This window comes from Dawidia cretensis (assembly GCF_018598175.1).
GTDB classification, from domain to species: domain Bacteria; phylum Bacteroidota; class Bacteroidia; order Cytophagales; family Cyclobacteriaceae; genus Ohtaekwangia; species Ohtaekwangia cretensis.
Map to the genome: position 1 here is coordinate 1 of NZ_JAHESE010000030.1, position 96,589 is coordinate 96,589.

At 48.6% G+C, this 96,589-nt stretch carries 94 protein-coding genes and 2 tRNA genes; 42 read left to right on the plus strand and 54 right to left on the minus strand.

Annotated features, from left to right (window positions below; genetic code table 11):
- On the minus strand, window positions 1-369 hold a 369-nt coding region (locus KK062_RS23065), incomplete at its 3' end, for a DUF4874 domain-containing protein (protein WP_254086725.1).
- 332 nt (window positions 370-701) lie between these two features.
- Here KK062_RS23065 and KK062_RS23070 point away from each other — a divergent pair.
- The 3 genes from KK062_RS23070 (at window position 702) to KK062_RS23080 (ending at window position 3,112) form a co-directional block, all read left to right on the plus strand.
- Window positions 702-1,466, plus strand: coding sequence for an SDR family NAD(P)-dependent oxidoreductase (locus tag KK062_RS23070; protein WP_254086726.1), 765 nt, complete (start codon window positions 702-704; stop codon window positions 1,464-1,466).
- Between the two features lie 30 nt (window positions 1,467-1,496).
- Window positions 1,497-2,402 (plus strand): helix-turn-helix domain-containing protein, encoded by a 906-nt coding sequence (locus KK062_RS23075; RefSeq protein WP_254086727.1) that lies wholly within the window; start codon window positions 1,497-1,499, stop codon window positions 2,400-2,402.
- A gap of 83 nt (window positions 2,403-2,485) precedes the next feature.
- On the plus strand, window positions 2,486-3,112 hold the full coding sequence (locus KK062_RS23080) for a TMEM175 family protein (RefSeq protein ID WP_254086728.1): 627 nt from the start codon (window positions 2,486-2,488) through the stop codon (window positions 3,110-3,112).
- 9 nt (window positions 3,113-3,121) lie between these two features.
- Here KK062_RS23080 and KK062_RS23085 read toward each other — a convergent pair whose 3' ends face one another.
- The gene (locus KK062_RS23085) at window positions 3,122-3,724 is read right to left on the minus strand and encodes an NAD(P)H-dependent oxidoreductase (protein ID WP_254086729.1); all 603 of its coding nucleotides are present in this window, start codon (window positions 3,722-3,724) and stop codon (window positions 3,122-3,124) included.
- The gene (locus KK062_RS23090) at window positions 3,721-4,587 is read right to left on the minus strand and encodes an ATP-grasp domain-containing protein (protein WP_254086730.1); all 867 of its coding nucleotides are present in this window, start codon (window positions 4,585-4,587) and stop codon (window positions 3,721-3,723) included. Before KK062_RS23090 ends, KK062_RS23085 begins: the two co-directional genes overlap by 4 nt.
- Before the next feature lie 111 nt (window positions 4,588-4,698).
- On the opposite strand from KK062_RS23090, the gene KK062_RS23095 reads away from it, so the two are divergent.
- The 3 genes from KK062_RS23095 to KK062_RS23105 all read left to right on the plus strand — a co-directional run bounded on the left by KK062_RS23095 (window position 4,699) and on the right by KK062_RS23105 (window position 6,745).
- Entirely contained in the window at window positions 4,699-5,088 is a 390-nt protein-coding gene (locus KK062_RS23095; protein WP_254086731.1) for a DUF1801 domain-containing protein, read from the plus strand.
- A gap of 175 nt (window positions 5,089-5,263) precedes the next feature.
- Window positions 5,264-5,464 (plus strand): hypothetical protein, encoded by a 201-nt coding sequence (locus KK062_RS23100; RefSeq protein WP_254086732.1) that lies wholly within the window; start codon window positions 5,264-5,266, stop codon window positions 5,462-5,464.
- A gap of 12 nt (window positions 5,465-5,476) precedes the next feature.
- Complete coding sequence (locus tag KK062_RS23105; protein WP_254086733.1) at window positions 5,477-6,745, plus strand: NHL repeat-containing protein; 1,269 nt, start codon at window positions 5,477-5,479, stop codon at window positions 6,743-6,745.
- Window positions 6,746-6,751: 6 nt separating this feature from the next.
- Here the strand turns inward: KK062_RS23105 and KK062_RS23110 are convergent, their stop codons facing one another.
- The 3 genes from KK062_RS23110 to KK062_RS23120 form a co-directional block, all read right to left on the minus strand.
- On the minus strand, window positions 6,752-6,910 hold the full coding sequence (locus KK062_RS23110; RefSeq protein WP_254086734.1) for a hypothetical protein: 159 nt from the start codon (window positions 6,908-6,910) through the stop codon (window positions 6,752-6,754).
- 47 nt (window positions 6,911-6,957) lie between these two features.
- Window positions 6,958-7,803: an alpha/beta hydrolase gene (locus tag KK062_RS23115; RefSeq protein ID WP_254086735.1), complete on the minus strand. Its 846-nt coding sequence runs from the start codon at window positions 7,801-7,803 to the stop codon at window positions 6,958-6,960.
- 63 nt (window positions 7,804-7,866) lie between these two features.
- Window positions 7,867-8,457 (minus strand): TetR/AcrR family transcriptional regulator, encoded by a 591-nt coding sequence (locus tag KK062_RS23120; RefSeq protein WP_254086736.1) that lies wholly within the window; start codon window positions 8,455-8,457, stop codon window positions 7,867-7,869.
- Window positions 8,458-8,735: 278 nt separating this feature from the next.
- Between KK062_RS23120 and KK062_RS23125 the strand changes: the two genes are divergently transcribed.
- A complete protein-coding gene (locus KK062_RS23125) occupies window positions 8,736-9,137 on the plus strand; it encodes a hypothetical protein (protein ID WP_254086737.1) in 402 nt (133 codons plus the stop codon).
- 86 nt (window positions 9,138-9,223) lie between these two features.
- Here KK062_RS23125 and KK062_RS23130 read toward each other — a convergent pair whose 3' ends face one another.
- Both KK062_RS23130 and KK062_RS23135 read right to left on the minus strand, forming a co-directional pair.
- A complete protein-coding gene (locus KK062_RS23130) occupies window positions 9,224-9,640 on the minus strand; it encodes a hypothetical protein (protein WP_254086738.1) in 417 nt (138 codons plus the stop codon).
- A 33-nt stretch (window positions 9,641-9,673) separates the two neighbouring features.
- Complete coding sequence (locus KK062_RS23135) at window positions 9,674-10,465, minus strand: DUF3592 domain-containing protein (protein ID WP_254086739.1); 792 nt, start codon at window positions 10,463-10,465, stop codon at window positions 9,674-9,676.
- Between the two features lie 145 nt (window positions 10,466-10,610).
- On the opposite strand from KK062_RS23135, the gene KK062_RS23140 reads away from it, so the two are divergent.
- Together KK062_RS23140 and KK062_RS23145 are read left to right on the plus strand one after the other, a co-directional pair.
- On the plus strand, window positions 10,611-11,615 hold the full coding sequence (locus KK062_RS23140; protein ID WP_254086740.1) for a hypothetical protein: 1,005 nt from the start codon (window positions 10,611-10,613) through the stop codon (window positions 11,613-11,615).
- A gap of 1 nt (window position 11,616) precedes the next feature.
- A complete protein-coding gene (locus KK062_RS23145; RefSeq protein WP_254086741.1) occupies window positions 11,617-12,318 on the plus strand; it encodes an outer membrane beta-barrel protein in 702 nt (233 codons plus the stop codon).
- Window positions 12,319-12,347: 29 nt separating this feature from the next.
- On the opposite strand, the gene KK062_RS23150 is transcribed toward KK062_RS23145, so the two are convergent.
- The 3 genes from KK062_RS23150 to KK062_RS23160 all read right to left on the minus strand — a co-directional run bounded on the left by KK062_RS23150 (window position 12,348) and on the right by KK062_RS23160 (window position 14,484).
- The gene (locus KK062_RS23150) at window positions 12,348-12,587 is read right to left on the minus strand and encodes a hypothetical protein (RefSeq protein WP_254086742.1); all 240 of its coding nucleotides are present in this window, start codon (window positions 12,585-12,587) and stop codon (window positions 12,348-12,350) included.
- A gap of 67 nt (window positions 12,588-12,654) precedes the next feature.
- Window positions 12,655-13,692 carry a glycoside hydrolase family 2 TIM barrel-domain containing protein gene (locus KK062_RS23155; protein ID WP_317195806.1) on the minus strand — a complete coding sequence of 346 codons (1,038 nt, stop codon included), beginning with the start codon at window positions 13,690-13,692 and terminating at the stop codon, window positions 12,655-12,657.
- Window positions 13,693-14,484, minus strand: coding sequence for a sugar-binding domain-containing protein (locus KK062_RS23160; protein WP_254086743.1), 792 nt, complete (start codon window positions 14,482-14,484; stop codon window positions 13,693-13,695).
- Window positions 14,485-14,966: 482 nt separating this feature from the next.
- On the opposite strand from KK062_RS23160, the gene KK062_RS23165 reads away from it, so the two are divergent.
- A complete protein-coding gene (locus tag KK062_RS23165) occupies window positions 14,967-16,664 on the plus strand; it encodes an OmpL47-type beta-barrel domain-containing protein (RefSeq protein WP_254086744.1) in 1,698 nt (565 codons plus the stop codon).
- A gap of 15 nt (window positions 16,665-16,679) precedes the next feature.
- Here the strand turns inward: KK062_RS23165 and KK062_RS23170 are convergent, their stop codons facing one another.
- From KK062_RS23170 to KK062_RS23210, 9 genes are all read right to left on the minus strand, one after another.
- On the minus strand, window positions 16,680-17,189 hold the full coding sequence (locus tag KK062_RS23170) for a GNAT family N-acetyltransferase (RefSeq protein WP_254086745.1): 510 nt from the start codon (window positions 17,187-17,189) through the stop codon (window positions 16,680-16,682).
- A gap of 70 nt (window positions 17,190-17,259) precedes the next feature.
- A complete protein-coding gene (locus KK062_RS23175) occupies window positions 17,260-18,486 on the minus strand; it encodes a hypothetical protein (RefSeq protein ID WP_254086746.1) in 1,227 nt (408 codons plus the stop codon).
- Between the two features lie 567 nt (window positions 18,487-19,053).
- Window positions 19,054-20,538, minus strand: a complete 1,485-nt coding sequence (locus tag KK062_RS23180) for a hypothetical protein (protein ID WP_254086747.1) — start codon at window positions 20,536-20,538, stop codon at window positions 19,054-19,056.
- 7 nt (window positions 20,539-20,545) lie between these two features.
- Window positions 20,546-22,618, minus strand: coding sequence for a CehA/McbA family metallohydrolase domain-containing protein (locus tag KK062_RS23185; RefSeq protein ID WP_254086748.1), 2,073 nt, complete (start codon window positions 22,616-22,618; stop codon window positions 20,546-20,548).
- A gap of 259 nt (window positions 22,619-22,877) precedes the next feature.
- Complete coding sequence (locus KK062_RS23190) at window positions 22,878-23,672, minus strand: SDR family NAD(P)-dependent oxidoreductase (protein ID WP_254086749.1); 795 nt, start codon at window positions 23,670-23,672, stop codon at window positions 22,878-22,880.
- A 56-nt stretch (window positions 23,673-23,728) separates the two neighbouring features.
- A complete protein-coding gene (locus tag KK062_RS23195; RefSeq protein WP_254086750.1) occupies window positions 23,729-24,310 on the minus strand; it encodes a TetR/AcrR family transcriptional regulator in 582 nt (193 codons plus the stop codon).
- A 77-nt stretch (window positions 24,311-24,387) separates the two neighbouring features.
- On the minus strand, window positions 24,388-25,020 hold the full coding sequence (locus KK062_RS23200; protein WP_254086751.1) for a lysophospholipid acyltransferase family protein: 633 nt from the start codon (window positions 25,018-25,020) through the stop codon (window positions 24,388-24,390).
- Window positions 25,020-25,973 carry a phosphatidate cytidylyltransferase gene (locus KK062_RS23205; protein WP_254086752.1) on the minus strand — a complete coding sequence of 318 codons (954 nt, stop codon included), beginning with the start codon at window positions 25,971-25,973 and terminating at the stop codon, window positions 25,020-25,022. The genes KK062_RS23200 and KK062_RS23205 overlap by 1 nt, the downstream gene beginning before the upstream one ends.
- Window positions 25,970-26,614: a CDP-alcohol phosphatidyltransferase family protein gene (locus KK062_RS23210; protein WP_254086753.1), complete on the minus strand. Its 645-nt coding sequence runs from the start codon at window positions 26,612-26,614 to the stop codon at window positions 25,970-25,972. Before KK062_RS23210 ends, KK062_RS23205 begins: the two co-directional genes overlap by 4 nt.
- Before the next feature lie 100 nt (window positions 26,615-26,714).
- Here KK062_RS23210 and KK062_RS23215 point away from each other — a divergent pair, with 100 nt between their 5' ends.
- Complete coding sequence (locus KK062_RS23215; protein WP_254086754.1) at window positions 26,715-27,173, plus strand: hypothetical protein; 459 nt, start codon at window positions 26,715-26,717, stop codon at window positions 27,171-27,173.
- Window positions 27,174-27,190: 17 nt separating this feature from the next.
- On the opposite strand, the gene KK062_RS23220 is transcribed toward KK062_RS23215, so the two are convergent.
- Both KK062_RS23220 and KK062_RS23225 read right to left on the minus strand, forming a co-directional pair.
- The gene (locus KK062_RS23220; RefSeq protein WP_254086755.1) at window positions 27,191-27,697 is read right to left on the minus strand and encodes a hypothetical protein; all 507 of its coding nucleotides are present in this window, start codon (window positions 27,695-27,697) and stop codon (window positions 27,191-27,193) included.
- Window positions 27,698-27,736: 39 nt separating this feature from the next.
- Window positions 27,737-28,519, minus strand: a complete 783-nt coding sequence (locus KK062_RS23225; RefSeq protein ID WP_254086756.1) for a fatty acid desaturase family protein — start codon at window positions 28,517-28,519, stop codon at window positions 27,737-27,739.
- 195 nt (window positions 28,520-28,714) lie between these two features.
- Between KK062_RS23225 and KK062_RS23230 the strand changes: the two genes are divergently transcribed.
- Window positions 28,715-31,141: an ABC transporter permease gene (locus KK062_RS23230; protein ID WP_254086757.1), complete on the plus strand. Its 2,427-nt coding sequence runs from the start codon at window positions 28,715-28,717 to the stop codon at window positions 31,139-31,141.
- A 59-nt stretch (window positions 31,142-31,200) separates the two neighbouring features.
- On the opposite strand, the gene KK062_RS23235 is transcribed toward KK062_RS23230, so the two are convergent.
- From KK062_RS23235 to KK062_RS23255, 5 genes are all read right to left on the minus strand, one after another.
- Window positions 31,201-31,878 carry a hypothetical protein gene (locus tag KK062_RS23235; protein WP_254086758.1) on the minus strand — a complete coding sequence of 226 codons (678 nt, stop codon included), beginning with the start codon at window positions 31,876-31,878 and terminating at the stop codon, window positions 31,201-31,203.
- Between the two features lie 71 nt (window positions 31,879-31,949).
- Window positions 31,950-32,699, minus strand: a complete 750-nt coding sequence (gene ybiA, locus KK062_RS23240) for a riboflavin biosynthesis intermediates N-glycosidase (protein WP_254086759.1) — start codon at window positions 32,697-32,699, stop codon at window positions 31,950-31,952.
- A 215-nt stretch (window positions 32,700-32,914) separates the two neighbouring features.
- Window positions 32,915-34,114 carry an epoxide hydrolase family protein gene (locus tag KK062_RS23245; RefSeq protein ID WP_254086760.1) on the minus strand — a complete coding sequence of 400 codons (1,200 nt, stop codon included), beginning with the start codon at window positions 34,112-34,114 and terminating at the stop codon, window positions 32,915-32,917.
- A 90-nt stretch (window positions 34,115-34,204) separates the two neighbouring features.
- A complete protein-coding gene (locus KK062_RS23250; protein ID WP_254086761.1) occupies window positions 34,205-35,080 on the minus strand; it encodes a helix-turn-helix domain-containing protein in 876 nt (291 codons plus the stop codon).
- A 5-nt stretch (window positions 35,081-35,085) separates the two neighbouring features.
- On the minus strand, window positions 35,086-36,018 hold the full coding sequence (locus KK062_RS23255) for a TolB-like translocation protein (RefSeq protein ID WP_254086762.1): 933 nt from the start codon (window positions 36,016-36,018) through the stop codon (window positions 35,086-35,088).
- A 167-nt stretch (window positions 36,019-36,185) separates the two neighbouring features.
- Between KK062_RS23255 and KK062_RS23260 the strand changes: the two genes are divergently transcribed.
- Window positions 36,186-37,124: a M20/M25/M40 family metallo-hydrolase gene (locus tag KK062_RS23260; RefSeq protein WP_254086763.1), complete on the plus strand. Its 939-nt coding sequence runs from the start codon at window positions 36,186-36,188 to the stop codon at window positions 37,122-37,124.
- Between the two features lie 25 nt (window positions 37,125-37,149).
- Here the strand turns inward: KK062_RS23260 and KK062_RS23265 are convergent, their stop codons facing one another.
- Window positions 37,150-38,973, minus strand: coding sequence for a DUF262 domain-containing protein (locus KK062_RS23265; protein ID WP_254086764.1), 1,824 nt, complete (start codon window positions 38,971-38,973; stop codon window positions 37,150-37,152).
- 197 nt (window positions 38,974-39,170) lie between these two features.
- Between KK062_RS23265 and KK062_RS23270 the strand changes: the two genes are divergently transcribed.
- From KK062_RS23270 to KK062_RS23295, 6 genes are all read left to right on the plus strand, one after another.
- A complete protein-coding gene (locus tag KK062_RS23270) occupies window positions 39,171-40,976 on the plus strand; it encodes a hypothetical protein (protein ID WP_254086765.1) in 1,806 nt (601 codons plus the stop codon).
- A 3-nt stretch (window positions 40,977-40,979) separates the two neighbouring features.
- Window positions 40,980-41,624 (plus strand): DUF2306 domain-containing protein, encoded by a 645-nt coding sequence (locus KK062_RS23275; RefSeq protein ID WP_254086766.1) that lies wholly within the window; start codon window positions 40,980-40,982, stop codon window positions 41,622-41,624.
- A 72-nt stretch (window positions 41,625-41,696) separates the two neighbouring features.
- Window positions 41,697-42,668: an aldo/keto reductase gene (locus KK062_RS23280; RefSeq protein ID WP_254086767.1), complete on the plus strand. Its 972-nt coding sequence runs from the start codon at window positions 41,697-41,699 to the stop codon at window positions 42,666-42,668.
- 47 nt (window positions 42,669-42,715) lie between these two features.
- Window positions 42,716-43,534 (plus strand): helix-turn-helix domain-containing protein, encoded by an 819-nt coding sequence (locus KK062_RS23285; protein WP_254086768.1) that lies wholly within the window; start codon window positions 42,716-42,718, stop codon window positions 43,532-43,534.
- Window positions 43,535-43,646: 112 nt separating this feature from the next.
- A complete protein-coding gene (locus tag KK062_RS23290; protein WP_254086769.1) occupies window positions 43,647-44,804 on the plus strand; it encodes a WG repeat-containing protein in 1,158 nt (385 codons plus the stop codon).
- 59 nt (window positions 44,805-44,863) lie between these two features.
- Entirely contained in the window at window positions 44,864-45,685 is an 822-nt protein-coding gene (locus KK062_RS23295; protein ID WP_254086770.1) for an AraC family transcriptional regulator, read from the plus strand.
- Between the two features lie 8 nt (window positions 45,686-45,693).
- On the opposite strand, the gene KK062_RS23300 is transcribed toward KK062_RS23295, so the two are convergent.
- From KK062_RS23300 to xth, 3 genes are all read right to left on the minus strand, one after another.
- Window positions 45,694-46,062 carry a VOC family protein gene (locus KK062_RS23300; RefSeq protein ID WP_254086771.1) on the minus strand — a complete coding sequence of 123 codons (369 nt, stop codon included), beginning with the start codon at window positions 46,060-46,062 and terminating at the stop codon, window positions 45,694-45,696.
- Between the two features lie 300 nt (window positions 46,063-46,362).
- The gene (locus tag KK062_RS23305; RefSeq protein WP_254086772.1) at window positions 46,363-47,049 is read right to left on the minus strand and encodes a hypothetical protein; all 687 of its coding nucleotides are present in this window, start codon (window positions 47,047-47,049) and stop codon (window positions 46,363-46,365) included.
- A 69-nt stretch (window positions 47,050-47,118) separates the two neighbouring features.
- Window positions 47,119-47,889, minus strand: coding sequence for an exodeoxyribonuclease III (gene xth, locus KK062_RS23310; RefSeq protein ID WP_254086773.1), 771 nt, complete (start codon window positions 47,887-47,889; stop codon window positions 47,119-47,121).
- A 173-nt stretch (window positions 47,890-48,062) separates the two neighbouring features.
- Here xth and KK062_RS23315 point away from each other — a divergent pair, with 173 nt between their 5' ends.
- The 4 genes from KK062_RS23315 to KK062_RS23330 all read left to right on the plus strand — a co-directional run bounded on the left by KK062_RS23315 (window position 48,063) and on the right by KK062_RS23330 (window position 51,052).
- Window positions 48,063-48,443, plus strand: coding sequence for a BlaI/MecI/CopY family transcriptional regulator (locus KK062_RS23315; RefSeq protein WP_254086774.1), 381 nt, complete (start codon window positions 48,063-48,065; stop codon window positions 48,441-48,443).
- Window positions 48,443-49,690, plus strand: coding sequence for a M56 family metallopeptidase (locus KK062_RS23320; RefSeq protein WP_254086775.1), 1,248 nt, complete (start codon window positions 48,443-48,445; stop codon window positions 49,688-49,690). Before KK062_RS23315 ends, KK062_RS23320 begins: the two co-directional genes overlap by 1 nt.
- 123 nt (window positions 49,691-49,813) lie before the next feature.
- Complete coding sequence (locus KK062_RS23325; RefSeq protein WP_254086776.1) at window positions 49,814-50,203, plus strand: DUF6268 family outer membrane beta-barrel protein; 390 nt, start codon at window positions 49,814-49,816, stop codon at window positions 50,201-50,203.
- A 126-nt stretch (window positions 50,204-50,329) separates the two neighbouring features.
- On the plus strand, window positions 50,330-51,052 hold the full coding sequence (locus tag KK062_RS23330) for a DUF4386 domain-containing protein (RefSeq protein WP_254086777.1): 723 nt from the start codon (window positions 50,330-50,332) through the stop codon (window positions 51,050-51,052).
- A 15-nt stretch (window positions 51,053-51,067) separates the two neighbouring features.
- On the opposite strand, the gene KK062_RS23335 is transcribed toward KK062_RS23330, so the two are convergent.
- Together KK062_RS23335 and KK062_RS23340 are read right to left on the minus strand one after the other, a co-directional pair.
- A complete protein-coding gene (locus tag KK062_RS23335; protein ID WP_254086778.1) occupies window positions 51,068-51,439 on the minus strand; it encodes a DUF2200 domain-containing protein in 372 nt (123 codons plus the stop codon).
- Window positions 51,440-51,489: 50 nt separating this feature from the next.
- Window positions 51,490-52,572, minus strand: coding sequence for an alkene reductase (locus KK062_RS23340; RefSeq protein WP_254086779.1), 1,083 nt, complete (start codon window positions 52,570-52,572; stop codon window positions 51,490-51,492).
- An 84-nt stretch (window positions 52,573-52,656) separates the two neighbouring features.
- On the opposite strand from KK062_RS23340, the gene KK062_RS23345 reads away from it, so the two are divergent.
- Window positions 52,657-53,544, plus strand: a complete 888-nt coding sequence (locus KK062_RS23345; RefSeq protein ID WP_254086780.1) for an AraC family transcriptional regulator — start codon at window positions 52,657-52,659, stop codon at window positions 53,542-53,544.
- 78 nt (window positions 53,545-53,622) lie between these two features.
- On the opposite strand, the gene KK062_RS23350 is transcribed toward KK062_RS23345, so the two are convergent.
- Window positions 53,623-54,363 (minus strand): SDR family NAD(P)-dependent oxidoreductase, encoded by a 741-nt coding sequence (locus tag KK062_RS23350; protein ID WP_254086781.1) that lies wholly within the window; start codon window positions 54,361-54,363, stop codon window positions 53,623-53,625.
- A 104-nt stretch (window positions 54,364-54,467) separates the two neighbouring features.
- Between KK062_RS23350 and KK062_RS23355 the strand changes: the two genes are divergently transcribed.
- From KK062_RS23355 to KK062_RS23380, 6 genes are all read left to right on the plus strand, one after another.
- Window positions 54,468-54,851: a winged helix-turn-helix transcriptional regulator gene (locus KK062_RS23355; protein ID WP_254086782.1), complete on the plus strand. Its 384-nt coding sequence runs from the start codon at window positions 54,468-54,470 to the stop codon at window positions 54,849-54,851.
- Between the two features lie 904 nt (window positions 54,852-55,755).
- Window positions 55,756-56,583, plus strand: a complete 828-nt coding sequence (locus tag KK062_RS23360; protein ID WP_254086783.1) for a helix-turn-helix domain-containing protein — start codon at window positions 55,756-55,758, stop codon at window positions 56,581-56,583.
- Between the two features lie 69 nt (window positions 56,584-56,652).
- Entirely contained in the window at window positions 56,653-57,144 is a 492-nt protein-coding gene (locus tag KK062_RS23365; RefSeq protein ID WP_254086784.1) for a methyltransferase family protein, read from the plus strand.
- A gap of 43 nt (window positions 57,145-57,187) precedes the next feature.
- Window positions 57,188-58,012, plus strand: coding sequence for a hypothetical protein (locus KK062_RS23370; RefSeq protein ID WP_254086785.1), 825 nt, complete (start codon window positions 57,188-57,190; stop codon window positions 58,010-58,012).
- 421 nt (window positions 58,013-58,433) lie between these two features.
- Complete coding sequence (locus KK062_RS23375; protein WP_254086786.1) at window positions 58,434-60,041, plus strand: hypothetical protein; 1,608 nt, start codon at window positions 58,434-58,436, stop codon at window positions 60,039-60,041.
- A 133-nt stretch (window positions 60,042-60,174) separates the two neighbouring features.
- The gene (locus KK062_RS23380) at window positions 60,175-61,821 is read left to right on the plus strand and encodes a beta-N-acetylhexosaminidase (protein WP_254086787.1); all 1,647 of its coding nucleotides are present in this window, start codon (window positions 60,175-60,177) and stop codon (window positions 61,819-61,821) included.
- A 14-nt stretch (window positions 61,822-61,835) separates the two neighbouring features.
- On the opposite strand, the gene KK062_RS23385 is transcribed toward KK062_RS23380, so the two are convergent.
- Window positions 61,836-62,165: a hypothetical protein gene (locus KK062_RS23385; protein WP_254086788.1), complete on the minus strand. Its 330-nt coding sequence runs from the start codon at window positions 62,163-62,165 to the stop codon at window positions 61,836-61,838.
- 22 nt (window positions 62,166-62,187) lie between these two features.
- On the opposite strand from KK062_RS23385, the gene KK062_RS23390 reads away from it, so the two are divergent.
- Window positions 62,188-62,475, plus strand: coding sequence for a cupin domain-containing protein (locus KK062_RS23390; RefSeq protein ID WP_254086789.1), 288 nt, complete (start codon window positions 62,188-62,190; stop codon window positions 62,473-62,475).
- 42 nt (window positions 62,476-62,517) lie between these two features.
- Here KK062_RS23390 and KK062_RS23395 read toward each other — a convergent pair whose 3' ends face one another.
- From KK062_RS23395 to KK062_RS23410, 4 genes are read right to left on the minus strand one after another with little or no spacing between them, the layout of a single operon-like run.
- On the minus strand, window positions 62,518-62,958 hold the full coding sequence (locus KK062_RS23395; protein ID WP_254086790.1) for a VOC family protein: 441 nt from the start codon (window positions 62,956-62,958) through the stop codon (window positions 62,518-62,520).
- A gap of 57 nt (window positions 62,959-63,015) precedes the next feature.
- Window positions 63,016-63,516: an SRPBCC family protein gene (locus tag KK062_RS23400; protein ID WP_254086791.1), complete on the minus strand. Its 501-nt coding sequence runs from the start codon at window positions 63,514-63,516 to the stop codon at window positions 63,016-63,018.
- A 15-nt stretch (window positions 63,517-63,531) separates the two neighbouring features.
- Window positions 63,532-63,744 (minus strand): hypothetical protein, encoded by a 213-nt coding sequence (locus KK062_RS23405; protein ID WP_254086792.1) that lies wholly within the window; start codon window positions 63,742-63,744, stop codon window positions 63,532-63,534.
- 47 nt (window positions 63,745-63,791) lie between these two features.
- Complete coding sequence (locus KK062_RS23410; RefSeq protein ID WP_254086793.1) at window positions 63,792-64,112, minus strand: ArsR/SmtB family transcription factor; 321 nt, start codon at window positions 64,110-64,112, stop codon at window positions 63,792-63,794.
- A 559-nt stretch (window positions 64,113-64,671) separates the two neighbouring features.
- Here KK062_RS23410 and KK062_RS23415 point away from each other — a divergent pair.
- On the plus strand, window positions 64,672-66,315 hold the full coding sequence (locus KK062_RS23415) for a DUF5005 domain-containing protein (RefSeq protein WP_254086794.1): 1,644 nt from the start codon (window positions 64,672-64,674) through the stop codon (window positions 66,313-66,315).
- Between the two features lie 90 nt (window positions 66,316-66,405).
- On the opposite strand, the gene KK062_RS23420 is transcribed toward KK062_RS23415, so the two are convergent.
- The 4 genes from KK062_RS23420 to KK062_RS23435 form a co-directional block, all read right to left on the minus strand.
- Complete coding sequence (locus KK062_RS23420) at window positions 66,406-67,875, minus strand: MBOAT family O-acyltransferase (RefSeq protein ID WP_254086795.1); 1,470 nt, start codon at window positions 67,873-67,875, stop codon at window positions 66,406-66,408.
- The gene (locus KK062_RS23425) at window positions 67,853-69,109 is read right to left on the minus strand and encodes a GDSL-type esterase/lipase family protein (protein WP_254086796.1); all 1,257 of its coding nucleotides are present in this window, start codon (window positions 69,107-69,109) and stop codon (window positions 67,853-67,855) included. Before KK062_RS23425 ends, KK062_RS23420 begins: the two co-directional genes overlap by 23 nt.
- 54 nt (window positions 69,110-69,163) lie before the next feature.
- Window positions 69,164-70,642: an SGNH/GDSL hydrolase family protein gene (locus tag KK062_RS23430; protein WP_254086797.1), complete on the minus strand. Its 1,479-nt coding sequence runs from the start codon at window positions 70,640-70,642 to the stop codon at window positions 69,164-69,166.
- Between the two features lie 563 nt (window positions 70,643-71,205).
- Entirely contained in the window at window positions 71,206-71,679 is a 474-nt protein-coding gene (locus KK062_RS23435; protein WP_254086798.1) for a hypothetical protein, read from the minus strand.
- Between the two features lie 788 nt (window positions 71,680-72,467).
- On the opposite strand from KK062_RS23435, the gene bamJ reads away from it, so the two are divergent.
- A complete protein-coding gene (bamJ, locus tag KK062_RS23440; protein ID WP_254086799.1) occupies window positions 72,468-73,070 on the plus strand; it encodes a BamJ family beta-barrel-assembly machinery protein in 603 nt (200 codons plus the stop codon).
- Window positions 73,071-73,147: 77 nt separating this feature from the next.
- Here bamJ and KK062_RS23445 read toward each other — a convergent pair whose 3' ends face one another.
- Both KK062_RS23445 and KK062_RS23450 read right to left on the minus strand, forming a co-directional pair.
- Window positions 73,148-74,260 (minus strand): acyltransferase family protein, encoded by a 1,113-nt coding sequence (locus KK062_RS23445; protein WP_254086800.1) that lies wholly within the window; start codon window positions 74,258-74,260, stop codon window positions 73,148-73,150.
- A gap of 146 nt (window positions 74,261-74,406) precedes the next feature.
- Complete coding sequence (locus KK062_RS23450; RefSeq protein ID WP_254086801.1) at window positions 74,407-74,754, minus strand: hypothetical protein; 348 nt, start codon at window positions 74,752-74,754, stop codon at window positions 74,407-74,409.
- Between the two features lie 571 nt (window positions 74,755-75,325).
- On the opposite strand from KK062_RS23450, the gene KK062_RS23455 reads away from it, so the two are divergent.
- Window positions 75,326-77,710, plus strand: coding sequence for an ABC transporter permease (locus tag KK062_RS23455; RefSeq protein WP_254086802.1), 2,385 nt, complete (start codon window positions 75,326-75,328; stop codon window positions 77,708-77,710).
- A 13-nt stretch (window positions 77,711-77,723) separates the two neighbouring features.
- Here KK062_RS23455 and KK062_RS23460 read toward each other — a convergent pair whose 3' ends face one another.
- Both KK062_RS23460 and KK062_RS23465 read right to left on the minus strand, forming a co-directional pair.
- A complete protein-coding gene (locus KK062_RS23460) occupies window positions 77,724-80,153 on the minus strand; it encodes an ABC transporter permease (RefSeq protein WP_254086803.1) in 2,430 nt (809 codons plus the stop codon).
- Between the two features lie 33 nt (window positions 80,154-80,186).
- Window positions 80,187-80,741: a dihydrofolate reductase family protein gene (locus tag KK062_RS23465; protein WP_254086804.1), complete on the minus strand. Its 555-nt coding sequence runs from the start codon at window positions 80,739-80,741 to the stop codon at window positions 80,187-80,189.
- A gap of 320 nt (window positions 80,742-81,061) precedes the next feature.
- On the opposite strand from KK062_RS23465, the gene KK062_RS23470 reads away from it, so the two are divergent.
- The 3 genes from KK062_RS23470 (at window position 81,062) to KK062_RS23480 (ending at window position 85,350) form a co-directional block, all read left to right on the plus strand.
- A complete protein-coding gene (locus KK062_RS23470; protein ID WP_254086805.1) occupies window positions 81,062-81,706 on the plus strand; it encodes a hypothetical protein in 645 nt (214 codons plus the stop codon).
- A 236-nt stretch (window positions 81,707-81,942) separates the two neighbouring features.
- Complete coding sequence (locus KK062_RS23475; protein WP_254086806.1) at window positions 81,943-84,642, plus strand: PQQ-dependent sugar dehydrogenase; 2,700 nt, start codon at window positions 81,943-81,945, stop codon at window positions 84,640-84,642.
- Window positions 84,643-84,645: 3 nt separating this feature from the next.
- Window positions 84,646-85,350: a 3-keto-disaccharide hydrolase gene (locus tag KK062_RS23480; RefSeq protein ID WP_254086807.1), complete on the plus strand. Its 705-nt coding sequence runs from the start codon at window positions 84,646-84,648 to the stop codon at window positions 85,348-85,350.
- Here the strand turns inward: KK062_RS23480 and KK062_RS31100 are convergent.
- Entirely contained in the window at window positions 85,334-85,561 is a 228-nt protein-coding gene (locus KK062_RS31100; RefSeq protein ID WP_369075183.1) for a sulfatase-like hydrolase/transferase, read from the minus strand. The two genes, KK062_RS23480 and KK062_RS31100, sit on opposite strands and share 17 nt — an antisense overlap.
- A 496-nt stretch (window positions 85,562-86,057) precedes the next feature.
- Here KK062_RS31100 and KK062_RS23485 point away from each other — a divergent pair, with 496 nt between their 5' ends.
- Window positions 86,058-88,208 carry a tetratricopeptide repeat protein gene (locus KK062_RS23485; protein ID WP_254086808.1) on the plus strand — a complete coding sequence of 717 codons (2,151 nt, stop codon included), beginning with the start codon at window positions 86,058-86,060 and terminating at the stop codon, window positions 88,206-88,208.
- Window positions 88,209-88,411: 203 nt separating this feature from the next.
- Here the strand turns inward: KK062_RS23485 and KK062_RS23490 are convergent, their stop codons facing one another.
- A complete protein-coding gene (locus KK062_RS23490; protein WP_254086809.1) occupies window positions 88,412-88,846 on the minus strand; it encodes a hypothetical protein in 435 nt (144 codons plus the stop codon).
- Between the two features lie 450 nt (window positions 88,847-89,296).
- Between KK062_RS23490 and KK062_RS23495 the strand changes: the two genes are divergently transcribed.
- Together KK062_RS23495 and KK062_RS23500 are read left to right on the plus strand one after the other, a co-directional pair.
- Window positions 89,297-90,373, plus strand: coding sequence for a ligand-binding sensor domain-containing protein (locus KK062_RS23495; RefSeq protein ID WP_254086810.1), 1,077 nt, complete (start codon window positions 89,297-89,299; stop codon window positions 90,371-90,373).
- Window positions 90,374-90,739: 366 nt separating this feature from the next.
- Entirely contained in the window at window positions 90,740-92,221 is a 1,482-nt protein-coding gene (locus tag KK062_RS23500) for a hypothetical protein (RefSeq protein WP_254086811.1), read from the plus strand.
- Window positions 92,222-92,284: 63 nt separating this feature from the next.
- On the opposite strand, the gene KK062_RS23505 is transcribed toward KK062_RS23500, so the two are convergent.
- Both KK062_RS23505 and KK062_RS23510 read right to left on the minus strand, forming a co-directional pair.
- A complete protein-coding gene (locus KK062_RS23505) occupies window positions 92,285-92,698 on the minus strand; it encodes a hypothetical protein (RefSeq protein ID WP_254086812.1) in 414 nt (137 codons plus the stop codon).
- A 919-nt stretch (window positions 92,699-93,617) separates the two neighbouring features.
- Window positions 93,618-94,025, minus strand: a complete 408-nt coding sequence (locus tag KK062_RS23510; RefSeq protein WP_254086813.1) for a hypothetical protein — start codon at window positions 94,023-94,025, stop codon at window positions 93,618-93,620.
- A gap of 340 nt (window positions 94,026-94,365) precedes the next feature.
- Here KK062_RS23510 and KK062_RS23515 point away from each other — a divergent pair, with 340 nt between their 5' ends.
- Both KK062_RS23515 and KK062_RS23520 read left to right on the plus strand, forming a co-directional pair.
- Window positions 94,366-95,010, plus strand: a complete 645-nt coding sequence (locus KK062_RS23515; protein WP_254086814.1) for a hypothetical protein — start codon at window positions 94,366-94,368, stop codon at window positions 95,008-95,010.
- 64 nt (window positions 95,011-95,074) lie between these two features.
- Window positions 95,075-95,707, plus strand: a complete 633-nt coding sequence (locus KK062_RS23520; RefSeq protein WP_254086815.1) for a hypothetical protein — start codon at window positions 95,075-95,077, stop codon at window positions 95,705-95,707.
- 153 nt (window positions 95,708-95,860) lie between these two features.
- Here the strand turns inward: KK062_RS23520 and KK062_RS23525 are convergent.
- The 3 genes from KK062_RS23525 to KK062_RS23535 form a co-directional block, all read right to left on the minus strand.
- Window positions 95,861-95,932 (minus strand) — tRNA-Glu (locus KK062_RS23525).
- A gap of 117 nt (window positions 95,933-96,049) precedes the next feature.
- A tRNA-Met gene (locus tag KK062_RS23530) sits at window positions 96,050-96,123 on the minus strand.
- A gap of 239 nt (window positions 96,124-96,362) precedes the next feature.
- On the minus strand, window positions 96,363-96,589 hold a 227-nt coding region (locus KK062_RS23535; RefSeq protein ID WP_254086816.1), incomplete at its 5' end, for a methylglyoxal synthase.

Below are 96,589 nucleotides of genomic sequence, written 5' to 3' on the forward strand. Positions count from 1 at the left end.
GGTATACGAGAACCGGATCATCAAACGCACCCCCGCCGTTCTGGCAGCATCAAAGTCGGCCTGCACGCCACTGAGGAATGAAGCCGACAACGCCGAGGACTTGAAGATGTCCAATACATAGTGCCGGAAGATGATCGTGGGACTTACGGTATAATTTCCCTGCCAGGGAGTAAACGGATTGTTCCGCAGACTGGTCAGCTGCGTGGCCGTCAGCGGCGTAAAGGAACTGGCAACGCCATTGAGAGGCGTGTAAAAACCACGGTCGGGATTTTGGATCTCCGCCGTAGACTCGGTGTACGTAACGCTTTGTGCAAACCCGGCGCTGACCAGGAGCAGCGCCATAAAAACGACAGTAAAATGCTTTTTCATAGCTTATCGGTATTAAAGTGGGTAAAAGAAGGCTTTAATAAATATAAGCGTTATTTTATATCTTCATTTACTTTCTTTTTATACTACAATAAGAAATAGTAAATATTAGAAAGTTAAATAAGATAGAATTTGTAAGAATTAGGCTTTCGGAGGCTTTTAGGCGGTTTAGCCCATCGTTAACCGGATTTATTGGGTTTAGGAGGTAATCCGGGGCTTTACGTCCCTTTATTCACGGCTTTGATACCCTTGAAATGTATAAGCACTTCAGGAATAGGTATAAGTCGACCGCCTTCCATGTGCAGACCTTTGATTCATCTAAAACACAACAAAGCATGCAATCAACAACAAAAATCGCACTCGTAACCGGCGGCAGCCGTGGCCTGGGCAAAGACGCAGCCCTACGTCTGGCCGAACGCGGCAACGACGTAATCATTACCTACAACAGCCAGAAGGACGAAGCCCAGGCTGTCGTGGAAACCATCCAGCAAACCGACCGCCGCGCCGCCGCTCTGCAGCTCAACGTAGGCGACACGCGCAGCTTCGAGGACTTTACGGCCGCCTTGCAAGACACCCTGAAGACTTTTCAGCGCGAGCGCTTCGACTACCTGGTGAATAATGCGGGGCACGGCGTCACCGTACCGTCCATGGCCGACACTACCGAAGAGCAATTTGACGAGCTGGTGCGTGTGCACCTAAAGGCGCCGCTGTTCCTCACGACAAAAGTACTCCCCCTCCTGAACGATGGCGGTGCCATTGTAAACATCTCGACAGGGCTGACGCGGTTCACCCATCCCGGCAGCGGCGCATACGCCAGTGTCAAGGCAGGCGTGGAGACGCTCACAAAATATATGGCCAGGGAATTCGGGCCACGTTTCATCCGCGCCAACGTAGTGGCCCCAGGCGCCATCGCCACAGACTTCAACGGCGGCAGACTGCGCAACAGCACACAGGTACAGGATATGATCAAAGCCATTACTGCGCTTCCGCGCTTCGGTCAGGCGGACGATATTGGCAGCGTCGTAGCATTCCTCTGCTCAGACGACGCGAAGTGGATCAGCGGACAGCGCATCGAAGTTTCCGGCGGTATGTATCTGTAAGAAATCTGTATCTTTATTAAATCAATGCCCATGACCGGCTCCTTTGTTGACATCGCAACCATCAGCGACCTGCATCGTCTGTACAGTATCCCGGCCCCCAAACATCCGCTGGTATCGTTTATTTCGTTGGATGAAGTCAACCGCGACAACTTCAACGAAAACGAAACAGCGTACCGGCTGGGGTTCTACTCGGTATACCTCAAACAGGTCAAAGGCTCGATGAAATACGGGCGCTCACAATACGACTTCGACGAAGGCACGCTGGTGTTTACCGCCCCCGGCCAGGCCATCCATACACAACGTAAGATCTCTTACAACGAAGGTTGGGGACTCTTCTTTCACCCCGACCTGCTCTACCGCGCGGCACTCAGCAAGAAGATACAGGGCTATTCCTATTTCCACTACGATACACACGAAGCGCTGCACGTATCCGACACGGAGAAAAAAATCCTACGCGAATGCGGCATGAATATCCGGCGCGAGTACGAACAGAACATCGATAAGCATACACAAGACCTGATCGTCAGCAACATTGAATTGCTTCTGAATTACTGCACGCGCTTCTACGACCGGCAATTCCTGATTCGCGCAAAAGTCAACCACGACATCGTCCAGCAATTTGAAACGGCACTGCTGGACTATTTCTCTAAAGACACATTGATTGACGAGGGGCTGCCGGATGTAAAGTATTTTGCCACGCAGCTGAACCTATCCCCCAATTACCTGTCGGATCTGCTGAACAAATATACCGGCAAGACCACCCAGGAACACATTCACCTTCAACTGGTGGAAAAGGCTAAGTCCCTGCTCTGGGGCACCTCAAAATCCATCAGTGAAATTGCCTACGACCTGGGGTTCGAGCATCCCTCCCATTTCACCAAGATGTTCAAAAACAAGGTAGGCGTGGCGCCGAAGGAATTCCGGTTGCAGGCGTGATCCTTCGGGATCTTTCCATATTTCTTTCGTAAGAACGCTTGTGAAAACTCGGGTTTTCCTATTTTTAAACCCGAGTTTATTTTATGACGACTGTTAAAGAGACATCCCGGCTGGAATCTTTCAGCGATGGGGTATTTGGGTTCGCCATCACCCTGCTTGTCCTGGATATTCACGTCCCCACTGTTTCCGAAGGGCAAGACCTATTGAATCTGCTGATGGCCGACTGGGCCACATACCTTTCCTTCCTGATCGGCTTTTTCACCATCCTGGTGTGCTGGATCAATCACCACTACATGTTCGACCATATCTATAAAAACAACAGCAAGCTCCTGCTACTAAACGGCTTCAAGCTGCTGGTGGTGACCTTTACGCCCTTTGCCACCGCCTTGATATCGAAATATATTAATACTCCCCAACAGAGCACGGCTGTGAGCGTTTACGCATTCAACTTCGCGCTGATGGGCACGGCCATGTTCTTTATTTGGCTATATGCCGTCCGTATGGATCTAATGAAGCACGAGTCCGAGGCCTTGCTGAAAATGATCACCCGCTATTACTTCCTGGCAACGGCCATGTCGGTTACGATTTTTATCCTTTCGTTTATCAATATCTGGATCTGCCTGGGATTCTCGGGCATTATGTTCGCTACGTTCCTTTTTCCAGAGCAGATGATGGCGTATGCGATGCGGGTGCTGTCCGCAAGAAAATAAACACGGTTGCTATAACCTGGCACTCACTACTTCTATTTTGTCTATCAACTCCCTGATCTGATCCGCATGTTGGTGCCTAACACTTTCTAAATCCAGTGTGCCACCGAGGATGATCATTTCCTTATGCTCAAATCTTTTCCCAAATCGGTCGTTGAGCATGACATTCTCCATACTCTGTGCGATTCCGATCTCGTTCAAAAAGGCGCTGGTATAGCCGGCCGTACAAAGTGCGACTCCGTATTTTATAGTTTTCATCCCCGGAACGTTATCCGATGGTTTATATGCAAAGCCCACTGTCAACACGCGATCAAACCAGCCCTTTAATTTAGCCGGACAATCACTCCACCAAACGGGGTACAGGAATATTATACAGTCTGCGCGCTGAATCTTTTTATGCTCCTCCAAAACGTCGTGCGCAACCGGCAAATCAACTTTAGCGAAGGCCTCCCGGGCGTACTCTTCTTCCGTCATGTCGCTCTTGAAATTCATCGCGTACAAATCCGATACCTCGACCGACCATGCCTTTTGCAGCAATGCCTTCTTTAACTGCTCCAGTACCTGGTAGGTATAGGAGTTTTGACTGGGGTGACTATATACAATGACGATGTTCATGCGCGGGCGCTCTGCATTTTCTCGATCACACTTTCGACAAACCGCTGACGGATATCTTCACCGAACTCAAAGTATAAATCCGGCTCGATCAGCTCAAGCTCCATCAAATGGAACTTGCCCTGAATCATCACACCATCCACCCGGGCGTATAGCAGCTCATTCTCCAATGTGGCAATCTGTTGTGCCCGCTGCAAAAGCTCGGACGTGGGCTCAACCCGTTGATACAGCCCGCCATATTGCCGCTGCACGCGGAAGTCGCCATCTTTGGGCTTCTTTAATACTGCATGTGAAAAGGCGCCATTAAAGAATATCATGGACAGCTCGCCTTCCGTCGTGATCTCCGGCAGGTAGGGCTGGATAAGCCAATCTCCCTGGGAAATAACATCGTAAAAAGTTTCCGGTGTTAATGTCGCTGTCGTATACGTCTGAGTAAGAAAAGACCCCGCCGAGATCGCCGGTTTGATGACTACCTGGTCCCAGGCCTGGGCCTGGAGCATCTCCCATTTTACGGGAGCGGTTGCCGCCGAAAATAACGTCGGAATAATGGTGAGACCTTTTTCCTGGAATCGCTTCAGGTAGAACTTGTGCATGTTGTCTTTCACAACCTGCACAGGATTAAACATGAGCGCACCGGTCTTTTCCATGGCATCCAGCCAATCGCGAAAGGCATCGGCTTCCTGGTAATAATCCCAGGTGTTCCGAATGACCAATGCTGAGAAATCCTCCCAGCGAACATCTGAAGCTTTCCAGATGACCGGAACGGCCGTGATGTTCTTCTCTGCAAAAAGTGGTATTAACGCCTGGTCCGCCGGATTGAGCTCTGGCAGCCGTTCACACGTAAGTAGTCCGACGGTTGTTTTCATTATCCCCTCTTTATTCACCTTCAAAAATCTATTATTTACTCAAATTTCAGCATTATCTTAGCAAAAAGTCTTCTTAAAAATTCAACACGTTACAAGCATACCCGATTGCATATGAACAAAGAAGTCCAGGCCTACAACGATGGGCAATCGCCGGAAGAACAGGAAATCTGCAACGCCTTAGCCGAGGAGATCAATCGCCATTTGCCGGAGGCAGAGAACAAAATCTGGCATGCCCACCCCGTTTGGTTCCTGGACGGTAACCCCATCGTTGGCTACAGTAAATTGAAGGGCGGCATCCGGCTGTTATTTTGGAGCGGCCAGTCGTTCGAAGAAGACGCCCTGCAAATAGAAGGCACCTTCAAGGCCGCCGAAATGCGCTATACCGCCGTGGACCAGGTAAAAAAACGAGATCTCGCCCGCTGGCTCAAGAAAGCCCGTGAAATACAATGGGACTACAAAAACCTGGTCAAACGAAAAGGCAAGCTGGAACGATTAAAATAATCGGAAGATTTGAACGTCAATGAACAGTCAAAAAAACAAAGAGTTAATTCCACTCGCGCTTATGGTAATAGCCCTGATTTATACAGGGATTTCTATTATAACAACCGACACTGCGCTAACACTGCGGCTTAAGGCCGCTTACATATTAACAGCAATCGCAGTTACAACTTTTTTTTTGAATAGAACCATTTCCGCCATCTTCCTGGGAATTACGCTCGTCTTTGGGTCGCTCAATATAATTACCTTCAACCCAACGGTATATTATGTGGGGATAGGCGCGCTAAAAATACAACTATTCTCGTTGTTCGTCTTACTTACGTTCATCTATGCCCACAGGCGAGCATTTAAAGCCTGGATCAACAAAGACGGCCTCTAAACTTGCATTCGTATGCCCATGAAAGCTACTCTTGTCTTGCTCGTATTCATAATCAGTCTGTCAGGGGCCGCAGCACAAGAGAAAGATCTTTCCTATTACTACGGCCAGGCCCTGGAAGCCAAAAAGGCCGGAGACTATCCGCGGTTTTACGACATGATCGTCCAGGCGAGTACACTCCATCCTTATCACCAGGGAATACAATACGAACGTGGCATTGCCTGTGCGCTAACAAACAGACCGGAGGAAGCCATAAATTTCTTGAAGCGCGCGGTCCTCACAAACGCTGCCTTTGACCTTCAGGCTGACGCATTAAAAGAACTACAGCCTCGGGAGGATTTCAAAAAATTGCTGGCGCTGCAAAGCTCACTAGGAACCCCCATCATAACATCCGACACAGCCTTCGTCCTCCCCGATCGCCGGCTTCATCTTGAATCTATTGCCGTTGGCAAGCGCGGCCTGTACGGTGCCGCCGTCCACCAGCGTAAGGTCGTACACCTGCACAACGGTGTGTTGACCGACTTCACGTCGGAAGCACAGGATGGATTGACTGCCGTACTCGGCATCAGACTCGACGAAAAGCGAAATATACTCTGGGCTTGTTCTTCGCCGTTGCCCGTAATGAAGAACTACGACAGTAGTCAAACCTCCGCGCTGTTCAAGTACGATCTGTCCACACGAAAACTCCTCGGTAAATACCAGACGGCCGAAAAGACCAATGCTGTCTTTGGCGATTTGTTAATATCTGCTAAGGGTACCGTATTTATTTCAGATAGCCGGAACAGCACTATTTTTACCTTAGAAGAAACCACGCAGAAACTTATCCCCTGGTTTACCTCGTCTGAGCTTTGGAGCCTTCAGGGCATTACTTTTTCCGATGATGAAAGCCACGTATTCATCGCTGACTACGTCAAGGGAATCTTCCGACTGGACGTCAAAACAAAAGAGCTGATTCTCCTCGAAAACACACACGATGTCTCGCTAAAATCCATCGACGGATTGCTATGGTATAAGAACAGCCTGATCGCCATCCAAAACGGAACAAATCCCATGCGGGCCGCCCGGTACTACCTCAATGCAGCACATACTGCTATCACAAATTTCACCATTATAGATCGCGGACACCCCGCTTTCAATGAGCCTACCAATGGCTGCATCACAAACGATACGTTCTTTTACATCGCCAACAGCCAATGGTCGGGGTACGACGAGCAACACAACCTGAAAGACGAAAGCCAGCTACATAAAACCGTTATTTTAAAAATGACCTTGTCAAACAAATGACAGCCGTCAAGCGGGAATAGCTGGCGCAAGAGTTAGCGCGTAGCGCGTCTCTTGTGACGTAGCCTTAAACGCATAGCGGTCGGGCTCGGGAATGATCTCGGGCACATACCTGGAAATCTCCACAGTAAGGATCTCGTCCTGGTCGTTCAAGTCGAGGAATACCATCGTGTCGCCGGCAATCCATTGGGCATGTGTATGAATATACGCAGCGATTAATTCTCCACAAGATCGTGCTCCACAAAATCCATCACATAGTCAACCACTTTCTTCGACCGCAGGTTGTGCCCGTAGCCTTTTGTAATAATCAGCTGAGAATTGCTCCACACGCTATTGATCCGCCTGGAATGTTCAACCGAGGCCTCGCCATCCTCTTCGTCGTGGATCAGTAGTCCCCGGCTGTTTAACTTTGTCGCAAACCTGGGCGCAGAAAAATACGCCGGCGCCTGTTTTACCCGTGCTTCAAAATAATCAACAATCAGCCTGACTGCCCTGGACGAAAGTTTAAGCTCGCCGGTATAGAACGAGATAAAGTCCTGTGCCTCGCCAGGCGGCGCCAGGACCACCAACCGTTCCGGCGCCAGCTCCGGCAACCGGTAAAATGTATAAATGGCCGTAAAGCCGCCAATGGAGTGCGACAAGACCGTATCCAAACTTCCTATTTGTCCGATGAACTTCTCGACCACCTCGCTATATAACGGCATCGTCATGAACTTACCACTACTCAACCCGTGCCCCGGTGCATCCAGGGAATAGACTGTATATTTCTCTTTATCTAACGCATCGACATAACTCTTCCACCGGAACGTGTGGCTTTGCCAACCATGCAATAAAAGGATTTTCCGGCTTCCACTCCCCCACTTATAAGCCTGAATAGTCTCCCCGGCATGCGCAAAAGAAAACCGTTCACCCGAATGAAGAAACGCCAGGTGCTTGTCCGTCATCTTACCCCGAAACGGCCTGCAAAAGAGCTCAAATCCCACGCGTGCCGCCGTGCGGGGCGCCACCCAGACCAGGAGGTTAATCCATAGTCCGATGGTTCTGGTCATTATTTTTTTCATGGCAGTTGCATTTTATTATCTACGTTCGTAGATACCAATCGGTATCTATTAGGACAAAACAAATCAAAGCGTAATCGTTTCCAGTTGATCATTCAAATGTTTGATCATTTTCCGGATATCATTATTGTTTCCTTCCAGCTTGCTCATCATAATGCCCCCTTCCAGCACAGCAATAATCAACGTCGAAAAGAACATCACATCGGTATCCGGTTTCAGCTGCTTGTGCTCTATTCCATTTTGAAGAATCGTCATCAAGGACTTCTTCAAAACGGTCAGTGTCTTAACAGCCTCCTTCCGCAACGCCGGATGCGCGTCATCCACCTCAATGGCCGCATTCAACAACGGGCACCCTCCCTTCAGCGGCGGATTGGAGATATACGATTCAAAGAACTTAAAAATACCGCGAAGCTTGTCCACCGAATTGCTTTCATTGACAATGATCACACGCAGCTTCCCAAAGAGAATATTGGATAAAAACGCCAGCGTTTCCCGCTCCAAATCGTCCTTACTGCCGAAGTGCCGATAGATCGCACCCTTCGTAAAGCCCGTGGCATCGGTGATCTGACTAATCGACGTCGCCTTATACCCCTGCGTATTGAACAACACGCCCGATTTCTTCAAAATGGTCTCTTTCGTAGCCTCCGGATCCCGCATGCCACGAAGATACCAATTGGTATCTAATTTTCCAACAGCGGGTAGCAAACCGCCGAAAATTTAGAAACACTCAGCCGGTTACAATCGCCATCGCAAGGGATTAATTGACCATTATGACGCTGACGACGATATACTTGAGCTTTTGGGAAAGAGTACGTAAGGAAGTCTGGAAGTTGAAATACGCTCCGTTTGCCCTTATCGCATTCGGCATCTATTTATATTTCCAAGTGGACGATGATCTTTCGGGGTATTTGATGTTCGTTTCATGTTGCTTCGTTATGTGGACGGTCGCTGTGTTCACCCTGTCATGGCGCCTTGTCAACGAAGTTCATTTTGCAAACGACAAGATTTTGATCGTCGGGTATACCCTGAACACCCGGTGGGAGAAAGAAATTGACATCAAAAGTTCCCGCATCGAAATTCGGTCAAAGAACACCGGCCGCTCACGTGACGAGTATTACCTTCGAATAAAATCCAGCAATAAGTCCCAAGACATTAACGGTACCTATAATTGGGATTACACGTCCCTTCTAACGATCTTCCACGAGTTCAAAAGAATAAAAGGCGAAAAAATCACTTCCGGCGAAGAATACGATCTCGATATCATGGATAAAAAATCCAAAGGGCTTTCAACTTCTCTTTTCGACTTCTCCTTCAACTGGAAAAGAAATAACAAGTAAGTCTCAGCATCAACAATCGGTGCAAAGTTTGAGCCTACCGGCAGTCCTAGAATACCGTAGATATTGCAACGGTAGGTATGCCAAACCTAAAGTCTGTTTCGGTTATTAAACCGCTCAACGAATTCATCATACGTATCCGCGCCATCCGCAATACGTTTTACCACGCCATAGAATTTCTTCTTCTTTCGGATTACTTCCCAAAGAGAGTATGCACTCAAGCCATAGTCCAGGCATTTTGCAAAATCCACCAGGAATACAATATAGAATACGATCACAACCCAATCTGAGGTCTGCCCCTTTAGATAATCCCCACCCACCCACATCGCCACGACGGCGAGTAGAGCAATCGATAACTGTATCTTGTAGTTTTTGTGAAAGAACTCCCAGTCCGGACGGACTATCGCCTTTGCATAATCCGGTGTCGCTCGGATTCCCGTGTAATCGTCTTGCGAAAACTTAAACGGCGGAATGAAGCTGTGCTTGGTAAAGCTGAAAAAGACCATGGGATAGTAACTCCGGGTAAAGATATCTAAATCTTACTTCGAGAAAAGCTCGGGCGGGTTTTGGATTTCCCCTCGCGGCACCACGCACGACTGACTTTCATCCTTAGGCGATACAAAGACTTTGATCGTGTCACCGGACTTATGCTCGAATTGCAACGCGTGGTCACTGGAGAGCGATTTGCCAAGTACCGGACCAAGGCGTGTGGTGTATTGATAGTATATTTCAAGCTGCCGGGCCAGAGCCAGGCCGGTGGGCGTGATCGAGATGACAGTGGCATCTTTTATTTCTCCGTATTTGTGCAGGCTTACTATTTTCCGGGTACGCACCAGCAGAATAATGACCAGCACAACCGCCGCAATAGCAAAGGGTGTGGCAACAATCCAAATGATGATATTGAAAGGAAATTCAAAGGGTTCCAGCCCCTCAATCATGGAAGCATTGCCCAGGTATCGTACGGTAATCGCATCGCCTATAGTTAGAAGATCCACTCTGTCTGGGTCCAGGGTGGTGAACGTGTCGTGCATAAGCTCGCCGTCGCGTGAGTAGCTGTAAGCGATGACGGAGGGGTGCTCGTTGTTAATTGTTACATTGGTTTTTGTGTCAATATCGATGATCGCCCCTTCTGCGGTTACCCCTTCGGCCTCGATCTTGTCGTAATCAGGTGTTGGCTCGCCGCGCTCGACAATTGCAAAGATGGTGCTATAAAGTAGAAAGAAGGCAACCGAAAGCATCACGGAAGCAGCTGTAAAAATAAGCAGAAGTGGATATTGTCGAATGATGGAAATCCGGGTTTTCAGACTAATGGGGCGGGAAGCACGATACATGAAAGACATTTTATGTTCAGGAACAAAGAAAAGGAAATTGTCGAGATTTTAACGCACCCCGACAGCATCGGAATATTTTTGACACTGGCTGAGGGTAACCGCTTTTTCGGTTGTCGTAGGATCGTACATGATAACCGAGACAGCCATGGACGCACGACAACCACTGTTCACCTGGAAATACTTTGCCTTAAACAGTCTGATCGCGGCGGCGCTGCTGGCGTTTATTCTGATCGCGTGCAACGAGGATGGACTGGCCCACATTGACAACACCGTGGCGCTGCAACCGGCCCTGTCGGGCTATCACATCTTCGAAGGAAATCCGTCGGCACTCCAGCCCACAGCAGGCTTTCATCCATACGAGTTATCCACGGAGCTCTTCTCCGACTACGCCGAAAAACAACGCCTGGTCAAGGTACCGTCCGGGCAGATACTCGGACCACAGCAGGACGGCCTGCCCAACTTCCCCGACGGCACAATCCTGGTAAAGACGTTCTATTATTTTCATGACAAACGCGACACGTCTAAAGGGCGACAGCTGATTGAAACACGCCTGGAGATTAAATCCGGAGAAACCTGGAGTGTGGGCACCTACCTCTGGAACGATGCACAGACCGACGCCCGGCTGGTGACCTCCGGTCTTAACAAAACCGTGAACTGGATAGACGAACGTGGTAACGGAAAGGTCATTTCGTATCACGTACCCTCCAACCACGAGTGTGCTACATGCCATTCATCAGACAACGCCATTATACCGATCGGCCCCAAGCTTCGAAACCTGAATACGGATGTGTCGCGCAATGGCGCTGTCGTCAACCAACTCTCCTACTTCCAACAACAAGGTATACTGGGCAATGTCGATCCTGCACAAATTACAGCCCTACCCCACTGGCAGAATATAACGTATAGCCTGGAAGAACGGACGCGCGCTTACCTGGATGTGAATTGCGCACATTGTCATCGCCCCGGTGGCTTTGACGGTGGCGACCGGCTGCAGCTGGAGTATACCACTTCCCTGTCGAATACGGGTATATCCGGAAAGCGTGACCAAATCATTGACCAGTTGTCGGAAGGACGTATGCCCCTGATTGGCACCTCCGTGGTGCACGAAGAAGCGCTTGAGCTTATCCGTTCCTACATGAAAAGCCTGTAGTATGAAATACTTCATCGTACTGATCATACTGACTTTTCCGATAGCCGCCGTCGCCCAGGATACGACAAAAGTCCGCCGGTTTACAGGACTGGCACTTACCTTCTCTCCGCAGTACAGCTATCGCTCGCTGCATTTCGATGCCGACAGCCGCTGGTTGGAGGCCCTGCGCGACAATGAAGTGCCGGGGACCGGCTTTAAAGCGCGCGCACAAGTGCGCTATCGTATCAGCGACCGTATTGACTTATTGGGCGGCGTCGAGTATGCCAACCACGCCATAAAAACGCGCTATGAAGATCTTACCTGGTCAGGCGATGCCGAAGGCCTGCCCGGGAAAAGCCGCACGATCTATCGCTACAAATTCCTGGCTCTTCCGCTGCATGTAAATTACACCTTTGCGAGCCTTGAACACCTACGCGTATATGCAGTGAGTGGCGTTACCACGAGCGTATTCCTTTCGCGCAAAACGAAGGTGGACATGGCCGATGATCATCACGCCTCGGCCAAGACCGTAGGCTTCGCCAGATTTACCTGGTCGGCTACCTTGGGCGCCGGGTTAGAATATGCCCTTGGGCATCGATTTTCTCTCCGGGCAGAACCTTTTATAGAGCATTATTTCAACTCGATCTCAACAGACGACCACACAAAAGAATACCTGTTCGCGTTCGGGCTATCGACCGGCGTCGTATGGGCGTTTAAGGGATAATGAAATGGCACGATGAACTTCGTGGGAAACTAAACAACATCAATCAGGCGCTCCTCGGGCTTCTCGTCGTGATGATATCGAAACGACGCCGTCGGGGTCGAGAACACAAAGCCAGCTTCATCCACCTCCATGCAGTATACTGTCGTGGGTGATACGTTCAGATAAGCAATCAGCAGCGAGAGCTCGGATGCAGGTATTTCCTGGGCACCCTCTGTCGAAAAGGTGTGATAGATCTTACTACAAGTCGATTTGATGGCATGGAGGTTCATAACACACGGTTTTACCATGAGCAACGAAAAAACCGTACCTGCCTGCGGGAGTTAGAGACCAGCCTCGTTACCGTGGCGGAACGACCTTGCCGGGGTTCATCTTTTTGCTTTCCTGGGTCACGGCCTGGTTCACCTCCTGAATCCGCTTCACGTCCATTTTCTCGAAAGCGCGGTCGTAGGTCAATAAACCATTCACCTCATGCTCCACGTCGGTGGTTTGTGTATAGATGGCGACACTAAGCCCTTTGTACTTCATTAATTGCTCGACCTGATGCATCAGGAGTATATAGCGGTCCGTGAGCGCAGCCTTTGTTGGCTCATAATCGTAGGCGTTATTCTCCACCGGCCACATGTGCCCGCGGACAAACAGTCCCAGACCGCCGAACTCACCCAGAGAAGCTGCCCGTTTCGCATCCGGCACCGATGCACCGTTCGGACCAATGTAAATATGCGTGTCGACAAAATCACCGTTGCCAGGATCGCCATAGGCCTCCTGGTAGCCAGGGTTATTATTGAAACCAGAGTTACCGTTTACCAATCGTGACGGATCATAACGTTTTGTCCAGTCGGTGATCTCCCTTACATCAAACGCGCCCCAGTTTTCATTGAAGGGTACCCAGGCAACAATGCACGGGGAATTGTAATGATCGTCGATGATATTCTTCCATTCCCTCCGGAAGTTTGCACGTACCCGGGCCGTGTCTTCATGCTGATACCAGATGGCCGGCATGTCCTGCCACACGAGTAATCCAAGCTTATCCGCCCAATAGTAGAATCGCTGGGGCTCGGTCTTCATGTGTTTTCGGATCAGGTTATAACCTGCCCGCCTGGAGAACTCTATGTCATATTTCAATGCAGCGTCGGTGGGTGCCGTCAAAATACCATCCGGCCAGTAGCCCTGGTCCAGGAGCCCAACCTGCATGACAAATTCATTGTTTAGCAACGGCCGGACGACGCCGTTCACCTCGCCCAACCGGATGTCGCGCATTCCAAAATAACTGGTGATCTCGTCCGTGATCGTACCCGTCTCATCCTGCAAGGACAGTGTCAGGTCATATAAAAATGGATCGTCGGGTGACCACGGCCTGGGGTGTTTGATCGGGATCTAAAAGGCTACTCCGGTCTCGCCTGTAGCGGTGGCAATTGCCTTTTTGCCCACGCGTGCAACCGCCGATACCTTTGCCGTGCCTGCGTTTACCTGTACTTTCAGACGGCTGTTTGCCAGCTCGGGTGTTAACCGGATGTTGCTGATATAGTTCTTGTTGACCGGCTCCAGCCATACGGTTTGCCAGATGCCCGATGTAAACGTGTAATCACCCCGTGGTCCGTTCTTTCCGCTGGGCGTACGTCCATCGTTCGGATCATGCGCGGCCACTACTAGTATGTTTGTGCCTGCTTTTAAGAATGGCGTAATGTTGATGCTAAACGCATCGTACCCACCGGCGTGCGTTCCAACCTTTTGCCCGTTTACAAATACCGTTGCGTGGTGGTCCACGGCATCGAAGTGCAGAATGACCAGTTTCCCGTTCCACGACGAAGGAATTTCAACGCTCCTGCGATACCACATATTAATCTCCTGCTTCCGTTCAATCCCGGAAAGCACCGACTCCGGACAGTACGGCACCCGGATCTGCTCGACGTTGCCGTTGAAGGCAATCGGCTGCTGGGGATCCTGCGTACTTGCCACGTGGGGGCCACCGGCATAGTCCCATGTGCCATTTAAACACATCCAATCGTTTCGGCGTAGCTGCGGGCGGGGATATTCCGGAAAGGGAACCTCGGCTTTCATGGCCGTTTTGGTCCACTGGGTTGGCAATTTTGCCACCTGGGCGCTGGAGATTTCCAGGGCAACGATGCTCAGCAGCAAACAGCAGAAAAGAGTCCTTATTTTTCTCATGGGTGGTTTGGTTCAGGCGTTTGGCAATAAGTAATGCAACGGATACACTCTCCCCAAACGACACATCTCAAAATTAATTTCTTTTGGGCAGTAAAACCTGGTCGTGGGCTTCTGCCGGCAAGGGTTTGAGGTGCTTCCGGTCGATACAGATTTAGTATTTGTGACACCTGTATGGAAACAAACGTAATCTACCCGATTTATGTCCACTTCCCGTGCCGCTTCACGGCTCGCAGATCGGGCCGGCCGCTGACTTCCCCGGCTTGCCGGTGGAAATGAGAGGCTTGGGCGTGAGAATTTGCCGCCGACAGTGGGCAGTAGTAAAAGTACTTTTTACCTGACATTTGTAGATTTTCGCCTGCCGGGGCGGTTGTCCGGGGTTATACTGTATACCCAGCCCGTGGGCGGTAACGAGTGAAGATGACATTTTAGACAATATTTTTTTATTTTGAATCTGCCTAACACAACTAGAACCTTAAATCTATATGCGCTTAATCTTCTCTACGCTGGCAATCTGTCTCGTAGTGTCTGCATTCTCTCAAGATCTGCCTGCTTTCGACAAGAAGCCTTATAAAGATTCCGAGGGAAATCTCTACTGGCCGTTGTCCCTGCCGGTGTACCTCCAGTTGTCGCCGTCGCCCAATTCAGCGGATGCGGTCATGCTCACCGAAGGCAATGAAACCGCCCACGCTATGAAATGGGATGGCCACGGCAAGCACCTGATCAAACACGACGACAATCACCACTCTAAAGAGAGCACGGTTGCTTTCGCCGTAAACGCCGATGGCATCGCGCCGGTATCCGGATTGGAGCTGCTGGGGGCCACGCGCCATGCCGCCGCGAAGATCTATTTTGGGAAGGGCCTCACCATTTCTGTAAAAGGCAAAGACGAGATGTCCGGATTGCAGGGCGCGTACCTGTCGATCAACCAGGCGACGTTCACCAGGCTTTCAGCGCCGGGGGCGTTGTCCGATGAAAAAGAGTATACTGTCAAATACTTCGGGGTCGACAACGTCGGCAATGTTGAAGAACCCAAGTGGGCTACCTTCACGGTAGACCTCACGGCGCCAACCTCGAATCACGAAGTGAGCGGCGGTCACCTGGATGGCCAAATCCTTTCGCCCCGTGCCATGATCTCACTGATCCCCCGCGACGAAGCTTCCGGTGTGAAGAAGACCGAATACTATTTTGACGGCGGCAAGCCCCTGCCCTATGCCACCAAAATTTCACCGGCCGGCCTGGCCGACGGCGAGCACACCCTCACCTATTATTCATCCGACAACGTAGGCAATACAGAATCACCGCGTCAGTTTACGTTTTACCTGGATTCAAAAGGCCCCGAAGTAAAGTCTTCGTTCGATGCTGACTTTGCGGTGTCCGAAGGACGATCCTATGCCAGCACCAGCACCTTGATCGCGCTCGAAGCGACCGACAACAAAGCGGGTGTAAAGCAGCTCTTCTACAGCATCAACGGTGCGCCGGAGAAAGTCTACACCGCTCCGTTTGCATTGCCGGCGAAGCAAGGCACCTATTCGATCCGCTACCGGGCCGTCGACCAGGTAGGCAACGTTGGCGCTACCGTAACAGACAAGCAAGTCGCTACCATCTATATTGACGATACCCCGCCCGTTGTCACGCACAGCGTCAGCATACCGAAGGTCTACACGCGCGACACGCTTTTTGTGACCGACAAAACATTGTTCACGATAAAAAGCTTTGACGCCGAATCTGGTGGTGCGATCGTTGACTATAAAGTCGACAACAGCGTAGAAACAACATACGAAGCTCCGTTTTCGGTATTTACCGAAGGCAAGCATGCCCTCTCTTACAGCGGCACGGACCTTGTCAACAACTCCGCGGTAAAGACAGCTTTCTTCGTCGTGGATAATACCGCCCCCGAAATTTTCTTCCACACAAGCCTCGAAAAAATAGGCACGCAAAAGCTGGTGGCCAAAGAACAGGAGATTCCGATCTATGCTGCCGGCACCATCCTCTACATGGCTGCCACCGACAAGGCTGTGGGCACAAAGGCCATCTACTTTTCATTGAACCAGCACCCTGAAATTCTTTACACCCAACCGGTAAAGCTCATGACAAAGGGCGTGCACTCACTGAAGATCAAAGCGGTTGATTTCCTGGGGAACGTACGAACGCAGGATACGATCGAGTTTGCTGTTCAATAAGACGTGGGGGGTACTTTAGTTTTTGGAAGCGAGCGTAAGGTCGTAGCGTCTTTCCTTTAGCGGGATGCCAAAAGACATCGATTCTTTCTCTTCTGTCAGCGTGAATCCGTACGACATGTAGAGGTGGGCGGCGGCGGGAAGGTCATCCGTCGTCCAAAGGTACGCGGCGCTATAGCCGACCTCCTGCAGGAAGCTCATATACAGGTCCATCAGCTTCCTACCCAGGCCAATGCCTCTATACTCACGGTCGAGCAGGAAATAACGAAGCTGGGCAGTTTTATGCGCGCGATGCATCAATAGCAGAAAGCCAACGATCCTGCCCTGATGCTCGCAGATCCACACACGATCCACACGGGGATCATAATTTTTATAAAACTCAAAGAGACCGTCGCTGACGTAGGCTTCGAACGCCTCGCCATAGCCATACTCCTCGCGATATAGCTTCCCATGGAGATAAATGACGTATCCGAGATCGGTCGGCCGGAAGTGAATCCGTATGGCAATCTCCTCTAAGTTGATTTTCATGCGACAATAATACTATGCTTCGCCGAAAAGAAAACCCTGGAAAGGATTCTTTTATACCCATGCCGTTCGACTAGCCATCCTCTCCGTCGCCCGGAGCGTCGTGATGTTGCTGAACCCGAAGAGACAGGTCAATTTCTACAAATGACCCCTGCCCTACCACAGCCGTTCGAGCATTGGGCGCGTCAATCCCGGTCGTGGCAGAGCCCCTGGAAGTCGGGACACCTACCCTAGCGCCGGTCTCCGGCTGACGTGGAGCCTGTATATCGTTAGCCATATTGTTTTCCGGTGGCAGCAACGCCTCGGCTTTTGCCTGATCCTCAGAACACGCTGCAGACTCAACAAGCTGATTCGCCGACGCAGAACGCCAGCCATACGTGCACGCTGTCACAGACCGCACGGATACCGTAGGCTGCTTCTCCCCGTCACCCCTAACCGCTTCTACCGTCGTTACCTTCACAGGTTGTTTGTCATTCAAACTTCCTCCTTCCGGACGTCCTGCCACGGCAATAACTTTCGCGACGCCGGCCCGTTTCACATCTTTCACCACATCATCTTCCATCGGCGAACCATACCGTACACCCACCGTCAGCATCAGGCTATACGAATCATCCGCCGGCACCTGGTCGGTGAGTGCAATTTCCAGCGATGTTGCAGGCGATCCCTTCAAGGCCGGAAACCACGGCGAGGATACGCTCTGGGGCGCAAACATGCCTGTATACCACGCGGAAGGTTTATAGGCACGTTCTCCAGGGTCAAACGTGAAGTCCGGTACAATGCCCAGGCTGACGTCGATGCAGAACCGTGCATGTCTGTTATTGGGATGAAAGTTGATGTCGCGCAGCAAAGCCGGTATATTCACGCGAGCCGACAACGTCTTACGATCCAGCACATAGGTAATGGGCGTACGGAGCACCGAGTCGAACATTGTATTTTTATTCAGCTGAAAGCCTGCCAGCAAGTCGGGATGCTTCGATAACATAATAGCGCGTTGACCCAATTCGCCGACTCCATCCTGTTTCTGCACGATCTTGAGCGCTTTATTAATAAAGCCGCTAAAGTTGTAGTCGGATAAGACCCGCACGGGGTGCATCATAAAGCGCACCTCTTTACCCATCTTCGAGCATCCGCCAAATTCACTCATATAGAGTCGCGGCACTTTAAAAGTGGGTGAATTTTTGACGTACTCCTTCGGCGCCCCGCCTTTTTGCCGCACGACGATCTTGTCTACGCCGCGCATCTTGTAAAAGCTAAGGTTACCGAGGCTACCCGTAATGTTAAGTTCTTCTAAAAAGGCCATAGGTTACTCTTGGTTAATAAAACGATTGGTTTTTAAAACGGTCGCGAGAGGTAAAACTATTTCCGCGTACAATATAGAGAGTGTCAGCCAAAAGACTATCAATTGTACATATATACTTTTTAATTTTTCAACCGGACCATCAAATGACCCATACGTATAAAGATCACGGTCATGAGTGGTGTATAAATGGCTTAAAATTATGTTATCAGTGGGATATCCTCTCGATTGGCCGGCTATTGAATGACTACTGAAAGAGTTGTGCACATAAATTTGTGGATAGCTGTATGGAATGTTTACAACTGATGGTATACTCGTGAGGATTGGGGAAATTGTTGATCGTTAAATACCGGTATATACAGGATCACCGTACGTTGTACTTAAAAAAAAGGACAAACTATTGGGTTAGGGCGTCGCGGATGACTTGCTGGCGCACGTGTAAACGCCAGGCGTTAGCGCAGGTGTGGCACTTGCAATAGTCCCGATCTTATCGCGGTGTTGCTGAAAATAGTAGCGCACATACTTCAACGGTGCGTCTATTGACGACCAGCGCCCGTTACAGCGCTTTGGTTAATGGGAAAAACGGCGCATGACGTACTGATCCTTACTTTTCAGGTAATAGCCCAGCACATAATAATTCCCCTTCTTGAATACGGTTTCGGCTACGCTCTTGTCGCCCAGCGTGCGCGAAAAGTCGGCCATTTCTTCAAAGCCTGTTTTCTGAAGGTTGCCGTCTTTATGGGTATAGTCAGCGGGGTGCAGGAGTGTTTTGAAATAAACCGACCTGGAGGCCTTCGAAGATACAAATCCAGAGTATGTGGGATAGTACGATACAGGCAACGTCACTACCCCTCCGGGCGTCATGATGCTGCCCCCACCCATCGGCATAGGCATAACGGCGCCGCTACCTTTGCTCTCTGCCTGATAGCTGCCGATTGCCAGTTCCACACCGGCCGCGGTGGTATAGACAGAGAGTCCGCCTTTACCTTTGGAAAGTTTGCGCAGGAACTGCCGCGCGGTATTCAGCTCCTTTTCCTTTTCGTTCTTGCCCAATGTCTTCACTTGCAGGAACGGCGTATTCATGAATGCAATTTTTTCTTCTGTATCCTGAATCCGATACTCCTGGAGCATCTCACCTTTTGCCAGACTGGTGAGGCGTACCACCATCTCTCCCGGACAGCCTTTCATTTGATATAAGACATTGTTGTGAATGTACGATGCCGACGACGCATTTAGCGCGGCACCACAGTGGATCTTTCCCTGATCATAGTATTTCAAGGCCTCCTGGTAGGTATTGAGATCAATGGTAATAACCCATGTCTGATACAATTCGTTATCGAGGGTAATGATCAGTTGATGGTCCAGTGTGTAGAGCTTGTTGACCTGCGAGGTCAGCTCGATGTCGTTGGGCACCTCGTGGTCAATGGCCGTTAACATTGTTTGCGGCTGCGCGCGGAACACGTCGTCCAGGCGGTCTTTTCCTTTCGTTGGCATGAACGCCGAGCCGGTAAAGTCGTAGGTATGCACCTCGTATTGACCCGCCGGCGTGACGCCGTACAAATTCAATTTAGAGGTACCCTTGACGGTGGTGAACATATAGAGTTTTCCACGGTATCCGATGGCGCCGATAAACCGCTCTTTCTCCAGGGGGAGGTTGAGCGTGTGTTGCTGCACCTCCCGTCGGGTATAGTCGAAGGTCAATGTCGAAAAATCGCGGTGGTCCCTGGAGGTAAGATACAGGGTATATACCCCATTGCCCTGGCTTGCACCCAATATGCGATGCATCGCGGGGCCGCTGCCCTGCTTTTCGGCATGAAGCGTATCGCTGAGCTTCAACGACTTGTTAAAAAGAAGGCCCTGGACGGAGCTCCGATCGATCAGAAAAAGGGACAGGCTGCTGTCGGCCTCGTTTTGCACCGGAAACGCCTCCCGATCCTGCCACTTCCAAACCGAACGCTTCATGTGAATGGACTCCTCGAAGAGAACGGCTTGGGCGTATGTTGCCTGCAACGTGACGACGATACAAAATAAGATAACCACCAGGGTTGGTTTCATGTAGGTATTATTTTATCCAGACAGTTTGTGTAAAGGCGCCATTGGCGGCAACGTCCCACGCCTCCAGCCGCACCCACTTTCTGCCGGTGAGATCAACGGACTTGCTGATGGTTTGTTGCCCAAAACTACGCGTATCATTCAATACAATCCGCTCGCGATAAACCTTCGCGCCATCGCCGGAGACGATCTCTGCATAGTGCATCGGGAATGTCCAGGTTAGCTTGAATGTAATATTCGATTTGCGGCCCGTGACGGTAATCTCTTCGCCCGTGCTCTTTCCGTCGACGGTAAATTCGGGGATCAGTACTTCGCCTGTGGATGAAAAGAACTTGCCTTGATCGAGTGCATCCACCACGGGTTGCCAGCCGGTTTTATACTCCGGCAGCTTGTCAAGCTTTAGGTAGTTAACGTTCATGTGCGCGTACATCTCGTTCTCCGGCTCGATTGTAAACAGGTCTGCTTCTGCCAGTACCTTCTTGCGGTCGCCCCAGTTGTTCATGTCGTCCATGAGATCGAGTACACGCTTGCCGAGGTTGGGAAGGGAGAGATCGGCGGGCATCGCTTTCCAGGCGGCTCCCAGGAAGTGCTTATCTTTAAAGAACGGCGCTGCCTTATACTTGTCCGGGTATCCCGTGGAGCCTTTGGTGCGCGGATGCGCGGTCCACGCCAGGCCTTTTTCATTTTTTAACAATTCCAGCATTTCGGTTTCGTTCGCAATGCGATATACTTTGCCGTAGCCGGGCTCGTCTGTGACGAAGGGCATTCCTTCTTTCCGGGACATAATCCAGTATACGGGCTTCGGGAACATCTGCAGCCAGTGCCCGCCGAGGAATTCGTTCGGCTCTTCTCCGGGCAGCAACAGAAATTCTTTTGTCGACAGCCGCTCGCATTGTTGGAACAACGCCCGCAGCTCTTTCAAGCGAAGACTGTCCGGACCTTTGGGATGGGCGGTGTAGTGAAACTCGCCGAGGTGGACGATGTCGACACCGGTGCGTTTAAAGACCTCGACAAAGGTTGGCGATTCAGGAATGGGTTTGTTCGCGAGGACCACCTTCATGATAAACTCATTGTGGAAATGGCTTGCCATGGTTTTGTATCCGGGCAGCGCCACGTAGCGGTCGTTGTTGGTAAATTTCTTGACTTCTGTCAGGGCCGACGACGCGTTTCCGCTGCTGAGCAGTACGAAGAAGTTCAGCCGTTGCTTCGTGCCCGGCGGGGCATTGAACCAGGGCACAAACCGCCGGTCACCGAATAAGTCCTGCCGGATGCCAATGCCGTAACCATTGACCAGGCGGCGGTAGTGATTCCCGGCCCAGGCAAACTTCAGGTTAAAGGCTTCGTCCAGCGGATAGAAATATTGGTGCGGCGCCGGAAATACGGCCAGGCTTCCCTGACTGTTCTCACCGATGATGGTTCGGTACTTCACCTTTAAGAGCGTAGCGGTATCGTTGGGGCTGGCCTTCATGGACTTCATTTGCTCGTCCACGTCGCTCCACCCGATCTTCTCCCAGGCGGTCTTTGATACCAGTCCGGCGTCGTACAGGATGGCCGTGGAGTCTATTTCCGTCGACATCACGGCGGCGATGTTCATCAGGGGACTTCCGTTGTACAACGTGACCTCCAGCGTGCCCGTGAACCCGGGTGCTTTTAGAGAACCAATGCTGATAACCGTTCTTGCTCCGGTAGTGCTCACGGCGGCGGAAAGCTTATTGAGCTCGATGTCGTACGAACGGAAAGGCTTGTTGGGGACTTTATCGAAGAAGATGTTCCAGCCATTCTGCGACACGAGGTCCCGCTTGCCGACGGTCAACAGAAATGCTGCGTCGAGGCCGGTAGCGATAGCGTGGTTTTTGCCTCCCTCCTGCAGCTCGATGCTCTTGAAGACGGGTTGCCCGGCCGACAGATCAACAATGAGCTTGCCTGTCTTCTTTTCACCCGTGGGCCACAACACTGTCAGCAGGTCGCCGTTGGCGGTTGCCGATGCGCCGTTTTTCCTGTTGAAGCCTTTCAGGTCTACGCTTACTTGCGCGTGCAGTGCCGTGCCAAAAAGAACCAGTAGCAAAAGAAGTTTGTATCGCATAGTTATTACATTGATGTATTGTTGCTCGCCGCCCTGGGTGTCATTTTTTCTTTCCGGCCGGAGGTTGTAAGATCGCAAAAAAAATTAAAAACTGGATGGATTGCTCGTTAGCATTTAAATTGTTTTCAATGTTTGTATTTGTTTATACCGTTTATATAATGTGTCTTGCGTCTGTCCGGTTCTCTGTCCAGTAAACATCATCGTCCGGTGTTCTGCATAGTGTCTCGCAAACATGCGTTCCACGTGGATACAACCAGGGCTAGTACAACGCCTGTAGCGTTCCACCGTCCGCGCGAACCGACGCGCCGTTAATAGCGGCAGCCAACGGGCTGGAGAGGTACACCGCGACATTTGCTATTTCTTCCGGTGTGATAAAGCGCTGCAGTAATCCATTGGGATTCGTATGCTGAATGATGGCGGCTTTCATCTGATCGGCAGCGATGTTTTGTGCCTTTGCGAGCTGCTCCACCGTCTGCGCCACGCCGTCGGAATACGTAGGGCCGCCCAGAATCGAATTGACCGTCACCGCAGTGCCTTTCGTCAGCTTGGAGAGCCCGCTGCTGAGTGAGAGCATGGCTGTTTTGGTTACGCCGTAGTGAATCATGTCGGCCGGAACATTCACGCCGGACTCGCTGCTGATAAATAGAATTCTGCCCCAGCCTTTCTTCAGCATAGCCGGAAATAACGCCCGCGATACCCGCACACCGCTCATGAGATTGACTTCGAGGATATTCGCCCAGGTGGCATCGTCGATATCGCCGAAGGGTTTTAGCTCGAAGATGCCCACGTTGTTTACCAGTATATCGACGGGGGGAAGTTGCTTCAGCAGCGCTTCTACTTCATGGGGCCTGGCAAAGTCAGCCGCTATGCCCGAGACCTGTGCACCGGGAACAGCGTCGCGGAGACGTTGCACCGCTTGTTGCGTTTTAGCTTCCGCTCTGCCATTGATGATGACCGTTGCGCCTTCTTCCGCCAGTCTCCGGGCAATGGCAAATCCAATACCTTGTGTCGACCCGCTGATGAAGGCCGTCTGCTGCTTGAGTTGTAAATCCATAGATGATTGATTAGACTACTTTTGTATCGTTCATTACAAAATTCATTAAAAAAATATCAGCTGATCACTGATAGTTGAAGATTGATAAGCTCTTCGAGGCCTTTTTTGCTGGGGTACATGCGCCGGCTGACGTTTAAGCCATTCCACAGCGTGATCAGATACCGTCCCAGCAGCTCGGGCTCGGTCTTATTTTTTATGATACCCTGCTCCTGTCCTTGCCGGATCGCTGCCGTGAACATGGCTTCGACTTCTTTTAATATTGTTACTGCTTCCTTCTCGAGGTCTTCGTCGAGAAAGGTCATTTCTACGACGGTGTTGGAGATGATACAGCCCCGCAGGTGGGTGTCGCGATCGGCTTTGGCAATGCTACAGAAGAAGTTTTTGATCTCGTCGATGGGTGAATCGCTTGTCTTCAGCTTGTTTTTAAACGCCTGGAATGCCTGCCGGCGTTGTTGAATGGCCTTGCTGAATAGCTCTTTCTTTCCTCCTTTGAAGGCGTTGTAGAAACTACCGCTGCCCATGTTGGTAGCGGTTAGCAAATCATCCAGCGAGGTCGCAGCGAACCCTTTCTCCCAGAATACGCGCTGGGCTTTTTCTAAAACCTGACCATGATCCAATGTAGAAGGCCTGCCGCGCATATTTTTGTATCGTTCGACACAAAATTAAAAATCCGGCCTGACTTTACAATACCGGGTGTGAATTAAAAGAAGGTGTCTTAGTTCTTATTCTTCAGCGTATTCATATCCGCTTCGATCTGTTGCAGAATATCGGTCACGTCATTACTCCGGATGAGCGTCGGCCTGCCGTAAAGAATAGAAGAAGCATGCGGCACAATCAGGCTGTCGCTTTTGGGCATGGCCTTTCCCATGCCTTTCATGTAGGCGGGCACGTATTTTACGGAGGGACGTTTTGATAGCACGAACGCTACGCCTGGTTTCAGCGGTTGCTGTACTTCCGCCTCTCCGCGTGTTCCTTCGGGAAAAAGAATCAGCGAGTATCCTTCGTCGAGCGCTTTTATCATGGTATGGATCGGATCATTTTCGGGATTTTCTTTATCCCGTTTGCGTTGTATGAGCAGCGTGTTGATAAAGTAGTTGCTGAGTTTCGCTTTCGTCTTTGTCTTTCCGAAATGGTCCGCGGCCGCTACCGGTTTTACTTTTCCGATCAGCTTCCAGGGTAGCGATGCCAGGATGGTCATGGTATCCAGGTGGCTATTGTGGTTGGCTACGATAATAAACTGTTTCTCATGCAACAGGAATTTGCAACGATCAAAACGGACACCGACAAAAAAACGAAGGAATACCCACCCGACGACGCTGTGCGTAAACCACAAAATAACCCGCTGCATCAGTACGCGATATAGTAGATGAGATGAAAAAATACCGGTGTGGTATAGGCCAGTGAATCGATGCGATCCAGGATGCCGCCATGGCCCGGTATGGTGGCCCCCATGTCTTTGATGCCAATGTCTCTTTTTACAGACGACATCACCACGTCCCCGACAAATCCCGACACGGCGATCATGAAGCTCACAAAGAGCACCTGGAGATCGGACAGCGGTGTGAGAAAGCCGAGGCCATAGCCAATCAGGGTCGTGCTGATCACCCCACCGATAAAACCTTCCCAGGTCTTATTGGGGCTGACCTTGGGAATGATCTTGTGCCGCCCCAGCAATTTACCCCAGGTAAACTGCATGACGTCGTTAATCTCCGTCAGGAACACCAGGAAAAGCAACAGTCCGCGCCCACCGCTGGTAAACCCCGGCAGGTCCGGTAACGACAAGAGATACGCCATGTGGCTCAGGCCGAATACGGTGAGCATCAAGATCCAATGTAACGACGACATCGACTTGATGATCCCTACCGTGTCTCCTTTCAGCACCATGCGCATCGGCAGGCACAGAAACATGACGACCGGAATAAAAATGATGAATGCCCCATACCATCCGGTATAGGCCAGGTAGTATTGAACCGGTATCGATACGTATGCCCAAAAGATGGCGCGGCGGTCGGATTCGCGGAACCCCAGCACCGAGTATAATTCGCGGAATGCAATGAAGGACAGCATGGCCATTGCCACGTAGGATACCGTGGTGTTGATCAATACCGCGGCCAGTACCAGGGAAGCCATGATCCACCAGGAGCGCGTTCGGGATTTGAGCTCCGACAGATTTGCTTGCGGCTTGATCTTGCCGATGATAAAAAACAGTGATGAGGCAAAGATCAGGATCCCGAAGATCAGGATCACCACCATCATTAGATCCCGTTGTTCCGGCAAATCGAGGTGAAAAAATTTGTTCATGGTTTGGGGTTGGTGAGAAGCAGGGAGTAGACTTTTGCCAGCCGTCTATAGCACGTGATGACCAGGCCCACATTCATCAGGATCAGGAGGTAATAGAATATCGGTGCGTAAAAAATGCCGATGATACATCCCGCCGAGATCAATGCCATGCGGTGTTGTTTGGCCATCGGGCCGAGGAAATGATGGCCACAGCCCAACGATGCGCCTAGCGTACGAATATACGCTGTGGCAATGGAGAGTGCAATCGCCAGGTACGCCAGGTCCATCCCGTATGGCATTGTGCTCGCCATAAGCCCCACGCCGAAGAGTGTTAGCGTATCGCTCACACGATCGGGCACCTCGTTGAAGATGCCGCCGACGGCAGATTTTTTGTTGTGCTCGACGGCCACCATGCCGTCCAGAAGATTCATGATCAATCGGCCTTGTATTCCGACAATCGCGACGAGCATTGTCCAGATGCCTGGCTGCCCGGCGCGGTACGCCAGAAAAAAGGCAAGCAGCGAAATGCCTGCAAAGACGATGCTGAGGATGGAAATAAAATTCGGGGAGACATTCTTTGAGGCCAGCCACGCCGCGGTACGCCTGGCCCATCCCGAATCCCGTGACGCAATCGGGCGCCGGCTACTTGATTCTACATCCATACAAGGTGGTTAGTCTGTAAAAATAAGTATTCTGCCCTAATTCCACACACATGCGAATTCTTATACTTTCGCTATTTTTACGTGTTCAATTCAATCGAAAATGCGAATCTCCTTAGTGCTCCTCTGCCTCTTTTTCTCGATTTCCCTGCCAGCCCAATCGTTGCTGAAAGAAAAAATAACAGGCGAATGGATCTGCGAGAAAGTGACGTTTGTGAAAGGAAATGACTTCCCCGACACTACTTCCCAGCAGTCAAAGATGATCATGAAATCAACGCGGGAAGCATTTACCCACGCCCGCTTTATTTTTGGCGCGGACGGACTCTTCCGTCTAAAGCTCGGCGCTGCCGGCGCTAAAGGTATTTGGGCGGAGCACGCGTCGATGACGAACGGCAAACCCTGGGCACTGAATCCCAGCTCCCTGATTATCGATATTAGCCCAAAAGAAAACCTGATGAGTATCCGTGTACTGGAGAAGGACGGTGTAGACTTATTCTATCTTATGGAAACGGGTATCGTTTTGAAGATGAAAAAGTTTGACCCGGCTGTTAAGGGCTCCTGACCTCCGTTACCTATATGTCACCGGTTCGCGCCGGCAAGCCTCTCCCATTCCTCTTCTTCGCTTTCCTGGCCAATCTCGAATTCCTCCCGAAATCGCTGGTCCACCAGTCTCTTCGTTATCCGGAGGGATACGAATTGCAATAAAAAGCAGAGTATAACAAAGCCAGTTAACGCAAGAGCGCCTGACGCATTCATTGAATCTCCATCGAAGAAAAAAATCGCTGCTATTCCGGCCAACATAATCACGCCGCCGACATATGAGAGAATGAGGCCATTTTTTGAGATTCCAACATCATACGTCACCTCGGTCGAATTGTCGTCCGACGCTTGATACTCTCCCGTTATTTCGATAACCCGCGCATTCTTCCAACCCGAGTTTCGAACGATGGCAAATGTCGAGTCATCAAATATCCCGCGAAAAGGCTTGCCTGAAAAGCCTAAAAGGTTGAAGATGGTAAAATCGGACACAGCGGTTCGCAATGAAAGCCGTTCTCTAAATTCCGCTTTCGTTAGTTTTGATTTCATCGCTTGACTATATCGCGTTCGCGGCAGCAAGGTAAAGCTCTAAAATGTACTTTTCTTCTCCATCTCCGGCAGCGCTTCATCAATCCGCCTGGCCAGCTCGGGTAATTTGATTGTCGGTACGGCGGGGAACAGGTGATGCTCCAGGTGGTAGAACATACTGAATGTGATTCTGTTTTTCCAGCCTGCGCGTTGGGTACGGGCAAGCTCCGGATGATCGTGGGTATCGTGGTGGACAGTCCAGACGGCAAAGAACGCCATCAGGAATTCGCCGATGATCATGATCGCGATGTGATACAGTAGAAAATGAATGTTGAAGTATACCGCGACCGTGGTAAAGAGCGCGGCGGACGCCAGCTCCAGCAGCATGTTGCGCCGGTAGGAACGATCGCCCAGTTGCCAGGTCACCTTGTGGATCAGGAACATGTGTACCGGACCGTACAGGATGGCGCCGTACCACGTCATGCGGGCAGATTTACCTTCGTAGTCTTCATCAGACAGGCAATGTTTATGATGCCGCAGGTGGTTGAATTTGACGGCATGGATCGACACCAGCATCAGGATGCTATTGGAATATAGTGTAAACCAGGTTAAGAATCGATTTGTCCCCAGGGCGTTGTGAAATCCATTGTGCACCTGCCGCAGGCCGGTGAGAAAAAAGAATGCTGAAAACGGTAGCGCCAGCCAATAGTATTCGAAGTACGCCAGGGTCACCGAGATAAGAAACCAGGGAATGGTCAGGTTATTTTCGATGAGCATTTCTTTCAGGCTTAGATTCCGCAGGTCCCGCCATTCAACCTTTTTGAGTACTTCGGTGTGTGTCATCGCTACATCCTTAAAAGCCGATCCACACCTGTAAACGGCCCGACGTGCGCAGGGTTTTAGAAATTAACGGGAACATGCGGACAATATCAACCTGGGAACCGTTCAATTATTTTTCACAAAACCTGAAACATTTTTCTGCCGATTGGCATCAAACGGTGTAAAGTCTCCAACCCTTCGATTCAACCGCTTACCCTTATGCTTAAAAATTATATTATAATCGCCGTACGTAACCTGATGCGGCATAAGTTCTTTTCAGCGATCAATATCTTCGGGTTGGCGGTGAGCATGACGATCGCGATGGCCGTTATCATGCTGGTGGCGGACCAGATGAGCTACGACCGGTTCAATAGCCGGCGCGACCGCATCTATCGCGTCGTCAGCGGTTATGTAAACGAGGACGGTAGCCCGGGCGATGCGATAACAACGTCCACCTCGGCGCCCCCGTTGCGGCAGGAGCTGCTGGAGAAATATACCGGTATAGAGGAAGTCGTTCGGTTTACGCGCGGCTTTGGAAACTCCTGGCTGGAAGTAGTAGACTACAACGTTAACGTCCCCCTGGGTGGGTATTTTGCCGACCCGGAAGCGCTGACATTTTTTGAGTACGCGCTGGAATATGGCGATGCCGCCACGGCCTTAAAGAAGCCTTACTCGGTGGTACTCACCCGGCAGGCGGCCGATAAGCTTTTCAAGGAGGAGAACCCGCTCGGCCTTACCATTAAGGTAGGCAACCTCGGAACCTACACGGTAACGGGTGTCCTGAAGAAGACGACACGCAAAACGCACGTTGCGTTTGAGGCGCTGGCCAGCATGTCTACCGTGGAAAGCCTCCGGACCCAGGGCGTAGTCGTACAGGATCTAACCCAATGGAATAATTTTTGGAATACGTGGACGTATATTCGCCTGGAAGAAGGCGCGGACCCCGCGCAAATTCAGGCATCGCTTGACCACATCTACCGCGACCACATTCAGCATCCGGCCAAGCCTGACGACGCACGCATGTGTTTCCACCTGCAACACCTCCTGGATATCACGCCCAGCGGCCTGTTCAACAACCCCATCGGTCCTTCCCTGCCCTGGATATTCGTATACGCCTTTTCGGGATTGGCGGCGATTATATTACTCACCTCATGCTTCAACTTTACCAACCTGTCGATTGCACGATCGCTTACACGCGCACGCGAGATCGGCGTCCGTAAAGTAACCGGCGCCGTGCGGGCACAGATCTTCACGCAGTTTTTAACGGAGTCGATTGTGGTGGCATTGTTTGCCCTGGCGCTGGCGTTGTTGCTGCTGGTGGCACTCAAGCCGCTGATGCTCCAGCTTAACTTTGCGCGCCTGTTCCATTGGGACTTCCAGGGGGGCATGATGGTGTACGCTTTGTTTGTGGCGTTTGCCTTTACGGTGGGCATATTGGCGGGATTTTTTCCGGCTGTGGTGCTTTCGGGCTTTGAGCCGGTCAAAGTATTGAAGGGCTTCAGCAACGTGAAGCTGCTTTCACGGGTGCGGCTTCGTAAGGTGTTGCTTGTTTTGCAATTCACGGTGTCGCTTATATTTATTCTGAGTGTGATTGTCACGTATAATCAGCTCAGTCTCTTTATGTACAGGGACCACGGCTTCGACATGCACAGCAACATCGCCGTGCGACTTAATGGAAGCTCTGCCGCCGCGCTCAAAACGGAGCTACTCAAATACAACAACCTCACGAACGTGTCCGCGGTGTCAAATATACTTGCTTCGGGCTTTGACGAAGGCGACAGTTTCCGACGTGGGCCGGAAGATTCCGAGGGGACCTATATCCATCAATTTATTGTGGATGAAGATTATATGACTAACCTGCGTCTGACGCTGGTCGCGGGCAAATTCTTTCCGCAAGACGGTGGCGCCTCCAACAAGAACTTCATCGTGATCAACGAAAAAGCCGCCGAGGCGCTGCAATTCAAAACGCCCCTCGACGCGCTGGGCGAGACGGTCATCTACCGTCGTGATTCCACGAGCAAGACCATTATCGGTGTGCTGAAAGATTACAACCACGCGCCCATGCTGGACGAAATTGCTCCGTTGGCGCTGCTGGTTGACCCGACACGCTACGGCCTGGTGCAGGTAAAGTATAGCGGCACCCGCGAAGCCGCGATCGCTTCGATTGAGAAGTCCTGGGTCGCCGTAAACCCCGGTCTGAAGATCGACTGTAAGGATGTCGAAGGCGAAGTGTTGAAGTTTTACGAGCTTATCTTCGGCGACGCCGTACACATCCTCATGACGGTAGCCTCCCTGGCCATCCTGATCTCCTGCCTTGGCCTGCTGGGCATGGCGACCTATACTACCGAAACGCGCCTGAAGGAAATCTCGATCCGCAAGATTCTTGGCAGCAGTGACGGTGCATTGATCTATTTACTCTCCAAGGGATTTGTTATGATCCTGCTCATGGCGGTCGTCATTGCCGTGCCCGCTGCGTACTTTCTGAACTCGCTGTGGCTCGAGCTTCTGCCATACCACGTGAGTGTGGATCTGCCTACGATCTTGCTGGGCGTAGGGTTGCTGATTTTGTTCGGTGTAATTACGATTGGATCGCAGACGAGTAGAGCGGCATTGGTGAAGCCTGTGGAGAATCTAAAGAGCGAGTGATGAGAAAACTGCTGCTACATCTAAGCCATAAAATCGCATCTCAAATCCAATCATACTTCTTAATTTTTCATCTCCACTTTGCCGCTCGTAAATACCGCCATTCTTAGATCAACATATTTTATCAGCTTGTCCATTTCACCAGACTCTGACTTCACGAATAGGTTGGCGCGGCCGGTACCTTCAATGACGACCACATACTTAATGGCTCGGACCGGAACGCTATATTCGACTCCGCGGACGCCGTATAGCCGGCCTTTGTATTTAAAATACCTACCAATCAACATCCAGGTGCCGATGGCCATAAAATCGTCTTCGCCGGTGGTTCCTGCCGATACCAGGTCGCCCAGCTCATCCAACGTGGCGGCTACGCTGCCCCCGGCGTCATAGAATTCCTCCATTTCAGAGGTTATTTCTATCCCCTCTGGTTCCTGCTGTGCCAGCTGGGCATACCCATCATCGGTGAAGACAATCGAAAATTCTCCTTGTTCATATTCGGCGACATGCATGAGCATTCTTAATGTGATCTTTGAGATTCCGCCCTGGTCGTCCGATTCCGTCGACGTTCGCATGCCGTTGCGTGAGCCCTGTTGTTCATCTCCTGTATTGCCATAGGGCATGTCGCGGCCCGCTAATAGTTTTAGCGCGGCGGCCACTAACATTTCGAACCCCTGCCCTTCCCTATCCGGATAATAGCCATAGAGCTCAAAAAACAATTCATCGATGGGTGGTTTCTTCATAGCCTGGTGATTGAAAAAATACGGCAAATATGGTGAATAACCGGCGCCGCTTCACAATAATCGATTGGATATCATCCGTTCCAATGATCATAATAACGGATCCAGTCGCCCGAGGAGGGATAGGTCAATTGGTATATCTTTTTGTCACGGCCTGAAAGACTACGGAAGTAGTCGCCCAAATCCATGACATACTGTTCTCCTCCTCCCATTCTCCAAAACATGTCGTGAGGATCTATATTCGGAAACCTTTTCCAGGGTGGCAGCATGTCAGACTCCGTGTAACGGAAGTCGCCCGTTTCGATTAAAAAGTCTCTCGCCTCCATCAGTGCAAAGCCTAATAAGTTTTCGCCTTCCCAGGCATGAGGCATGTCAATGAGGTTAGCGTCTTCACTCATGCCTACTCCCCATATTGCATCGACCGGACTGGCTTCTACGATTATCCGATTCGCGGTGCCGATCAAAAAATTTCGTAGCTTTTTATTTTGATGAAACTTATGGATGCTGCCCGTTTTTACAATTTCAAACTTCCTTTTGTCCCATTCGATTTCATCAAAACCGCTGATTTGTCGGCCCAGCTTTTTTGCCTCGCCGGGTTCGACAGCCGTTAAGATTTTTTGAAGCGTCATGTAGTCGCCAAATAGATTCGCCTTTTGCGCCATCATCCAATGCTCCGCTGTTTTATATTCAACATTGTCTACGATGAAGGGCGAAGGGTACCATTGGCTCAATACGAATTTGCCAATGTCTTCCTGCTTTTTATTGGTATGTCCCCAGAAGAAAAGGTATTTTATTGTTTCGCCTTTCTCAAATTTATCGATCAACCACTTTACACTATACGTCATTGAGCAAATTATTGTCTCGAAAATATAAATACCGGCTCAAAAAAACTATTCGCACGGACAACCACCCGCTAGCACATGGTCCCGCCTATCGGCAGGCAGGGCTAATACTTGCCGGTTGCAGCACGCAGGTCTTGCCCCGCCCCGACTAGCCGGGAGTAAACAAGCGGGATAAGACCTGCGTAAGCAATAAATCTCTAGTGAATGCTATAGAAGAAGCTTCTGAGCTCTGTGGCAAAAACGTCTGGTACTTCCAGGGCGGCGAAATGGCCGCCTTCTTTCATTTTGCGGAAGCTGGCTACGGTTACAAAACGTTCTGCCCATTCTTTGGGGAACTGTGCTTCTCTTGGGAACACGGCCAGGCCGGCGGGGACGTTGCTTTTCTGGAGGGGCTGCGCGCCGCTCCATTGGGCAATCGCATCGGCTTTGTACATTCTAACGGAGGTGGCGATCGTTTGTGTTGTCCAGTAGATCATGATGTTGGTGAGCAGCGCATCTTTTCCGCCCCAGGCCGCTTCGATCAATTCGGGCGTTGCTCCGGCATTGGTAAAGCTCAGGATCCAGGCGGCAAGTGCTACAGGTGAATCGTTGAGGCCGTAGGCTATGGATTGCGGCTTTGTGGCATGGACCATGGCGTAGGCGCCTTCGGAGTACCACCACTGCTGTACAAACTGCGCGAATTGTTTTTCGGCTTCCGTCATGGTGGCCGGATCTTCCTGCCCCATAGGGTAGCCTATGTCGGTAAAATGAACACCCGCTACTATACCGGGATATTTCGAGGCCAGCGCTTTGGTAACAATCATGCCTACATCGCCGCCGGCGGCGTAGAATTTTTCGTAGCCCAGGTTCTCTGTCATTAATGTTTTCCACAGGTCGGCGACCGCTTCGCTGGTTATGGCAACTTTATCGGAAAAACCGAACCCAGGAATGGATGGAATGATGAGGTCGAAACTCTGCTCACCTTCGGTCAGCTGCGGGATGATCTTGTGAAAGCGGTAGTAGCTGTCGGGCCAGCCGTGTGTCAGGATCAGGGGCTTTGCATTTTTACCTTTGCCTTTAATGTATTGGAAGTGAACTTTTACACCGCGTACGTCCGCGATGTATTGCGGGTATTGGTTTAGTTGCGTCTCTTGTTTGCGCCAGTCGTATGTATTGAGCCAATAGCGGACCAGCTCACGCAGGTAACTTTCACTGGTACCGAAGTTCCAGCCGGAGCCTTCTGCTTCGCCGGGCCAGCGGGTGTTTTGCAAGCGGTTCTTTAAATCGTCCACTACGGGTTGCGAGACTGCTACTTTAAATTCTGTTACATTTTTCATCACCGGAGTTTTTTTTGTTTGTGAATAAGATGTTGCACTGCCCGAGACGAGCAGGACGAACATGACTACATATTTGTTCATAGGTGTTGGGGGTTACATAGAACAAAGCTACCGGTCTGACAGTATCGTCGTTAGTCGACATGCCGGAAGAAATGGTACAAATTTCGGTATCTATCCTTTGCGGTACTCCGAAGGCGTGATTTTTACCAGCTTCCTGAAGAACTTGGTAAAATGCGAGGCATCATCAAAGCCGAGCCAGTGGCAGATCTCCTGTATGGACATGGTCGTTTGCTTGAGTAAACTTTTTGCTTCCATCATCACAAACTCGTCGATGAACGTTTTTGCCGATTTACCCAGCTCTGCTTGCAGGACTTCGCTCAAGTATTTGGGGGTGATGTTCAGGCTCGTGGCATAGTAGGCTACTTCCTTATGCCGGCTAAAGTCCTGTGCCACCAGCTTTCTGAACTTTTGCGTGATCTCTTCCCGCCGGGACACCCCGGCGCTTTTGGGTTTGTGGTTTTGAATGGAATGATATGTGTTGGCCAGCATCAAAATGGTATGCACGATGCCCGGTATAGCTTCTTTCTCGTCCTTTAACGCTTTGAGCAACGCAAACGCGGACTTCATTTTCTTTACCTGTTCAGCTGTAAGCTGTATAACATGATTGCCGCCGTGGAAAAAGAACGTCATGGATTGTAAAAACAGCTTTCCCTGCATGCCTGCAAACAGCTCATCTGTAAAGTATACGGTATCATGTTCTGCCATGTAGTTACCGGTCCACTGGCATACCAGGCCGGGTCCCACGGTTGTGAGGCTGCCTGCTTTCAGGTTATAGTCTGTGCTGCCGATCCTGAAGATGTCGTCTTTGCTGACGCCGGTATAGGTTACTCCGAGGCCGTACGAAAATGTTCTGAACGGGAAATTGACATGGGCGTTTCGGTAGGTGTGGCTGTCGGCTAAGAAAAACGGCAGGCTGGGGCTGTGCGCGTTTTGATGTTTCAGGAATTCGAACAGGTTGAACGACTTCAGGTTAAACTTTTTCTGCATAGTGCTTATTTTACAACATCTGTTTGTGCCATCCACGGCAGATGCCGGGTGCTGATCCATTTTACATCGTAGTCGGTACTATAAAAAAGGTACTGGCCGTCGGGTGTGAGGTACGTGCAATATTCATAGGTGCCTGTATTAAATTTTCGCCCCAGGTTCTTCGCGGGCGCCCATGTGCCGTCGCTGTTGTACCGGGAGTAGTAGAGGTCGGCGCTGCCGTATGAGTCGGCACGGCCCACGGCGGTAAAAATAAGGTATTGCTCGTCGGGGGTGACTACAGGGTCGTGTTCCATTTTGGGGGAATTGATGGCAGCGCCCAGGTTTTCAGGCGTGGTGTAGGCTCCATTGATGTACCGGCTGACATAGAGATCATGTGATCCCAGTGTTCCGGCCCGATCGGAAGCAAAGTACATATTACCGTTTGCCGCCAGCGACACATAGTATTCGGTACTGTCGGAGTTTATACCCTCGGGGGTCTTCGGGGCTGTCCACGCACCGTTGCCCAGCGGACGCACGAACCAGATGTTATAGTCCGGCAGCGTATCGGTCGCGTCTGTCGGCCTGTTGGAAATGTAATATACTGTTTCGTCGAGGGTAATGAACGGGTCGGCCTGTGAATATGCCGCTTCGGTAAAGGGGGCCAGCTGCGGTTTGCTCCACGCATCGTTCCGAAGCTCCGTTACGTAGATCATCCACTTGCCCTGGTACGACCGGGAGAAATAAAACCGTTTTCCGTCGCGCGAAAAAGCTGCGTTAAAATCCAGTGAGTCGCTACTAACAATCCCGGGCAGGAACCGTAGGGCCGCGGAGTCGGGCAACGGTTGGGGGTACTGCGGGTTGTCCATGACGAAGGCCTCGTGTCGCTGCGCGCGGGTGCACTGTGTGGCCAGCCACACCAGTGTTATCAGGAAAAGATTTCTGAGGGGGATGCGGGTCATGGTTGTCAGGGTAAAAAACATGCTACCAGTATACTTAAACAAACGATTGTCTCCTACACCGGTGCAAACTTTTCTGTCCTCGCATATTCAGATTACTGCCGGGCGCTTATCTTTGGCGGCCGTGTTTCAAAGCACACACCACACCTTGGAAACACGATGCACGTACCATGAGAAAAATTCAAGCCTTTCTACTATTGTCTCTTATTGCCTTCAGCCATTTTTCCCAGGCGCAGATCGACCAGGACCAACTGAAGAAACACATTTATTATCTCGCGGATGACAAGATGAAAGGTCGGGGCACAGGCTCCAGGCAGGCAAAAAAGGCTGCGGACTATGTCGAAAAGGAGTTCAAAAAGTATGGCTTGGCGCCGAGGGGTGAAAAGGGCTATCGTCAGACGTTTGAGGCGAGGGTAAAACGGGTTGTGGTGAAAGACAGTATTCGCCAGGCGGACAACATCATCGGATTCCTGGACAACGGCGGCCGCTATACGGTTGTTGTGGGAGCACACTACGATCATTTGGGCGAAGGGCGCCAGGGCAGCTCGAAGGACTCGCTGGGTGTCGGGAAGATCCACAACGGTGCGGATGATAATGCTTCCGGCGTTGCCGGATTGCTGGAGCTTGCCCGGCATTACGCCACCAATGGTTATAAAGAAAAATACAATTTGCTTTTCATTGCGTTTGGTGCCGAAGAGCTTGGATTGGTGGGATCAAAATATTTTACGAACCACCCTACCCTTCCGTTGGCAGACATCCAATGGATGTTGAACATGGATATGATTGGCCGCTACAATCCCGAGAACGGTGTTGCCGTGATTGGGTATGGCACAAGCTCGAAGTTCCCCACGATCTTTGAGGGGGTCAAAAGCGACATTAAGTTCTATACCGGCAAAGACGGGAGCGGCGGCTCCGACCAGACATCCTTTTACAAGAAGGACATTCCTGTTCTTTTCTTCCATACGGGTGGTCACGCAGACTATCACAAACCGGGTGACGATGCCGAAAAAATTGACTACAACGCCCTCCAGTCTATCCTGGAGATCGAGCGTCAGGTTATAGACAACTCCATGAATCAACCGAAGATGGATTTCATCTGGACGAATTAACGCCATGCCCTTTCGTTTCCCATAACTAACCAAAAAGGTAATTCGTGATTTTCTCTATTTCCTTGCGTTTTCTTCTCAGGCAACTTTCATAGTTCCATTCTGGATAGTCGATTACAACTTGCTGTATAATAGCATACTGACTAGTCCTGTATTGAATAATTTTTTCAGAATACCGGCAGTTTCCGATGGATCTGTTTAATTTTTCCTCAAGTATGGATAGATTACCAATCCCGTTGATGTCATCCTTCCATTCATCCCATATTTTGTCCCGATCCAGTGGCTCCAGATCGTGGAATGGTTGGATGTGCTCTATATCGATGTCCGACTCGAATAACCTCTTCTGGATCGCCTCTATTGTGCGAACGTCTTCGGTATGATATTCCTCATCCAACATGGCAGAAAGCCGGCACACAATATTTTTGATCTTCGCGTTATAAGCGATCCCGCCATCCAGCACCCCCGTAAAACTACGCAACACTTCAGGATTCCCGATCCTATCCATCTTTTTTACAACGGTGTCGATCACCACTTCGGGATCCGCCTTGAGCATGAGCTGCAAGAGTAAATAGTTAAAGGCATGTATTTCGTTTACAGCCTTCAGAAACCGGCAGCTATAGACAATAAAGAGCTTGGTCAGCTGCTTGTAAAATATCAGTGATTGAGGATATACATCAGCTCGTTCCCGATAAACATACCTAAAGATGACACAAAGAATCCGGTACCTACCGTACCTGGACCATTGCGATAAAGAATACAAACAAGCATCCTCGGCTGTAACAAACCATGAATTCTCCCATTCGATCCTGACGTCTATCAATTTGCTAATATCAGCGAGAGAAAGCTCGACCTTTCTGGCATCCGTGAAGTTGGGCCATTGACCATTGTTGAGTATACTATCGAACAATCGCTCAAAGAACGTATCCGCCCCGTAGCTATACAATGTGGCGGGCAGGTCGTATCGTGCAATGAGCAAGAACTGATAGATTCCCAGGATCTCGTGGATATTGGTTACCGTATCTTTAGCCTCTTTATTGGCCCGATCGATCTTCTGGTACAGATCGCTTATGTCTTTAAATACAGTATCTCTCTCTTTTTTTACATCCCGCAAGTACTCGAACATACGGATCTTAAAGACATCCCCGCCGTTTAAGTCAAGGCCGGTGGTGTTTATGGCATTAAATATCTGTAACGTTTTTGTGAGACCAGCCCTTGTCTCGATCACTACAAAATAGATATCGGTTAACAAATGGCGAACGAATGCGGCCACATCCCATACCACCGGCTCACCGGTTGCCGCGTCGCTCATCTCCTCGTTCAACACCTCATTGATCAGCGCCGCATTCCTGGTATAGAGGTTATGCGACTCATTATCAAAAGGAAAGCTACTGTTCAAGAATTGGTCCAGCAGCAATTGTTGCTCGCCATTGTTTACCTGCGTATGGAGCCAGTTGTAGCTCAGGTTATCGAGCTCTGTTTGTCCGTTAAACTTTTTCTGTAAGACTTGAAACAGCAATAAAAAGGTTGTCATCCGCTGTTGCCCGTCGATGATCTCCTGAATGTTATTTTCCTTTTTTTCCGTCAATTGCATTGTGCCGATAAACATCGGCTCGCTTCTTTCATTACCGCCTCCGTTAAAAGAAGCGAGTATATCCTGCAGAAATTTCCGGATCTCCTTTTCCGACCAGGCATAGGGTCGCTGGTAGATGGGGATTTCGTATCGTGTTTGGCCGTCCAGGATTATTCCGCCCTGCTTCTGCACGTTATACTTCAGTGTACATGTCTTCGCCATGATCGAAAACTGTGGCCTGGCGTCGGTTTTATCGCGATTAAAAGAAGGGCTTTCGTGCATGGCATAAAGATGAAAAAAAACCTACGGACCTGTTATTCTATACCTTAACAAAAAATTAATAATGGATGGGCTTTTTTCCCCTGGAAAGACGTTAGTTGCGATGCCACCGAGTCATTATGGGGCGATATGTCAAATTTAAATGGAAACGATAGTATTCTTTTTTTGAGTATCTTTCCCCGGATTCAATTCTTCCTACCATGTCACTCAGACGGCCTCTTTTTGCCCTTGCCGGCGTGCTTGCGATCGTTGTCGCTTCTTGCAGTGTTTTGAAAAAAAATGATCCGGATGAAGCCGTCCGGGCGTTTATTGTTGCCTTTCAGACGAGTTTGAAGCACGCTGATCCCGAAATCTTTAAATTATTTGAGACCCAGCAATCGCACGAAGCGATCCTGTCGGCTATTCGCGTGTTGCAGAATAAAGAAAGCGAATACATCGTGTGTGCGATGGCCTATCAGAATGCCAGCATTGAGTACGATGAGGACGTTGTGAAAGTAACGATCCCCACCGTTTTTACGCCCCGAAACGTCGATGACGCTGATGCACGCGAGGAATCAACGCTGACCCTATTGCTAAAGCAGAAACAGCACGCGCTAGTCATCACGCAGCTTGAAGGCGAAGAGTTCTACCGGAGCTTTAGCAAACTTCGGGGTGATATCGAATGGCAAACCGAACGAAAAGATGCCATGAAGAAGCGCCTGCCGATCTACGCCCGGGCGCAGGAGATCCAGCAACAGTATGATTCCGTGATTTGGTTTACGCGCTACGAGGACAAGCATTATTACTATGTGGTGAATGGCACTTGGGAGGCCCGGGCTGACGAATATCGATCTTTTGTAAAAGGAGACCCTACGGAGTATAAAATGGGATTGGTCGATGAAGCCGGTTCCATTGTCATCCCGGTGGAATATGAAATGATTGGCACCCTGGGTTTTATGAAGCCGCACCTGGTGGAAGTCGTAAAAGATGGGAAAGCCGGGCATTTCGACCTGACAGCACGCAAACTGATCGTTGAACCCGCGTATGACATGCTCATGCCCTATGAACAGGAGGATATACACGCCTTTACACAAACCGATACGACGTACGGCTGGATCGATGCCCTATTTCAATACCACGAAGGCTTTCCCTCCATCAAAGCAGAGGAATACGTTCGTACATTTCAATTCCTGCCCAAAGATCTGACACTCGACAATCAGCAGACACTTTGTGAGATCCCCAACGAAGAGCATGCCGGCATCGGCATGATCATACCTCCCACCTACTTCGTGAAGCTGGGTTTATTCGAGCAAGTAATCACCGGCATCAGTACGGCAGACATGCCTTTTGCGGGATGGAATGGGTATATAAAAACCGGCGGCACGTTGCTACAGGACGTTACCGACGGCATCCGTGCGTTGATCACCGGCATCACTACACATTATACAGAGGGACGGGAAGAGTTTTATGTCAGCAATCGCGTGACCTTTATCACTTCGGCCAATGACACCCTGGGCGTGTCTGAGATCGCAGGGAGTGGCGTGTCCAGCCTTCGCCGCATTCGCGAGAATATTATTGAGGTCGTATCGACCGCCCCGGAATATTTTGCGCACGATAGCCCCGATGAGGAATATGACATTCCGATCTACACTTATTACACGCTTGACAAAACAGGCGTTACGAGAATAAAATCATCACGGGAATACAATTTCACCGAGTTCGCCGAACTTGACAGCTCGTATGTCGTCGGCAACTTCCATCGTTGGGATTATGAAACGGAAACTCAAACCCCTTCCGCGACATTATCGCTACCTACCCTTCAGCGCATACATGACGAAATTCTGGTCAGCTACGGATACCGATTGCCGGACTCTACCACTCGGGAGTATTTCAGCCGTTACCCACAAGAGATAGAGAACCTGGACGAGATACGCAGCAAGCTTACCGACCTTGACCGACACAATGTTACGTTTCTGGAGATGTTCATGGGCTTGCTCCAGGAATCGGATACAAAAAATCCTATTTAATGCATGCGGCGGCTTTTAACCCTTATTAAGGGCTTCTTCATTTTTATCGTGCTGGTGCTGGCTGTTCTTCTGGCGGTCAATGCATTGTCGTATGCTAACTTCGATGTCCAGTATGGTTTTCTAAGACTCAAGCAGCAAGCTATTCAAACGGGCTGGTATCTGCCTGCCTACTATTCTCATGTATTGATCAGCGGTGTGATTTTAGTCGCGGGTCTTTTTCTCGTTTTTCCCGCCAGTCGAAATTTTCCGCAGGTGCATCGAATGCTTGGGTATGTATATGTTATGGGGATCCTGTTCTTCTCTGCACCGGGTGCGTTGGGTATGAGCTTGTTCATACAACGTGGTCCCTGGGTACTGGCTAGCTTCCTACTGCAAGGTGTATTATGGTTTTATTTTACGGCGGTGGCCTTTAGCCGGATCCGCCGGAAGGACGTTACGGGTCACCGGCAATGGATGTGGCGCAGCTATGCGCTCACGTTTGCGGCCGTTACGTTGAGACTTTATATTTATATGACATCTTCCAGTGTGGACCTAAGCTCTCCCAAAGCCTATGCGCTGCTGGCGTGGTTAAGCTGGGTGCCAAACCTGCTCGTGGCCGAGCTGTTGATCAACCTCCCCTTCCGTGAGCCGTCCAGGCAAGTAAATTGAGCCGTGCGCGAAAGCGGCTGCGAGGCCCAAACGCCGACCTTTGTTGTCATGAGTCAACAAAAAACATCCATTATGACATCTATTCAGAAGATAGCCCTGGGCAACAACGGCCCCCTTGTATCCAAGCTCGGATTGGGCTGTATGCGCATGTCGCCCGTTTGGGGCGGGCCTGTGAGAGACGAAAATGAAAGTATTGCCACCATCCAGGCGGCGTTAGACAATGGCATTAACTTTTTGAATACCGGCGACTTCTACGGCAGCGGCCACAACGAGCTGCTTGTCGGAAAAGCCATTAAGGGCAGACGGGACGACGCGTTTATAAGCGTTAAGTTCGGCGCCATTTTCTATGGCGCACAGTGGCTGGGATTGGACCTACGCCCGATCGCTATTAAGAACTTTATCAACTACTCGTTGGTGCGTTTGGGGATCGACACGATTGATCTATACCAGCCGTGCCGACTGGACAACAGTGTGCCCGTGGAAGATGTGATCGGCACGGTAGCCGACCTGATCAAAGAAGGGAAAGTGCGCTATCTGGGTGTTTCGGAAATCACTGCCGATCAACTGCGCAAGGCCAATAGCGTTCACCCGGTGACGGCATTGGAAATAGGCTATTCGTTGGCCGATCGCCAGATTGAAAGCGATCTGCTTCCTACGGCGAAGGCGTTGGGTATCGGCGTGGTGGCGTTTGCCAATACGGCCGAAGGACTGCTCACGGGCGAAATGAAAGCGCCGCTCGCGGCGGATAGCTACCAAAATCACTTCCCGCGTTTTCAAGGGGAGAATCTGGTCAGGAACCTGGAGAAGGTGGAACGATTAAAGCAACTGGCAAAAGAAAAAGGATTCACACCGACGCAACTGGCCATTGCCTGGGTGAATGCGCAAGGTGATCATATCATGCCTTTGGTCAGCATGAGCCGTCGATCGCGTCTGCCCGAAAACACGCAGGCGATGGAGATTACGTTCACGCCTGATGAGCTGAATGCGCTTAATACTCATTTCGCTCCGGGGGCGATACTGGGCGGTACGTATTTGCAACGGTAACGGGCGGGGGTCATTCCCCTTACCTTTTGTTTTATAACTTTACCTTTATGACTAATCCAGCTGAAATAATCCCCGGGGTCATTTTCTACACCTATCTCTCCACCGAGCGAAAAGCCAGAGTAGGCTTCCTGGCGCACAATACGCTGGTGTTACAGGTATCGGGGCATTTTACATTGGAAACTTCTGTGCAGAAAATCACCATGAGCAAGGGTGAAATGTTGTTGATTGGAAAGAATCAACTCGGACAAATTACCAAGACGCCTCTACCCGGCGAGGATTATGAGACGATCATCATTTCGTTGCAAGAGGATTTGCTCAGGACGATTGCGCTGGAGGAGCGCATCGAGGTGTTACCGAAATACGTCGGGCCACCGAACGTGCTCATTCCGGCAAATGATTTTCTGAGAGGATATTTTCAATCTGTCATGCCGTATGTCCGCAATCCAACAGAAACAATCACGAATGAAATAGGCCTTTTGAAGGTGAAGGAAGCCGTGAAGCTACTGCTGCATGCCATGCCCCGGCTCGGTAGCTTGTTGTTTGATTTTTCCGAGCCTTACAAGATCGACCTGGAAAAATTCATGATCAGCCATTTTCATTATAACATTCCGGTTACAGAATTTGCGGAATTAACGGGTAGAAGTCTGGCGGGGTTTAAGCGTGATTTTCAAAAGACATTCGGAATGGCGCCGAGGCAGTGGCTGCAAGAAAAACGGCTGACGGAGGCTCGCGCATTGATCGAAAAACAAAAGAAGCCTTCTGAAATATATCTTGATTTAGGGTTCGAAAGCCTCTCTCATTTTTCAAATTCTTTTAAGAATAAATTTGGCAAGGCACCGAGCGAATGGTCCTTGCGTCGTGTGTGATCTGCGGTGTATTGGCTACCTGCTTGAAAAACCTTACCTTGTTACCACCAGCACGCAATGGCGCCTACGTTGGGAACCCCGGCGTGTTGGCATCATAACATAGGTTATATACATGAAAAAATGGTTTTTCGTTGTCCTTATCGTGCAAGTGCTTTCGCAAGCCTCGGGACAAAATCTTTTTGTTGCCAAGGCGAAAAAGAAAGCATATGGTTTTATAGACCCAGCGGGCAACTGGGTAGTTTCGGCGACTTTCGAAGACGCCGAGGCCTTTAGTAACGGGTACGCCCGGGTGAAAAAAGCCGGCCACTGGAGCTATATCGACAAAGATGCGAAGCTCGTTACCGGTTTCCGGTTCGACAAAGTCTACAATTTCGATGGCGAGGTGGCGCGGGTGGGTATTGCCGACGAGCAGGACCGCCTGTCCTACGGATTGATCGATGTGACTGGCCAATGGGTCAAAAAAAACGAGTTCGATGAGATTGGAGAATTTTCCGATAACGGCCTGGCCCTCGCGCAAGCGCACAACGGTGACTGGGGCTTTATCGATAAGAAAGGGCAATGGGTCATTCAGCCAACGTTCGGCGGCTTGCACGAATTTCATGGCGGGCTGGCTATGGCGCGCTCCAAAGGCAAATGGGGCTATATCGACAAAACGGGTACCTGGGTTATCCCCGCTATTTACAACCACGCCACTAGCTTCCAGGAAGGTATCGCATCGATCCGAACAAACGGCGGGCGCTGGATTTTGATTGACATGCAGGGTAAGCCAGTGGGCTCGTTGGTATTTGATGTCGTAAAACCTTTTTCCGACAGTGTTACCGTTGCGCGTGTTTCCGGGGCCTGGGGTGTCGTCGACCGGCACGGGCGGTGGCTGGTAAAACCAAAGTTTGACTACCTCGGCTCCTTTGTCGATGGCCTATGCCGCACCCGCCTGAAACGTTTCTATTGGGGCACGATCGACAAGGCCGGCAAGTGGGTCATCCAACCCGACTTTGAAAACGTACTGCAGTTTTCCGAAGGGATATGTCGAATAAAGAAAGGTACGCTTTGGGGGTATATGGAACATACGGGAAACTGGATCGTAGAACCGAAATTCCAGTCGGCCGGGAAGTTTCATAATGGTTATGCCATCGTCAAGATAAATGGCAATTGGGGCATTATCGATAAAACCGGAAAGTTTACGCTCGAGCCCACATTTGATAAAATCAGGCCACAAGCCGACGACGACGAGACGGCAGAAGGAGAAGAAGCAGAAATGAATGATGAGTAGTTCCACTGCTATACGCTTGGTTTGAAGTGGTTCGTACTCCAATAAACGCTGTCCATTAAATGAACTATCAAACCTTTCAACCCTGCCCGGATTTAAAGTCGCTGGTAAAATGCTACTGGACTTTAGAAGTCTCTGCTGACAGCGATGCTGAGAAACAACGGATTGTTCCGGATGGTTGTATTGAAATGGCATTTATCCTCGGAGACGACATCAAACGGTTCACGTCTGGGGATAATTTTATCCTTCAACCGCGTGCTATGGTGCTCGGACAAACGACTGAGCCTTTTTATATTCAGCCCACCGGATATGTGAACACCTTTGCCGTTCGCTTTTATCCTTACGGTTTTGCGAATTTTGTAAGCACTCCCCTCAAAAATTTGGCAAACAAAGAAACACCGATTGAAGATCTGTTTGGAGAAGCTCATTCAAAAGAGCTAGCGCAAAAAATCATTCCCGCACGCCATGCTCAACAGCGAATTGAGATCATTGAAGAATTCCTTTTGAGCAAGCTCAACGAAAAAGCAACCCTTGATAACATCGTAAAAACAACAGTTGAAACACTTCTGTCAACCAACGGGAGCTCATCGATCAGCGCTATTCTGAAAGAGGACTTGTCGAAAAGAAGACAACTGGAACGGAAGTTTTTAAAACAAATTGGCATTAGTCCCAAGCAATTAGGGAAAGTCATCCGGTTGCAAGCGGCATTAAAAATGTTATTGAGTCAACAGACCGAAACGTTAACCAGCATTGCTTATGAGAGCGAATATTACGACCAGGCTCACTTCATAAAAGATTTCAAGGAGTTTACGGGGACTAATCCAAGGGATTTCCTGGAAGACAGACAGCTGTTGCTCTCGGCCCTTTTTTACTCGGAGGGATAGACGTTGTATTAATTGCTGGAGTGGAGTCCCAGCTTGTTTCCTTCAGAATCGATTAAAAGTGCGAAGTAGCCCATTTCAGGACTGATCTGGGTTTTCGGAACGATTATTTGACCGCCATTCTTTTCTACTTTGTCCAGTGTTGGTTGTAAATCGCTTCCTGCGTTTAGATATACAACCACTCCGCCCGTGGTGGTTTTGTAGTCGTTGCCTTTTGCCAATACGACGCTTACCGTTTTACCATCGCTTGGCAACACTCCCATTTGTGTTTCACCCATGTTGACCTCTTCAATTGTAACACCTAGAATTGTCTGATAAAATTTTACTGATCTTGAGAAATCCGTTACCGGAATTTCGATAATTGAAACCAGGTTTTTCATAGTATTCGATTTTTGATTTTGAGTTTTGTTCGCTTCTTCTTGTCCGTCCTATTATTCGAACAAGTCAAAAAGCCAATGGCAAGGAGCATTATCACGCTCACAGTAATTGTTCGCATTTTTTACCACTTTGTTGCAGCTGTAAAATTAAAATGTCTATAACCTGGGGAATTGTAAAAATGCGACACACCTGCAGATAGTCGCAAACTGTCTGGATTTTTGGCGCAAATGCCCTAGGGGTAAAAAACCGGTTCACTTTACTTTTGTACACCTAACGCAACGGGCGTATCCGGAAACTAAAAACTACATTTTCCTCCAGAGCGCTTCCACTTCCTTATCCATCAGATATTTTTCTAAAAATCTATTAAACCAATCTTTCTTATTTATTGGATTGAATGCCATCTCAATAAGAATTGAATTAATCAAGGTTTGCTGAAATGTTGCCGGCATATACCGCTCCCTATAGGAATACATCTCCCGTTTATTGACATAGGCCGCTAAGAATTCTTTAAACTCAGGAAGCGTCATAGTTTCCATGTTTTGTTTTTTATTTAGTAGCTGTAAGTAGTCTTTATGATAAAAGACATTCCCAAATAATCTCGTGGTATCGCTGGCATTAAGATCTATTAATTTATCAACTTCTTTAGACACCATTGTAATTCCATTTACCGCCAACTCCACAGAGATACCGTCACGAATATTAAAAAAAGTCATCGCCCGGTATCGTACTGCATCCACCGATGTATCATCAGGGACAATAAGAATCCGCTTATCATGAACTTCGTATATTCCAAAATGTTTTATACCTGTTCGCTCGGATCCCTTTGAATCGCCTCCCGGAACAAGAATTCTCGCTTTAATGGAATCCTCATGTATCACCAATTCTGCTAAATTTTCATCGTCGATCGCGTACCACTCTCCTATCAAATTTTGAGTTTTCGCTTCGATCGCCAAGGTGAGAACTAACGTAATTAACCCTATCTTTTTCATGAATCTTGTATCAACCTATTGAACTGCAATTTCCTCTGCCACATAAAGCTTAACGCCTCTCTCTACCCATCACTTGAGAATAATCCATGCCGGCGCATGATCACTAGCCTTGTCCCAGCCCCTTACGGCGGTATCTACGCCAGCTTTACGAAGCCTGGGTACCAAATGCGGGCTTAAGAGGAAATGATCCAGCCTAAGGCCGGCATTGCGCCCCCAGGCGTTGTAAAGATAATCCCAGAAGGTGTAGATCCTTTCTTCCGGGTGCAGGTGACGGGCCGCGTCTACCCACCCTTGTTTCAGCAGGCGGGCGTATGCAGCCCGGGCTTCTTTACGGAATAGGGCGTTGTTGAGATACTTCTCCGGTTTGTAGACATCCAGCGCTGTCGGCATCACATTAAAATCCCCTATCAGCGCGACGGGTACGTCGTGTGCCAGCAGTTTCTTGGTGCGTGCCGAAAGTCGTTTCATCCATTTGAGCTTGTGGTCGAATTTTGGTCCTGGGTACGGGTTGCCGTTGGGCAGATAAAGGCATGCGATCACCATTTTGCCAACGATCGCCTCTATATAGCGGCTGTGTTCGTCCGTTGCGTCACCGGGCAAAGCCCGGCCCAGCTCCTGAATGGGTAGTTTCCGCGAAAGAATGGCGACGCCATTCCAGGATTTTTGTCCATGCCAGATGGCCTGATAGCCCGCCGCCGCGATGGCTGCTATGGGAAATTGACCGTCGATCGTCTTTAGCTCCTGCAGGCATACAACGTCTGGTTTTGCTTCACGCAGCCAGCGCAGCAGCACCGGCAGCCTGCTGTTGATTCCGTTGATGTTATAAGTGGCAATCTTCATTATTCAAAGCGCTGCTCTAAAAATAATGAGCCGCTGTGTAGAAATGCTACCGCCCCACCAAAAGTTTATGGCCTTCTGCCCTGTTTTATAGCGGCCGAAGAAATAAACTACTAAGAAAATAGTAGATCTACTAATTATTTAGTAGTTTTGAATACATCAACAAAAAGAGCGCTATGGATTTGAATCTTACCAAAGCGGAGGAAAAGGCTATGAAGATCCTTTGGTCGATCGAAAGGGGCTTGCTCCGGGATATTGTCAACGAATATGAAGACCCCAAGCCGGCTTATACTACGGTGGCAACCATATTCAAAATTCTGGAAAAGAAAGGGTTTGTGGGAAGAACGCCGGTCGCGAATTCTCATGAATATTATCCGCTGGTGGCACGAAAGGATTATACTACCCAGTCGGTGAAATCTCTGGTGGAGAATTATTTTTCGAGCTCATTCAAGAATATGGTGTCGGAGTTCAGCAGTGCGGAAAACCTCAGCACGAAAGATATGCAGGAGCTCATGGAGCATTTTCGGAAACAGATCGAACAAAAAAAGAAAAAGTGATGGAAAGTTATTTATTGAAGTCCGGCTTTTCATTGATCGCGCTCTATGCTTTGTACAGGGTGATGCTTCGGTATGAGCTCAATCACCAGCTGAACAGGTTTGCTGGCCTGGCATGTATACTTTTCTCAATCGCCGTTCCTTTCATACAATTCAAACATGTTTCGCAAGCGGGTCGGTTTCCGGGTGTGTTCTCCGTGGTGACCAGCCGTACAGCCGATTTTCGGGAAACTGTTTCGTCTGCATTATCCGCGAGCACCATCGATATTGTTTTAGCTCTGTATATAGTGGGAGCAGCTGTGTGCTTATTCCGTTGTGTCTTCGGGCTGACGACTTTACTGAGGATTTATATCCATTCGCCCAGGCGGCGCCAGTGGGGATTTACCGTTGTCGGCCTCAGCCGGCAGGTATCTCCGTTTACTTTTTTCAACGTGTTGTTTGTCGGGAAAGAGAGTATGGATGATTCTGAACGGGAGACGATGCTGTTGCATGAGCGCGTTCATCGCGATCAGTATCATTCTGTCGATAACATATTCCTGGAGGCTGTTGCTGTTATGTTTTGGTTCAATCCTGTGGTGTGGCTGTTCAGGAGGGAGATCAAAGCGGAGCATGAGTATTACGCGGATGCGCGCGTGCTGGAAAATGGGATCGACCGGGAGGATTATCAGCACATATTGTTTAAGGCCAGAACGGGGGTATCTATAGATTTCGGCAATTATTTGAGTAGTAAAACAAGTTTAATTAAACGATTTAATATGATGACAAAAACAAGAACAAAATCCCAACACAGCTATTGGAGAGTTTCTCTTTATGTTGCGTTGATGTCTGTGATCGTATTCCTCGGCGCTTTTTCGGCCCGCAGGGAAGAGCCGCAATTCGACAAGATCGCCACGTACGAACAAGGCGAAGCGGCGATGTATCAAATCCTTACCAAGCGGATCATGTATCCCGCCTCTGCCCGCCACGAAAATCGTTCGGGTTTAGTACGGGTCTCTTTCACGGTTAATGAAAAGGGTCATGTCGAGCACATCAAAGCGGAGACGCGAAAGGATGGATATTTGCTGAAGGAAATGGTTGTCGTGGGCTATTACCAAACTTCTGAAGAAGCAAAAGGAATCGATGATGCGCTGAAGGCGGCGGCGGTTCAGGCTGTTGAAGGCCTGGGTGAATTTATTCCTGCACAGAAAGATGGCAAACCCGTCAGCTGTGTTTTGACGCTTCCCATTAAGTTTACTTTAGAGAAGGCATAAACGGATAGCGCCGGGTGAAGCCCGGACGTAGACCTGTATAGTGGCAGCATTGAAGACAGAAAAAGCGGATAACCCATATTTACGCCTGGGTTATCCGCTGCAGTTGATCGTCATTTGTTCTTTATGATCAGGTCCAACAGCACCTGTTTCCGCTCCCGCGCAATCGGCAATGGAGTATCATGGACCATCACGGTAAGGCCGTCGATCGCGGATATACCGTTTTTGTATGAGGTACGATCGGTGATCTTTGTCAGAAGCATTACGCCCAACCTCAAAGTAGGTGCCGGCCTGGCATTCGATAATACGTTTGGATTTCCCATGGTTTATCCGGGGCTTCTCGTAGACTGGGCCATCGACGGTAAAGGAGGAAAGTACTTCGCCCGGCTAAACTCCAACGAGATCACAGCGCTTTCCGGAATATGTATGTTAACAATCGTACTGTTCAGGATTTCTTTTCGTACCTCGGGAAAGATGATGTGCCACATTTCGCGCCAAGCCCGTTTGTCTCCGTAGGGATAACGTACGGAATGTAATGTCTTTTTTTGCCTGCCGCAGTTCCTGTGGCCCTTGAAAAGACAGCAAACTTTCTTGTTTACGTAACTTTCTGTTTCGAGACTCGTCTTGCATTAAATCTCTCTTATGACACTCGATTCCAAATCAGAAGCGTTTTCACCCAAAAGACTGGCGAGGATAGGTGGCATCATTTATCTGATCATAATTGTTTTCGGAGTATTCGGGGAGATTTTTGTGAGAAATAAAATAATCGTGGCAGGTGACCCGGCAGCGACTGCCCTGAATATGCTGGCTTCACCGATGCTGTGGCGCTTTGGCATTGCCGGCGATTTGCTTATGCACGTCTGCGATGTGCCGCTGATCGTTATTTTTTACATCCTCCTAAGACCGGTCAATAAAAATCTGGCATTGTTAAACCTGTCCTTCAATCTTATCCAAACCACGGTGCTTGTAGCAAATAAGCTGAACCTTTTGATGACTATGTTTTTGTTGGGAGATGCAGAATATTTAAAGACAGTTGACCTGGCCGAACTTAAAACATTATCCTATCTTTTCATTAAGCTTCATAGTTATGGTTTTGCAGTGGGGCTGATCTTTTTTGGGTTTGTCTGTATTGTTGAAGGACATCTGATTGTCAAGTCAGCCTTCATTCCCGGTATAATAGGCCGACTTCTACAGCTTGCCGGTATTTGCTATTTGTTGAACAGCTTTATCCTGATTCTTTATCCGGAGCAGTCAAGTATGATAATTCTTTTGCCGTGCTTTATCGCGGAGCTAGCGCTGGCCTTATGGATGTTAATCAAGGGCGTGGATGAACCCAAATGGAAGCTACGTATGCAAGGCGTATGAGCCCGGCGAGTCATATTAGCCATTTGTATTTCGCAGGATCTTATCCATTTTCCGGCCTTTCGCCAACTCGTCCACCAGCTTGTCTAAATACCGGGCCTGCTGTGTCAACGGATTTGCAATTTCTTCCACGCGATACCCGCAGATCACGCCGGTGATCAGGCTCGCATTGGGGTTCAGTGTGGCCTGCTGAAAGAAAGTCTCAAAGGTTACTTTATCGTCGATAAGCTGCTGGAGTTTTTTATCGCTAAAGCCGGTCAACCACTTAATGACTTGATCCAGTTCATCTTTTGTACGTCCTTTTTTCTCCACTTTTGCGACATACATGGGATACACCGAGCCGAAGATCATCTTCGCGATGCGCTGATCGTGTGTACTCTTGCTGTTCATAGGACCAAATTACTAAAAAACAGATTATCGCGACACACTGATCGCTTTTGTCAGGCTGTTGTGAATGAAGCATAGTCGGTATAGCCTTTATCGCCTTCCGTATAAAATGTAGCGTCATCGGGTACTGCCAGCGCAGCGTTGTGCCGGAAGCGTTCGGGCAGATCGGGATTGGCAATGAAGGGTTTGCCGAACCCGGCCAGATCAATCAACTCTGACTGTATCAACTGCTCAGCGGACTCGCGCGTATTGCCGCCGGTAAATATCAGGAGATTTTTAAAACGCCGGCGCACCTCGATCAAATAAGCATGCGGAATAGATGAGATACCGTTGACGACCTGGTTCGACAGATGCAGGAACCCGATATTCATTGCCGCCAATGCGTTTACCAGGTAGCGATGTGTCTCCAACTCATCCGGGTAAGGCGACAAGTCATTGACACTGGCAAACGGCGACAGCCTGATGCCGGTGCGTTCTGCGCCGATCGCCCCGACAACACCTTCCATTATTTCCAGTATAAACCGGCTGCGCTTTACCAACGAGCCGCCATAGTGATCTGTGCGATTATTGGTTTGTGGGTTCAGGAATTGCTCTGGCAGAAAGCCGTGCGCTCCGTGAATTTCCACGCCGTCAAACCCAAGCGCGACAGCCATGGCAGCAGCCTCGACATGCAGCGCCACCAGGTCCTGCACCTCCGGCTGCGTTAATACAACGGGCTCCGGCATAGGCAGATGGCCGGTCGGTGTGCGCACAGTTTCATTGGCCTTTCTATCGGAAGCGCCGACCAGTGGAAGGCCGCCCATGTGATTGGCGGGATGCCCGATGCGACCGGTGTGTACCAGCTGAATAAAGATCGTTCCGTTTTCGTGGTGCACAGTCTCGACGATGCGTTTCCATCCGTCGCGTTGCGCCTGTGTATAAAGACCGGGTGTATTCAGGTAGCCGATGGCGTTGGGGGCGATTGCGGTATTGTCTGTGACGATCAGGCCCGCGCCGGCGCGCTGGTGGTAGTATGTTGCCATCGCGTGGCCGGGTACGCCGTCGACGGCCCGGCGGCGATTCATGGGCGCCATGACCACGCGGTTCCGGAAAGCATATACTCCCTTCGTAAGGGGCGTTAATAATGTGTGCTGCATAGTGAATTAGTATGCTGCGAAGCTAGCAGTGGGCTACGCGGGCTGCCCTGTAAAACGAAAGGTTTGTTTTGTACATTTGGAGGTATGCCGAAGGTCTTGTATCAACCGTTCGAAATGCAGGTCTCCAATCTGCAGCACTGGAACAAGGAGCCACTCATTTATCACTTCTTCGAGATTGTGCAAATTGCCGAAGGGTGTGGCCGTCGGGAAGCAAATCGGAACAAACTACGGTACAGCACGGGTGATATCTTCTTGTTTACGCCGCTTGACTGCCGGGGCTTTGTCAGCGAGGTGCCTACGCGGTTTTACTCTATACGCTTCTCCGAAATATTTCTGGGGCAAGACCGGTCGCCGCACGATCAAGCGCGCATTAGCTTGTGGCTAAGGAAGTTGCAGAGCATCTTTTTTCACCACAACCGGTTTCATCAATTGCCGATCACCGATCCGGAGGATTGCCGCACCGTGAACAGTCTCATCCAAAGCCTGGCCGGTGAATACGTCCGCAAGCCGCTACGCCACGAAGAGAACCTGCAGCATTTTATCATGCTGATTTTGAACATTCTGGAGCGCAACGTACTGGCTCAGGGCGCTCCTGTCATTCACGCTCACGCTGACGAATCCGTTGTCCACCAGATGCTGATGCACATCCAGCGGCATATCGGTGAGCCGGAAAAGCTGAGTGTCGACTCCCTGGCCGCTACGTTTAATCTCTCTGCCACCTATGTCGGCGAGTATTTCCGGAAGTATACCGGGGAAAGCCTGCAGCACTACATTGTCGGTGCCAAAATCAAGCGCGCCGAGCAACGCCTACTACACAGCAATCTCTCGCTAACGCAGATAGCGGATGAGTTAGGGTTTGTGGACGATAGCCATCTGAGTAAGCAATTCAAGAAACGCTATGGAACAAGTCCGGTAAAATACCGGAAAGCCGCGGGACAGCTTCCGGAGCAGGACGCGATCGGGGATACATGATTTTGCGAGGGTTTTACAAAAAAAGGCTTCTACTTTTGGATAGAAGCCTTTTCGCGTAATTTAAAGTAGCGCGAATGACTATGCATTAAACCCGCCGTCGATGGTAACCCACGACCCGGTAATCTGCCTTGCCTCGTCACTTGCCAGGTATGATATCAACCCGGCCACGTCCTCTGCTTTGCCATAGTTGGCCAGCGCCATCCGGCTGCGTGCGTGGTCGGCATGTGCGCCCTCAGCGGGGTTCATGTCGGTTTCTGTCGGCCCAGGTTGTACCAGTGTAACAGAGATGCCTTTCGGCCCGAGGTCGCGGGCCAATCCACGGGTAAAGCCTTGCAAGGCGGATTTGCTCATCGTATACAGTGTGGTTTGTGGGCCAATGGCATTGTCTGCCATATTGCTGCCGATGGTAATGATGCGTCCGCCGGCTTTGAGGTGTTTTACCGCCTCCAGCGCGGCTACATATACTGCTTTGACGTTCACCGTCATTACCTGATCATATTCCTCAATCGTGTGTTCATTAAAATCTTTACCAATATAGATGCCGGCATTGTTCACCAATACATCCAGGCCACCAAACTCGGCAACGGTTTTGTTCACGGCGTTTATAATGTCACCAGCCTTGGCACTGTCCGCGCCAATGGCGATGGTACGACCGCCTGTCGCGTTCACTTCTGCGACTAACGCATTTGCTTTCTCGGGAGACCGGGTATAGGTAAAGGCTACATGTGCCCCTTCTGCCGCTAAACGACGAACGGTCGCGGCTCCGATACCACGGCTACCGCCGGTGACCAGGACTACTTTATTTTCTAACTTTTTCATTCCCATTTTTGTTTGTATTTCAAAGTATGGCACAAACCTACCTCGTGAAGCTTTACCTTTGCAAGTAAGCATCTGATTGTTAGATACTAACAAAATAGTAAGAAATGAGAAAGCAGACTTCAACAAACGCTCTGAATGAAAAACATATCATTGATACCTGCGGCATGGCCGTGGCGTTACAGGTAATCGGTGGTCGGTGGAAACCCGCTATTTTATGCCGGTTGGCGGATAGCACAATGCGCTATAGCGAACTAAAAAAATCGATTGAGGGCATTTCTGAACGCATGCTGGTCGCCCAGCTGCGCGAGCTTGAGCGGGAAGGCATTGTACGCAGGGTAGTATACCCCGAGGTCCCTCCGCGGGTCGAGTATGAGATCACCCAGCTTGGACGTACGATGAGGCCCATGCTAAACGCGATGGCCGAATGGGGCCGTATGCACCGCACGTTGAACGAGCAGCGATCGGCAGAACAACTTGCGGAAGTCTAAGCCGCGCAAGGAAAACCGGCAGGGCCAATTCCATGCGCGTACTTCCTCTTAAATTTAGGCGCCATCGGGAATATAATTGGAAAACGGCGATCCGGAGTTCCCTGGAGGAAATATAGCCGTGCAGCCACACGACTCGATGGGCGCAATATATATCGAACAAAACATTTTGAGCTACAATAGTTGCTAAAGAGTATATTTTAAGTTACATTACTTTCTCTAACCAAAATGTTATGAAAATATTAAACCATTGCCTGAATTATCCGATAACCGTCAAACGAGTGGCTATGTTATTGGCCGCGACGGTTATATTCATCTCTCTACAGGGGTGCCAGGAGGAAATCATAAAACCTGCAGATGATAACCGCGAGTCGCCGAAGCATCCGCCGCAACCGCCCACAGAGGACGAACCATAAGGCGATGGAATTGTCTATGGAACAGTGAGCCGGCAATAGTTGAGCGAAAGTATAGTTACGTTAGATTACTACTCATCTAAAACAAAATGTTATGAAAAGATTAGGCTATTATCTGCATTATCCGGGAGCCGTTAAACGAGTGACTATGTTATTGGCCGCGACCGTTATATTCGTCTCTCTACAGGGGTGCCAGGAGGAGATCATAAAGCCTGCTGATGATCACCGCGAGTCGCCGAAGCATCCGCCGACACCGCCGCCCCCAGAAGAGGATCCATAGGCAAGGGAATTGTCAATGGAACAGAAACCTACCCGGCAGATGGCTGCAGCAGGGATTCTGTAAGCAATATTCAAGACTTGTCGCACATTGATGGTAGTCGCTGTGAAAGCAGCGGCTACTTGCTTTTTGTAGGAAGCCATGATATCCGTCACCCTGCCTTTCATCCGTTGAATCGGATCCATGAATACATTCGAAATACCTTCTGCCCTACCAAATGAGTTTCTACAAGCAGTTCATGCCTCCTACGGCGCTCACCGGATTGATTCGCGCGCTTGAAATATACCGCGTTAATTGGAATTCCGGGGGGAATCTTCCGGAGCCATTTATTACCTGCCTTGCGAATACCGAGCAGTGCCTCTATTTCTATGTAAATGATTCGATCCGAATTGTTCCCGCAGCACATGTAGAAGTTCCTGTTCCTCCTGTGGTAATCACCGGACCGAAGAACAAACCGGTGGGGCTACTGTTCGGAAAAGATCACCTGATGGTCAAGGTGATCTTCCATCCTACCGGCACGTATCGCTTGCTCGGACTCAATATGAAGGAGACGGTAAACAACGGGCTGGATGCAACGCGCTTTTGGGGAGTGGCGCTCAACGACATTCTGCATCAACTCCGTGGAGCAGACTCGTATGAAAGTATGATACAGGTTATTTGCGCCTTTATCGAAGCTAAGTTTGATGTACGATGCCGTCCGCAGGAGCCTATCGATCTGGTGGCTATGAAGATGCTTGATCCGTTGACTGATCATTCCCAAGAAGAATGGGCCGCGATGGCTTGCCTCAGCCTGCGACAATTCGAGCGCAATTTTATGACCCGGATAGGCATCACGCCGAAACTTTTTATCCGCATTGTGCGCTTTGAGCACGCGATGAAAATCAAGAACGATCACCCACAGAAAAGCTGGTCTCAGATTGCAGAAGAATGTGGCTACACGGATTCATCCCATTTGCTACGGGAATTCAAAGAGTTTGCTGAGTTTCCGCCAAGCCGGTTTTATCTTCAACCGACGAGCGGGTACAGTGATTTCCCGACAGGTTAGCGAATGTCGTTTTTTTACTAAGGCGTTCCCGGGCCGATATCCTACGTTTGTTTCCATAATTGCTTCACTATGGAAAACAACTCATTGCATATTCCCCGGCAGGATCATGCGGGCGTGTATGTCCCACCACCCATGATTTACGTGGTTACATTCTTCCTTTCCATAGGTTTACAACGCGTTGCCCCGCTACCCTCGGCATGGCTCGGAACCGGCACAGCACATGCTGCACGATGGGTCATCGTGGCCATTGGCCTACTTCTCCTTCTTTCTGCGCTCTGGCGCTTCGCTATCTCGCGAAATACATTAATCACCGTTAAACCGGCAAAGTCGTTGCAAACCACGGGCGTCTACGCCTTCTCACGCAATCCCATGTATCTGGCCTTGCTGATAATGTTTACGGCGATTGCATTTTTTAAGGGCAACTCCTGGACATTCCTGATGATCGCCCCGCTGATGTTCGTGGTGCAGACCTATGTAATCAGGAAGGAAGAACAATACCTCCAACGCGCATTCGGCGAAGAGTTCAGCCGTTATAAAGGCAAGGTCAGGCGATGGCTGTAGGTGCATCCGGCCAATTTCTTATATGACAACCAACCCCATTACAATGTCAACGCGACGCCACCTCACCTTCATCATGTTATTTTCAACGTTGTTTGCCTGCCAGAAAGATGACGACTCCGGTCCGGTTGCTGTGGCCGCTTGCCGCATTCAAAAAGAAATGACTGACGACGGACATTCTATATTTTATAGCTACGATGATAATGGAAACCCGACGAAGATCGAACGCTATAATCCCTACACCATGACACACGTGCTTAACGTGCTCAGTTTCGGAATGTCTATCGCGGAGGTGAACAAATTGCATCCCATGACTTTCACAACCGACTATGGCGTGGGTTTTCTTACAGCCCTGCCGGAAGTCGCGCTTATTTCGGTGACAATGGATGGGGTAACGCAGGTAAACTGGAGGACCTACCTTTTTCACTACGATTTTAATGGCAGACTCGTCCGCGTCGGCGAGGAAACGGAGAACATTCAAGGCGATGACGAATGGGAACTATTGATTACCTATAATGAACAAGACAACGTCGTCAAAATGGTTTATGTACTAACCACCGGCGCGCGTAATGTCAGCACGGTGATCATGGTGGATGGGCATGATCACCACCAGACGCCCTATGCCGGTGTCAAAGGATATAAATTTCTAACTATCAATTGGGACAATTCCGACTCGTGGCCCATTATAACAGCCCTGAGTAAGAACAACCCGACGGGCTATCGACTAATCGTTAATGAAGTAGAATCGATGAAGATATCCATAGAATATGAATACAATGAACAAGGGTTTCCGCTTGTACGTACCGTGACGAATAGGAACGACGCCGGCCAACGCACATATCGCCTGACGTATGAATATGTCTGCCAATGAATTCTACGATCTTCCCTCCTTGCTTACAATAATGTTTCCAAGGTTATAACCTAGATATTTAACCAACGCTATTGAAATTTGCCGTCGTTTATTTATATTGACACACATAGTCTTTAGAGCATGCACCGGATATATTCAGTGGGTGATTTCTGCACAGCTCTACAGTTACCAACGGACGATTTCTTTTAAATCAGGCTAGCTTCAGTTTGCATTGCGGGTACATTTAAGGAGATCTGTTTCGACCCCGAAACCAGAAATTGCTCTTTAACGAAACTCATATATGAAGTTGACAAGATTATTCTTTCTCACGCTGCTGTCTGTCGCAGGGTGCAGCGAAAATCGTCCGTCTTTTAATGCCCCGGTATTAAAGAATATTGGAACCTATAGTGTTGGCGTAACAACGCAATCAACCTATTCCCAGATGTTTTTCAACCAGGGGATTATCATGGCCAATAATTTTAATCATGCGGAAGCTCACCGCTCATTCAAAGAAGCCGTAAGACTGGACTCAACCTTTGCCATGGGCTACTGGGGAATAGCGTATGTATTGGGGCCAAACTTCAATTCTTCAGCAAACATGGGAACGATCCATGAAATACGAAACGCCGTCGCACGCGCTGCAGCATTGGTTGACAATACGACCGATTGGGAAAAGGCCCTGATCGGCGCTATCCGGATAAAGTTCCCGGTGGATACCCTCTCCACAAACGCGGAAGGGTTTGCACGTGCTATGAAGCAAGCATTTATACAGTTCCCTGACAATTCGTTTGTTGCTACGCTTTATGCTGAATCTGTTATGAATCTGCATCCCTGGGATTTTTTTAATCGTCAGGATGGTACGCCGAGACCCTGGACCCCCGAACTGGTGTCGCTGCTCGAAAAAGTAATTGCCATAGACCCTGAAAATCCGCTTGCCAATCATCTTTATCTACACGCTGCGGAAGCCGGTCCCGATCTTAGCAAAGCCCTGATCAGCGCGCAACGCCTGGAAACGTTAGTTCCTTCGGCAGGACACCTCGTGCATATGCCTTCGCATATCTATATCAATACCGGAGACTATCACCAAGGTTCAATATCCAATGAAAATGCGGTCGTGGCGGACAGCCTCTACATTGCCGAGTGTAACGCGCAAGGATATTATCCACAACTGTACTATCCACACAATTATCATTTCCTGGCAGCGACTGCAGCCTTTGAGGGCCGGGGGGCGCGCTCCCTGGAAGCTGCATACAAAACGGCAAGCCTCGTCGACAAAAAATACCACCATGAACCGGGATACGAAACCGTACAGCACTACCTGACAATACCGTATCACATTCTGATCAAGTTCAGTCAATGGGAAAAGATACTTGTACTTCCCAGCCCGGCAGAAGATCTGATCTATCCCACGGCGATATGGCACTATGCGAGAGGAATGGCTTTCAGCAACCTCGGCGAAATGGAACGTGCGCGCAAAGAGCTCGGGCGGCTGAACGAGCTTACTCAGTCACCTGCCATTGCAGAGCAGTTTATCTGGGGAATTAACAAAGTCACCGACGTCTGCACACTGGCCTCAAAAACTCTGGAGGCGGATCTGGCGGTAAAGGAAAATAAATACAAGGATGCGATCCAACTCCTTACCGATGCTGTTCATTTGGAAGACAACTTCAACTACAACGAACCTCCTGATTGGTTCTTCTCCGTTCGCCATATCCTGGGCAACGTCTTACTGGAGACCGGAAGCCCTATAGAAGCGGAGAAAGTCTACCGTGAAGACCTGACTCATTGGCCGAAAAACGGATTTGCCCTGAACGGCTTATCGGAAAGCCTACTGGCACAAGGAAAAGCAACCGAGGCGCAAAAGGTAAAAGAGCAATTTGAGCAGGCATGGAATCTTGCAGACTCGCCATTGAAAGGATCGATGATTGATCCCAGCAAAAGAAAAGACCTGACTTTAAAGATCGATCAGGACTCCCCTAATGCTGTGGTTTACCTGGCGGGGGCGTTCTGTGGGACCCTATCCCGCGATCGAATTGCTGATGAAAAGTGAATGAACCATTTGAATACTCCAGCTACTTCAATCATGCGATGTGTGTATTGAGACACACTTAATAATAGTGGTAAGCGGTTTGGATTCTTCGCCGCGATATCACTATCATTAACGTTTCATTTTTAACCACACTATGAGCCTGTTTCAAACCATCCGCTTTACGTTCCTCCTTGGTGTACTTGTGGCTTCTTTACCTTCGTGCACAAAGGCACCGAAAGAAGCTTCTCCCGAGGCCCTTTCCAGGTTTCAAAATATTATCCCCAGGCCGTCCGTGGAGGCAAAATCTGATGGCCTGGCGTTTCTGATAACCAGCGCCACCACCATTACCATTGTCAACGACAGCCTTCAACCGGTAGCGCAATACCTGGCCGGCGTGCTCAACAAAGGTACGGGATATACCATTGCCGTGCGTACGAGCAACGAGGTGCCCGCTTCGGGCATCTTCATTACCACCAAACTTTCCGACCACAACCAGGGCCGCGAGGGCTATAGCATCTCGACAGCAGGCGACCTCCTGACCATTACCGGAAAACCTGCCGGTGTGTTTTATGCCACACAGACTCTGCGCCAGCTACTGCCGCCCGCGATCGAAAAAGCTGCTGCGCCAGGTATTGATACTACCTCCTGGGAAATAGCGTCCGGTCAAATCGTCGATCGCCCGCAATTCTCGTGGCGTGGATCGATGCTCGACGTCGCCCGTCACTTCTTCGGCATGGACGATGTCAAGCGTTACATCGACCTCATGAGCTTATACAAAATGAACATCCTTCACCTGCACCTGAGCGACGACCAGGGCTGGCGCATCGAGATCAAATCGTGGCCGAAGCTCACCGAGCACGGCGGCAGTACCGAGGTAGGCGGCGGAAAAGGCGGTTTCTTTACGCAAGAACAATATAAGGAGCTTGTCGCGTATGCGGCCGAGCGTTTTATTACTGTCGTACCCGAGATCGACATGCCTGGCCACATCAACTCGGCCCTTGCATCTTACGGCGAGCTCAACGGCGGCATTCAGGTGCCGAAAGAAGGACGCATCGAGCTCGACCTGTCCACCCCCAGTGTGCTGAACGGAAAATCACAACCGACCCAATTATATACGGGCGTAAAAGTAGGCTTTAGCACACTTCGCTATGAAAAAGCAGAGACGTTCAAATTTATCAACGACGTCGTTCGCGAGCTATCCGCTATTACCCCGGGTCCGTATTTCCATGTCGGCGGCGACGAAGCGCACGTGACCAAAAAAGAGGAGTACATCAAATTTGTGAACCGCTTCACTGAAATCGTGAAAGCCAACGGTAAGAAAATGATCGGCTGGGAAGAAATTGCGCAAGGTGATATTGATAGCAACGTTGTTGTTCAATATTGGAACAAAGAACAGTATGCATTGGACGCGCTGGAAAAAAATGCACAGATCATTATGTCGCCCGCGAAGAAAGCTTACCTCGACATGCAATATGATTCTACCTCCCGCATTGGTTTGCATTGGGCGGCCTACATCGAAGTAGACTCCGCCTACATTTGGGACCCCGCTGCGTATGCGGAATCTGGGCAGGTCCTGGGTGTGGAAGCCCCCCTCTGGACAGAAACCGTCACCAACATGGATGACATAGAATACCTCGTTTTTCCCCGCCTCCCTGGTTATGCCGAGCTAGGCTGGACCAGTGGAGCCAAAACCTGGGATGAATACAAAGTGCGTCTCGGCAAACACGCCCCACGTTTTGACGCCCTGGAAATCGATTACTATAAATCTCCCAAGGTGCCCTGGATGAAAAAGGGTCTTTAAGTGATTGAGCTTGATCAGTGCAACCAATCCTTTGAAGTTGCCTGCCGCGAAAACAAAATCATATACAATCCAATAACAATGATCATAACAGGCATAACCATGCCCCCGGGACCATATACCGCGATTGAATTACTGATAAAAAGTGAATGAACCATTTGAATCAGTATGGCGATAAACGCGATCACAAAAACCGGGGTCGCCAGTTTTTTTCTAATCAGCAATAAAACACAGGCCAGGGTGCTTCCCCACACAGCAATGGCAAACGCCGCCGTTGCCCACACCGGCACATTGGTGTATAAAGCACGCTCCTGCTCGGGCAATGCAGCGAGCGCTTCCGGGGTCATGGTAACGTGCATTATATAGGCCATGACGCCCAACAAATTCCAGAGCAATGCAATAATGCTAACGATCCAGAACCAGGCGGCAGGTTTAGTTGATGTTGTCATAGCGGATGGATTTGGTGTATCCGAAGATAGTAAAATATCTCCTTTTCACGGCACGCCCTTTTGTTGGTATTATGGTAAAAACGATGGTAATGAACCTGTCGAGCTTATCGTGTTTTATGCTGGAATAGAGGGTACCCCTATTACGCTGCCTAAGGGTGACGAGGCCTGGGACCACCAGGCCATTTTCTCTTCCGCAAGGTTTGAGTAGCGTGTCAACAACTGGCGATGTTAACGCCAGTTGTTTTTGCCGTTAATTTTGCCCGTTATATTTCGGGTCAAAGTTTACCATCCATTGTACACCATATTTGTCGGCAAACATTCCAAAATATGAACCCAAAGGACCGTCAGCAATTGGCATTTCGATGTTCCCTCCTTCTGAAAGTCCATTAAATAATTTGTCGGCTTCGTCACGACTTTCCGCACTAATTGATATCGTATTTCTGTTGTCGTTTTCCGTTACCTGTCCCATAATCTCCAAAACATCACTGCCCATTAACACATTACTTTTGCCGATTGGCAAGGCAATGTGCATAAGTCTATTCGCATCATTTTCCGGTACCGGATATTCAGGGCTTGACAGGTCTTTGTAACGCATAATTTTTGCGAAGTCTCCGCCAAATACTGATTTGTAAAACGTAAATGCTTCTTCGGCATTTCCGTTAAAGTGAATGTAAGGATTGATAAGGGCCATAACTTTTTTCTTTAGATTGATAAATTGTCTTTTGTAGTGAAATTTATTCAACGAAAATTATTTCCCGGATAACGTTGCCAGCAGATTTTTCAGGTTGTTCAATGTGGCCGTAAATCCTTCTTTGAAGCCCATTTCGATCATCCTTTCCATCCGCTCCAGCGATTCATTATAAATCTCAATATTCACTTTTGTTGTTTCATTTTGCTCGATGAAATTCAAATCCCAATCGGAGCCCGGTAGTTGAGGATTTTCGTCTTTGTCAGCAAACGCATTAAACATTTTAAAATTGGTCTTTGGACTAATGGAGGTATATTTTTGAATTGACCACATTTCTTGTCCTTCGGGTCCTACCATAGCATAAAATCTTCGTCCGCCGACTTCGAAATTCATAAATTTTGTTTTAGACACCCAGGGATGAGGTGCATACCATTGGTCAAGAATTTCCGGTTTGGTAAAAGCATCCCATACCAACGAGATGTCGGCATCAAATTCCATGTTTATGGAGACCGTTTTTGTTGTTTTGTCAACGATAAAGTCAAATAGTGAATTGTTATTCATTTTTCAATTGTTTTATTATTCTAAAGGAGTACACGTAAATCCTAAATCCAGCAACAGCTTTAATATTGATTGCAATTGTATTTCATTTGCTTCAATGCGAAGTATTTTATCACAGTCTTCCAAATCAAAATTTACTTTACCCACTGGTAGTATTCTTTTAATAAGATTTACAACCATGTCTGCATTCTTTTTTGTTTTGACATTAGTCTTGAATACTTCTACTTGCATAGTATGTTTTGGCAAAAGTTGTATAATCGAAATACAAAAAGCTTCTTCTATTTTTTCTGTTTTTTCATTGTTGATAATACTTTTCCCAATTGATTAAATCGGGTTTCCCAAAGCATTCTGAATTGGTTTAACCACCTGTCAATCTCTTTCATTTTTTCAAGTTCAAGTGAGTAGTAAATTTCCCTGCCTTGTTGCTCTTGTTTTACCAGCTCGCATTCTGTCAGTATGCGAAGGTGTTTGGACACAGATTGTCGGGTTGTGTTGAAGTTGTCTGCAATGGCGTTCGGTGTCATTGCCTGCAATGCAATTAATGCAATAATGGCCCGTCTTGTAGGGTCGGCTATTGCCTGAAAAATGTCTCGTCTCATATTGTTCAATTTTATTGTTTACGAAGCCGATTGGTTGCAAATATATGTGCAACTAATTGGTTTCGCAAGTTATTTTTCAAATTTATTGAAGCGGCAACGTGCCCCGGACGTCGCAATGTCTGACAGCGTCAATCGGCGGATCTGCATATACGACATTCCCGGCTGAGTATACAGCCGTCTGAGGAGTATAATTTTTGGACTGTCAATATACCGGATTGTCACAACTGTTACCCAAATCTATGTTCACCTATAGTAGGTATAAAAAAAGATTTACTAAAACGTTTGCAGGTTTGCTAAAACGATTAACTTAGTGACCAGGATTTACGGTATCCGTTTTTATTTTATGGAATTTTGTCTGGTGAGATTTTGAAAAATCGCAGTATGCGATTTAAGGATATCGTTTTGTCCTGTCCTGATTAATTGTAATGCTGAATGTGATTGAGGTCACAGTCCCCGTGTCCTGCCTGCCGGCAAGATGTGGGCTGGGCTCATATTGAGTGTGATTGGATGATGTGCATTACGCTGCAGTTTTGAATTACTCTTAAACAACCAAACTCATATGAAAATCACCCATGTTTTGCCCTATGCGCTGTGCATAGCGCTCATCCTTCCCTCCTGCCAACAGGATTCCATTCAACCCAACACTCCCGACGAGACATTGTCTGGTACTGCAGCCGCGGCGCCGAGTCAGTACGGTACCTACACGATCAAAAGCGCCGCTGGAAATTTATTTATGGAAGTAACCGGAAATCCAGGGGTCAACGAGAAGTTCAAAGACGGCACAAAGATCGTGCAATGGAGTGCCACCAGCGCCGGCGACCTTTGGCAGAAGTGGCAGGTCATTTATAAGCAGACTGTCAATAACATCGCCTACTATGCCCTCATGAACCTTCACAGCGGTAAAGTGCTGGACGTTCCCAATAGTGCCACGACCAATGGGTTGCAATTGCAGCAGTACCGGTACAACGGAACGAACGCGCAGCTTTGGGAGATCCGCGAGGTGACCGGCGGATATGCCATTATCAACAAGGGTAACGGACTGGCTGTAACCAATCTGAACAGCTCTACTTCGAACGGCACGGCCATCGTGCAGCAAACCTATTCCACGGGAGCGGCGAACCAACGATGGATCCTCACCGCGCTCGCCGCAGACTCATACCTCGACGACGAAGTGACGCGGTACTTTCAGCGGAACAGCACCTCGCTGGGATCGGTGGCGTGGGACCAGGGAAGCAGCATTCCGTTGACGTGGAGCGGCAACAATGGGAAAGTGCTTTGGGTAACGCAAGACGCCTGGGATGGCGCCAAGCTTCAGTCGAACGGCATGTTCAATTGCTCTGATTTTTTCGACTATAACAACTCCATCATCATTCAGCAGGACAAGACCAACTGGCTTCCCGATGACCCCAACATGACCATCAACAGCCCTATGGGAAGGCCCAAGCAGATCTGCAGCAATCAGGCCGGCACCAGCTGGAGCTGGCCGGGCAACGGTGTGGAGATCGGTGATAAGGTGTACATGCACTGCGGTGAAGGCAATGGGTTGAACATGACCAACCAATCGCTCTATGTGCTGACCCAAAGCACCGGAACATTATGGACCGTACAACGCACTACTCCCGCCGGCATGTCGGGCCAGACCAACATCGGTTACGCCGCGGGCATGGTCAAGGCCAGCGATGGGTACGTGTACGTCTATGGCACGCAGGCCACAAGCTTCGGCTATTTGAACAATGTACACGTGGCGCGATTTGCTACCAGCAATCCGAATTCGTGGACGTTCTGGAACGGCTCCAGTTGGACCAGCACGCCGACTACCGGAAACGGAGCCCGCATTGCGGAAGGAAAAGGTACCGTGGCGATCAATTATGTCAATGGAAAGTATGTTATGATCACCATGGACCAGGGTTTCAACTGCGACGCTCCCAGAAACATCTACACTGCAACGTCGACAAGCCCGACAGGACCATTCACCGCGGCCGTAGAAGTGTATAAGATCAACGACTATTTCCAGGGGCAATACACACGCTACTATACGCCGAACGTTCACCCCACGTTCACAAACGGGCGCAACGAGCTGCTCATCACCTATTCTGTCAATCAGTCGGCCTGCGGCGTGAGTGACTGTGTCAACAACTTTATCGATCCGAATTATTACCGGATACGTGGCTTGCGCATACCCTATTCGAAGATCGGATTGTAAGGTACGCCGGCAGGGATAAAAAACAGCATGCTATTCACATCGCCATCTATGCGGTAGTGAATAGCATGTTCTATTAGCCGACTGCTGTTGTTAGAACTGAAAATAGATAAAGGGCTGCACGCCGGCAGATTTTATCTGCAGCACAATGACGATCACCATTGTCAGGCAAATGGCTTTTGCCATCAGCGGCATTTGTATAACAAATTCTTCTGCTCGCTGTTCGATCGTTTTGGGGATGAAATGCAAGAGATATCCCATCAGCATTAAGATAAGCACCATCTTATAGCCTCCGATAAATTCACTCAAAACTTCGGCATTGAAATGACTGGTAATTTGCGTGAGTACCTGGCCAGCGATTTCAAGGTCATTGGCACGGAAGAAAATCCAGCAGAAGCAAACGAAGTGGAATGTGAGCAGCCAGCCGGCACACCTCCAGGCTGTCGTATCGGGAAACGTGATCTTCTCGCTGATCCATTTGTGAAACGCCAGGGCGGCACCGTGAAGACCGCCCCAGATTATAAAGCGCCACGAGGCGCCATGCCACAACCCTCCCAGCAACATGGTGATCATTAAATTCAAATAGGTTCTGATCCTGCCCCGGCGATTGCCTCCGAGCGAGATGTACAAATAATCACGGAGCCATGTAGACAAGGAGATATGCCAGCGCCGCCAAAACTCGGTGATACTTTCCGATTGATAGGGCGAATCGAAATTGATGTTGAAGTGAAAGCCGAGCAGTAAAGCGATTCCAATAGCCATGTCGGAATATCCAGAGAAATCGCAATAGATCTGTAGGGCGTAGCCATAGACCGCGAAAAGATTCTCGAGCCCGGTATATAGCGTGGGGGCATCGAATACACGGTCGACAAAGTTGATGCTGATGTAGTCTGAAATAACCGCCTTTTTGAATAATCCGCAACCGATCAAAAACACCGCTCTTCCAAACATTTCGCGGGTTACGATCGTAGGCTTGGATATTTGAGGAATAAAATCAGCCGCGCGAACAATGGGGCCAGCCACCAATTGCGGAAAGAACGAAACAAAGAAGGCGTAGTCAAGAATGTGATCAACTGGTTTTAGTGTACCCCGATAGACGTCGAGCGTATAGCTGAGGGATTGAAATGTAAAAAATGAAACCCCTACCGGAAGGAAAATATCCAGCGGCGTAAACTCATTGCCAGAAACCGAGCAAAATGCTTCGTATAAAAAATTGGTGTACTTAAAGTATCCCAGCAGCCCCAGGTTGATTACCAGCGTGAGCGCCATGAAGAATTTCTTTTTCCACGGTTCCTCGGTATTGTAAATAAGTCGGGCCAGGGTAAAATCTACGATTGCCGCAAAAATCAGTAAGACAAAATAGATGCCACTGGATTTGTAATAGAAGTACAGGGAAAATAGTGTTACGAATACGAGCTTAGGCCGTTGTGTGTGGCTTAATGAATTATAAATCCATAAGAATACTGTGAACAGCAGCAGAAAGAAACCACTATTGAAAAGCAAGGGCTGATCAGCATGGTAAACAAATTGTTGCGCAAATTTATGGATGTCGAAGGGAAACATAGTTGTTGTAGCGCTTCATGATAGCCTGATAAAAAAGATCGCCCTGATATGCATATCCGTCTCTGGAGAAATGGATGCCATCGGGGCGAAGTAGTCCTTTGTTTTTCCATTGCATAGCAGATCCTTTTCCGCCGGTAGCTTTGTACATATCCCAAAAGGCCAGCCCGTTTTCTACCGCATATTGAATGATGTGTTGACGTAGTGTTTCTATGCCGGGGTTGGGTTTTATCTTTTTCCGGAAAGAGTCGGGAGGTGTGACCAGGATGAATTTTGCCTGGGGGTTAAATTCCCGTAAGGATTGTACCAGTTTATCAATATGCTGTGGTATGGATGGATCCAGGACAGGGTACTCTACGGATTCGTTCGTGCCGAGGGAAATTATAAACAGGGCGGGATGCAGGGCTTGCGTTTGCCGGGCAAAATGAATTGCTGCATTATAGTGAGCATACTTTGCTCCGTTCACACCGATGGCATGATACAAAATGCCAGGATGTCGATTTTCAAGATTGACGCCGAAAATAATTGCCTGTCGCTGTTCCTCGCTGGGATTTACCGTACGAATGCTGATCTGCTCTACGGCGCGGGGCAGTATAACCCGGGAGGAATTCACAAACGGTCCATCCGGATAGGGTCCGATGTACGCCAGTTCGGCATTGGCTGTATCACGTATAGAAAAGTGAAAACTCGCACTGTCTTTTTGAAAAAATACGGTTACCGCATTAAAGCTGTAGTCACGCTGCTCGTTGCTGTTTACACGAATGGTAAGGTCTGTTTGAGGTTGGTCCGTGCTGATTGTTACGCCCCCGATACCAATGGGAAGCGGCTGTGCGGGATGGACGCAGCGTTTGGATTTCCAGAGGGACGGTGATGACGTGTGGAAATTTGGAGGCTCGTTTGTTCCGGCAACTCTGTAGGGAACGATCAACCCACGGCCAGCATTGCCAAAATCATGTTGAAAATTTTCGCGTACGACATCTGTGAGATAATCTCCCTGGATGTGTGAGTCGCCGATGTGAATTATATTGATTTCACCTTTTCCGGTCATTTTGAGCCGGATGAGCCCCTCAAAAAATTCTTCGAGGTGGGCTGCATTTTGAATTGTGTTCGCTTCGTCATTCTCCAGGCTAAACGTTTTGTACGTAAAATCGACGTTAGCCTGCCCGTACCCGCCGATGTGGACAAGGAGAAGAAGGCCTGTAACGTACGTCAATTTCATTTTGTGAATCATGAGCATGGACAAGTAAATAATCGGGTCGCGCCGGCTTGCAGGCAATGCCCGCAGCGTATATTATGTTTTCTTAGGCTTTAGCTTTTGTTTTGATTTTGGCTTTAGCTTTTGTTTTGGTTTCGACTTTTGCTTCGACTTCGATTTTTGCGTTTGTGTAATCTTTTCGTTATAGGATTTTTGTTCATGCAGCAGGCTCTTTGCCATCAAATCAGAGAGTTTTTTACCTCCTTTAAAGTTCAGGTGAGTGTAGTCTTTTGCAGCCAGGGGTGGTTTTGCTTCTGCCAGTTTTACCATGCTGTTTTCTCCTCCCATAGCTTCATACAGATCCCAGAAGGCTATGCCGGTGCGTTCCGCAATGAGGCGTTGGGCATCTCGCATGGCGGGTATAGCCTTCATTGTTTTGAATTCTCCGCTGGTGTTTGAACTTCTGTCGCTTACGCTCATTAGCAGAATACTTGTTTTTGGAAATAGCCGCTTGAGCTTATTGACCACCTTAATCATACGCTCCACGTACCAGCCATAGTTCAGGGAATCTTCGAGTACGCTATTAAGCCCATATTGAAGAACAATCAACTTGTAATTACGATGTTTATTGAATTCGGTGAGCATCTCATCCGGAATTCTGGCCAGGCCCATGCCTGAGTTTCCACGAATGGAGAAGTTATCTACATAGATGCCTTCGCCGTTTTCAAAACTGGCGCCGTACATTTCCAGGCTATCCTGCTGATGAAACTGAAAGCGGATAGCGCTCATCTTTTTACCACGGTACGACCACTCCTGTAGCTTACTGGATGTTTTGAGATTTTCGGTGCGACTGATGGTATCGTTGACGGTGTAGTCGACGACGGCATGTCCCGTATTCTTATAATACAGCTTTACGGTGTTGAAGTCACGCAAAAACCGCCGCCGCGCGGGTTTGTATTCGACCCAGTTTTCTTCTTGCGGATGAAAGCTAAGTCCTGATGGGCCTGGTCCGTTGGAAATGGAAGTATCTATCTTACCGAGCAGCGAATAGGTTTTCCAATGCTCGAAGTTATGCCGGATGGTCGAACGGAATGCGGCTACTTCGGATGTGATCGGAACGTATCCCACACCTTCGCCTCCGAATAATTGCTGCAGCGTATCCCGCAGGCTGCCACAAAAAACATCTCCCTCTACAAATGAATCGCCATAAAATGCCACCCGTACAGCTTTGTGCTTCTCGTGCATTTCGTTCAGCGCCCGGATAAAGTATTTCAATGGGGCGCCGTCCGGGCTATAATTTTCTATGCACGTGAGGCCGGGTGGGCAACCGGTTTTGGCGGTAAGGGTGGCGGAGTCCATGTTCCTTTGCGAGGACTCCGTCTTTATCGAATCGAGGGAGATTTGCGGGTTGTTGGGTTGGTCACGTCTCTCCGTACGGATGTCCGCGAGGGGATCGATCTTCCGGAACGTCCAGGTACCAATCGAAAACCTGGGCAGCAGTGAAAAAAGGAATAACAGGCCAATGACCCACAGGCAAAGTCTTAACGGATCACGTATGTTGTTGTTGAGGGCCACGATGAAGGTTAAAAAAGTGATCAGCCGCAGGGCTTACAAAAAATTTCCTCGGGTAAAAATAGCAAAATGCACGTTGAAACGCCCTGAATCGGGTGGTATTTGTTCGTCATCAACACATTTCGGTTTTAGTGGAGGGTCGGCATATTGGTTTAATGGAACCTCGGACGAACAGGCATACGATGAGACGAATGACCCGCAGACACGAAGATACAGATGAGGATGCCACCTGACAAGATTAAGGCCGCAGTGGTGTATCCAGACCAAATCCAAAATCGTCTGAATTTCCGGTCTTCGTGCAACCGCGGATACTCATCGCTGCCTGGCAGCCACCGGTAGGATCCCCGCCATCCGGTATATACCGTGATAAAATACCCGTATTCGTTCTCGGAAAGCAATCCAGCCTCGCGGAACTTCACAAAAAAGTACTTGTGTCTTTTCAGCCTGTAGTAGCTGTACACCACAAATACCTGGAACCACCCTATTAGTATCCAGTCAGTCGTCGCCATTATTTTATCAGGTTGCAACCCCAGGCATAATCACAACGGCCTGGTGCGCGTCTTTCGTTAACGCGAAATGTAGTTTATTTCACGCAGGTAATCTCCCTGAAGGTCTTCGTGAAGTTTCCCGAGAACGGTATTGATTTTTTTGATTTGCTGCTGGTACATATTGAAAAGAACAGAGCCTTGTTGGCGAGGAACGTGTGCGTCTTTCATCTTTGTGCAGAAAAAAATACGTACTTCAAGCTCAGTCTGTTTTATGCCGGAGTATTTAATATGTTTATTGGCTGTGCGCAAAATCTTGCGGAGTGTTTTCTTAATCAGATAGGTATTGCTCGGTAAGGTCTTAAACAACTCCGTAATTTCTTCTTTTATATTTTCAATATACGCCTGCTCGTTATGCGCTTCAAACAAAAGATATGTGAGCAATTCTTTGTTTTCCTTTTTATATTTCGCCAAACGCATGCAAAGCGCAAGCAGTGTTTCCGACTCAAGGACACTCAACTCTTTTTTTATTTCGTTTATAGAAGAAGTAATCATCTGGGACACGTGTTATTCATTCCGCCGGCAAAAAACCGACGAAATTAAAAAAAAACATCGATCTTGCCCAATCGAGCAACCAGGAACAATGGGCGCCCGCACTGGCGTCAATCACCATGTTCATTTGAGCAACACCTGTTCGAAAAAGAAATTGGAATCTTAATTGATATCAGGCCCTTTGTCCCAAAGGGTTCATCCTATCAGGACTCATCTTTAATTGTCCGGACCAGACTAAGCCCTGAAATGAGAAAAACAAAGCCAAGAACACCATAAATGATCAATGCTCTTATGTCCCGCATTCCTCCTGTCGTATTCACAAAGAGTATAGCGCCATAAATAAGGCCGACCATTCCCAGAATTGTTAGTATTGAGCCAAATATTCTTTTAATGTTCATAACTACAATGCAGTTTCTTACCCTTTATAAAAATCCATGCCTCTATTGTAAGATGTAGGTCACCTGCTTATCCGCTTGTCGGGTAATAAAATACACATTTAATTGCTATGTTCGATTTCTGATATTTCCCTGGAGCATTGACCGAACAATGTCAGCGAAGGCAATATCCACGCATTCCCAAAGCTCCCAGTTCGATATGAGTCTCCAGGTTGGCAGGTCCTCCTGCACGTGTGCACGTTCTCATACCTGCTTTGAAAAATTCCAAAAAAAAGTAATTTTACCGGCATTTCCTGATTCACCGCTTCCTCCAGCAAATTTTGTGATAACGGACGGCCTGGAGCGAAAAAGATGCCAGCCAACCGTGTGCTGCAGGCAATTAACAACCAAAAGATTATGGAACTAACCACAGAATTACAAAAAATAAGTTATGGTCTGGGCGTGCTGATGGCCTCCAGTGTACGCTCGCAGGGAGCAGATACCCTGGATATAGATGCAGTCGCTGCTGCCTTCCGCGATGTATTCGAAAACAACGATCTGAAAATCAGCCTGCAAGATGCAAACAACACTGTACAGGCCTATATGCAAGCCGTTGCCGATAAGAAACACGCTGGTGCCAAAGAGGAAGGCGAGAAATTTCTCGCCGATAACAAGCTCAAGCAAGGTGTTACCACTACCGCCAGCGGCCTGCAATACCGCGCGCTAAAACTTGGCAATGGCAAAACTCCAAAAGCTACATCAAGCGTAACGGTACATTATACCGGAAAACTGATTAATGGCAAGGTGTTCGATAGCTCTGTCCAGCGTGGGCAGCCTACATCGTTTGGGGTCAGTCAGGTTATTCCCGGCTGGACCGAAGCCCTGCAGCTTATGCGCGAAGGCGACAAGTGGATACTTTACATTCCTTATAACCTCGCTTATGGCGCAGGCGGCGCGGGTGGTGATATTCCACCTTTTGCTACCCTGATCTTTGAAGTAGAGCTGATCCATGTAAAATAACAGCACGCTAAGTTACAGCCGCATGTTCTTCGGTGTGAAGAACCTCTGCGGGTGGCGCGAGTTATTGCGAGAACGTTCTATTTAAATTTCTTCCGTAACCAGGCTCTTACAGGCTCGTCATACAGCTTTAAAGCTCCGTATGCTACGATCATTGCTCCGACATACGTTAGCAACGCGAATGGCCAGGATTCCATAAGAGAAATGCCTTTGTGATCACTTACCCACCCGACGTAAAAATAAACAAGCGTATAATGGGTCATGTAAAGGGGGTATGACAGGTCTCCCAGGAATTTGCAAATGCGTGTTTCCTTTTGACTGTGAGCAATACCGCTTGCTCCAAGGTAAACAATGACCGGAAAAACAATAATGATGCAAAAGGACTCATACAAGCCGTTCATCCACAAGTGCTCGGTACCCCCGATCCTCGGCATAAACAGGACAGCCGCTAACAGCAGGCTACACTTCAAAAAAGCATTTTTTACATAGGTCGGTCTCGTCACGCGCGACAGCAACAACCCGCCGAAGAACGGAAACATCGTCCGCGTTAACCCGATCCGTACCTGCTCCGGAATGAGTGTCCACCCACCGGTAACATCGCCGTTCGGATTTGTCACTGCAAAGTGGACGAGGGCGGCTGCCGCCAGTATCACCAGGAAGGACAGCGCTGTTTTAGATAATTTTCTTATGCCAATGGCATACAATATGTTGGCGATATACTCAAAGAATAGAGACCACCCTACGCTGTTGAGCGGGTGCATTTCCTGCCAACCCCGAATATCCATCGACAAGGGAACCGGCATCAGCGTGAACCCTATCAGCATCACCACCAACAGCTTCCATACGGGTACCGTGTGGATTAATGGCCATACCGCCGATTGCGTAAAATAAAAGCCCAGCGCGCCCAACGTCATACCCAACACAACGAGCGGTTGAAGCCGTTCTATCCTGCGCCGGAAGAAACCGCCGATCGTGAGCTTGTCCCAACGGTCATCGTATGCGTAGCCCATCACAAAGCCGGAAAGGAGAAAAAAGAAGTCTACCGCCAGATATCCGTGATTCACTATCTGTGTAATATGGCTCGTGGCATGAGGTTCGCACAGATGGAACGCTACGACGATCATAGCGGCCACACCGCGCAATCCATCGAGTATCAGGTAGTGTTGTTTTGTGGGGAGTGTGTTGTTATTCATGTGTCTCAAATGGGCGTAACAGCAGCGGATGTGTATGCGCCGTAAATTTAAGCAAAATCGAGATTTGTGCGGCAAGAGCTTTATCGCCTAAATTGGGAACATGGTGCCAGGCTCCGCTAACCCCTAGCCTGGCAGTTAACCCGATTCTAACGCTTCCGCTGCTCCCAAGCCACGTAGGCCACATTTTTAACAACAACCAATGCCACCAGCACATAGTAGTTGATACAATCTGTCATCGGCATCATGATTCCCGACCCGCGGTTGTGGTATACCGCCATTATGGCAACGGATAGGAGAATATTAAAAAGATCTATCACCGAAAGGATAATCATCCTCCGGGCGAAGCCCTCCGGTCCAATTTGCGGCTTAACTACCCGGTAGGTTATGCCATCCGACAACGCCAGGAACATCAGGGCAGTAAAAAGCCAATACCCGAAGGTCATGGTGCTCAAATCATCCTGCACGGGGTAATGCGAGATCGAATTTACTACCATACCAATGATACTCTTCGCATAAAAAAGCACCAAAAAAAACTTAACCAGGAGCCAAACTCCTACTGCAATCCGATATTTCATCATTATTTAATAAAACCAGTCCAAGTGCGTACCATCTTCTCCGGACGCCAGCTAGAATCCTGCACAACCTGCAAGCATATGATGCAAAATAAAAAAGCAAACTCTGAAAAGTTTGCTCTTAAATCAAAAAGGTAGACTCTGCCACATCAAAATCCTTGTACGGGTAGCGTTTTCGCATCTGAAATATGTAATCCCATGAGTAGTCTAACGGGCAGGTGGCACGAATGGGCTGCGACATCCGCTCTCGACGATATGAAAGTGGTCATAACCCAATGTTTAACGGTTCGATGATTTGTTGGGAGGGGTGAAAGTTTTTTTTGTATCTTCTGCAACCATTGGCAGAATGGGCGGTATTGTAGAAGGGTCAGGTGTCGTCAGGTTATTGTTGGGAGATGCTATGGCGGGTGGACTCGGCAGTCGGAGACTTGAACCAGCTCGAAATCACGCGGCACGCACCAGCTTGCTGTATAATTGCATTAATTATACTGTTATGATAAAAAGCTACTTTAAGATCGGCTGGAGAAATTTGCTCCGGAACAAGGGATATTCGTTCATCAATATTTCCGGTCTGGCGCTGGGTATGGCGGTGGCGATACTGATTGGGTTGTGGATCTATGATGAGCTTACCTTTAATACGTCGTTTCCGAACTATAATCGTATTGTACAGGTGATGCAACACCAAACATTTAATGGGAAGGTCGGATCACAGATATCAAATCCTGCGGTGATGGCCGAAGAGATCCGGCACATGTATGGAAGTGATTTTACGTATGTGCTCCAGGCATCGTGGAACTATGAGCACACGCTTACGTACGGTGAAAAGATGTTTCTGAAGCCAGGAAGCTATTTCGAGCCTGAGGTGACGGATATGCTGAGCATGAAAATGCTTCTGGGTTCTAAAGACGGGCTCAAGAAGGACATGAATTCAATCCTGCTTTCGGCCTCCGTGGCCGAAGCTTATTTCGGGAAAGATGATCCGATAGACAAGATCCTGCGCGTCGATAATCAGAGTGATGTAAAAGTCGCGGGTGTATACGAAGACTTGCCTGAAAACAGCAGGTTCAACGATATGAAGTTTATCCTTCCCTGGAATTTATACTTAAGCATCAATCCCTGGGTTGGCAAAATGGAAAATCCCTGGGGAAGCAACTTTACGCAAACCTATGCCCAGGTGGCAGACCATGCCAACATCGCGGAGCTCTCGGACCGAATCCGGGATGTGAAGGCGAACAGACTGCCACCGGACGAAAAGCGGTATAACCCGATCGTATTTCTACATCCTATGTGGAAATGGCATTTATATTCGGAATTTAAGGACGGTGTGAATGTAGGGGGCGGCATCGGCAACGTCTGGCTGTTCGGCATCACCGGTGTCTTTGTGCTGCTGCTGGCCTGCATCAATTTCATGAACCTGAGCACGGCCCGTTCCGAGAAGCGGTCAAAGGAAGTGGGCATACGGAAGTCCATCGGCTCGGCACGTACGCAACTAATCACGCAATTCTTCAGCGAGTCGATTATGATATCGTTCCTCGCATTTTGCCTGGCCATACTTCTGGTGCTGTGTGCGCTGCCTGGATTTAACACAGTGGCAGAAAAGAAAATTGCAATACTTTGGACTGAACCACTGTTCTGGCTGGCGGGAATCGGCTTTGCCCTGTTGACCGGATTCTTTGCCGGTATATATCCTGCCTTGTTCCTGTCGTCGTTCCAACCGGTGAAGGTATTGAAAGGCACGTTCAAAGCCGGGCGCCTTGCCTCCCTCCCGCGCCAGGTATTGGTGGTTGTACAGTTCACGATCTCGATTACACTCATCATCGGCACGATGGTGGTCTATAAGCAGGTAAAGCATGGTCAGAACCGGCCGATCGGGTATACCCGCGACGGCCTGGTGACCACGAGTGTAAACGACGAACGGCACAAACATTTCGAAGTGATCCGGACCACGCTAAAAGATAAAAGAGCCATTGTGGAGATGGCAGAATCGGGTAGCCCCACTACGGACGTCTGGAACAGCAACGGCGGGTTTGACTGGGAAGGGAAAGATCCTACTTTGGCCGTGGACTTTCCCAACAACGGTGTGAGCCATGAATATGGAAAAACGATCGGCTGGGAGATTAAAGAGGGAAGGGATTTCTCCCGGGATTTTACTTCTGACTCTTCGACATTCATTCTGAATGAATCGGCCGTGGCCTTCATCGGATTGAAAGATCCGGTGGGCAAAGTCATTCACTGGGAGGGAAAGCCTTTTACGATCATTGGCATTGTAAAAGATTTGCTGGTGCAATCGCCCTACCAACCGGTACGGCCTTCGATGTTCCACCTTGCCACCCGATCGGAGAATGTGTTCATCATTAAACTGAACCCAGAGCGCAACACACAGGAGGCCCTGGCAGAGGTGGAGAGCGTCTTTAAATTGTATAACCCTACTGCCCCATTCAAATCAAGTTTCGTGGACGATGACTTTGCCCGGAAGTTTGGCAACGAGAAACGCGTGGGCACGCTCGCGGCGTTCTTTGCTGTGCTCGCCATTCTCATCTCAAGTCTTGGGTTATTCGGACTGGCGTCATTCGTAGCCGAACAACGAACGAAGGAGATCGGCATCAGAAAAGTCCTGGGGGCATCGGTGGCCAACTTATGGGGCATGCTTTCAAAAGACTTTCTGGTATTGGTGGGCTTGTCCTGTATGATCTCCGTTCCACTCGCCTGGTATGAGCTGAACCAATGGCTGCAAGATTATGATTACCGTACAGAGATTTCGTGGTGGATCTTTGCCGTGTCGGCGGGTGGCGCGCTGGTCATCACCCTGCTTACCGTAAGCTTCCAGGCAATCAAAGCCGCGCTGATGAACCCGATGAAGAGCTTACGAACAGAGTAACGACGAAGCCTCCCTACTCCGTCCGTAAATTCTCGACTGGATCTGTATTCGCCGCCCTGATGGATTGAGCTGCAACCGTGAGAATCGCTATTAGCAAAATGCACACACCCGGTATGAGGAAACTTAGCAGTCCGATGTCAATACGGTAAGCAAAACCATTCAGCCAGTCTTTTAAGAGAAAGTAAGCAATCGGCCATGCAATACTATTGGAGAGCAAAATAGTTAGGATGAATTCCCTTGAAACCAGCACAATGATCTGCGCCACTGTGGCTCCTAATACTTTACGAATTCCAATTTCCTTCGTGCGTTGTGATACCAGGTATGAAGAAAGTCCTAACAATCCTAAACACGCTACAATGACCGCGAGAAGAGTAAATAAGCCAATCACTTTTCCAAACCTTTGATCGGATTGATATTGTGTACTGTAATGTTCATCCAGAAAGAAGTACTCAAATGGATTGCCCGGAAAAGCCTCTCCATATTTTACTTTGGCTGCACCGATTATCTCCTTCAAGGATGAGCTAGATTTTATTTTTATTGAATAAAAGTCCGTCACTTCAGTATCATACACCAGCACCAGTGGTTTTATTGCCTGTTTTAACGATTCCTGATGATAGTCTTTGATAACGCCAATTATTTCGGGGGTGTCGCCCCACAAGTACATACTTTGTCCGATTATCTTTTCCGGGTCAGTGATTCCCAGAAGTTTCATAGCGGTTTCATTCACAATGGCTGTTCTCCATTGATCTTTAAGATTGCCCGAAAAATTTCGACCTTCCATCAACGACAAACCATATGTACGTATAAAATTTTCATCTGTCATGATCGCCTGATACATATTCCCCTCCTTCACATCTTGTCCAACAAGACGAGCATTACCATTGCTGTTTCGAATATGATGACCAGGCACATCTGTGGAAACGGTAACATCTTTCACGTCTGAATATTGTAGAAGAGATTGGCAAAGAGTTTTGAGTCTACTGGAATATGTAGAGTCAGTGGCAGTGGGTCCGTTGATAACCACTATTTGCTCCATGTCAACACCGGAAGAACTCTTGCGCATAAATTGAATCTGCGAATACACTGCGAAAGCGCCTATTATTAATACAATACAGGAGACGAACTGGACGGTTACCAGCCCTTTTCTCAAATAAATTCCTTTCAAAGAATTCTGGAACCTACCTTTTAAAACACTGACAGGCATGAAACCGGACATAACTAAGGCAGGATACAAACCGGAACCTATTACTCCGAGTACAAATATAAATATGATCAATACCCACACTCTCGTCATTCCAAAAACAGCCAGGTCAATTGTTCTGTCAACCATGTCTGAGAAAGAAGGAAGCAATAAAACAACCAATACAGCTGTAATGCACAACGCTATTAACTTGATGATGAATGATTCAAATAGAAACTGTTTAATCAGTTGTGAACGTCCACTACCCAATACTTTGCGAATGCCAACTTCTTTGGCGCGCTCCATAGACCTGGCAGTAGCTAAGTTGACATAATTGATCCACGCCATAATTAAAATAAATGCCGCGATTACACCGAGAAAGTTAATGGATTTTCCATCGCCACCGGCCTCAAGTTCATCCGGGGCAATTGAGTATAAGTGGATCGAAGAAAGGGGTTGCAGCGTGAATTCCATCCATTCATTCCACTCACGCAGCGTGTTACCCATCTTCTTCTCGACAAAGGCAGGAAGCTTAGCTTGCAGCGCTGCAGCACTCGTTGATGAATTTAACTCAACGTATGTATAGTTCCCCTCCCATCCCCAATTGGTCATTAATTCCTCCGTTTCTTTCGGACCGAGTATTTTAAGCAAACTTTCAAAAGAAAAAAGTGCGTCAAATTTCAAATGCGTATTTTCAGGAACGTCTTTAAAAACTCCAGTGATTACATACTCTTGCTTCCCATCGCATTTCAAAATTTTTCCGACAACATCCTGCTCTCCAAAATACTTTTTAGCAAACGACTCTGATACGACCATTGTAAAAGGATCTCGCAGTACAAGTGAATCGGCACCTTTTAATAATGGAAAAGAAAATAGCTTAAAAAAATCTTCACTGGCGTAAAATATACGGCCTTCCTTAAAGAGAACGTCACCATTTGTCAGCACCTTATGCTCATTAACACCCCTATTCAAACGTACAAAGCGATTAACCTCGGGGAAGTTATTTTTCAAATCAGGTCCTATTCCCATTGGGCCGGCAGCCCATTGCCGGTTCAGCTCTCCGTTAGTAAACCGGTCGTGCCTTACTCGAAAGATCTGCTCCTTTTTACTATGAAAATCATCATAGCTTCTTTCGTTCCACACATAAAGACTTATTAGCGCACAGGCAGCCAATCCGATGACCAGTCCCAATATACTGATTAAGGAATAGCTTGCGTTTTTCAGGGACGCCCGCAAGAACATTTTAAGAAAATGATGTATCATATCAACCCGATTTAGCTTCGTGGCTATTGTATTTCAATCTTTTCGCCTCTCATAATAATGCATCACTTGCCCGGCCTGAAAAGTTTTAGTCTTCATTAACTTAAGAATCAGTCGTTCCTGGATATTCTTAAACAGAAGTAATCCGTCCTGCGCAATCACCGGATGAATACAAAGTTGATATTCATCGATCAAGCCAAGTTTCGTTAGCTCGTTAATCAAGCTTGGACTTCCAATCAGAACATCCTTACCGGGCTGTTTCTTCAATGCCTGAACTTCATCCTCGAGACTTTTTTTGGCAAGAACAGAAGTTTCCCAGCTAAGAGATTTCAGTGTGCGTGAGAAAACAACTTTCTGGATATTGTGCAAAGCAATTGCAAATTCATCCATCGACTTTTCTCCACTAGGATTTTTAACCAGTCCGGGCCAGTAACCTTCCATAAGCTGGTACGTGGTTCTTCCATAAAGAATAATATCTGAGCCGCGGATCACTTCCGTGTAATGATCGTGTAATTCTTGGTCGGCGAGTCCGGACGTATGATCACACGAACCGTTGAGAGCTATATTTAAGGTTGCAACTATTTTGGCCATGTCGATTATCTTTGGTGTATACGAATGTCGGAAGTTAAGACTTTTATCGTAGCGTTAAATCGCGACAATTTCCGGGGGCATTTGCGCCACTTATCTATTGTCGTATTTGCCTCCAAAAATTAAATCATTAATTTGGGCGCGGCAAACGCGGCCTGTAGGAAAGCCAGTAGTGGCGCCTACTAAAAACATCATACAATGAAATATCCTGTATTTGCTATATTAATCATTATTTCTGTATCGAAGCTTTATTCCCAGGATAAACCGCTTCGACCAACCGATGCATCTGAAGAACATATTGAAACCGAAGAAATTAGCAGTATTTGGAGAAATACCTGGTGCCATTCTTCAAACAACATGGTTTTGTACTATCAAATGTAGACGAGTTTGGATATGAGATCAGTAAGAAAATTGATCATATCAAATATACATGTACATGCAATAAACTAAAAAGATCTCCTGGCATATATTTTGAAGCGCTTTCCATGGGAATCTACTTTGAGGAAATTGAAGATCCGCTAAAAGAATTGCTACTTAAATATGAGCTTGATCAAACGTCTTACACATTGCGCGATTATAATAACAAAGAAGCGGCCATAATGAGAGGGCGGCAAATCTCGGCGATCACAATCGCTACCGAATCCGACTTTGCTCACTATAGCGATGCTGTAAAGCAATATTGCAATGCTGTTGTATTTCCTTTTTTTGATACATATCATCGTATTGAGCCGCTAAATAAGTTCATCAAAAAAACACCTGAAGACGACTTGACCTATCACATTGGCGGTGAATTTCAGTTGAAAAAAATGGTGACCCTAAAATTATGCAACGACCCGCAATATCTCGATTATGTCGAATACGTAAGACAAAAATTTGAATCGATCAAAAACCCGGACAATGGAAAATACATTCCACTTCTGAATGCATACCATGAGCTGGCCGAAAAACTTGAGAAAGGACTGGATTAAATAACACGCCACCTCTAAAATCCGCCCTACGATAATTACTATATTGAAATGTAGCTGCCAGGGAAAGCTTACGCCCAGTTAAACTACCGGAACTCAGGACAGTGCAGGATGGAAATAATACCCGAACATCTTAATAAAATCCGACGATCATTTTCCGGAAAATTATCACCGTTGTTACAGAATGCATTGATCGCTTAGTTGATAAACTGTATACTCGCAAAACCAAGCCAAACTCCATGTTTCTGACCTTTATCTGTCCGCTGCGTTTTTTTCGCTTTCTCAACCTGCTCATTCTTTGTTTACCAGTAGTGTTTTTAACAGTGTCCTGCGGTCCTGCTCGAGAAGATGCCGCTGCTCTTCAGGATCCGAAGATCGCCAGGCTCAAGCTGCCGGAAGGTTTTAAAGCAGAGCGGCTGTATGGTCCGTCGGAGAACAAGGAGGGGTCTTGGGTGTCGATGACCTTCGACCCTAAAGGCCGGTTACTGGCATCTGATCAGTACGGTGCGATATACCGGATTACGATACCGGCCATAGGCGATACGACCAGAACACGTGCGGAGCGTATCGATCTGGAGCAACCGGATAATGGCATCGATACAACCCAACGGGTGAGCATCGGGTATGCGCATGGGCTGCTTTGGGCCTTCAACAGCCTGTTTGTGGTGGTGAACCACGATCAGGACGAGGAATTTGAAAAAAGCAGCGGTCTTTACCGTTTACAAGATACTGATGGCAATGACCAGTTCGATAAAATCACGTTGCTGAAGACGTTGCAGGGCGCAGGAGAGCATGGCCCTCATAATATCATTCTGGCACCCGATGAAAAATCGATGTACCTGATCGCCGGCAATTACACCAAAGTGCCGCCGATGGATAGCTACCGTTTACCCTCGAACTGGGGTGAGGATAACCTTTTTCCGCTGATCACAGATCCCAACGGTCACGCTGCCGAGCTCAAGGCCCCCGGCGGGTGGATCGCGCACATCGACTCCACCGGTAACAAATGGGAACTGGTCAGCGCTGGTTATCGCAATCCCTTTGACCTGGCCTTTAATGCCGCCGGCGATTTGTTTACGTACGATTCGGATATGGAGTGGGATTTCGGATTGCCCTGGTATCGGCCTACACGCATCTGCCACGCTACAAGCGGTAGTGAATTTGGCTGGCGCACGGGCAATAGCGTGTGGTCGCCGTACTTTGCCGACAACCTTTCGCCGGTGATGGACATTGGCCAGGGCTCTCCGACCAACCTCGTGTATGGGGGCAGCACGCGTTTTCCTGAAAAGTATAAGGATTGTCTATTTGCTTTCGACTGGAGTTTCGGCATTGTCTATGCGATCTACCCCGAAGCCGACGGTGCTTCTTATACGGCCAGGGGCGAGGAGTTTCTCTCCGGTACATCCTTGCCGCTGACGGATGGTGTAATCGGGCCCGATGGCGCATTGTATTTTCTAACGGGTGGGCGCAACCTGGAGTCGGATCTCTATCGCGTTTACTATACCGGCCATTTGCCGGCTCCGCAAGCAGAGGCCGTTGCGCTGAGCGAGGTGCAGCAGCTACGCAGAAGACTCGAGACATTTCATTCGGGCGTAAAAGATGGCGCTGTCGAAGAAGCCTGGCCTCACCTGAAGCATGAGGACCGTTTTATACGCTATGCAGCCCGCATAGCCATAGAGCATCAGCCCGTGGCGGCCTGGCAGGCACGTGTGCTGGAGGAGAAAGACCCGGTGCTGCTGACACATGCCGCCACGGCCCTGGCGCGGCAAGGCGGCCGCCAGGTCGAGCCCGCGTTGCTCGAAGCCTTAATACGCATACCTTTCGCCAGGCTTACCGAACCGCAGCAGACCGATGTCGTGCGTGTATTTGAGCTGGTGCTGGCGCGCATGGGTATGCCCACGGGCCCGGTGAAGACAAAGGTAACAGCCTACCTTAACGACCAATACCCTGCCCGCTCGAATACACTGAACCGCGCGCTTTGCAAAGTGCTGGTTTACCTGGATGCCCCCGGCGTAGTAGAGAAGACCATGACCTTGCTCGAAACAGCCAAGGACGACCGCGCTGGAAAAACGTTGATGGAGTCTTCTGACATGATTCTACGCAACCCGCAATACGGCATGGCTATTGCCGACATGCTATCGAACGTGCCGCCGGCACAGCAGACCTATTATGCCACGGCATTGAGCGCCGCTAAGAACGGGTGGTCTGCCGATTTGCGCAAGAAATATTTCGAATGGTTCTATCATGCTTTCAGCTACAAGGGCGGCCATAGTTTTCGCGGATATATCGACAAGGCCCGGACCAATGCCCTGGAGACCGTGCCCGTGGGACAGTTTACGTACTACAATAAGCTGTCGGGCGACTCGCTGGTGAAGCTGTCAGGCAACATATTGGTCGACAATGCGCATCAGCCGCAGGGGCCGGGGCGCAATTGGTCCGTAGAGGAGGCGTTGCTGGAGTTGAACAATGTTACCGACAAGCCTGATTTCGTCCGGGGCAAGGACATGTTTGCTGCGTCGCTGTGTATCCAGTGTCACACGTTCAAGGGTGAAGGCGGCGTGTCGGGACCCGACCTGACGCAGACAGGCACCCGCTTTTCGACGAAAGACATTCTTGAAGCCATGATCAACCCGAGCCTTACAATATCCGATCAATACGGCGCGACCGTGTTTGTATTAATAGACGGCACGACAGTACTGGGCAGGCTGATCCGCGAAGATGCTAGGAAGTACTACATCGCCCAAAATCCCTTTGCCCCACAAGTAGTACGAGAATTGTTGAAGGAAGCGGTGGCGCGCACACGTGTGTCGGAAGTTTCGCCGATGGTGCCTGGGCTGATCAACCGTCTGAACCGCGAGGAGCTGAACGACCTGGTGAACTACCTGAAGTCGGGCGGCAATGAAAATCATGAAGTGTATACGGGTAAGAAAACGCAATAAGCTATGAAGATACAGACGGTCCTGTTGCTGGCACTTTTTTATGTGAGTGCTCTACCGGTGGTAGAGGCGCAGCAAAAGAAAGATGCCTTTATCTCTTTGTTCGATGGCAAGACGCTGAAGGGCTGGGCTGGCGATACATCGGTATGGCGTGCAGAACAGGGTACTCTTGTAGGTGAAGTAAAGCCAGGTGTTACGCTTAAGAACAATACTTTTCTGATCTGGCAGGGTGACCAGCCAGGTGACTTCGAGCTTGTGGCCGACTTCAAGATCACCGAAACCGGCAACAGCGGTATTAATTACCGAAGTGAGCCGGTGAGTGGTGTGCCCTATGGTTTGAAAGGATACCAGGCAGATATCGATGGTAAGCATACCTATACCGGTCAGAACTACGAAGAGCGGGGCCGTGGCTTTTTGGCCAAGCGCGGAGAACAGTCGCATTTGGAGGCAGGTCAGAAGCCAGCCATCACCCAGTCGCTGGGAGACGGCGATGAGCTGCGGCAAAAGATCAAAAGTGGCGACTGGAACGAATGCCGGCTGGTGGTAAAGGGCAACCGTATGCAGCACTACATCAACGGCGTACTGATGAGCGACGTGACCGATGACGATGCCGGCGCACAAAAATTCTCCGGACGGCTGGGCCTGCAAGTGCATGTAGGGCCGCCGATGAAAGTGGAGTATTGCAATATCCGGATTAGACCAATACCATGACGGAGAGGTACCTCATTTTCATAAAGGTCTGGCAGTCGGCTGGTACCTTTGTGTGATATATAATCGACTGCACCGCTGTGAATACCGAAGAAAAATCAAATCCATTTTTACCAGGGCTATGCTGGGAACGCGCGCCCAAATGCCATTTTCCAATCAATGCAGTTTCATATCCAATTGCCTTCATTAACGTGGCGATGGATGGGAATGCCAAAACCAGGAAAAGCTTATACTAAATGCTAAACTAAGCACTCGCCTGAGTTGATCGTTAGTGGTAACGTTCTGCTTTGAGGTTTTGATGAATTGGCGGATACTGGGTTGAAGATTTTAGCTGTTTTTGTAACATCAAGTTTCTCAAACTGCGCAATGGCATGCTGCATGCCTTGCAAAAGAGTATCATAAGAGACGCGGCAGGAATTGATATGGCCTGGAGCGCTGTTGCTGCCGCCGGGCAGCAACGCTATTCCTGGTAAATCATTGTGCTAAAAAAAAGATATTTTCATGGTACATCTGTTTGGTGCGAACATGCCGCAAGGATAACGCATGAATCCCTGTGATGGGCCGGGTTTGTTGATGAAGCGTCTACATCGGCGGATGAAGCTTTCGGATAGATTCATGAAAAAGCACCGATCAAAAAATATTTTATGGGGCGGTTTTGGGGGAATTCGTACCTTCGTTGCGATAAAACCCTACTTAAAACCCTTCTATTTATGCGGTGGCTACTCTGCTTTCCCGTGTTGTTTGCTTTTTGTTCGGTGTATGGGCAGAATCCTGCGCAGCGGCGTATCGACAGCCTTCACCACGTGACGTCCCTTGCCGGGACGCCCTATACACTATCAAACACGTACGCACAACTTACACTTGTTTACCAGGCCGGTGGCCGGCCCGACAGTGCCCGTCATTACTTAGGGTTGCTGGGAAATCTATTTGCCGACAATCGTAAGGATCATAAAATAGCTTCGCGGTATTTCATGACCGCCGGTCTTTATTTCCAGCGGCAAGGAGATCTGAGAGGGGCACTTCCTTATATGACCTCCGCATTAGAGTACCTCGATGCCGTCGAGCCCGATCCTTCTTATGGAGAGCAGTTGCTAACCATTGGCAATACACATTTGTCGTTACGAAATCCGGTCAGCGCTGCCGACTATCACAGCCGTGCCTTGCGTGTATTCGAGAAGTCGGGCAACGTTCGCGGACAATCGCTGAGCTTGCGGGGCTTGGGAATGGACCTGCTGGAGCAGGAAGAATACCGCGAGGCGGAGAAGTATTTCCAGTCAGCCCTGAAGTTACAGGATGTGGTGAAAGATGCGCGCGAAACCCTCGCGATCCGAAGCGGCATGGCCAAGGCCTATGCCGGCATGGGGCGCTATGAAACGTCGGCCGACTTTTACGAACGCGCGCTTTCACAGGCAGAGGCCATGAAGCTCACACCGGAAGCCCTGAAGACCTTGTATTCCCTCGGCATGCTATACACGGCCCGGAAAAACCCGGAGCAGGCCAAGCGTTATCTCCTGCAAGCGTTATCCCTGGCCTATGTCTCCGGCGACAGCGTCATGATGACCCGCATCAAGACGTCCCTGGCTGTCGTCTCGACTTCGCGTCGCCGCGGTACGGATGCTGAAAAGACGTTAGTGGACAATGTCGTCGCGGCAACGACCGCCACCAATGTGCGCTCGCTGCCCGACGCCTATTATACGCTGGCACAATGGTATGCCGAACGTAAGCAATACGAAAAAGCTTTTACACAGCTGCACGCCTATTTACAACTGAACGACACCGTACACCGGAAAGAAGCGCTGGCACAATACCGGGAGCTCGAAGCGCGGTATGCGCGAAATAAAGTAGCTGATGATTCCCTTACGCTCACCGCCGAGAACCAGGTCCAGGTACTGGAACGCGAGTTACAGGGTCTCACGACACAACGTAATTACCTGACGGCTGCGGTATTGCTGGTCGTGTTGCTGACAGGCATAGGTGCTCTACTGTACTACCGGCGTTCGACTCGGGCCAGGAAATCTGAAAAGGTACCCGACACGAAAGTGTCAACGCCGCGTGCACGTGCCACGGCGCAGGGAGCGCCCGTTCCTTCCGCGAGCCCACGCCCAGCGCCCCGACCTGTTGCGGCCGAGCCGAAATCCGTTCCACCTGCGGTGGCTACGCTCGAGGCCGCGCTTGCCGTACAGGACGATGAAACCAGCGACCAGGCCGTTGTGCTGATCATTGCGGATAACGCGGCGATGCGCTCGCTGATGGAGAAGACCTTAAAAACACAGTTCCGGACGATCGTTGCCACCAACGAAAACTCGGGATGGGAGAAGGCGCAAGCGCAAGTGCCCGATCTTGTTATTACCGATATAGAGACATCGCCGGCAGATGGCCAGAACATTTGTGAGAAGCTGCGCGATGCTACGATCACCAGCCATATCCCGGTGGTGATGCTGACGGCGAATGCAGAACAGGAGAACAAGGCACAAGGGCTTCAAGCCGATGCAGACGAATACATTAGCAAACCTTTTACACCCGAAGAACTCCGCCTGCGGGTACAGAACATTATTGCGCAACGCGAGAACCTGCGCCATGCTTTCAATCAACAGCTTGCACAACCGCGGGATATATTTTCATCCGATCCGGAATCAGATTTTATGGATTCCTTGCTGGAGATCCTGGAAGAACGTTACGCCGAGGCCACTTTCGACGCAGAAGCGTTCACTACAGCCAGTGGGTTAAGCCGTATACAATTACACCGCAAACTTAAAGCGCTTACCGGCAAGTCTACCCCGGAGTTCCTGCGGGATTTTAAGCGTACACGTTCACAGCAGGTGCTGGCAGCCGATCGTGTGCGTATCATTGGGGATAGGTGACGCGTGATGCCAATCAAAAATACCCAGGGCGATCACTAACAAAGCCTTCCAATTTTCGTTATTGGGAGGCTTTTAGTAGTCGACTGTGAGGTACTGATATCGAACCAAATTATTGAGAATTTGACGAGATTGCAAGAATTGCCGGTTCGATAAATATCTTACACCAAGCCTCCTGCCCATTTGCCTTGACTCGACTGATTAATCTAGTAGCGAGCCCAGATTACCCGCATTCTCATTCCTAAAATTTCCTGTAACTGCATCAACTCATTCTCACTCGGTACATTCTGAGCATCTGAAATGCTGATAACGAATTTGGCGAAGCCTGCAGGCCACTTATAATCCAAATCATTCAGTGACGTTTCGTGTTGACATGAGGTCATAATGTTCAATTTTTTGAATAGGCTTTGATATGCCAGATCCATTTTATCCAGCCAATCTTCTCCAGAAATATCTTGCCCGCACAGATTACAAGACACGCTTTCGAAGTTTTCTCCCTGGCCAACAAATTCTATTTCTTGTGTGGTTATCAACTCCGTATGGAGAAGATCAAACACGGCTGACAAGAACATTTTTGCCTTTTCTTGTTGAACATCACTTGGTATGTAGTCAGGGACCGATGGGATGATGTTTCTCTGCAAATTCAAAAACTTTGTCAAAATGCTTCTTCATAACATAATGTCCCCCCTCAAACGAAACATGTTCGCAATGATACTTATAGTCCTTATTGCGAAGGTGATTTGTAATTTTGTCACACATGTATTGTGAAGGCCAAACCTCATCATCTTTTGCAATAGATCATGGCTTCGGCGAACTGAGGTTCATAACGATTGGCGTGGACAACAGCGGTCTTCATGTTGTCGCATTTGATGCTGAGCGGTATACCGCCCAGGTACTCAAGACAATTTCCTGCTATTGCGACCGAAGCGCCTCAGTATATATGAATGGTCAACCCTTGACAAAAATTCAGTATTTAACATTATGCTATCCATTCAACTTTTACATTTCGTTTACATTTTTTAACAATTCCTTTACTAAAGCCGAGCATAAAGACTTGTAGCTTTGTTAAAACTGATATTAAAAATGAGAAGATGACGAAATGCACCTGTGGTTTACTCTTTATACTCATTTTGGGCACTGCCTGCAACGGACCAGTTAAAAAATATTTACCAAAAGAAAAGGAACATCCAAAACTTATAAAAACCATTGGCTCACCCCGATATGGCAATGTTCAATGTATCCTACAGGACAAAGCCTGCAACCTTTGGTTCGGCACCACAGAAAATGGTCTTTATAAATATGACGGAAAATCGTTTACCCAATATTTACTGGCAGATGGGCTTAACAGTAATAGCGTCTATACCCTATTTGAAGATAAAGACGGTAAGATTTGGATAGGTACAGAAGTGGGACTGTGTCTTTACGATGGTAAAAAATTTACAGAAATCAAGATTCCTTTACCCAAAAACTTGCCTCCCAACAAGAATGACCACTATCGCAACAAGCATTGGGTATTCAGTATCATACAAGCAAAAAGCGGAAAATTATGGTTCGCAACTATAGATGGTGTTTATATCTACGATGGCAAATCTTTTACTCCATTTATAATTGATGAGACAGCTAGTGGCTTTTTGAGCACTAACCATAACGCGGAACGAATTTTAGAAGATAAAGCAGGTAACATTTGGTTTGGAGCACGAACCGACAAAGGTGTGTATCGTTACGATGGAAAATCTGTAACAAAACTTGAACTAGTGGAATTATTTCAAGATGGGCCAAAGCCAAAACCTCATCGTTGGGGCTGGCCTCAACTGCAAGACAAGAACGGGAATATTTGGTTCACTAATTGGGGTGGAGCCTACCGGTATGATGGCAAATCATTTACAAGTTTTAAGTTTCCTAATAATGGGTTTACTCGAATTATAGAAGACAAAAAGGGAAACCTTTGGTTTGGTGGTGATGGTATTCACCGGTATGATGGCAAAACTTTCACTCATTTTTCTACAAAAGATGGGCTAATCAATCCTTGGGTTTGGTCAATTTTGGAAGATAAAAGTGGCAATCTTTGGATAGGCACCAGAGAAACAAGTCTCTTCCTTTACGATGGAAAAACATTTATTACTTATTCGGAATATAAACCCGAGCCTTCAACGACTAACAAACGTTAACAAAAAAAAGAAAGTGACCGTGAAGACTTACCCTAGTTATTAGCACCTAAAAGTATAGATTTCCAGTCAATGACTGCCTTCTTCTATCTCATCCAGACACCCCGCGATTAGAGATTGATATAGCCCCCCTACAAATGGGTTAAGAATGCTTCCAAATCATAGGCTTTGCTGGTTTGCCCAATAAATTTGAGCTGCATCATGAAGTTAGGTGATCACTGTAGGTTAATGCTGACAAGTGGTTAGCAATAACCCTGGCTGGATATCTTGCCCAAATTTCATCCTCTTTGGCGGTTTGCCGCACTTAGCGTGAGTGCCCGTCGTTATAGCGCCATGTTATGTTTGTGACTTATTCCGCCTGGTTCAATTATGAGGGTGCCTATGAAGAATTTTCCGCTGCTCGCTACTCTTGCCTTTCTCATTTGTTGTAGCCCCGCCGTAGATTCCGTTAATCGAGAACGGTTCGGTGATTTTAAGCTCTGCGACAATGGACTGGTCTATGACAGCGCGACGATGGTGAAATTGAAGAAGGTCATCGATTCCCTGCACCTGCGCTGTGAAACGTCTCCACCGAAGCAATTCCGATCGTTGGAACAAGGCTATGGCGACTATATAGATACATTTGCTGACTCCGCTGAAGCATTCGAGGTCATGGCGCATCCCATGACGATTGAGAAGTTACAGAAGATGTTCCCTTCGGCGAAGGTGTTACGAAATGTCTGGATCGCCAAGGAGCGCATGAATCTCTTCGGCGAAAAGACCATACGCTACGCTTCCAATATAGCACCGGCCTGGCTCAGGGTTCCGGATGTGGCTATCCATGATAGGTCGACCGGCTGGGTATTTAGCTATCATTATCCCTTTCTGAGAGGGATATATCTTAAAAAGCTAACGTCGATGCAAATTCCTGTTGAATACGCGACACTCATCCGGTACGTCGATTGCATGATCGACACTACTACCACCATTTTTTCGCCAGCAGACACTCCCAGGCTTGATGCAATCCCCGACAGTCTGTCTAAAATCAAGGAATACGTAGACTTGGTTTCGGATTTCGAACCTGCCCCCGAAGAAACGAAGGAATCTGCCGATGAGGAAGAGCGACGCCGGCGGTGGGACGCGTATGCCGCGGCTGTGGAAGGCTGGTACAACCGTCGTCTGGCAGCGCTCGACCGAAAAATGCAAGACCCGGTTAATATGAAATTACTGGACGATGCTGTAGCAGAAGCCATCACCCATCGTCACGATTTTTATCTTGACGAGTATGCCGTGCGGTATCTTTCCCCCGAGCGGGCATTGTCCCTGGAGCGGAGTTCTCGCCCTTTCCGCACTTGTGGCGCGGACATGTGGCCCACGCGCTACACCCGAGAGATTTGCAAGCTTGCCGTACGAGCAAACCAGTGGGAGATTTTTTTACGTGCTCACCTGGATGTCATGAATGACCACTTCTATCAATACGAGCCTTCCGACACGTCAACGAGAAGAAAAACCTATGTCCGGGAGCTAGATCAAATGGGAGTGAACAGCATGAAATTGTCGATCGGCGCTTGCCTCTCTTCCCGCGACGTAAACATAGATCACTACCAGGGATCAACCGCTGTCATGGCACGGGGCTTGACGGAATCTGCAAACCAAACCAGCGCAGTAACCCTGCTGCTGGCAATGATTGAAGACAAGCGACTCGATCTCTATAACCGCACCGCCATGGCACAGCTTCTTATCTTCTATAACCGCGAATCAATGAAGACACCCGCCTACCAGCGTAACCTCGAAGGTGTTAATCGGGCCATTGCTACATTGCCGGAGATGGTGCAAAAATCGCTCACAGCGAAAATGACCGAACAACTGTGAATCCGCGACACCTGGTCAGCTCATCTCCATTTCTAATCTCCGCGACCGGATTGCCCTCGTAAATCACGTATAGTACTCCCCGTCCCACGGTTCGTAAAAAGCAATAGTCGAGTTCGGTTGCAGCTCCACAGCTTTATGTTCCTCGTTCGATACCAGGCCGAACACAACACCGTCAACAGTTGATTGAAAAGGCTTTACTTCTATGTCCGTATACGTAACATTCCCCAATTTCTCAATTTCGTCTTGAAGCCACGCAATCATTTTTTCTTGATCAGCAACGCCGACGGTCCCGGCAAACCAGTGTTTGGTTTCCGAATGATTTCCCTTGTCATCAAAAAGATATAATACAACGTATTCCTTCCGGTGTTTCATCAGTGCCTCTGCCGGTACACCCGGTGGAAATACAAAAGTTTCGTATCCAAAGAACTGCCGACCGTCATCCGTTTTACCTAGATAGTGAGTATGGTAGTCTTCCATTCGGAGAATGGGTATTTTTTCTGGTATTGGCATAGCAAAATAGTGACTTATAAGATAGGTAACGATACAAAGCTAATAGGGCGAGCGTAAGAATGAAAGAAAACGTGGTGGTGTTACCTAAGCTTTCCGTGAGTGGCTAAGCCTCAAAATATCGGCACTTATGTCCTAATCCTACACAACGCAACGGCATACACCAAAATCGCAAAAATTGAAAAGGTTACAAAACAAAAAAGCAAACTCCGAAAAGTTTGCTCTTAAATCGAAAATGTAGACCGGAGGGTGCTGCATTCGTGCTTGCTGAATCCTGATCTCCAAATGCTCCGAGGACTGATCCGGGGTTGAAAGTAGCGGAGGTTGCCATTTTGGCAGCAAAATCGCAATTTTTCCCTGCCTGCACTTAGTTCGGGACAGATATTCAGGGGTAAGGGACGGGCATGACTTCCGACAGTGCCATAGCCACCATGACACAATTCACGTCAGGCGCAACCTACTATTTTCGAAGAGTAGTAGCCGAAAATGTTAGTTCTTCTTGTCTTTAGAATTATGACATTAGCTTATCTCTGAACACTGTAAAGAACCGATCAAATCCGGTTGCCCGAAAGGGCTTCCAAGATACCTCAACCCCGTCTTGGAAAAGGTCGGGGACTTCAACGCCGCCGCGATGAATTACAAAATTAAAATACCGTTCTAAACAATATGTCACTGTCTTGGTTTTGAAGTATGCCTTGTCTGATTCAAGGAGCTCAGATGCGTTTACTTGGTCCAGAAAAAATCCAACCTCGTGGTATTTAGCGGTTGGAAAGTACGAGAATGCCATTACAAAGCGCAGATCATCGTAGTACGCCCGCTTTTGCAAATAATCTTTATGGATCTTAATATTTCTATCATTCAAATAATTTGTGTGGTCGTTTATGAAATCCTAGTCTGCAAAAATTCGATCAAAAGCTTTAATCAATTCATTAAAATAATTTAGGGAGCTCATACCGGTTACAGAATAATTCACTGTCTGGTTGAATCGAATTCCGACAGCCATCAAAACTTTCTCCTCAATGCTCTCCTCCATCTTTTTGTATAGGTCATCAAACTCGCGATCCAAATTCTGTTTGAGATTGCTGGATAACTGCAAGCGATACTGCTTAACCGCAAGATAGCTAAAAAGCCAGACTGAAAGTATAGCCGCTATCGGGGTGACTATGTTGTTAAAATTCGATGAATCAAACTTCAGGTGGAGTTCTTTCCAGAACCAAAATCTTGTTAACAGATCAACAGTTGCTATTGTGCCAACTCCAATAATTATAAATATGTAATTTGTTTTGATCCACTTCATATGGTTATGCTCAATGCCGCTCTCATTAGCTTCAAGGTTAAATTCAGTATTTGACATTTATCATACAAGGACTTTGAAAGTCAGGAAGTTGGACATTGTTTACATTAAATTTCATTAAGCCTTTTCGTTCAATCTATAACTCCCCCGCATGGGATCAACTGCAAAAAAATAGAAGGTTACGCCATACAAAATATTGAATTCGTCCCACAACTCTAACAAATATATCCCATATCCTTAAAATTAATTTATTAAAATCAAATTCAGATTCCAAGCTTTTGATCCAAATGCTAGTTGTCGTATCTTGAAACTCTACTTGAGATTACCCCAGTAAGCAGTTTCTATGAACAAAGAATCTGAAACCGAATTAATATCGTTATCTACTAATCTAGGAGAGGCGGCGTTAGACAGCCTATTAAAAGATGGATTATTTAAGGACATTCCAGTTATTGGCTCGTTGCTCTCGATTGGTAAGCTTACAAAATCCGTCTGTGATATCCTGCTCCTAAAAAGGATATTGATTTTTATCAATGAGTTGCATATTAAAGATCAACGTGACATCGATGAGCTTAAGGAAAAGTATTTCAAAGATGAAGATTTTCAGGAGATCGGATCTAAGATTCTATTTTTACTGGAAAGAGCGGACGATGCAAAAAAAATTGGATGGCAGGCTAAGTTGTTTAGGATCTATTTAGACGGAAAGATCTCCAAATCGAAGTATATGCGACTGAGTTCACTCATCGCAAATTCTTTTGCCCCAGATGCTGAACAAATTTCAATTTTCCTGAACAAGAAGTCAATTACTAGTAACAACGGACGAATTGATCATTATGTATTAGAGCATCTCTTCTCAATTGGCCTTATTAGCAATGCAGGTTTTGATGGAGGGGATGCCGCTGGTAATAACTCGGGCGTAATTTATCAGCTAAATGATTTTGGTAAGATTTTTTTATATCAGGTTTTACGATCACAAAATTCTCCCAATTAGGAGAAACTAAAATACCTGAGGCCGAAGATGGACTATCGAAGTTCAAAAAAAACATATTCAACTGATGAAAATATATAGTCGAATACTTGGCATTTTAGGCTTTCTAATAGTTATATCCTCAGCAATTACAGCAGCTTACTTCCTTAATTTTGAGAATATAGACATGGAGAGCCGGGTTGGCTTGTCCATTTCTTTTATTCCAATCTATATTTTTGGACACTTCATCATCCTTCATAGATTTGGGTTTCACCATAACGCTGAGTATTCAGACATACAAAAAAGAAAAATACTTGGAACATCACTATCTCTGTTCGGTTTATTAGTCGCAATTTCCTTATTACAAATAATCAATCAATTACAAGTTGAAAAGCTAAGGACCTGGCCAGAGGACTCTATCGCATACGGATTCACAGGAGAGCTAAAAACAAAATACATTGAAAAAGATCTTTACTGCCAGCTTACAATAACACGAAAGCAACCATTTAGTCGAGATTCGCTCGAGTTCATAATAAACCTTCTCGACTCGGATGGGTTCTTAATTACATCGATAGAACCGGAGAACTATACACGAATATTAAGCGAGAATAAAAAAACTTACGCTATTGAATCCAAATTCACATCTAATGCCTTGGCATATAATTCCAGAGGATATAATAGCATACGCAAATGGTCGTTAGCTTTTAGAATTAAAAAGTGAAGATGTTGGGTAAATCATCCACTACTTTATACTGTGAAATGGGTTTACCTAAGCAAGACGTGTAAAAGAACAGCCGCAAGGCGGATACCGAACAGGAATTATCGAACACAAAAAAGCCTGAAATCAGTTCAGATTCCAGGCTTTTAGTCTAAGTAGTCCGTACGGGAATCGAACCCGTGTTACCAGAATGAAAATCTGGTGTCCTAACCCCTAGACGAACGGACCGTGTTCGTTTGATACTCTACCTCACCCCTACAAATTAGTGTCAGCGTAAGAGCGAGTGTGAAGAAAAAAACAGAGTGATTGTGCTCGCTTTCGCTCTCACACTCACTCTGTTTTCTGTAGCGCGGGGGAGAGTTGAACCCCCGACCTTTGGGTTATGAATCCAACGCTCTAACCACCTGAGCTACCGCGCCATTTTTTCCTTCTAATGGTTCAGGAGTGCCCTGATCCATTTTTTGGGAGCGCAAACATACAAAGTAGTCTCCAAATTCCAACAATTTGGGCGATTTTGTTTCAAAAAACCGAACATCAGCCTGTCGGGATGATAGCACTCCAATAGCAATTAAGTACGGCTTTAGTACGGCTTAAGTAGGGCTTTACCATGAAGCATCCCCCCGATCGATTATCCCGGCCGGAACAGATCGCAACCAACCTACAGCGGCCGGTTGTTGTACTCCGTGAAGTCCGGAACGCCCCGGGTGTATCCATCCAAAAATATGGGTGATGAGAACAGCAGGTCCGCGGTGGCGCGGTTGCAGGCCATGGGAATGTTCCATACGACGGCCAGGCGTAGCAGCGCTTTGATGTCGGGGTCGTGGGGTAGCCGGGCCCGGGGGTCCCAGAAGAAGATCAGGGCCGCGATGCGCCCGTCGGCGATTA

Bases quoted from the DNA above. Each gene is read 5' to 3' on its own strand.
- KK062_RS23070 (WP_254086726.1), top strand. From the start codon at position 702: ATGCAATCAACAACAAAAATCGCACTCGTAACCGGCGGCAGCCGTGGC.
- KK062_RS23075 (WP_254086727.1), top strand. From the start codon at position 1,497: ATGACCGGCTCCTTTGTTGACATCGCAACCATCAGCGACCTGCATCGT.
- KK062_RS23080 (WP_254086728.1), top strand. From the start codon at position 2,486: ATGACGACTGTTAAAGAGACATCCCGGCTGGAATCTTTCAGCGATGGG.
- KK062_RS23085 (WP_254086729.1), bottom strand. From the start codon at position 3,724: ATGAACATCGTCATTGTATATAGTCACCCCAGTCAAAACTCCTATACC.
- KK062_RS23090 (WP_254086730.1), bottom strand. From the start codon at position 4,587: ATGAAAACAACCGTCGGACTACTTACGTGTGAACGGCTGCCAGAGCTC.
- KK062_RS23095 (WP_254086731.1), top strand. From the start codon at position 4,699: ATGAACAAAGAAGTCCAGGCCTACAACGATGGGCAATCGCCGGAAGAA.
- KK062_RS23105 (WP_254086733.1), top strand. From the start codon at position 5,477: ATGCCCATGAAAGCTACTCTTGTCTTGCTCGTATTCATAATCAGTCTG.
- KK062_RS23110 (WP_254086734.1), bottom strand. From the start codon at position 6,910: ATGGTATTCCTCGACTTGAACGACCAGGACGAGATCCTTACTGTGGAG.
- KK062_RS23115 (WP_254086735.1), bottom strand. From the start codon at position 7,803: ATGAAAAAAATAATGACCAGAACCATCGGACTATGGATTAACCTCCTG.
- KK062_RS23120 (WP_254086736.1), bottom strand. From the start codon at position 8,457: ATGCGGGATCCGGAGGCTACGAAAGAGACCATTTTGAAGAAATCGGGC.
- KK062_RS23125 (WP_254086737.1), top strand. From the start codon at position 8,736: ATGTGGACGGTCGCTGTGTTCACCCTGTCATGGCGCCTTGTCAACGAA.
- KK062_RS23130 (WP_254086738.1), bottom strand. From the start codon at position 9,640: ATGGTCTTTTTCAGCTTTACCAAGCACAGCTTCATTCCGCCGTTTAAG.
- KK062_RS23135 (WP_254086739.1), bottom strand. From the start codon at position 10,465: ATGTATCGTGCTTCCCGCCCCATTAGTCTGAAAACCCGGATTTCCATC.
- KK062_RS23140 (WP_254086740.1), top strand. From the start codon at position 10,611: ATGGACGCACGACAACCACTGTTCACCTGGAAATACTTTGCCTTAAAC.
- KK062_RS23145 (WP_254086741.1), top strand. From the start codon at position 11,617: ATGAAATACTTCATCGTACTGATCATACTGACTTTTCCGATAGCCGCC.
- KK062_RS23150 (WP_254086742.1), bottom strand. From the start codon at position 12,587: ATGAACCTCCATGCCATCAAATCGACTTGTAGTAAGATCTATCACACC.
- KK062_RS23160 (WP_254086743.1), bottom strand. From the start codon at position 14,484: ATGAGAAAAATAAGGACTCTTTTCTGCTGTTTGCTGCTGAGCATCGTT.
- KK062_RS23165 (WP_254086744.1), top strand. From the start codon at position 14,967: ATGCGCTTAATCTTCTCTACGCTGGCAATCTGTCTCGTAGTGTCTGCA.
- KK062_RS23170 (WP_254086745.1), bottom strand. From the start codon at position 17,189: ATGAAAATCAACTTAGAGGAGATTGCCATACGGATTCACTTCCGGCCG.
- KK062_RS23175 (WP_254086746.1), bottom strand. From the start codon at position 18,486: ATGGCCTTTTTAGAAGAACTTAACATTACGGGTAGCCTCGGTAACCTT.
- KK062_RS23180 (WP_254086747.1), bottom strand. From the start codon at position 20,538: ATGAAACCAACCCTGGTGGTTATCTTATTTTGTATCGTCGTCACGTTG.
- KK062_RS23185 (WP_254086748.1), bottom strand. From the start codon at position 22,618: ATGCGATACAAACTTCTTTTGCTACTGGTTCTTTTTGGCACGGCACTG.
- KK062_RS23190 (WP_254086749.1), bottom strand. From the start codon at position 23,672: ATGGATTTACAACTCAAGCAGCAGACGGCCTTCATCAGCGGGTCGACA.
- KK062_RS23195 (WP_254086750.1), bottom strand. From the start codon at position 24,310: ATGCGCGGCAGGCCTTCTACATTGGATCATGGTCAGGTTTTAGAAAAA.
- KK062_RS23200 (WP_254086751.1), bottom strand. From the start codon at position 25,020: ATGCAGCGGGTTATTTTGTGGTTTACGCACAGCGTCGTCGGGTGGGTA.
- KK062_RS23205 (WP_254086752.1), bottom strand. From the start codon at position 25,973: ATGAACAAATTTTTTCACCTCGATTTGCCGGAACAACGGGATCTAATG.
- KK062_RS23210 (WP_254086753.1), bottom strand. From the start codon at position 26,614: ATGGATGTAGAATCAAGTAGCCGGCGCCCGATTGCGTCACGGGATTCG.
- KK062_RS23215 (WP_254086754.1), top strand. From the start codon at position 26,715: ATGCGAATCTCCTTAGTGCTCCTCTGCCTCTTTTTCTCGATTTCCCTG.
- KK062_RS23220 (WP_254086755.1), bottom strand. From the start codon at position 27,697: ATGAAATCAAAACTAACGAAAGCGGAATTTAGAGAACGGCTTTCATTG.
- KK062_RS23225 (WP_254086756.1), bottom strand. From the start codon at position 28,519: ATGACACACACCGAAGTACTCAAAAAGGTTGAATGGCGGGACCTGCGG.
- KK062_RS23230 (WP_254086757.1), top strand. From the start codon at position 28,715: ATGCTTAAAAATTATATTATAATCGCCGTACGTAACCTGATGCGGCAT.
- KK062_RS23235 (WP_254086758.1), bottom strand. From the start codon at position 31,878: ATGAAGAAACCACCCATCGATGAATTGTTTTTTGAGCTCTATGGCTAT.
- KK062_RS23245 (WP_254086760.1), bottom strand. From the start codon at position 34,114: ATGAACAAATATGTAGTCATGTTCGTCCTGCTCGTCTCGGGCAGTGCA.
- KK062_RS23250 (WP_254086761.1), bottom strand. From the start codon at position 35,080: ATGCAGAAAAAGTTTAACCTGAAGTCGTTCAACCTGTTCGAATTCCTG.
- KK062_RS23255 (WP_254086762.1), bottom strand. From the start codon at position 36,018: ATGACCCGCATCCCCCTCAGAAATCTTTTCCTGATAACACTGGTGTGG.
- KK062_RS23260 (WP_254086763.1), top strand. From the start codon at position 36,186: ATGAGAAAAATTCAAGCCTTTCTACTATTGTCTCTTATTGCCTTCAGC.
- KK062_RS23265 (WP_254086764.1), bottom strand. From the start codon at position 38,973: ATGCACGAAAGCCCTTCTTTTAATCGCGATAAAACCGACGCCAGGCCA.
- KK062_RS23270 (WP_254086765.1), top strand. From the start codon at position 39,171: ATGTCACTCAGACGGCCTCTTTTTGCCCTTGCCGGCGTGCTTGCGATC.
- KK062_RS23275 (WP_254086766.1), top strand. From the start codon at position 40,980: ATGCGGCGGCTTTTAACCCTTATTAAGGGCTTCTTCATTTTTATCGTG.
- KK062_RS23280 (WP_254086767.1), top strand. From the start codon at position 41,697: ATGACATCTATTCAGAAGATAGCCCTGGGCAACAACGGCCCCCTTGTA.
- KK062_RS23285 (WP_254086768.1), top strand. From the start codon at position 42,716: ATGACTAATCCAGCTGAAATAATCCCCGGGGTCATTTTCTACACCTAT.
- KK062_RS23290 (WP_254086769.1), top strand. From the start codon at position 43,647: ATGAAAAAATGGTTTTTCGTTGTCCTTATCGTGCAAGTGCTTTCGCAA.
- KK062_RS23295 (WP_254086770.1), top strand. From the start codon at position 44,864: ATGAACTATCAAACCTTTCAACCCTGCCCGGATTTAAAGTCGCTGGTA.
- KK062_RS23300 (WP_254086771.1), bottom strand. From the start codon at position 46,062: ATGAAAAACCTGGTTTCAATTATCGAAATTCCGGTAACGGATTTCTCA.
- KK062_RS23305 (WP_254086772.1), bottom strand. From the start codon at position 47,049: ATGAAAAAGATAGGGTTAATTACGTTAGTTCTCACCTTGGCGATCGAA.
- xth (WP_254086773.1), bottom strand. From the start codon at position 47,889: ATGAAGATTGCCACTTATAACATCAACGGAATCAACAGCAGGCTGCCG.
- KK062_RS23315 (WP_254086774.1), top strand. From the start codon at position 48,063: ATGGATTTGAATCTTACCAAAGCGGAGGAAAAGGCTATGAAGATCCTT.
- KK062_RS23320 (WP_254086775.1), top strand. From the start codon at position 48,443: ATGGAAAGTTATTTATTGAAGTCCGGCTTTTCATTGATCGCGCTCTAT.
- KK062_RS23325 (WP_254086776.1), top strand. From the start codon at position 49,814: ATGATCAGGTCCAACAGCACCTGTTTCCGCTCCCGCGCAATCGGCAAT.
- KK062_RS23330 (WP_254086777.1), top strand. From the start codon at position 50,330: ATGACACTCGATTCCAAATCAGAAGCGTTTTCACCCAAAAGACTGGCG.
- KK062_RS23335 (WP_254086778.1), bottom strand. From the start codon at position 51,439: ATGAACAGCAAGAGTACACACGATCAGCGCATCGCGAAGATGATCTTC.
- KK062_RS23340 (WP_254086779.1), bottom strand. From the start codon at position 52,572: ATGCAGCACACATTATTAACGCCCCTTACGAAGGGAGTATATGCTTTC.
- KK062_RS23345 (WP_254086780.1), top strand. From the start codon at position 52,657: ATGCCGAAGGTCTTGTATCAACCGTTCGAAATGCAGGTCTCCAATCTG.
- KK062_RS23350 (WP_254086781.1), bottom strand. From the start codon at position 54,363: ATGAAAAAGTTAGAAAATAAAGTAGTCCTGGTCACCGGCGGTAGCCGT.
- KK062_RS23355 (WP_254086782.1), top strand. From the start codon at position 54,468: ATGAGAAAGCAGACTTCAACAAACGCTCTGAATGAAAAACATATCATT.
- KK062_RS23360 (WP_254086783.1), top strand. From the start codon at position 55,756: ATGAGTTTCTACAAGCAGTTCATGCCTCCTACGGCGCTCACCGGATTG.
- KK062_RS23365 (WP_254086784.1), top strand. From the start codon at position 56,653: ATGGAAAACAACTCATTGCATATTCCCCGGCAGGATCATGCGGGCGTG.
- KK062_RS23370 (WP_254086785.1), top strand. From the start codon at position 57,188: ATGTCAACGCGACGCCACCTCACCTTCATCATGTTATTTTCAACGTTG.
- KK062_RS23375 (WP_254086786.1), top strand. From the start codon at position 58,434: ATGTTTTTCAACCAGGGGATTATCATGGCCAATAATTTTAATCATGCG.
- KK062_RS23380 (WP_254086787.1), top strand. From the start codon at position 60,175: ATGAGCCTGTTTCAAACCATCCGCTTTACGTTCCTCCTTGGTGTACTT.
- KK062_RS23385 (WP_254086788.1), bottom strand. From the start codon at position 62,165: ATGACCCCGGAAGCGCTCGCTGCATTGCCCGAGCAGGAGCGTGCTTTA.
- KK062_RS23390 (WP_254086789.1), top strand. From the start codon at position 62,188: ATGACGCCCAACAAATTCCAGAGCAATGCAATAATGCTAACGATCCAG.
- KK062_RS23395 (WP_254086790.1), bottom strand. From the start codon at position 62,958: ATGGCCCTTATCAATCCTTACATTCACTTTAACGGAAATGCCGAAGAA.
- KK062_RS23400 (WP_254086791.1), bottom strand. From the start codon at position 63,516: ATGAATAACAATTCACTATTTGACTTTATCGTTGACAAAACAACAAAA.
- KK062_RS23405 (WP_254086792.1), bottom strand. From the start codon at position 63,744: ATGCAAGTAGAAGTATTCAAGACTAATGTCAAAACAAAAAAGAATGCA.
- KK062_RS23410 (WP_254086793.1), bottom strand. From the start codon at position 64,112: ATGAGACGAGACATTTTTCAGGCAATAGCCGACCCTACAAGACGGGCC.
- KK062_RS23415 (WP_254086794.1), top strand. From the start codon at position 64,672: ATGAAAATCACCCATGTTTTGCCCTATGCGCTGTGCATAGCGCTCATC.
- KK062_RS23420 (WP_254086795.1), bottom strand. From the start codon at position 67,875: ATGTTTCCCTTCGACATCCATAAATTTGCGCAACAATTTGTTTACCAT.
- KK062_RS23425 (WP_254086796.1), bottom strand. From the start codon at position 69,109: ATGCTCATGATTCACAAAATGAAATTGACGTACGTTACAGGCCTTCTT.
- KK062_RS23435 (WP_254086798.1), bottom strand. From the start codon at position 71,679: ATGATTACTTCTTCTATAAACGAAATAAAAAAAGAGTTGAGTGTCCTT.
- bamJ (WP_254086799.1), top strand. From the start codon at position 72,468: ATGGAACTAACCACAGAATTACAAAAAATAAGTTATGGTCTGGGCGTG.
- KK062_RS23445 (WP_254086800.1), bottom strand. From the start codon at position 74,260: ATGAATAACAACACACTCCCCACAAAACAACACTACCTGATACTCGAT.
- KK062_RS23450 (WP_254086801.1), bottom strand. From the start codon at position 74,754: ATGGTAGTAAATTCGATCTCGCATTACCCCGTGCAGGATGATTTGAGC.
- KK062_RS23455 (WP_254086802.1), top strand. From the start codon at position 75,326: ATGATAAAAAGCTACTTTAAGATCGGCTGGAGAAATTTGCTCCGGAAC.
- KK062_RS23460 (WP_254086803.1), bottom strand. From the start codon at position 80,153: ATGATACATCATTTTCTTAAAATGTTCTTGCGGGCGTCCCTGAAAAAC.
- KK062_RS23465 (WP_254086804.1), bottom strand. From the start codon at position 80,741: ATGGCCAAAATAGTTGCAACCTTAAATATAGCTCTCAACGGTTCGTGT.
- KK062_RS23475 (WP_254086806.1), top strand. From the start codon at position 81,943: ATGTTTCTGACCTTTATCTGTCCGCTGCGTTTTTTTCGCTTTCTCAAC.
- KK062_RS23480 (WP_254086807.1), top strand. From the start codon at position 84,646: ATGAAGATACAGACGGTCCTGTTGCTGGCACTTTTTTATGTGAGTGCT.
- KK062_RS23485 (WP_254086808.1), top strand. From the start codon at position 86,058: ATGCGGTGGCTACTCTGCTTTCCCGTGTTGTTTGCTTTTTGTTCGGTG.
- KK062_RS23495 (WP_254086810.1), top strand. From the start codon at position 89,297: ATGACGAAATGCACCTGTGGTTTACTCTTTATACTCATTTTGGGCACT.
- KK062_RS23500 (WP_254086811.1), top strand. From the start codon at position 90,740: ATGAGGGTGCCTATGAAGAATTTTCCGCTGCTCGCTACTCTTGCCTTT.
- KK062_RS23505 (WP_254086812.1), bottom strand. From the start codon at position 92,698: ATGGAAGACTACCATACTCACTATCTAGGTAAAACGGATGACGGTCGG.
- KK062_RS23510 (WP_254086813.1), bottom strand. From the start codon at position 94,025: ATGAAGTGGATCAAAACAAATTACATATTTATAATTATTGGAGTTGGC.
- KK062_RS23515 (WP_254086814.1), top strand. From the start codon at position 94,366: ATGAACAAAGAATCTGAAACCGAATTAATATCGTTATCTACTAATCTA.
- KK062_RS23520 (WP_254086815.1), top strand. From the start codon at position 95,075: ATGAAAATATATAGTCGAATACTTGGCATTTTAGGCTTTCTAATAGTT.